The 110,752-nt window shown below is 72.3% G+C and carries 102 protein-coding genes, 3 tRNA genes and 1 pseudogene (1 of these 106 only partly in view); 64 read left to right on the plus strand and 42 right to left on the minus strand.

Annotation, left to right across the window (positions count from 1 at the left end; genetic code table 11):
• Nucleotides 1-168: 168 nt before the first annotated feature.
• Nucleotides 169-1,347, plus strand: a complete 1,179-nt coding sequence (locus QA634_RS21840; RefSeq protein WP_283026757.1) for a methyl-accepting chemotaxis protein — start codon at nt 169-171, stop codon at nt 1,345-1,347.
• Between the two features lie 7 nt (nt 1,348-1,354).
• On the opposite strand, the gene QA634_RS21845 is transcribed toward QA634_RS21840, so the two are convergent.
• Nucleotides 1,355-1,777 (minus strand): DUF4345 family protein, encoded by a 423-nt coding sequence (locus QA634_RS21845; RefSeq protein ID WP_012334088.1) that lies wholly within the window; start codon nt 1,775-1,777, stop codon nt 1,355-1,357.
• Nucleotides 1,778-1,876: 99 nt separating this feature from the next.
• Here QA634_RS21845 and QA634_RS21850 point away from each other — a divergent pair, with 99 nt between their 5' ends.
• Complete coding sequence (locus QA634_RS21850) at nt 1,877-2,365, plus strand: GNAT family N-acetyltransferase (RefSeq protein ID WP_012334089.1); 489 nt, start codon at nt 1,877-1,879, stop codon at nt 2,363-2,365.
• Between the two features lie 113 nt (nt 2,366-2,478).
• Here QA634_RS21850 and QA634_RS21855 read toward each other — a convergent pair whose 3' ends face one another.
• On the minus strand, nt 2,479-2,715 hold the full coding sequence (locus tag QA634_RS21855) for a hypothetical protein (protein ID WP_012334090.1): 237 nt from the start codon (nt 2,713-2,715) through the stop codon (nt 2,479-2,481).
• Nucleotides 2,716-2,962: 247 nt separating this feature from the next.
• Between QA634_RS21855 and QA634_RS21860 the strand changes: the two genes are divergently transcribed.
• Nucleotides 2,963-3,631 carry a glutathione S-transferase N-terminal domain-containing protein gene (locus QA634_RS21860; protein WP_012334091.1) on the plus strand — a complete coding sequence of 223 codons (669 nt, stop codon included), beginning with the start codon at nt 2,963-2,965 and terminating at the stop codon, nt 3,629-3,631.
• 43 nt (nt 3,632-3,674) lie between these two features.
• On the opposite strand, the gene QA634_RS21865 is transcribed toward QA634_RS21860, so the two are convergent.
• The gene (locus QA634_RS21865; RefSeq protein WP_012334092.1) at nt 3,675-4,172 is read right to left on the minus strand and encodes a DUF2147 domain-containing protein; all 498 of its coding nucleotides are present in this window, start codon (nt 4,170-4,172) and stop codon (nt 3,675-3,677) included.
• A gap of 273 nt (nt 4,173-4,445) precedes the next feature.
• Between QA634_RS21865 and ndk the strand changes: the two genes are divergently transcribed.
• The 7 genes from ndk (at nt 4,446) to QA634_RS21900 (ending at nt 14,417) form a co-directional block, all read left to right on the plus strand.
• Nucleotides 4,446-4,868 carry a nucleoside-diphosphate kinase gene (gene ndk, locus QA634_RS21870; RefSeq protein WP_012334093.1) on the plus strand — a complete coding sequence of 141 codons (423 nt, stop codon included), beginning with the start codon at nt 4,446-4,448 and terminating at the stop codon, nt 4,866-4,868.
• A 121-nt stretch (nt 4,869-4,989) separates the two neighbouring features.
• A complete protein-coding gene (locus tag QA634_RS21875; protein WP_012334094.1) occupies nt 4,990-7,089 on the plus strand; it encodes a molybdopterin oxidoreductase family protein in 2,100 nt (699 codons plus the stop codon).
• Between the two features lie 153 nt (nt 7,090-7,242).
• Nucleotides 7,243-7,599, plus strand: coding sequence for a hypothetical protein (locus QA634_RS21880; protein WP_012334095.1), 357 nt, complete (start codon nt 7,243-7,245; stop codon nt 7,597-7,599).
• Between the two features lie 343 nt (nt 7,600-7,942).
• A complete protein-coding gene (locus tag QA634_RS21885; RefSeq protein WP_012334096.1) occupies nt 7,943-8,926 on the plus strand; it encodes an ArsR/SmtB family transcription factor in 984 nt (327 codons plus the stop codon).
• Nucleotides 8,927-9,011: 85 nt separating this feature from the next.
• Entirely contained in the window at nt 9,012-9,932 is a 921-nt protein-coding gene (gene metF, locus QA634_RS21890) for a methylenetetrahydrofolate reductase [NAD(P)H] (protein ID WP_012334097.1), read from the plus strand.
• Between the two features lie 202 nt (nt 9,933-10,134).
• On the plus strand, nt 10,135-13,878 hold the full coding sequence (metH, locus tag QA634_RS21895; protein WP_012334098.1) for a methionine synthase: 3,744 nt from the start codon (nt 10,135-10,137) through the stop codon (nt 13,876-13,878).
• Between the two features lie 125 nt (nt 13,879-14,003).
• A complete protein-coding gene (locus QA634_RS21900; protein ID WP_198292997.1) occupies nt 14,004-14,417 on the plus strand; it encodes a hypothetical protein in 414 nt (137 codons plus the stop codon).
• A 53-nt stretch (nt 14,418-14,470) separates the two neighbouring features.
• Here the strand turns inward: QA634_RS21900 and QA634_RS21905 are convergent, their stop codons facing one another.
• Nucleotides 14,471-14,683, minus strand: coding sequence for a hypothetical protein (locus tag QA634_RS21905; protein WP_012334100.1), 213 nt, complete (start codon nt 14,681-14,683; stop codon nt 14,471-14,473).
• 169 nt (nt 14,684-14,852) lie between these two features.
• Here QA634_RS21905 and fae point away from each other — a divergent pair, with 169 nt between their 5' ends.
• Together fae and QA634_RS21915 are read left to right on the plus strand one after the other, a co-directional pair.
• Entirely contained in the window at nt 14,853-15,398 is a 546-nt protein-coding gene (gene fae / locus QA634_RS21910; RefSeq protein ID WP_012334101.1) for a formaldehyde-activating enzyme, read from the plus strand.
• Nucleotides 15,399-15,529: 131 nt separating this feature from the next.
• Nucleotides 15,530-16,564 carry a collagen-like protein gene (locus tag QA634_RS21915; RefSeq protein WP_283026759.1) on the plus strand — a complete coding sequence of 345 codons (1,035 nt, stop codon included), beginning with the start codon at nt 15,530-15,532 and terminating at the stop codon, nt 16,562-16,564.
• Nucleotides 16,565-16,673: 109 nt separating this feature from the next.
• Here the strand turns inward: QA634_RS21915 and QA634_RS21920 are convergent, their stop codons facing one another.
• Nucleotides 16,674-17,888 carry an NAD(P)/FAD-dependent oxidoreductase gene (locus tag QA634_RS21920; RefSeq protein WP_012334103.1) on the minus strand — a complete coding sequence of 405 codons (1,215 nt, stop codon included), beginning with the start codon at nt 17,886-17,888 and terminating at the stop codon, nt 16,674-16,676.
• 175 nt (nt 17,889-18,063) lie between these two features.
• On the opposite strand from QA634_RS21920, the gene QA634_RS21925 reads away from it, so the two are divergent.
• Entirely contained in the window at nt 18,064-19,089 is a 1,026-nt protein-coding gene (locus tag QA634_RS21925; RefSeq protein WP_012334104.1) for a TerC family protein, read from the plus strand.
• Nucleotides 19,090-19,463: 374 nt separating this feature from the next.
• Here the strand turns inward: QA634_RS21925 and QA634_RS21930 are convergent, their stop codons facing one another.
• The 4 genes from QA634_RS21930 to QA634_RS21945 form a co-directional block, all read right to left on the minus strand.
• The gene (locus QA634_RS21930) at nt 19,464-20,657 is read right to left on the minus strand and encodes a pyridoxal-phosphate-dependent aminotransferase family protein (RefSeq protein ID WP_012334105.1); all 1,194 of its coding nucleotides are present in this window, start codon (nt 20,655-20,657) and stop codon (nt 19,464-19,466) included.
• 270 nt (nt 20,658-20,927) lie between these two features.
• Nucleotides 20,928-21,677: an N-acetylmuramoyl-L-alanine amidase gene (locus QA634_RS21935; RefSeq protein WP_012334106.1), complete on the minus strand. Its 750-nt coding sequence runs from the start codon at nt 21,675-21,677 to the stop codon at nt 20,928-20,930.
• Nucleotides 21,678-21,689: 12 nt separating this feature from the next.
• A complete protein-coding gene (locus tag QA634_RS21940) occupies nt 21,690-22,412 on the minus strand; it encodes a J domain-containing protein (RefSeq protein WP_012334107.1) in 723 nt (240 codons plus the stop codon).
• Between the two features lie 161 nt (nt 22,413-22,573).
• Nucleotides 22,574-22,843: a hypothetical protein gene (locus QA634_RS21945; RefSeq protein ID WP_012334108.1), complete on the minus strand. Its 270-nt coding sequence runs from the start codon at nt 22,841-22,843 to the stop codon at nt 22,574-22,576.
• A gap of 249 nt (nt 22,844-23,092) precedes the next feature.
• On the opposite strand from QA634_RS21945, the gene QA634_RS21950 reads away from it, so the two are divergent.
• Entirely contained in the window at nt 23,093-23,740 is a 648-nt protein-coding gene (locus QA634_RS21950) for an urease accessory protein UreE (RefSeq protein WP_012334109.1), read from the plus strand.
• A gap of 49 nt (nt 23,741-23,789) precedes the next feature.
• On the plus strand, nt 23,790-24,773 hold the full coding sequence (dusA, locus tag QA634_RS21955) for a tRNA dihydrouridine(20/20a) synthase DusA (protein WP_012334110.1): 984 nt from the start codon (nt 23,790-23,792) through the stop codon (nt 24,771-24,773).
• Between the two features lie 135 nt (nt 24,774-24,908).
• Here the strand turns inward: dusA and QA634_RS21960 are convergent, their stop codons facing one another.
• The 3 genes from QA634_RS21960 to QA634_RS21970 are packed head-to-tail and all read right to left on the minus strand — an operon-like array spanning nt 24,909 to nt 26,709.
• Complete coding sequence (locus QA634_RS21960; RefSeq protein ID WP_012334111.1) at nt 24,909-25,610, minus strand: retropepsin-like aspartic protease family protein; 702 nt, start codon at nt 25,608-25,610, stop codon at nt 24,909-24,911.
• A gap of 1 nt (nt 25,611) precedes the next feature.
• Nucleotides 25,612-25,824 carry a DUF1289 domain-containing protein gene (locus QA634_RS21965; RefSeq protein WP_012334112.1) on the minus strand — a complete coding sequence of 71 codons (213 nt, stop codon included), beginning with the start codon at nt 25,822-25,824 and terminating at the stop codon, nt 25,612-25,614.
• A 12-nt stretch (nt 25,825-25,836) separates the two neighbouring features.
• Nucleotides 25,837-26,709, minus strand: a complete 873-nt coding sequence (locus QA634_RS21970) for an adenosylcobinamide-GDP ribazoletransferase (RefSeq protein ID WP_012334113.1) — start codon at nt 26,707-26,709, stop codon at nt 25,837-25,839.
• Between the two features lie 241 nt (nt 26,710-26,950).
• Between QA634_RS21970 and cobT the strand changes: the two genes are divergently transcribed.
• Nucleotides 26,951-27,982, plus strand: coding sequence for a nicotinate-nucleotide--dimethylbenzimidazole phosphoribosyltransferase (cobT, locus tag QA634_RS21975; protein WP_012334114.1), 1,032 nt, complete (start codon nt 26,951-26,953; stop codon nt 27,980-27,982).
• Between the two features lie 3 nt (nt 27,983-27,985).
• Here the strand turns inward: cobT and QA634_RS21980 are convergent, their stop codons facing one another.
• Nucleotides 27,986-28,207 carry a hypothetical protein gene (locus tag QA634_RS21980; protein WP_012334115.1) on the minus strand — a complete coding sequence of 74 codons (222 nt, stop codon included), beginning with the start codon at nt 28,205-28,207 and terminating at the stop codon, nt 27,986-27,988.
• Nucleotides 28,208-28,380: 173 nt separating this feature from the next.
• Between QA634_RS21980 and QA634_RS21985 the strand changes: the two genes are divergently transcribed.
• On the plus strand, nt 28,381-28,836 hold the full coding sequence (locus QA634_RS21985; protein WP_012334116.1) for a hypothetical protein: 456 nt from the start codon (nt 28,381-28,383) through the stop codon (nt 28,834-28,836).
• A gap of 9 nt (nt 28,837-28,845) precedes the next feature.
• On the opposite strand, the gene QA634_RS35925 is transcribed toward QA634_RS21985, so the two are convergent.
• A complete protein-coding gene (locus QA634_RS35925) occupies nt 28,846-29,286 on the minus strand; it encodes a thiamine pyrophosphate-dependent enzyme (protein WP_043701480.1) in 441 nt (146 codons plus the stop codon).
• Nucleotides 29,287-29,339: 53 nt separating this feature from the next.
• On the opposite strand from QA634_RS35925, the gene QA634_RS35930 reads away from it, so the two are divergent.
• Nucleotides 29,340-29,495, plus strand: coding sequence for a hypothetical protein (locus QA634_RS35930; protein WP_415926893.1), 156 nt, complete (start codon nt 29,340-29,342; stop codon nt 29,493-29,495).
• Here QA634_RS35930 and QA634_RS35935 read toward each other — a convergent pair.
• Nucleotides 29,492-29,934: pseudogene (locus QA634_RS35935) on the minus strand (thiamine pyrophosphate-binding protein). The gene QA634_RS35930 and the pseudogene QA634_RS35935 sit on opposite strands and share 4 nt — an antisense overlap.
• 45 nt (nt 29,935-29,979) lie before the next feature.
• Nucleotides 29,980-31,215, minus strand: coding sequence for an MFS transporter (locus tag QA634_RS21995; RefSeq protein WP_012334117.1), 1,236 nt, complete (start codon nt 31,213-31,215; stop codon nt 29,980-29,982).
• Between the two features lie 124 nt (nt 31,216-31,339).
• Here QA634_RS21995 and QA634_RS22000 point away from each other — a divergent pair, with 124 nt between their 5' ends.
• Entirely contained in the window at nt 31,340-32,779 is a 1,440-nt protein-coding gene (locus QA634_RS22000) for a glycosyltransferase family 61 protein (protein ID WP_265576403.1), read from the plus strand.
• Nucleotides 32,780-32,798: 19 nt separating this feature from the next.
• On the opposite strand, the gene QA634_RS22005 is transcribed toward QA634_RS22000, so the two are convergent.
• A tRNA-Val gene (locus tag QA634_RS22005) sits at nt 32,799-32,874 on the minus strand.
• A gap of 144 nt (nt 32,875-33,018) precedes the next feature.
• On the opposite strand from QA634_RS22005, the gene QA634_RS22010 reads away from it, so the two are divergent.
• The 25 genes from QA634_RS22010 to QA634_RS22130 all read left to right on the plus strand — a co-directional run bounded on the left by QA634_RS22010 (nt 33,019) and on the right by QA634_RS22130 (nt 59,059).
• Nucleotides 33,019-33,095: transfer RNA gene (locus QA634_RS22010), tRNA-Asp, on the plus strand.
• A gap of 39 nt (nt 33,096-33,134) precedes the next feature.
• Nucleotides 33,135-33,211: transfer RNA gene (locus QA634_RS22015), tRNA-Asp, on the plus strand.
• A gap of 94 nt (nt 33,212-33,305) precedes the next feature.
• A complete protein-coding gene (locus QA634_RS22020) occupies nt 33,306-34,967 on the plus strand; it encodes a methyl-accepting chemotaxis protein (protein WP_012334119.1) in 1,662 nt (553 codons plus the stop codon).
• Nucleotides 34,968-35,042: 75 nt separating this feature from the next.
• A complete protein-coding gene (locus QA634_RS22025) occupies nt 35,043-35,591 on the plus strand; it encodes a CAP domain-containing protein (RefSeq protein ID WP_012334120.1) in 549 nt (182 codons plus the stop codon).
• A 300-nt stretch (nt 35,592-35,891) separates the two neighbouring features.
• Nucleotides 35,892-36,257, plus strand: coding sequence for an NADH-quinone oxidoreductase subunit A (locus tag QA634_RS22030; RefSeq protein WP_012334121.1), 366 nt, complete (start codon nt 35,892-35,894; stop codon nt 36,255-36,257).
• Between the two features lie 40 nt (nt 36,258-36,297).
• Nucleotides 36,298-36,885: a NuoB/complex I 20 kDa subunit family protein gene (locus tag QA634_RS22035; RefSeq protein ID WP_012334122.1), complete on the plus strand. Its 588-nt coding sequence runs from the start codon at nt 36,298-36,300 to the stop codon at nt 36,883-36,885.
• A 9-nt stretch (nt 36,886-36,894) separates the two neighbouring features.
• The gene (locus tag QA634_RS22040) at nt 36,895-37,542 is read left to right on the plus strand and encodes an NADH-quinone oxidoreductase subunit C (RefSeq protein ID WP_012334123.1); all 648 of its coding nucleotides are present in this window, start codon (nt 36,895-36,897) and stop codon (nt 37,540-37,542) included.
• A gap of 91 nt (nt 37,543-37,633) precedes the next feature.
• Nucleotides 37,634-38,824: an NADH-quinone oxidoreductase subunit D gene (locus QA634_RS22045; RefSeq protein ID WP_012334124.1), complete on the plus strand. Its 1,191-nt coding sequence runs from the start codon at nt 37,634-37,636 to the stop codon at nt 38,822-38,824.
• A gap of 33 nt (nt 38,825-38,857) precedes the next feature.
• On the plus strand, nt 38,858-40,042 hold the full coding sequence (nuoE, locus tag QA634_RS22050) for an NADH-quinone oxidoreductase subunit NuoE (RefSeq protein WP_012334125.1): 1,185 nt from the start codon (nt 38,858-38,860) through the stop codon (nt 40,040-40,042).
• Nucleotides 40,043-40,051: 9 nt separating this feature from the next.
• On the plus strand, nt 40,052-41,353 hold the full coding sequence (gene nuoF / locus QA634_RS22055) for an NADH-quinone oxidoreductase subunit NuoF (protein WP_012334126.1): 1,302 nt from the start codon (nt 40,052-40,054) through the stop codon (nt 41,351-41,353).
• 34 nt (nt 41,354-41,387) lie between these two features.
• Nucleotides 41,388-43,469 carry an NADH-quinone oxidoreductase subunit NuoG gene (gene nuoG, locus QA634_RS22060; RefSeq protein ID WP_012334127.1) on the plus strand — a complete coding sequence of 694 codons (2,082 nt, stop codon included), beginning with the start codon at nt 41,388-41,390 and terminating at the stop codon, nt 43,467-43,469.
• Between the two features lie 20 nt (nt 43,470-43,489).
• Complete coding sequence (gene nuoH / locus QA634_RS22065; protein ID WP_012334128.1) at nt 43,490-44,512, plus strand: NADH-quinone oxidoreductase subunit NuoH; 1,023 nt, start codon at nt 43,490-43,492, stop codon at nt 44,510-44,512.
• A gap of 22 nt (nt 44,513-44,534) precedes the next feature.
• The gene (nuoI, locus tag QA634_RS22070) at nt 44,535-45,023 is read left to right on the plus strand and encodes an NADH-quinone oxidoreductase subunit NuoI (protein ID WP_012334129.1); all 489 of its coding nucleotides are present in this window, start codon (nt 44,535-44,537) and stop codon (nt 45,021-45,023) included.
• A gap of 226 nt (nt 45,024-45,249) precedes the next feature.
• Complete coding sequence (locus tag QA634_RS22075) at nt 45,250-45,870, plus strand: NADH-quinone oxidoreductase subunit J (RefSeq protein ID WP_012334130.1); 621 nt, start codon at nt 45,250-45,252, stop codon at nt 45,868-45,870.
• A gap of 112 nt (nt 45,871-45,982) precedes the next feature.
• Nucleotides 45,983-46,288: an NADH-quinone oxidoreductase subunit NuoK gene (nuoK, locus tag QA634_RS22080; RefSeq protein WP_012334131.1), complete on the plus strand. Its 306-nt coding sequence runs from the start codon at nt 45,983-45,985 to the stop codon at nt 46,286-46,288.
• A 56-nt stretch (nt 46,289-46,344) separates the two neighbouring features.
• Nucleotides 46,345-48,459, plus strand: a complete 2,115-nt coding sequence (nuoL, locus tag QA634_RS22085; RefSeq protein ID WP_012334132.1) for an NADH-quinone oxidoreductase subunit L — start codon at nt 46,345-46,347, stop codon at nt 48,457-48,459.
• 40 nt (nt 48,460-48,499) lie between these two features.
• A complete protein-coding gene (locus QA634_RS22090) occupies nt 48,500-50,020 on the plus strand; it encodes an NADH-quinone oxidoreductase subunit M (RefSeq protein ID WP_012334133.1) in 1,521 nt (506 codons plus the stop codon).
• A gap of 9 nt (nt 50,021-50,029) precedes the next feature.
• Complete coding sequence (gene nuoN / locus QA634_RS22095) at nt 50,030-51,478, plus strand: NADH-quinone oxidoreductase subunit NuoN (protein ID WP_012334134.1); 1,449 nt, start codon at nt 50,030-50,032, stop codon at nt 51,476-51,478.
• Nucleotides 51,479-51,487: 9 nt separating this feature from the next.
• Entirely contained in the window at nt 51,488-52,282 is a 795-nt protein-coding gene (locus QA634_RS22100) for a biotin--[acetyl-CoA-carboxylase] ligase (protein ID WP_012334135.1), read from the plus strand.
• A 189-nt stretch (nt 52,283-52,471) separates the two neighbouring features.
• Nucleotides 52,472-54,145, plus strand: a complete 1,674-nt coding sequence (locus QA634_RS22105) for a ribonuclease J (protein ID WP_012334136.1) — start codon at nt 52,472-52,474, stop codon at nt 54,143-54,145.
• 120 nt (nt 54,146-54,265) lie between these two features.
• On the plus strand, nt 54,266-54,670 hold the full coding sequence (gene mce, locus QA634_RS22110; protein WP_012334137.1) for a methylmalonyl-CoA epimerase: 405 nt from the start codon (nt 54,266-54,268) through the stop codon (nt 54,668-54,670).
• A gap of 3 nt (nt 54,671-54,673) precedes the next feature.
• The gene (locus QA634_RS22115; protein ID WP_012334138.1) at nt 54,674-55,009 is read left to right on the plus strand and encodes a DUF1467 family protein; all 336 of its coding nucleotides are present in this window, start codon (nt 54,674-54,676) and stop codon (nt 55,007-55,009) included.
• A 552-nt stretch (nt 55,010-55,561) separates the two neighbouring features.
• On the plus strand, nt 55,562-56,896 hold the full coding sequence (gene proS, locus QA634_RS22120) for a proline--tRNA ligase (RefSeq protein ID WP_012334139.1): 1,335 nt from the start codon (nt 55,562-55,564) through the stop codon (nt 56,894-56,896).
• Between the two features lie 43 nt (nt 56,897-56,939).
• Nucleotides 56,940-58,241 carry a lipoprotein-releasing ABC transporter permease subunit gene (locus QA634_RS22125; RefSeq protein WP_012334140.1) on the plus strand — a complete coding sequence of 434 codons (1,302 nt, stop codon included), beginning with the start codon at nt 56,940-56,942 and terminating at the stop codon, nt 58,239-58,241.
• Nucleotides 58,242-58,354: 113 nt separating this feature from the next.
• Nucleotides 58,355-59,059 carry an ABC transporter ATP-binding protein gene (locus QA634_RS22130; protein ID WP_012334141.1) on the plus strand — a complete coding sequence of 235 codons (705 nt, stop codon included), beginning with the start codon at nt 58,355-58,357 and terminating at the stop codon, nt 59,057-59,059.
• A gap of 69 nt (nt 59,060-59,128) precedes the next feature.
• Here QA634_RS22130 and QA634_RS22135 read toward each other — a convergent pair whose 3' ends face one another.
• From QA634_RS22135 to QA634_RS22145, 3 genes are all read right to left on the minus strand, one after another.
• Nucleotides 59,129-60,319 (minus strand): ABC transporter permease, encoded by a 1,191-nt coding sequence (locus QA634_RS22135; protein WP_012334142.1) that lies wholly within the window; start codon nt 60,317-60,319, stop codon nt 59,129-59,131.
• A 19-nt stretch (nt 60,320-60,338) separates the two neighbouring features.
• Entirely contained in the window at nt 60,339-60,800 is a 462-nt protein-coding gene (locus tag QA634_RS22140; protein ID WP_012334143.1) for a DUF4112 domain-containing protein, read from the minus strand.
• 81 nt (nt 60,801-60,881) lie between these two features.
• Nucleotides 60,882-62,033 (minus strand): aminotransferase, encoded by a 1,152-nt coding sequence (locus tag QA634_RS22145; RefSeq protein ID WP_012334144.1) that lies wholly within the window; start codon nt 62,031-62,033, stop codon nt 60,882-60,884.
• 315 nt (nt 62,034-62,348) lie between these two features.
• Between QA634_RS22145 and QA634_RS22150 the strand changes: the two genes are divergently transcribed.
• From QA634_RS22150 to QA634_RS22170, 5 genes are all read left to right on the plus strand, one after another.
• A complete protein-coding gene (locus tag QA634_RS22150) occupies nt 62,349-62,510 on the plus strand; it encodes a hypothetical protein (RefSeq protein WP_012334145.1) in 162 nt (53 codons plus the stop codon).
• Nucleotides 62,511-62,734: 224 nt separating this feature from the next.
• The gene (locus tag QA634_RS22155) at nt 62,735-64,111 is read left to right on the plus strand and encodes an MdtA/MuxA family multidrug efflux RND transporter periplasmic adaptor subunit (RefSeq protein ID WP_012334146.1); all 1,377 of its coding nucleotides are present in this window, start codon (nt 62,735-62,737) and stop codon (nt 64,109-64,111) included.
• A 10-nt stretch (nt 64,112-64,121) separates the two neighbouring features.
• The gene (locus tag QA634_RS22160) at nt 64,122-67,241 is read left to right on the plus strand and encodes a multidrug efflux RND transporter permease subunit (protein WP_012334147.1); all 3,120 of its coding nucleotides are present in this window, start codon (nt 64,122-64,124) and stop codon (nt 67,239-67,241) included.
• A gap of 145 nt (nt 67,242-67,386) precedes the next feature.
• Complete coding sequence (locus QA634_RS22165) at nt 67,387-70,668, plus strand: efflux RND transporter permease subunit (protein ID WP_012334148.1); 3,282 nt, start codon at nt 67,387-67,389, stop codon at nt 70,666-70,668.
• Entirely contained in the window at nt 70,665-72,155 is a 1,491-nt protein-coding gene (locus tag QA634_RS22170) for an efflux transporter outer membrane subunit (protein WP_012334149.1), read from the plus strand. The genes QA634_RS22165 and QA634_RS22170 overlap by 4 nt, the downstream gene beginning before the upstream one ends.
• Before the next feature lie 41 nt (nt 72,156-72,196).
• On the opposite strand, the gene QA634_RS22175 is transcribed toward QA634_RS22170, so the two are convergent.
• Nucleotides 72,197-73,108 (minus strand): TadE/TadG family type IV pilus assembly protein, encoded by a 912-nt coding sequence (locus tag QA634_RS22175; RefSeq protein WP_012334150.1) that lies wholly within the window; start codon nt 73,106-73,108, stop codon nt 72,197-72,199.
• Nucleotides 73,109-73,737: 629 nt separating this feature from the next.
• Nucleotides 73,738-74,487, minus strand: coding sequence for a restriction endonuclease (locus QA634_RS22180; protein ID WP_012334151.1), 750 nt, complete (start codon nt 74,485-74,487; stop codon nt 73,738-73,740).
• A gap of 200 nt (nt 74,488-74,687) precedes the next feature.
• Here QA634_RS22180 and QA634_RS22185 point away from each other — a divergent pair, with 200 nt between their 5' ends.
• Complete coding sequence (locus QA634_RS22185) at nt 74,688-75,470, plus strand: DUF1194 domain-containing protein (protein ID WP_012334152.1); 783 nt, start codon at nt 74,688-74,690, stop codon at nt 75,468-75,470.
• A 31-nt stretch (nt 75,471-75,501) separates the two neighbouring features.
• Here the strand turns inward: QA634_RS22185 and QA634_RS22190 are convergent, their stop codons facing one another.
• Nucleotides 75,502-75,939, minus strand: a complete 438-nt coding sequence (locus QA634_RS22190) for a MucR family transcriptional regulator (RefSeq protein ID WP_012334153.1) — start codon at nt 75,937-75,939, stop codon at nt 75,502-75,504.
• A gap of 668 nt (nt 75,940-76,607) precedes the next feature.
• Complete coding sequence (locus QA634_RS22195; protein ID WP_026190476.1) at nt 76,608-77,681, minus strand: adenylate/guanylate cyclase domain-containing protein; 1,074 nt, start codon at nt 77,679-77,681, stop codon at nt 76,608-76,610.
• A 229-nt stretch (nt 77,682-77,910) separates the two neighbouring features.
• Here QA634_RS22195 and QA634_RS22200 point away from each other — a divergent pair, with 229 nt between their 5' ends.
• Nucleotides 77,911-78,144, plus strand: coding sequence for a hypothetical protein (locus QA634_RS22200; RefSeq protein WP_012334155.1), 234 nt, complete (start codon nt 77,911-77,913; stop codon nt 78,142-78,144).
• Between the two features lie 56 nt (nt 78,145-78,200).
• On the opposite strand, the gene QA634_RS22205 is transcribed toward QA634_RS22200, so the two are convergent.
• The 3 genes from QA634_RS22205 to QA634_RS22215 all read right to left on the minus strand — a co-directional run bounded on the left by QA634_RS22205 (nt 78,201) and on the right by QA634_RS22215 (nt 80,700).
• Nucleotides 78,201-78,620 carry an EF-hand domain-containing protein gene (locus QA634_RS22205; protein WP_012334156.1) on the minus strand — a complete coding sequence of 140 codons (420 nt, stop codon included), beginning with the start codon at nt 78,618-78,620 and terminating at the stop codon, nt 78,201-78,203.
• A 111-nt stretch (nt 78,621-78,731) separates the two neighbouring features.
• Nucleotides 78,732-80,054, minus strand: coding sequence for a hemolysin family protein (locus tag QA634_RS22210; RefSeq protein WP_012334157.1), 1,323 nt, complete (start codon nt 80,052-80,054; stop codon nt 78,732-78,734).
• A 100-nt stretch (nt 80,055-80,154) separates the two neighbouring features.
• Nucleotides 80,155-80,700 (minus strand): PilZ domain-containing protein, encoded by a 546-nt coding sequence (locus tag QA634_RS22215; RefSeq protein WP_018259828.1) that lies wholly within the window; start codon nt 80,698-80,700, stop codon nt 80,155-80,157.
• Between the two features lie 390 nt (nt 80,701-81,090).
• Here QA634_RS22215 and QA634_RS22220 point away from each other — a divergent pair, with 390 nt between their 5' ends.
• Both QA634_RS22220 and QA634_RS22225 read left to right on the plus strand, forming a co-directional pair.
• Nucleotides 81,091-82,242, plus strand: a complete 1,152-nt coding sequence (locus QA634_RS22220) for a GGDEF domain-containing protein (RefSeq protein ID WP_012334159.1) — start codon at nt 81,091-81,093, stop codon at nt 82,240-82,242.
• A gap of 230 nt (nt 82,243-82,472) precedes the next feature.
• On the plus strand, nt 82,473-83,627 hold the full coding sequence (locus tag QA634_RS22225; protein WP_012334160.1) for a GGDEF domain-containing protein: 1,155 nt from the start codon (nt 82,473-82,475) through the stop codon (nt 83,625-83,627).
• On the opposite strand, the gene QA634_RS22230 is transcribed toward QA634_RS22225, so the two are convergent.
• The 4 genes from QA634_RS22230 to ccmI all read right to left on the minus strand — a co-directional run bounded on the left by QA634_RS22230 (nt 83,611) and on the right by ccmI (nt 88,053).
• Entirely contained in the window at nt 83,611-84,069 is a 459-nt protein-coding gene (locus QA634_RS22230; RefSeq protein WP_012334161.1) for a cytochrome c-type biogenesis protein, read from the minus strand. The genes QA634_RS22225 and QA634_RS22230 overlap by 17 nt on opposite strands.
• A 4-nt stretch (nt 84,070-84,073) precedes the next feature.
• A complete protein-coding gene (locus QA634_RS22235) occupies nt 84,074-86,056 on the minus strand; it encodes a heme lyase CcmF/NrfE family subunit (protein ID WP_012334162.1) in 1,983 nt (660 codons plus the stop codon).
• A gap of 126 nt (nt 86,057-86,182) precedes the next feature.
• Nucleotides 86,183-86,674, minus strand: a complete 492-nt coding sequence (gene ccmE / locus QA634_RS22240) for a cytochrome c maturation protein CcmE (RefSeq protein WP_012334163.1) — start codon at nt 86,672-86,674, stop codon at nt 86,183-86,185.
• A gap of 116 nt (nt 86,675-86,790) precedes the next feature.
• A complete protein-coding gene (gene ccmI / locus QA634_RS22245; RefSeq protein WP_012334164.1) occupies nt 86,791-88,053 on the minus strand; it encodes a c-type cytochrome biogenesis protein CcmI in 1,263 nt (420 codons plus the stop codon).
• Nucleotides 88,054-88,260: 207 nt separating this feature from the next.
• Between ccmI and QA634_RS22250 the strand changes: the two genes are divergently transcribed.
• Nucleotides 88,261-89,487 carry an MFS transporter gene (locus QA634_RS22250; protein WP_012334165.1) on the plus strand — a complete coding sequence of 409 codons (1,227 nt, stop codon included), beginning with the start codon at nt 88,261-88,263 and terminating at the stop codon, nt 89,485-89,487.
• A 335-nt stretch (nt 89,488-89,822) separates the two neighbouring features.
• Here the strand turns inward: QA634_RS22250 and QA634_RS22255 are convergent, their stop codons facing one another.
• From QA634_RS22255 to QA634_RS22265, 3 genes are read right to left on the minus strand one after another with little or no spacing between them, the layout of a single operon-like run.
• The gene (locus tag QA634_RS22255) at nt 89,823-91,295 is read right to left on the minus strand and encodes a sensor histidine kinase (RefSeq protein WP_012334166.1); all 1,473 of its coding nucleotides are present in this window, start codon (nt 91,293-91,295) and stop codon (nt 89,823-89,825) included.
• Nucleotides 91,292-91,975 carry a response regulator transcription factor gene (locus QA634_RS22260; protein ID WP_012334167.1) on the minus strand — a complete coding sequence of 228 codons (684 nt, stop codon included), beginning with the start codon at nt 91,973-91,975 and terminating at the stop codon, nt 91,292-91,294. The genes QA634_RS22255 and QA634_RS22260 overlap by 4 nt, the downstream gene beginning before the upstream one ends.
• A gap of 54 nt (nt 91,976-92,029) precedes the next feature.
• On the minus strand, nt 92,030-92,407 hold the full coding sequence (locus QA634_RS22265; protein WP_026190474.1) for a PepSY domain-containing protein: 378 nt from the start codon (nt 92,405-92,407) through the stop codon (nt 92,030-92,032).
• Between the two features lie 162 nt (nt 92,408-92,569).
• On the opposite strand from QA634_RS22265, the gene QA634_RS22270 reads away from it, so the two are divergent.
• The 7 genes from QA634_RS22270 to QA634_RS22300 all read left to right on the plus strand — a co-directional run bounded on the left by QA634_RS22270 (nt 92,570) and on the right by QA634_RS22300 (nt 99,215).
• Nucleotides 92,570-92,881 carry a hypothetical protein gene (locus tag QA634_RS22270; RefSeq protein ID WP_012334168.1) on the plus strand — a complete coding sequence of 104 codons (312 nt, stop codon included), beginning with the start codon at nt 92,570-92,572 and terminating at the stop codon, nt 92,879-92,881.
• Between the two features lie 107 nt (nt 92,882-92,988).
• Nucleotides 92,989-93,807 carry a trypsin-like serine protease gene (locus tag QA634_RS22275; RefSeq protein WP_012334169.1) on the plus strand — a complete coding sequence of 273 codons (819 nt, stop codon included), beginning with the start codon at nt 92,989-92,991 and terminating at the stop codon, nt 93,805-93,807.
• 156 nt (nt 93,808-93,963) lie between these two features.
• Nucleotides 93,964-94,836: a S1 family peptidase gene (locus QA634_RS22280; protein ID WP_012334170.1), complete on the plus strand. Its 873-nt coding sequence runs from the start codon at nt 93,964-93,966 to the stop codon at nt 94,834-94,836.
• Between the two features lie 69 nt (nt 94,837-94,905).
• Entirely contained in the window at nt 94,906-95,295 is a 390-nt protein-coding gene (locus tag QA634_RS22285; protein ID WP_012334171.1) for a DoxX family protein, read from the plus strand.
• Nucleotides 95,296-95,381: 86 nt separating this feature from the next.
• Nucleotides 95,382-96,410: a PAS domain S-box protein gene (locus QA634_RS22290; RefSeq protein ID WP_012334172.1), complete on the plus strand. Its 1,029-nt coding sequence runs from the start codon at nt 95,382-95,384 to the stop codon at nt 96,408-96,410.
• Between the two features lie 66 nt (nt 96,411-96,476).
• Complete coding sequence (locus QA634_RS22295) at nt 96,477-96,899, plus strand: SufE family protein (protein WP_012334173.1); 423 nt, start codon at nt 96,477-96,479, stop codon at nt 96,897-96,899.
• Nucleotides 96,900-97,070: 171 nt separating this feature from the next.
• Nucleotides 97,071-99,215 carry a S9 family peptidase gene (locus QA634_RS22300; RefSeq protein WP_012334174.1) on the plus strand — a complete coding sequence of 715 codons (2,145 nt, stop codon included), beginning with the start codon at nt 97,071-97,073 and terminating at the stop codon, nt 99,213-99,215.
• Between the two features lie 6 nt (nt 99,216-99,221).
• On the opposite strand, the gene QA634_RS22305 is transcribed toward QA634_RS22300, so the two are convergent.
• A complete protein-coding gene (locus tag QA634_RS22305; RefSeq protein ID WP_012334175.1) occupies nt 99,222-99,911 on the minus strand; it encodes an ArsR/SmtB family transcription factor in 690 nt (229 codons plus the stop codon).
• Between the two features lie 111 nt (nt 99,912-100,022).
• Between QA634_RS22305 and QA634_RS22310 the strand changes: the two genes are divergently transcribed.
• Nucleotides 100,023-100,253: a DUF1127 domain-containing protein gene (locus tag QA634_RS22310; protein ID WP_012334176.1), complete on the plus strand. Its 231-nt coding sequence runs from the start codon at nt 100,023-100,025 to the stop codon at nt 100,251-100,253.
• Nucleotides 100,254-100,565: 312 nt separating this feature from the next.
• On the opposite strand, the gene gyrA is transcribed toward QA634_RS22310, so the two are convergent.
• Complete coding sequence (gyrA, locus tag QA634_RS22315; RefSeq protein ID WP_043701489.1) at nt 100,566-103,304, minus strand: DNA gyrase subunit A; 2,739 nt, start codon at nt 103,302-103,304, stop codon at nt 100,566-100,568.
• Between the two features lie 372 nt (nt 103,305-103,676).
• The gene (ssb, locus tag QA634_RS22320) at nt 103,677-104,192 is read right to left on the minus strand and encodes a single-stranded DNA-binding protein (RefSeq protein ID WP_012334178.1); all 516 of its coding nucleotides are present in this window, start codon (nt 104,190-104,192) and stop codon (nt 103,677-103,679) included.
• Between the two features lie 570 nt (nt 104,193-104,762).
• Between ssb and QA634_RS22325 the strand changes: the two genes are divergently transcribed.
• On the plus strand, nt 104,763-105,644 hold the full coding sequence (locus QA634_RS22325) for an alpha/beta fold hydrolase (RefSeq protein ID WP_012334179.1): 882 nt from the start codon (nt 104,763-104,765) through the stop codon (nt 105,642-105,644).
• 122 nt (nt 105,645-105,766) lie between these two features.
• On the plus strand, nt 105,767-106,339 hold the full coding sequence (locus QA634_RS22330; RefSeq protein ID WP_012334180.1) for a L,D-transpeptidase: 573 nt from the start codon (nt 105,767-105,769) through the stop codon (nt 106,337-106,339).
• 252 nt (nt 106,340-106,591) lie between these two features.
• Here QA634_RS22330 and QA634_RS22335 read toward each other — a convergent pair whose 3' ends face one another.
• From QA634_RS22335 to QA634_RS22355, 5 genes are all read right to left on the minus strand, one after another.
• Complete coding sequence (locus QA634_RS22335; protein WP_012334181.1) at nt 106,592-107,236, minus strand: L,D-transpeptidase; 645 nt, start codon at nt 107,234-107,236, stop codon at nt 106,592-106,594.
• Nucleotides 107,237-107,757: 521 nt separating this feature from the next.
• Nucleotides 107,758-108,009, minus strand: coding sequence for a hypothetical protein (locus QA634_RS22340; protein ID WP_012334182.1), 252 nt, complete (start codon nt 108,007-108,009; stop codon nt 107,758-107,760).
• A 132-nt stretch (nt 108,010-108,141) separates the two neighbouring features.
• Nucleotides 108,142-109,224 (minus strand): transglycosylase SLT domain-containing protein, encoded by a 1,083-nt coding sequence (locus tag QA634_RS22345; RefSeq protein WP_012334183.1) that lies wholly within the window; start codon nt 109,222-109,224, stop codon nt 108,142-108,144.
• Between the two features lie 229 nt (nt 109,225-109,453).
• On the minus strand, nt 109,454-109,678 hold the full coding sequence (locus QA634_RS22350) for a hypothetical protein (protein ID WP_012334184.1): 225 nt from the start codon (nt 109,676-109,678) through the stop codon (nt 109,454-109,456).
• A 161-nt stretch (nt 109,679-109,839) separates the two neighbouring features.
• A protein-coding gene (locus QA634_RS22355) for an NADP-dependent oxidoreductase (protein WP_012334185.1) crosses the window boundary here: on the minus strand, nt 109,840-110,752 show its 3' portion. Its footprint extends 101 nt past the window's final position; 913 of the gene's 1,014 nt are visible here — the last part of the coding sequence; the start codon falls outside the window, past its right edge; it ends in the stop codon at nt 109,840-109,842.

Raw genomic sequence — 110,752 nt, forward strand, 5'->3', positions numbered from 1 at the left:
CAAGCATTCGTTAAGATTTGCAGATTAGACGAAGGCATCGTCCTTCCGGCTGTCGATTCGAGCACGACCATGTTCAAGCGTCGTTCCGCAAACGATGAGCTTATCGCGATCTTGGGGCGCTACGCCGGGGTCGGGCTGTGGGATGCGGTACTGCACGAGGGCGATCCGATGCACCCGAAATCGCGCTGGACCTGGTCCGAGCAGTTCCGGCGCCTGCTCGGCTACGCGTCGCGGGAGGAATTCCCGGACATGGTGACGTCCTGGTCCGAGCGCCTGCATCTGGAGGATGCCGCGCGCACCTTCGCGGTGTTCAAGGCCGCCCTGGCGAATGTCCGGGACAAGGGCAACTACGACGTGACCTATCGCCTGAGGATGCGCGACGGCTCCTATCGCTGGTTCCGCGCCACGGGCGGCGTCGCGCACGGGCTGGACGGGACGCCGCTGCGCGCCTGCGGGTCGCTCGTGGACATCCACGCAGGCGTCGTGGCGGAGGGCGAGCGGGGCCGCCGGGTCGAGGCGCTGCTCGGGGAGTTCGACCGCGACGCCGTCGCCATGCTGGAGGCCTTCGCGCGCTCCGCCTCGGGGATGGAGGAGACCGCGCACGCGATGACCTCCATCGCCGACCGCGTCCGCACCGGGTCGGGCCACGTCGCGACCGCCTCCGGCGAGACCTCGGCCGGCGTCGAGAGGGTCGCCGAGGCGACCGAGGAGATCGCCGCGACGATCCGCCAACTCTCCGAGCGGGCGGCGCACGCCTCGGATCTCTCGACCTCTGTGGCCGAGAAGGCGGCCCGGACGGACGGCATGGTCCAGGACCTGTCCCGCGCCGCCGACCGGATCGGGGCCGTGGTCGGCATGATCGCGGCGCTCGCCCACCAGACCAACCTGCTGGCGCTCAACGCCGCGATCGAGGCGGCCCGCGCCGGGAGCGCGGGGCGCGGCTTCGCGGTCGTCGCGGCCGAGGTCAAGGAACTCGCCGGCGAGACCGCCAAGGCCACCGACCAGATCGCCGCCCAGATCGCGGAAATTCGCGAGGCGACGGGCACGACCGTCCGGGCGATCGGCGAGATCGGGCGGTCCATCACCGAACTGCGCGACACCAATCTCGACATGGTGCGGGCCATGCGTCAGCAGGGTGCCGTCACCTCCGACGTCGCGCAGACCCTCGCCCGGACCGCCTCGGGCTCCCGGCTGGTCTCGGAGAACATCGTCGCGGTGCGGGAGGTCGCCGAGGAGGCCGGCCGCACGGCGGACGCGGTCCTCGGCTCGGCCCGCGGGCTGGCGCGGTACTCGGGCGAACTCGGCGACCGGCTCCGCGGCTTCCTGACGGCGGTCCGTGCGGCCTGACCCTGCGTCAGAGCTCTCCCGGTCCGGCGGCGCGGCCGGACCGGGCGGCCATCCGGGCGACCCGCGCCTGCCACAGGCAGAGGAGCGGGGTGACGAGGAGCTCCATCCCGAGGGCCGCCAGCATCACGAGCGAGGGCACCCCGGTCAGCCACAGGCCGAGGAGGCGCCCCAGCCCCCCGAGCACCACCACCAGGGTCAGGAACCGGAACAGCCGCGTCCTCTGCTCGATCTCCGGAACGGTCGACCAGAACAGCAGCCCGATGCCGAGGAGGAGGCCCGAGAGGTAGCGGAAATGGCTGTCGACCGACACGGCGACGCGCTCGCCGCCGATGCCGCCGGCGCCGAACACCACGCCGTAGAGGCCCCCCGCCACCGGGACCAGGGCGGCCAGCGCCACCACCCGCTGGAGCAGGCGCCGTTCCTTGTCCATGGCCTTGCCCCTCCCGCGCGTGCGACACACGCCCGTGTATCAGGGTCGCACGGTCCCGGGCGATCCCCTCCCGGTGAGCTCCCGCAGGAGAGTCAGCTGATGCGCACACCCGAGATGTCCGCACCCGAGATGCCCGCCCTGGCCATCCGCGTCGCCGTCCCGGACGATCTCGAAGCGATCGTCCGCCTGCACGAGGCCGACGCGGTCGGCGGGCACGGGGATGCCTGGACGCCGGAGAACCGGCCCGCCTACGCGGCCGCCCTCGCGGCGATCGCGGCGAGTCCCGATTGCGACCTCTACGTGGTGCTGGAGGGCGGGGAGGTGGTCGGGAGCTTCCAGCTCTCCTTCCGGCAGGGGATCACGAGCCGCGGCGCCCGCCAGGCCGTGCTCGAGAGCGTCCAGGTCCGCGCCGACCGGCGCTCGCGGGGCGTCGGCGCCCGGATGGTGGAGGAGGCCGAGCGGCTCGCCCGCGCCGGCGGGGCGACCTCGCTGCAGCTCACCTCCAACAAGCGCCGGGTCGACGCGCACCGCTTCTACGAGCGCCTCGGCTACGCCCGCAGCCACGAGGGCTTCCGCAAGCCGCTCTGATCCGGGATCCGGTTGATCACAGCGGATCCCGGATCACCAGCCCGCGCGGCGCGTGAACGAAGCCCGCATCCGCCATCCCGAGGGGATCTGGCGGATTGGGTCTGAGCCGGCCTTCAGGCCTTCTGCTCCTTGAGGCGCTTCACGCATTTGCTGAAGTATTTCGGCCAGGTCGGGCCCTGCGCGGCCTTGTCGGCGGTGGACAAAGCCCGCCACTCGGCGCCGCACTTCTTCTGCCGCTCGCGGGCTGCCATGCCCTTCACGGTCGGCTCGGCCCTCTCCTGGGCGCGTGCCGGGAGGGGCGGCGCCAGCACTGCGGCGACGAGGGCTGCGAGGACGAGGCGGGAGCGCATGGAAGACCTCCGGTCGCCCCGCTGACGCTGGGGCAGGTTGCCGGCCCATCACTGCCACAGGCGTTCCCTCCGGCAAGGTGCCGCGCCCCGTCCGGTCCGCGACCGCGCCGAAAAAGTCCTTTGCGTCGCATTTTCGCCGCAGCCTCGCGCGCCCGAGCGACGTTTTCGCTTCACAGGCGCGGGCGCTCTCTGGTTAAGCTCGCCCGGCGAGAGACCCGATCCACGCCCGCGCGAGGGGACCGTCTGCATGTCGGCCGTCACGACTCCGCCGATCGACCTGTACTACTGGACGACGCCGAACGGCTGGAAAGCCTCGATCATGCTGGAGGAGTGCGGGCTGCCGTACCGCATGATCCCGGTGAACATCGGCAAGGGGGCGCAGCGCGCGCCCGAGTTTCTCAGCGTTTCGCCGAACGGCAAGATCCCGGTGATCGTCGATCACGACGGGCCCGGGTCCGCGCCGATCACGATCTACGAGTCGAACGCCATCCTGCAATACCTCGCCCGCAAGACCGGCCAGTTCTACCCGGAAGCCGAGCGGGAGCGTATCGCGGTCGATATCTGGCTGTTCTGGCAGGCGGCGAATTTCGGCCCGGTCCTCGGCCAGACTCACCATTTCCGCATCTACGCGCCGGAGAAGATCCCCTACGCCATCGAGCGCTACACCGCCGAGGCGGCCCGGCTCTACCGGGTCCTCGACGCGCAGCTCGCGGCGCACGCCTTCGTGGCGGGCGATGCCTACACGATCGCCGACATCGCGGTCGTCACCTGGGCGAAGCTCTGGGAACGCCAGGGCCTCGACATCGCGGATTACCCGCATGTCGGCCGCTGGCTCGACGCCGTGAAGGCGCGCCCGGCGGTCCTGCGCGGCTTCAAGCTCCGGGCCGAGCCGGAGAATGCCGCCGCGCCCGCCTGAGGCGCGGCGGCCCCGCGGCCCGGGTCAGGGCGTGACGGTTGGGTCAGGGCGTGACGGTCTTGGGCTTCGCGGCCGGCTTGGCGGGGGCGGCCTGCGCCACCTCGTCCGGGGCCTTGGTCCAGGTCTGCGAGCCGCACAGCACCTTGAGCAGGCAGCCCGAGATCGAGAGTTCCGAGGCGCTCTCGCGGGCGATCGTCACCTCGTAGAACTTGCCCTCCTCGGCGTTGTAGATCTGCCCCTTGTAGCCGGCCTCGTCGGGCTTGAGCCCCTCCATCAGCTGCAGGCCGATCACCGGCCGCTGCCGCTTCTTGGGATCGGGGTTCTTGATGTCGGTGCGCGGCTGGCCCTGGTCGTTGAGCGGGACCTTCAGCCAGACGACCGTGCCGCAGGCTTGGCTGCCGGCCGGGCCGCAGCGCTCGATCTTGATCTTCGCCCGGCCATCCTCCGTCAGCCACGTGCCGGAGGGATCGGTCCCCGCCTGCGCGGCGGTGCCGGCGAGGAGCAGGAACGCGGTGAGGGCGGGGGTCCGGACTGAACGCATGGACGAATCTCCCTTGCTCCGTCTCCGGGCCGCGCGGGCCCGCTCGGCGGATCATCACGTCGGGGCCCGGCGGCGGCCCGCCGGGCGTGGCCCAAAGGCCGCGATGGCCTCTAAAAACGCGGGGTTTCTGGCGTTTTTTCGACCACGTTGCGGCCGAGTCGCAGCAGCGCCGGCCCGGCTCGGCTTGAGGGCGAGTCGGCGCGCCGCTATAAGCCCGGCGCCGCGGGCGGCATCCGGCCGCTCCGCCCAGCCTTCCCTCCGACGGATCCTCCGATGGCCATCGAGCGCACCTTCTCCATCCTGAAGCCGGACGCCACCGCCCGGAATCTCACCGGCGCGATCAACGCGGTGATCGAGGAGGCGGGCCTGCGCATCGTCGCCCAGCGCCGCATCCGCATGTCGGAGGCCCAGGCCAAGACCTTCTACGAGGTCCATGCCGAGCGCCCGTTCTACGGCGAGCTCGTCTCCTTCATGACCTCGGGACCCGTCGTCGTGCAGGTGCTGGAGGGCGACAACGCCGTCGCCAAGTACCGCGAGGTGATGGGCGCCACCAACCCGGCCCAGGCGGCCGAGGGCACGATCCGCAAGCGCTTCGCCGTCTCGGTCGGCGAGAACTCGGTGCACGGCTCGGACAGCGCCGAGAACGCCGCGATCGAGATCGCGCAGTTCTTCACCGAAGCCGACATCGTCGGCTGAGATCCGCCGCGCGGGCCGGTCGGACGCGTCCCCGGGCGCCCGACCGGCCGGCGGTCCCACATCGGGTGCGCGCGGCCGGGGATCCCTCCCGGGCGGGCGCCCGCGGCACGGAGGCGGAGCGGTGACGGCGCAGGCGCGGATCGAGCGGCGGGCCTCCACCTGCCCGCATGATTGTCCCTCGGTCTGCGCCCTCGACGTCGAGGTGATCGACGGGGCCGCGATCGGGCGCGTGCGCGGCGCCGCGCGCCACTCCTACACGGCGGGCGTCGTCTGCGCGAAGGTCGCCCGCTACGCCGAGCGCGTCCATCACCCGGACCGGCTGACCCGGCCGATGATCCGGACCGGGCCCAAAGGGTCGGGGTCGTTCGCCCCGATCTCCTGGGACGAGGCCCTCGACCGCACCGCCGAGGCTTTCCTCGGGGCCGAGGCCGCGCACGGGCCGGAGGCCGTGTGGCCCTACTACTACGCGGGGACGATGGGGCTGGTGATGCGCGACGGCATCAACCGCCTGCGCCACGCCAAGGGCTACTCGGGCCAGCACTCGACCATCTGCACGACGCTCGCCTGGTCCGGCTTCGTGGCGGGCACGGGGCGGCTCGCCGGCTCGGACCCGCGCGAGATGGCCGAGAGCGACTGCATCGTGATCTGGGGCACCAACCCGGTGCACACCCAGGTCAACGTGATGACCCACGTCCAGGCGGCGCGCCGGAACCGCGGCGCGACGCTCGTGGTGGTCGACATCTACGACAACCCGACCATGCGGCAGGCCGACATGGCGCTGCTCGTACGGCCGGGCACGGACGCGGCGCTGGCCTGCGCGGTCATGCACGTGCTGTTCCGCGACGGCCACGCCGACCGCGACTACCTCGCCCGGTACACCGACTGCCCCGCCGCGCTGGAGGCGCATCTGCGCCCGCGCGGCCCGGACTGGGCGGCGGCGATCACCGGCCTCACGGTGGCCGAGATCGAGGCCTTCGCGCGGCTCGTCGGCGCGACGAAGCGCAGCTTCTTCCGGCTCGGCTACGGCTTCTCGCGCAGCCGCAACGGCGCCGTCTCCATGCACGCGGCCCTCAGCATCCCGGCGGTGACGGGGGCGTGGCAGCATCCGGGCGGCGGCGCCTTCCACTCGAACAGCGGCATCTACGGCCTCGACAAGACCCTGATCGAGGGGCTCGACGCCCGCGACCCGCGGGTCCGCGTGCTCGACCAGTCCCAGATCGGCCGGGTCCTGTGCGGCGACGCCGAGGCCCTGCGCGGCGGTCCTCCGGTGACCGCACTCCTCGTGCAGAACACCAACCCGGTCTCGGTCGCGCCCGAGCAGGAGGCGGTGAAGCGGGGCTTCGCCCGCGACGACCTCTTCGTCTGCGTGCACGAGCAGTTCCTGACCGAGACGGCCCGGATGGCCGACATCGTGCTGCCCGCGACCATGTTCCTGGAGCACGACGACCTCTACACCAGCGGCGGCCACCAGCACATCCAGCTCGGCCCCCGGCTGATCGCGCCGCCCGAGGGCTGCCGCTCGAACCACGAGGTGGTGGCGGCGCTGGCCGCGCGGGTCGGCGCCGCGCATCCGGGCTTCGCCCTGAGCCCGCGCGACCTCATCGACGCGACGCTGCGCGCCTCCGGCCGGGGCAGCCTCGCCGAACTCGAGGCGGCGGGCGGCATCCTCGACGCGCAGCCCCCCTTCGCCCGCGCCCATTACCTCGACGGGTTCGGCCATCCGGACGGCCGCTTCCGCTTCCGGCCGGACTGGGGCGCCGTGCCGATCGGCCATGACGGGCCGCGGGGCCCGGCGGCGGACCTGCCGGCCCTGCCCGACCACTGGGAGGCGCCGCTCAGGACGGCGACGCCGGCCCATCCGTTCCGGCTGGCCACGAGCCCGGCGCGCAACTTCCTGAACTCGACCTTCACGGAGACGCCGACCTCGCGCGCCAAGGAGCGCCATCCGACCGTGATGATCCATCCCGAGGACGCGGCCGCGCACGGGATCGGGGAGGGGACCTGGGTGCGGCTCTCGAACGAGCTCGGCGCGGTGACCCTGCGGGCGACGCTGTGTCCGGGGCTGCGGCGCGGCGTGCTGATCGCGGAATCGATCTGGCCGAACGACGCCTATCCGGACGGGCGCGGCATCAACACGCTCACGGGCGCCGACGCGCCGGCGCCCTTCGGCGGCGCGGCCTTCCACGACAACCACGTGGCGATCGCCCCCGTGGCGGGGTGAGGGCGCCCGCGGCCCGTCCGCGCGGCGGGGTCCGCCGGGAGCGGTCGGTGCGGGGCGGGCGCCCCTTTTCCGGCCGGTGTGGCGCCCGGGTCCTTGCACGGCAGGGATGATTCGGAGTCCAACGGTCAAGCTTTCGTTGACCGGATCACCACCATGCGCCTCCGCATCGCCCTCGCCGCCGGCCTCCTGGCCCTCGGCGCCTCCGCCGCCCTCGCGGGCGGCACCGCCGCTCCCCTCGAAGCCTACCAGCCCGATCCGGCTCTGCGCACGGCGCCCAAGACCGAGCTGGAGAGCCGCGTGCGCAACGCCTGCGCGGTCGTGCAGGCCCGCCTGCAGAACGCGGCCGAGACCGCGCTGGAGCGGCCCTGCGGCTGCTACGCCAGGGCCACGCTGCGCGCCCTCGACCCGGCCGAGCTCGAAGCCTACCGGAGTACGGGCTACTTCAACGAATCCGCCCGGGCCAAGGCGCTGAGCGCCCTCGACAGCTGCAAGCTGCCCCGCCCGATCTGATCCGGGATCCGCTTGATCGCAGCGGATCCCGGATCCCAAGCCTGCGCGGCGCCTGAGCGAAGCCCAAATCCGCCATCCCGAAGGGATCAAGCGGATTTGGTATGACACGCCCGCGCGGCGCCTGAGCGAAGCCGGCATCCGCATGGCCGAAATGGGAGATGCGAAGCCATCAACCGGATGGCGGATGACACCCCGCCTCGACCGGACCGTCGATCCTGAGCCCCTCTCCCGCCCCGCGGGGGAGGGGTTTTCGTTGCGACGGGGGCGATTCCGGCTTGCGCCGCGCTGTGAACGCACATAAAGATATCTTTATGTTTCGCTCGGAGCCGAGAGAACGCCGCCGATGATCCAGCCGCTCGCCTTCTCCGACGCTCTCGGCGTGCTGCGCGCCGCCGCGGAAGAGACGCGGCTGCGCATCATCGCGCTCCTGCGCGAGGGGGAGCTGACGGTCTCGGACCTCACCGACATCCTCGGCCAGTCGCAGCCGCGCATCTCGCGCCACCTCAAGCTGATGGTGGAGGCCGGGCTGGTCGAGCGGCACCGGGAGGGTGCCTGGGCCTTCTTCCGGCTGGTCGAGGGTGTTTCGGCCATGGTCGAGCCGCTGCTCGCCGCCGCGGACAGGACCCGGCCGCCGCTCTCCGAGGACCGCGCCCGCCTCGACGCCGTGCGGGCGCAGCGCGCCGAGGCGGCCCAGAGCTTCTTCGCCCGGCTCGCGCCGCAATGGGACAAGGTGCGCTCCCTCCACGTGCCCGAGGCGACGGTCGAGGCCGCGGTGCTCGACGTGCTCGGCCCGCGGCCGATCGGCAGCCTCCTCGACCTCGGCACCGGGACGGGGCGGATGCTCGCGCTGCTCGCGCCGCGGGCGACCCGCGCGACCGGGCTCGACGCCAACCACGCGATGCTGTCGGTCGCCCGCGCGAACCTGGAGCGGCAGGGCCTGGCGCGGGTCGACCTGCGCCAGGGCGACATCCACGCGCCGCCCTTCAGCCGCGGCAGCTTCGACCTCGTGCTGATCCACCAGGTGCTGCACTACCTGGACGACCCGGCCCGCGCCCTGCGCGAGGCGGCCCGCCTCGTCGCCCCGGGCGGCCGGCTCCTGGTGGTGGATTTCGCCCCCCACGACCTCGAATTCCTGCGCGAGACGCAGGCCCATCGCCGCCTCGGCTTCGCGGCCGAGCAGGTCGCGCACTGGCTCACCGAGGCGTCGCTCGACGACGTCACCCTGCGCGAATTGCCGCCGAGCAGCGAGGCGGGCCACCGCCTCACCGTCACGCTCTGGCTCGCCCACAACCCCGCGGCGGCGATCCCCACCCGCGAGGTCGCCTGATGGTTCCCCCGACCCTCACCCCCACGCGGCCCGTGCGCGGCACGGTGTGCGTCCACCCATTCGCCTGAGAGAACCGAGGTCTCCGATGGTCTCCACCGCCTTCCGTCCGAGCCGCGAGAGCCGCCGCCCCATCCGGGTCTCCTTCGAGTTCTTCCCGCCCAAGACGACCGAGATGGAGGAGACCCTGTGGTCCTCCATCGAGCGCCTCGCGCCGCTGCAGCCCAACTTCGTCTCGGTGACCTACGGGGCCGGCGGCTCGACCCGCGAGCGCACCCACAATACGGTCGCGCGGCTGGTGCGCGAGACCAGCCTGAAGCCCGCCGCCCACCTGACCTGCGTGGCCGCCACGCAGGAGGAGGTGGACGAGGTCGTGCGCTCCTACTGGGACGCGGGCGTGCGCCACATCGTGGCCCTGCGCGGGGATCCGGCCGAGGGCGTCGGCACGGCCTATCGCGCGCATCCGGGCGGCTATGCCCGCTCCTGCGACCTCGTCGCCGGCATCAAGCGCATCGGTGACTTCCAGGTCTCGGTCTCGGCCTATCCGGAGCGCCACCCGGAGGCGCCCTCCCTCGACGCCGACATCGACGCGCTCAAGGCCAAGGTCGACAACGGCGCCGACCGCGCCATCACCCAGTTCTTCTTCGATAACGACCTCTTCTTCCGCTACCTCGACCGGGTGCAGGCGCGCGGGATCGACATTCCGATCATCCCGGGCATCCTGCCGGTGCAGAACTTCAAGCAGGCCGCGAGCTTCGCCAAGCGCACCGGCGCCTCGGTGCCGGAATGGCTGGCCGCGCGCTTCGAGGGCCTCGAGGACGATGTCGGCACCCGCAAGCTGGTGGCGGCGGCGGTGGCGGCCGAGCAGGTGCTTGACCTCGTCGACCGCGGCGTCACGGACTTCCACTTCTACACGATGAACCGCGCCGACCTCGTCTACGCGATCTGCCACCTGCTCGGCCTGCGCGCCCTGCCGAGCGCGCCGGTCGCCGAGAAGGCGGCGGCGTGAGCGGGTCCCGGCCGGGCACTCGGCCGGGGCCGCCCCGCACGACGCGGCCGCGCCGCCCAGGGCGCGGGGCCGGCGCGGCCGGAGCGCCAATCGAGGCGATCGAGGCGCCGCGCGCCGCGCGCACGGCCCCGGTCGCCGCGCCTGACCCCATCCTTCCCAGCGGGCCGGCCTCGCGCCGGTCCAGATTCCGGACCCTTGCCCGATGACCGATCTCCGCCCCGCCGACGGCGCCAACGTCCTCGCCACCCTGCGCAAGCGCGCCGCCGAGAGGATCCTCGTCCTCGACGGCGCCATGGGGACCATGATCCAGCGCCTCAAGCTCGGCGAGGCGGATTTCCGCGGCAAGCGCTTCCTCGACCACGCGCACGATCAGAGGGGCAACAACGACCTTCTGATCCTGACCCAGCCCGAGGCGATCCGGCAGATCCACCTCGACTACTTCCTGGCCGGCGCGGACGTGGTCGAGACCAACACCTTCTCGGGCACCGCGATCGCCCAGGCCGATTACGGCATGGAGGCGATCGTCCGCGAACTCAACCGCGAGGGCGCGCGGCTCGCCCGCGAGGCGGCGGTCGAGGCCGAGCGCCGCGACGGGCGGCGCCGCTTCGTGGCCGGGGCGATCGGTCCGACGAACCGCACGCTCTCGATCTCGCCCGACGTGAACAATCCGGGCTACCGCTCCGTCACGTTCGACCAGGTCCGCGACGCCTACGCCGAGCAGGTGCGCGGGCTGATCGAGGGCGGCTCGGACCTCGTCCTGATCGAGACGATCTTCGACACGCTGAACGCCAAGGCGGCGATCGCGGCGACCTGGCAGGTCTTCGGCGAGATGGGCGTGCGCCTGCCGATCATGATCTCGGGCACGATCACCGACCTGTCGGGCCGCACGCTCTCGGGCCAGACCCCGAGCGCCTTCTGGCACTCGCTGCGCCACGCCGAGCCGCTGACCTTCGGGCTCAACTGCGCGCTCGGCGCCCGCGAGATGCGCGCCCACATCAGCGAACTCTCCCGGGTCTGCGACACGCTGGTCTGCGCCTACCCGAATGCCGGCCTGCCGAACGAGTTCGGCCTCTACGACGAGAGCCCGGAGGCGATGGGCGCCCTCGTCGGCGAGTTCGCGGGAAGCGGCCTCGTCAACATGGTGGGCGGCTGCTGCGGCACGACGCCGGACCACATCCGCGCCATCGCCGAGGCGGTGGCCGGCAAGGCGCCCCGGCGCGTGCCGGAGGTGCCGCGGCTGATGCGGCTCTCGGGCCTCGAACCCTTCACGCTGACGAAGGAGATCCCCTTCGTGAACGTCGGCGAGCGCACGAACGTCACCGGCTCGGCCAAGTTCCGCAAGCTCGTCACCAGCGGCGACTACGCGGCCGCCCTCGACGTCGCCCGCGACCAGGTCGCGGCCGGCGCTCAGGTCATCGACGTCAACATGGACGAGGGCCTGCTCGATTCGCGCGCCGCGATGGTCGAGTTCCTGAACCTGGTCGCGGCCGAGCCCGACATCGCCCGCGTGCCCGTGATGGTCGATTCCTCGAAGTTCGAGGTGATCGAGGCCGGCCTGAAATGCATTCAGGGCAAGCCGATCGTGAACTCGATCTCGCTCAAGGAGGGCAAGGAGAAGTTCCTCACCGAGGCGCGGATCTGCCGCGCCTACGGCGCCGCCGTGGTGGTGATGGCCTTCGACGAGCAGGGCCAGGCCGACACGCTGGAGCGCAAGGTGGCGATCTGCACCCGCGCCTACCGGATCCTGACCGAGGAGGTCGGCTTCCCGCCCGAGGACATCATCTTCGACCCGAACATCTTCGCGGTCGCGACCGGCATCGAGGAGCATGACGGCTACGGCGTCGCCTTCATCGAGGCGGCCCGGCAGATCCGCGAGACCCTGCCCCACGCCCATATCTCGGGCGGGGTCTCGAACCTCTCCTTCGCGTTCCGCGGCAACGAGCCGGTGCGCGAGGCCATGCACGCGGTGTTCCTCTATCACGCCATCCGCGCCGGCATGGACATGGGCATCGTCAATGCGGGCCAGCTCGCGGTCTACGACGAGCTCGACCCGGAGCTGCGCGACCTCTGCGAGGACGTCGTCCTCAACCGCCGCCCCGACGCGACCGAGCGCCTCCTCGAGCAGGCGGCGAAGTTCAAGGGCGGCGGCGCCCAGCTGCGCACGGCCGACCTCGCTTGGCGCGAGGCGCCGGTCGAGAAGCGGCTGGAGCACGCCCTCGTCAACGGCATCACCGAGTACATCGAGGCCGACACCGAGGAGGCGCGCCGCACCGCGACCCGCCCCCTCGACGTGATCGAGGGCCCGCTGATGGCCGGCATGAACGTGGTCGGCGACCTCTTCGGCTCCGGCAAGATGTTCCTGCCCCAGGTGGTGAAGTCGGCCCGCGTCATGAAGCAGGCCGTCGCCTACCTGATGCCCTTCATGGAGGAGGAGAAGCGGGCGAATGGCGGCACCGGGCGCCAGGCCGCCGGCAAGGTGCTGATGGCCACCGTGAAGGGCGACGTCCACGACATCGGCAAGAACATCGTCGGGGTCGTGCTCGCCTGCAACAACTACGAGATCATCGATCTCGGGGTGATGGTGCCGGCGGCCAAGATCCTCGACACGGCCCGCAAGGAGAAGGTCGACATCGTCGGCCTCTCGGGCCTGATCACGCCCTCGCTCGACGAGATGGTCCACGTCGCCTCCGAGATGGAGCGCGAGGGGTTCGAGGTGCCGCTGCTGATCGGCGGGGCCACGACGAGCCGCGTGCACACGGCGGTGAAGATCCACCCGGCCTACGCCAAGGGCCAGGCGGTCTACGTGACCGACGCGAGCCGCGCGGTCGGCGTGGTCTCGAGCCTGCTCTCGCCCGAGACGAAGGCCGCGACGATCGAGGGCGTGCGGGCGGAGTACAAGCGCGTCGCCGAGGCGCATGCCAGGTCCGAGGCCGACAAGCAGCGCCTGCCGCTGGCCAAGGCCCGCGCCAACCCGTTCCGGGCCGAGTTCTCGACCTATCGCCCGGCGAAGCCCAGCTTCACGGGCACCCGCGTCTTCCGCTCCTACGACGTGGCCGAGCTCGTCCCCTACATCGACTGGACGCCCTTCCTGCAGACCTACGAGTTCAAGGGCCGCTTCCCGGCGCTCCTGGACGACCCGGTCCAGGGCCCGGCGGCGCGCGCCCTGTTCGACGACGCGCAGGCGATGCTGGCGCGGATCGTCGAGGAGCGCTGGTTCAACCCGAAGGCGGTGATCGGCTTCTGGCCGGCGAACGCGGTCGGCGACGACATCCGCCTGTTCACGGGCGAGAGCCGCACCGACAGGCTCGCCACCTTCCACGGCCTGCGCCAGCAGCTCTCGAAGCGCGACGGGCGTCCCAATACCTGCCTGTCGGACTTCGTCGCCCCGCTCGACTCCGGCGTTCCGGACTACGTCGGCGGCTTCGTGGTCACGGCGGGTCTGGAGGAGGTGCGCATCGCCGAGCGCTTCGAGCGGCAGAACGACGATTACCGCTCGATCCTGGTCAAGGCTCTCGCCGACCGCATCGCCGAGGCCTTCGCCGAGCGGATGCACGAGCGGGTGCGCAAGGAGTTCTGGGGCTACGCGGCCGACGAGACTTTCGCGCCCGCCGACCTCGTCTTGGAGGAGTACCAGGGCATCCGCCCCGCGCCGGGCTACCCGGCCCAGCCCGACCACACCGAGAAGGCGACGCTGTTCGACCTCCTCCAGGCCGAGCCGCGGATCGGCGTGAAGCTCACCGAATCCTACGCCATGTGGCCGGGCTCCTCGGTCTCGGGCCTCTACCTCGCGCATCCCGGGGCGCATTACTTCGGGGTCGCCAAGGTCGAGCGCGACCAGGTCGAGGATTACGCCGCCCGCAAGGGCATGGACGTGGCTGAGGTGGAGCGCTGGCTCGGGCCGATCCTCAACTACGACCCGCGGCGGCACCTCGCGGCGGCGGAGTAATCCGCCGGGCGGCGGCTCATTCCGCCGCGGGGCGGAATGAGCCGCGGCGTGTCGCGCGGCGGAGCTTGACCGATCGCCTCGCCCCGGCCCAAAGCTGGGGCGGGCGCGGGTGCGGAAGGTTGGCGATGCGGACAGGTCTGTGGGTGGTCGCGAGCCTCGCCGTCCTCGCCTCTTCCGGCTGCGTGGAATTCGGCTACGTCTCGCAGACCTACGCGAGCCTGAGGCCGCAGGTCGTGACGATCGGCTGCAACGACCCCTACGAGGTGTTCGACGAGCGGCAGACGCGCCGGATGCTGATCGTCTCGAACGGCCTGCGCGAGGTCGCCGGTTGCGGCCTCGACGGGGCCGACCCGGCCCTGACGCGCCGCAAGCGCTTCAGGGACGCGGCCGTGACCTACCTGAGCGAGACGGACCGCGAGACCTGCCGGATCACCGCCGAGACGGTGTTCGACGACCTGCGCACCGAGTTCGCCTATGCCTGCGCGGAGCCGGTCGAGAAGCCGGGCACCAAGGTGAGGCGGCTTCCGGGGCGGACCTGAGGAGACACGCGCGGTGGGACGGCGCTGACACCCCGGCGCATGCGCGGGGCGCCTCAGCCCTGGCCGGTCGGCTTCGGATGCGGGAAGGTGCGCTCGGCCGCGTCGCCCGCCGCGGCCAGCAGCGCCCGGGCGAAGCGCCGCGCCTCGCCCCGATCCAGCGCGATCACCGCCGTCACCGGCTCGCCGCCGAGTTCGGACAGGCCGAACTCAACCTGCACGCCCGCTTCCGTCGGCGTCACCCGCAGGGTCCAGTCGCGTTCGCTCATCACGGCGCATTCCAGGACGGGACGCTCCCGCCGCGAATCAGCCTATAGACCATTTTCCGCCGCCCGCGACCTGTCCGACTGCGCAGGGGCGGTTGACCCGCGCCCGCCGCGCGTGGTGGGTGCCCCCCGTCAGGCGGGGCGCCCTCCGTCCCGCGCGCAGGATGAAGCGATGAGCGAGATTCTCTTCCGCACCGGGGAGGCCACCGTGCTGGCCGCCGAGGGCCAGTTCACCGACGCCATGCCGGAGGTGCTGATCGGATCGGTGCGCGGCCCGGTCGGGACCGCCTTCGCGTCGATGATGGGGCAGGTCCAGGGCCACACCCGGATGTTCGTGGTGCGCGACCTCAACCAGCTCGTCCGCCCGGCCACCATGATGACCACCAAGGCGACGATCCAATCCGCCGACTACGTCGAGCTCCTCGGCGGCGTGGTCCAGGCCGCCACCGGCGACGCCATCGTCGATTGCGTGATCGAGGGCATCCTGCCGAAGCAGGGCCTGGACGAGCTGTGCATGATCATCATGATCTGGCTCGATCCGCGCTGCGCCGACGATGCGAATCTCGACCGCAAGGACCTCTACCGGACCAATTACGAGGCGACGAAGCTCGCGATCGCCCGCGCCCTCAAGGGCGAACCGACGATCGAGGAACTGATCGCCAACCGGAAGACCGTGAAGCACTACGCCCTGGAGGACGTGATCGACTACGAGGCGTGACCGCGCGATCACGCAGGGCGGGAACGCTGTGTCCGGCCGAGCGTGGCGGTTGACCCCCGGCGGCCGCGCCCCAAGGTGCGCGCCGCCTGCAGGGCCGACTCTCCGGCCCATCGCGCCGACCGAGGCATCCGATGCGTCTCCGCCGTGCCGTCCTGGTCCTGTCCACGCTCGTCCTGATCGGATCGGGGCCGGCCTTCGCCCAGGGCGAGGCCGCCCCTGCCCCCGCCGCGCCGAAACCCGAGGCGCCGCGGGGAGCGGCCCGAAAGCCCGCCTCCTCGGCGATCCAGATCTGGGACGCGCGGATCGAGGGCGGCGACCTGCGCATCTCCGGCAATGTCGGCAAGGCGGGCGTGACCGTCTCGCTCGACGACGAGGTCGCGGTCCAGAGCGACCGGCGCGGCCGCTTCGCGATCAAGGTCCCGTACGTTCCGCAGACCTGCGTGGCGACCCTGACGGCGGGCGAGGAGTCGCGCGAGGTCGCGGTGGCGAATTGCGCCCCGCAGGGCCAGCCCGGCCCCGCCGGCCAGCCCGGGCCGACCGGCCCGCAGGGCGTGGCCGGCCTGCCCGGCCCGAAGGGCGACCCAGGCCCGCAGGGACCGGCGGGTCCCAAGGGGGAGCCCGGGCCCAAGGGGGAGCCCGGGCCCAAGGGGGAGCCCGGGCCCAAGGGGGAGCCCGGGCCCAAGGGTGAGCCCGGGCCCAAGGGTGAGCCCGGGCCCAAGGGTGAGCCCGGACCCAAGGGGGAGCCGGGCCCGCGCGGAGAGGCCGGACCTCAGGGCGCGCTGGGGCCCAAGGGCGAAGCTGGATCAAGGGGCGAACCCGGACCAAGGGGCGAACCCGGCCCGAAGGGAGAGGCGGGGCTGGCTGGCGCGCCCGGCCCGAAGGGCGAGGCCGGTCCGCGCGGACCGCAGGGCGAGCGCGGACCCCCGGGCGCGCCCGGCGCGGCGGCCCCCGGCGCCGCGGCGACGGCGCTGCCGATGCGGGTCCTGCGCAGCGAGACCTGCGCCACCGGCTCCTGCGAACTCGCCTGCGAGGGCGGCGAGACGCTGCTCTCGGCCTATTGCGTGCGGGCCGGCGCGCCGACCTTCACGCGGCGGGAGGGCGGGCAGGCCGCGGCCTTCTGCCCGTCCGAGAGCGCCGGCATCGTCGCGGTCTGCGCGAAGCTCTGAGACGACATCCGACGGATTGCTTCGCCTTGCGGATGTCGGCGTCGCTCAGGCGCCGCGCGGGCTTGTGACGCTGTCCGGACGCGATCGTCCGGACAGCCCATGAGCCGGATCAGCGGCGCGCCAGCCAGGCCAGAACGCCCTCGGCGGCGGCCCGGCCGGTGGCGAAGCTCGCCTGCAGCAGGTAGCCGCCGGTCGGCGCCTCCCAGTCGAGCATCTCGCCCGCCAGGAAGGTCCCCGGCCGGCCCGTCAGCATGAAGCGCGCGTCGATCGCCCCGAGGGCGACGCCGCCCGCCGACGAGATCGCCCGGGCCAGGGGCTGGAGCCCGGTCAGGGTCAGCGGCGCGGCCTTGACCAGCCGGGCGAGCGCGTCGGGCGCGGCCGGCAGGTCGCGGCCGGCGGCCTCCCGCAGCAGGCCCGCCGCGACCGGGCTCAGCGACCCCGCCTTGCGCAGGGTCGTGGCGCGCGACTGCCCGGGGCGGGCGGAGGCGAGCCTGCGGGCGAGGAGGTCGGCCTCGAGGTCCGGCCGCAGGTCGACGGTGAGGCGCGCGGCGCCCGTCGCCAGGATCGCCTCGCGCAGCGCGCGCGACAGCGCGTAGACCGCGCCGCCCTCGATCCCCTCCGCGGTGACGACGGCCTCGCCGCGCACCCGCTGCCCGCCCGCGCTCAGCGCGATCCGCTTGAGCGGCGCGCCGGCGAAGCGGGACGCGAAGGGCTCCGACCATTCCACCCGGAACCCCGCATTGGCCGGGCGCAGCGGCGCGACCGGGATGCCGGCCTCCCGCAGCAGCGGCACCCAGCTCCCGTCCGAGCCGAGGCGCGGCCAGCTCCCGCCGCCGAGGGCGAGCAGCGTCGCGTCGGCGGCGAGGATGGCCTCGCCCTCGGGCCCGGCGAGACGCAGCCCGCCATGCGGGGCGAAGCCGATCCAGCGCGTGCGCGTGCGCAGCGCGACGCCCGAAGCCGCGAGCCGCGCGAGCCAGGCCCGCAGCAGCGGCGAGGCCTTGAAGGCGGTCGGGAAGACGCGCCCGCTCGATCCCACGAAGGTCGGCTGGCCGAGTTCCTCGCACCACGCCCGGAGGGCGTCGGGCGGGAAGGCGCGGATCGCCGCCGCGACCGCGCCGCCGGCCGGGTGGTAGCGGGCGAGGAACTCCTCCAGCGGTTCGCTGTGGGTGAGGTTGAGCCCCCCGCGCCCGGCGATCAGGAGCTTGCGGGCGGGCGAGGGCATCCGCTCGATCACCGTCACGGCGCACCCCGCCCGCGCCAGGGTCTCTGCCGCGAACAGGCCCGCCGGCCCCGCCCCGATCACCGCCACGCGCGCATCCGTCATGGCCGGACCAGAGCGCCGCCGCGGCGCCCTCTGTCAACCGCCCGCCCTTGATCCGCCGGCCCGCGCGACTTAAGTGCAAAGCATCGGCTGCGGGCCCCTCTGGCGAGCCGCGCTTCTGAGCGCCTCGTGATGTCGGAGCCGATGCTTTCTCCCGTAAGCATCCATGGTCCCGCGCATGGTCGAACTCCTCTCCGTCGCATGGCTCGGCAAGCCGATCTGGATGTGGCTCCTGTTCCACGCCGTGATCGTGCTGCTCCTCGCCTTCGATCTCGGCCTGCTGCACCGTGACAGCAACCGCGAGATCGGTGTGAAGGAGAGCTTGCTGCTCACCGCCTTCTATCTCAGCCTCGGTTTGCTCTTCGGCGGCTGGATCTGGTGGTATCTTGGGCCACAGGCGGGGCAGGAATACATCGCCGGATTGGTCGTCGAGAAATCGCTCTCGATGGACAACGTTTTCGTCATCGCGGTGATCTTCGGGTTCCTGGGCATCCCGCGGGTCGCGCAGCACCGGGTCCTGCTCTGGGGCATCCTGGCGGCGGTGCTGCTGCGCGGTCTGATGATCGGGCTGGGCGCGGCGCTGGTGCACGAGGCGGAGTGGGTGCTGACCTTCTTCGCGGCGTTCCTGATCTACGCGGGCGCCCGCATGCTGTTCTCGGGGGCCGAGGAGGACGACGAGGGCGAGACGGCGAACCGCTTCGCCGCCTTCATGCGCTGCCGCTTCCGGGTGACGCCGGACCTGCACGGCCACCGCTTCACGGTGCGCCTGCCCGACCCGAAGACCGGCCGGATGGTGCGCTGGTTCACGCCGCTGGCCCTGGCCCTGGTCCTGGTCAACGGCGCCGACGTGATCTTCGCGGTCGACAGCGTCCCGGCGATCTTCGCCATCACCACCGACACCTACGTGGTCTATACCTCGAACATCTTCGCGATCCTGGGCCTGCGCGCGCTCTACTTCGCGCTCGCCGCGATGGTCGACCGCTTCGCCTATCTGAAGACGGCGCTGGCGCTGATCCTGATCTTCATCGGCACGAAGATCGTGGTGGCCGACACCTTCGGCTGGATCGACATCGAGCCCTGGGTGTCGCTGGTCGTGACCGTGTCCCTGCTGGCCGTCGGGATCGCCTACAGCCTGTGGCGCACCCGCGAGGCGCCCCATCCGATCGTCGAGGAGCCGGTCGAGCGGCGGGCGGTGCGGGGGTAGCGCGAGGCCCCGGCGAGGTCCGGCGGCCGCGATTGGTCCGGACGTCCGCTGACCGGCTGCGCCGACCCGGTCAGGCCGGGGGCGCCGCCACGGGATCCCGGATCACACGCCTGCGCGGCGCCTGAGCGAAGCCCACATCCGCCATCCCGAAGGGATCAAGCGGATCACCAGCCCGCGCGGCGCCTGAGCGAAGCCCAAATCCGCCATCCCGAAGGGATCAAGCGGATTTGGTATGATGCGGTTCCCGCCCGATCCGGTTCTCGATCGACGGGGTCCGCCTTGCCGGACGGCGATGCCGACCCGACCAAGCGAGGCCCCTCCGGTGCCGGGACCCGCTCGCGCGACGCGGATCCCGTCTCGGCTGCCCTGGCCGCCTACTCGGCGGCCTCGCGGAAGGCCTCGACCTTCCCGCCGAGGATCGCCTGCGCCACCGCCGCACCGCCCGCGCGGTGCGGGATGCCGGCCGCCGCGAGGCCCATCTCGACGCCCGCGAGGGCGCCCGCGATCGTCAGGTCGTTGAAGTCGCCGATGTGGCCGATCCGGAATACCCGGTCCGCGAGCGGGCCGAGGCCGCTGCCGAGCGCCATGTTGAACCGCTCCAGCACCAGCGCCCGGAACGCGTCCGCCGAGTGGCCCTCCGGCATCCGCACCGTGGTCACGGTCGGCGAGGCCTGGGCCGGCACGGCGCACTGGGTCTCGAAACCCCAGTGCCGCACGGCGGCGCGGGTCGCCGCGGCGGCCCGGGCGTGCCGCGCGAAGACCGCGTCGAGGCCCTCGGCGTGCAGCGTCTCGATTGCGACCTTGAGCCCGTACAGGAGGTTGATCGCGGGGGTCTGCGGGAAGTAGCCGGTGCGGTTGGCCGCCAGCATGTCCTCCCAATCCCAGTAGGCGCGCGGCAGCGTCGCCTGCCGCGAGGCGGCGAGCGCCTTGTCCGAGACCGCGTTGAAGGCGAGGCCCGGCGGCAGCATCAGCCCCTTCTGCGAGCCGCCCACCGTGACGTCGACGCCCCAGGCGTCGTGGCGGTAATCGGTCGAGCCGAGCGACGAGATCGTGTCGACCATCAGCAGGGCCGGGTGGCCGGTGCGGTCGAGGGCGGCGCGCACGCCCTGCACGTCCGAGAGCGTGCCCGTGGCGGTCTCGTTGTGCACGATGCAGACCGCCTTGATCCCGTGCTGCCGATCCCCGGCGAGGTGCGCCTCGATCGCCGCGACGTCGACGCCCGAGCGCCAGTCGCCCCGGATGAATTCGGGCTTGAGGGAGAGCTTGCGGGCCATCCGCTCCCACAGCGCGGCGAAGTGGCCGGTCTCGTACATGAGCACGCGGTCGCCGGCCTGGAGCGTGTTGACCAGGGCCGATTCCCAGCCGCCGGTGCCCGAGGCGGCGTAGATCAGGACCGGGTTCTCGGTCTTGAAGATCGTCTTGATGCCCGCCAGCACCTCGCGCCCGAGCTGCCCGAACTCGGCGCTCCGGTGGTCGATGACGGGCCTGGCGGTCGCGGCCAGGATCGGCAGCGGCACGTTGGTCGGCCCCGGGATCTGAAGGAAGTGGCGGCCGGGCTGGTGGGACATGGGCGTTCCTCGGTGCGCGATCCCGCGCCTCGCGGGACGGGTCCGGCGGCCTCTGTGCGCGAATTGCGGCCGGAGGGGAGGGAGGGCTGACGGTGCCACGAGGACGACCGGCGGCCCCCACGGGCATGCGTCACCGCGCCCCGATCATCGCCGCGCGTTCTGACAAAGGATTAGGCAGCAAACAAGTGCAGTCTGAGCAATGGCCGCGCAGCGTGGCGGCCCGCGCTGAAATGGCGCGGGGAAGGGGCCGCTTGCCCCGGCAGGGCGCCGTCAGCCGGGCCGGGCCGCGAGCAGGTCCCGCAGCGTCGTGATCGTGGAGGAATCCGCCACCCCGTCGACCCGCTCGGGCCGGAAGTGGCGCTGGAAGGCCTCCACCACCGCCCGCATGCCGGAGTCGAAGCGCCCGGTCACCGGCTGGTCGTAGCCGTAGAGGGCGAACATCGCCTGCAGCGCCTCGATGGGCTGACCGGCATCGCCCTCGGCGAAGAAGCGCCCGTCGCGGATCGGCACCGGCGGGACGAAGTGGCCGATCCCCTCCCGGTGCAGGCGCGCCCACGGGAAGGTCTCGCCGGGATCCTGCTTGCGGGCCGGCGCCACGTCCGAGTGGCCGAGGACGCGGTCGGCGCGGATCGGCCAGCGGGCGAGGATGTCGCGCGAGAGGGCGATGACGGCCGCGACCTGCGCCTCCGGGTAGGGCGGCAGCCCGCCCGCGTGGCCCGGATGGGCGATCTCGACGCCGATCGAGCGGGAATTGACGTCGCGCTCGCCCTCCCAGGCGGCCTCGCCCGCGTGCCACGCCCGGCGCCCCTCGGGCACCATCTGCACCACGCGCCCGTCCTCGAACACGAAGTAGTGGCAGGACACTTCGGACAGGGGATTGGCGAGGCGCAGCAGCGCCTCGCCCGCGTCCGGCATCCCCGTGTAGTGGAGGAGCAGCATGTCGACGGGGCGGCGCCGCTCGCCGTGGCTGGGGGAGGGCACGACCTTCGTGGCGACGGGGCTCTCGGGAGACGGCTTCATCGGCGGATCCGGTCAGAGCCCGCGCTCGGCGGCGATGCGGTCCCAGGCGGCGTTGATCGCCGCGAGGCGGCGGGTGGCGATGGCGACCGCCGCCGGCGGCAGGCCGCGGGCCACGGCCCGGTCGGGATGGTTCTCGGCGACGAGCGCCCGGTAGCGCGCCTTCAGCTCGGGATCCGGCAGGCCGCGCGCGACCCCGAGCGCCTCGTAGGGATCGTCCGCCAGCCGCACGTGGCGGGCGGCGAGGCAGGCGAAGCGGGCCTCGTCGAGGCCGAAGATCTCGGCCACCGCGCGCAGGTACTGCGCCTCCTTCTCGTGGAGCGCCCCGTCCGCCTTGGCGATGTGGAACAGGCCGTCGAGCACGTCCTCCAGCAGGCGCGGCTCCTCGCGGAAGGCCTCGGCGATCTGCTGGGCGTAGGCCTCGAAGCCGGCGGTGGTCCCCTTGGCGAGATCGAACAGCCGGGTCACGCCGGCCCGCTCCGCCTCGGGCACGCGCACCACCTCGGCGAAGGCCGCCACCTCGGCCGGGGTCACGACCCCGTCGGATTTCGCCATCTTGGCGGCGAGCGCGACGAGGCCGGTGGTGAACACGACCTCCCGCGGCGTCGGGCCGAACAGCGACCCCTCACGGTCGAGCAGGAAATGCCCGGCCACGGCGCCGAGGAGCGCGCCGAGCGGGCCGCCCACGGCGAGGCCGAGGCCGGCGCCGCCGATCTTTCCCCAGAGCGCGTGGCTCATCGCGGCGGGAGGCCGGGGCGCCGCGGCGCGGCCGGCCGCTGGAACGGCGGAATCGTCATGGGGTCGTCTTGTAGGGCCGAAAGCGGGCCGGCGGAACCGGGCAACCCGCCTCAGGCGAGGGTCGCGAGGCGCGGGCCGGAGCGCCGCGCCTCGCCGCCGCCTCAGCGGCAGTAGATGTTGCCGTAGGGGTCGCGGTAGGTCCCGTAGGGGCATTGCGGCGCCGTGGCCGCGCCCACGATCGCGCCGCCGGCCGCGCCGACGAGGCCGCCCGCGACGGCGCCGCTCGCCCGGCCCGTCGCCGCCGCGCCGATCGCCGCGCCGGTCAGGCCGCCGAGGGCCGCACCGCCCGCGGCGCGGTCGCCCGGGGTGTTGCAGGCGCCGAGCGACAGCGCCATGGCGCCCGCCAGCGAGGCGGCAATGAACTTCTTCATGACGTGATTCCCTTGTGCAATTCGCGGTCTTGCGACGGATCAAGCGCCGGTCGCCGCTCTCCACAGCCTAGCTGCCCGGGCTCTGAACACCAGATGAGCGCGGCCGTTTGCGCTCCGCGGGCCCGGCGAAATCGGCCGGGCGCGGCATCCGGGCCACGCCCGGTGCCGGACCGGCCCCGCAAATCGTGTGACACCGGTCGCCGCGATGCGTAGAGGAGGGGCGTCGAACGCCGTCCGCGAGGGTCCCGCATGCTGCGCGCCACCACCATCGTCCGCAAGCCCGCCGTCCGGCCGGATGCCGTGGCGGACACCATCACCCTCGACCACGCCGCCCGCCTCCGGCGCGAGGGCGCGTTCACGGCCGAGAAGGGGCTCGCCTTCCGGCTCGACCTCGCCCGCGCGGCGGGGCTGGAGGACGGCGACGCCCTGCGCCTGGAGGATGGCCGGCTGGTGCGGATCGCCGCCGCCGCCGAGAGCCTGCTGGAGGTGCGCGCCGAGAACCCGCTGCGCCTGACCCGCCTCGCCTGGCAGCTCGGCAGCAACCACGTCGCCCTCGAAGTCACCGCCGAGGCGCTCTACGTGAAGGCCGACCCGGTCGTCGCGGATCTGGTGCGCGGGCAGGGCTGCCTCGCGAGCGCCGTCGAGCGCCCGTTCCGCCCCGAGCGCGAGGTCGTGGCGCACGACCACAGCCAGTGCGGCCACGATCACTCCCACGACCACCATCACCACGAACCGCACGCCCAGGATCACCGCGGGCAAGAGCACCACGGGCAAGAGCATCAGGGGCAAGCGCATCAGGGGCAAGCGCATCACGGGCACGACCACCATCGTCACGACCACGGGCATGACCACGGGCACGCGCACCACCACGACCACGGCCACTCCCACGGGCACTGACCGGCAGGACGGAATGCCGGCCGGGTTGCCGCGCCCGCCCGGGGGATTGATGCCCTCCTGGCGCTTCAGCGTCGCGCCGATGATGGATTGGACGGACCGGCATTGCCGGGCCTTCCACCGCACCCTGACGCGGCACGCCCGGCTCTACACCGAGATGGTCACGACCGGGGCCGTGCTGCACGGGCCGCGCGAGCGCCTGATCGGGTTCGATCCCGCGGAGCAGCCGGTGGCGATCCAGCTCGGCGGCTCCGACCCGGCCGACCTCGCCGCCGCGGCGCGCATCGCCGAGGCGGAGGGCTACGCCGAGGTCAACCTCAATGTCGGCTGCCCCTCGGACCGCGTCCAGGACGGGCGCTTCGGCGCCTGCCTGATGCGCGAGCCGGACCTGGTGGGGGAGTGCGTCGCCGCCATGAAGGCGGCGGTGGCGGTCCCCGTCACGGTGAAGTGCCGCATCGGCGTCGACGACCAGGATCCGGAGGCCGCCCTCGACGCCCTCGCCCGGAGCGTCGCGCGGGCGGGGGTCGACGGGCTCGTCGTGCACGCCCGCAAGGCCTGGCTGCAGGGGCTCTCGCCGAAGGAGAACCGGGACGTGCCGCCCCTCGATTACGGGCGGGTCCACCGGCTGAAGGCGGCGCATCCCGACCTGCCGGTCGCGATCAACGGGGGGCTGCGCAGCCTCGACGAGGCGCGGGCCCAGCTCGCCCACGTGGACGGGGCGATGCTCGGCCGCGCCGCCTACGCGGAGCCCGCCCTGCTGCTCGCGGTCGATCCGGTGCTGTTCGGGGCGCCGGCCCCGGTCGCCGACCCGTTCGAGGCGGTGGAGGCCTTCCTGCCCTACCTGTCGGCCCGGCTCGCCGAGGGCGTGCGCCTCCACGCGATCACCCGGCACATGCTCGGGCTGTTCAACGGCCGCCCCGGCGCCCGGGCCTTCCGGCGCCACCTCTCGACCGAGGGCATGCGGGCGAGCGCCGGGACCGACGTCCTGCGCGACGCGGTGGCCCGGGTCGGCCGGCGGGCGGCCGAGGCGGCCTGACCCGGGGCTCCCGCCTCATACGCCATCCGGTTGATTGCTTCGCCATCTCGCATTTCGGCCATGCGGATGTCGGCTTCGCTCAGGCGCCGCGCAGGCTTGGGATACGGGATCCGCTTCGATCAAGCGGATCCCGTATCAGCCGGGCCGGGCGCCGCGCAGGATCAGCCGGCTGCCGCGCACCTCGTAGGAGGCGAGGCGCTCCAGGAAGGTCATGCCGAGGAGGTTGAGGCCGAGGGTCCCGGGCCGCGTCACCAGGGCGGGCACCCGCTCCTCGCGGATCGGCCCGACCGCGAGGCTGTCGAGGATGACCGGGGCGGCGGCGGCGCGGCCGTTCGCGGTCTGGACCATCACGACGAACGCCTCCGGCCGGGGATGCAGGCCGAGCGCGGCCGCGCTCTCGGCGGTGAGGACCACCGCGCTCGCCCCGGTGTCGAAGGCGAAGACCTGCTCGCGGCCATTCGCCCGCGCCCTCAGGGTGAAGCCGCCATCGGCGCGCCGCGCGATCACCACCTCCCCGCCCGGCGTCACCACCGGCTCGCCCGCCGCCAGCTCGCCGAAGACCCGGAAGGCGAAGTCCCGGGCCTGGTCGCGCCACGCGTAGAGCCCGGCCGCGCCGGCGCCCAGGCAGAGCCAGACCAGGAGGGCGCCCAGACCCTCCCCGATCCCGATCCGGAACTGCCGGACGATGCCGCTCAGGATCACCAGGAGCGCCGCCGCGGCGCCGAGCCCGGTCGCGACCTCCGGCGGGCTCCACCCGCCGATGTCGCCCCGCGCCAGGGCCGCGACGCCGGCCCCCGCGGCGAGGAGGAGCAGGGCGACACCGGCGGCGCCCGGCATGTCAGGCGGGGGAGGGAGCGGGCCGCCGGAGGTCGCGACCGGGCTCGGCGCCGCGGCGGCGGCCGGGCAGCAGCGCCATGATGCGCTTGCGCTCGGGCTCGGAGAGGGAGCCCCAGGCCGCGATCTCGTCGCGGGTGCGGCCGCAGCCCTCGCAGAGGCCGGTGCCGGGGTCGAGGACGCAGACGCGGGTGCAGGGCGTGGAGGGAGGCGGCATCGAGGGATCGGATCAGCGGGGAATCGCGATCAGCAGGGCGAGCAGGGCGGCGATCTCGGCCACCTGCTGGCTCGCGCCGATCACGTCGCCGGTCTGGCCGCCGATCAGCCGCTCCGCCATGCGGCTCATCGTCCAGGCCGAGAGGGCGGCGAGGAGCCCCGCGAGCGCGAGCCCGCTCGCCGGCAGGCCGAGCGCCCAGGCTCCGACGAGGAGCGCGCCGCAGAGCGCCCAGGCGACGGCGCAGGTGGCGCCCGTGGGCTGCCCGACCGCCTGGGCGGCCCCGTCCGGCCGGGCCGGGGGCAGCGCGAACAGGGGCCAGAGCGACGCCGTGCGCGACAGGGCCGCGGCGGCGGGCAGGACCAGGGCCGCGCGCCACCCGATCCGGTCGGCGAGGGTGGCGAGCGCGCCGATGCGCAGGGCGTAGGCGAGGATCAGGGCCGCGGCCCCGTAGGTGCCGATGCGGCTGTCGCGCATGATGTCGAGCCGCCGCACCGCGTCCGCCCCGCCGCCGAAACCGTCCGCGAGGTCGGCGAGCCCGTCCTCGTGCAGCGCGCCGGTCGCCAGGGTGAGCGCGAGCGCCGCGAGCGTGCCGGCGATGAAGGGGCCGAGCCCGAGGCCGAGCCCGCCGAGCAGCGCCACCGCGCTCGGCAGGGCGATCAGCATTCCGGCGATCGGCAGCATCCGCGGCGCGGTGCGGAAGTCCGGGGCCGCGTGGCCGTCCGCCTCGCCCGGGAGGGCCGGGACCGGAAGCCGGCTGTAGAAGCGCAGGCAGGCGGCGAGGTCGAGGAGCGGCGGCCAGGGGCCCGTCTCGGGTGGCGGCTCGAACTCGTCGTCCGCCTCGTGCATGGCGGACCCTTCGGCCCGCAACCCCGCGCCCTCGGCCATCGCGCTCGCGTCCTTCGCGTCCAGGGACCCATTATACCGCAGATGCGCGCCCCGCGTCTGCGGAGAAAGCGGGGACCGCGCGCTCCCGCCGGCCAGCGCACCACGCGCCGGAGCGGCCGCCGGTTCGGCGGCAAGAATCATGCGGGACCAAGACCCTAAGCGGAATCCCGGCGAGCAAGTCCGCTTAGCCTTCGCGGCGCCCTCTGGTAAGAGGCCCGGATCGTCCCGCCGGAGTTCGCCGATGAATGCCCCGCCCCCCGATGCCAGCCCCTTCGCGGATATCCGCCAGCTCCTCGCCGGCATGCCGGGTCCCGACGAGGAGGCGGCGCGGGCCGTCGCGGCCCGGCAGGCGGAGCTGACCAAGCCCGCCGGCAGCCTCGGGCGCCTCGAGACCCTGGTGGCGTGGCTCGCCGCCTGGCAGGGCAAGCCGATGCCGAGCCTCGACCGACCGCTCGTCTGCGTCTTCGCCGGCAGCCACGGCGTCGCCGCCCGCGGCGTCTCGGCCTATCCGTCCGCGGTCAACCGGCAGATGCTCGACAATTTCGCCGCCGGGGGCGCGGCGATCAACCAGATCTGCGCGACCTACGGGCTCGGCTTCAAGGTCTTCGACCTCGCCCTCGACCTGCCGACCGGCGACATCGCCGAGGCCGAGGCGATGACCGAGAAGGCCTGCGTGGCCACGATGGCGTTCGGGATGGAGGCGGTGGCGGCCGGCACCGACGGGCTCGCGCTCGGCGAGATGGGGATCGGCAACACCACGGTCGCGGCCGCGATCTACGCGGCCCTCTACGGCGGCGAGCCCGCCGGCTGGGTGGGGCACGGCACCGGGGTGGACGCGGCGGGCCACGCCCGCAAGGTGGCGGCGGTGGAGGCGGCTCTCGCCCGCCACGCCGGCCATCTCGACGATCCGCTGCAGGTGCTGGCGCGTCTCGGCGGGCGCGAGGTGGCGGCGATCGCCGGGGCGATCCTGGCGGCGCGGCTGCAGCGCGTGCCGGTGGTGCTCGACGGCTACGTGGCCTGCGCGGCCGCCGCGGTGCTGCACGCCCTCGATCCCCGGGCCCTCGACCATTGCGTGGCGGGCCACCGCTCGGCCGAGGGGGCGCACGGCGCGGTGCTGGAGCGGCTCGGCCTCGACCCGCTCCTCGCCCTGGGCCTGCGGCTCGGCGAGGGCTCGGGGGCGGCCCTGGCCCTCGGGCTGCTCAAGGCGGCGCTCGCCTGCCACCGGGACATGGCGACCTTCGCGCAGGCCGGCGTCGCCGGGCCCGGCGCCTGACGCTCAGGCGGGGAGCGCCAGCGGGTCCTCGCACAGGCGGACCGCGCCCGGGCGGCGGCCGGTCTCGGCGCCGGCGAAGTGCAGCGCGTCCGCGCGGCTGCGGAAGATGCCGCCCGCGCGCCCGCGGGTCTCCACCGCCAGCCAGCGGCCCTCGCGGTCCTGGCCGACGAGGAAGCGGACGGGTTCCGGGCGGGGCGACCGCGCCTCAGTGCCGCAATCGGACATCGTCCCCCCTCCGCCGTGGTCGCGCGTCCCGGATCGGCACCGCGCCGCGGGCCTCGATGCCGCCCCATCAGGTTTCGGGCCGTCGTCCTCGAAAGGCCGACCGGCAGGCGCTATGGATGATCGTCGTTCCGCGCCGGGGACGTCTCGGTCGGGCGGGATCTCGGGAGGATGGGATGGTCCGCGCGCGGCACCGGGTGAGGGGAGCCGGCCTCGCGGGCCGGGTGGCCGTCGCGGCGGCGGCCTGGCACGCCGGCATGGCCGTCGCCGCCGCCGAGCCGCGCCCGGGGCTCCCCGTCGCGGCCTTCGAGGAGGCGGTGCGCGAGAGCCTCGCCGGGCACGGCGACCGGATGGGCTATGCCCTCACCCGCTGCCCGCTGACGCCCCGCTTCGCGCCGGCCGGCGAGACCTACCTGGGCCGCGCCTTCTCGCAGCGCGCCGACACGGTCATCGTCCTGGTCGCGGTGGAGAAGGGGCAGGTCGCCTCCTGGACGGAGTTCGATCTGCCCGGCCTGCAGGGATGGATCACCCACGCGGCGACGCGCTGCCGGGGGGCGACCCTCACGGTCGGGCGCGGCGCCGCCGCGCAGCGCTACCGCTGGGACGGGCGCGGCTTCGTCGCGCGGCGCTGACCGGCGCGCTCACCGGAACAGGGTGGTGCGCGCCAGTTCCACGATCTCGTCCCCGCGCCCGCTGATGACCGCCCGCGCGAGGTAGATCCCGAACCCCTTGGCCCGCTCCATCGTGGTCTTGGGCGGCGACGCCAGCTCCTGGCGGTTGGTGACCACGTCGACCAGCGCGGGCCCGTCATGGGCGAGGGCCCTCCTCAGCGCGGTCTCGACCTCGGCCGGGTCCTCCACGCGCAGGCCCAGCACCCCGGCCGCCTCGGCCATGCGGGCGAAGTCCGGATTCCTGAGCTCGGTGCCCGCGTCGAGGCAGCCCGAGGCCTTCATCTCCATCTCGACGAAGCCGAGGGTGCCGTTGTTGCGCACCACCACCTCCACGGGCAGCCCCGCCAGCGTGAGGGTGAGGAAGTCGCCCACCAGCATGGCAAAGCCGCCGTCGCCGGAGAAGGAGATCACCGGCCGGTCCGGAAAGGCGGCCTGGGCGCCGATCGCCCACCGGGGGACGGGGCTTGAGCCAGCGCGGCGCGGTCGGGACCTCGATCGATTCGAGCGCCACGTCGCCCGGGATGATCACCACCGGGACGCCGCGCTTGGCGATGGCCTCGCGGATCGCGATGTCGCGGGTGCGGCCGATCTGCGCGACGGTGGCGACCGGACCGACCTAGTGCGCGCATTCCGCGAAGAGCTTCTCCGGGCTCGTTTCCTGGAAGGAGCCCGAGCCGATCGCGGCGCTCGGGATATGCGCGGCGATCGCCAGCACGGGCACCCGCGAGCGCTGACGATCGGACAGGCCGTTGATGAGGTGCAGGTTGCCGGGCCCGCAGCTCCCCACGCAGACGGCGAGGTCCCGGTGAGGTGCGCCTCGGCGTCGGCCGCGAAGGCCGCCACCTCCTCGTGGCGGACGTGGACCCAGTCGATGGTGCGCTTGCGGCGCAGCGCGTCCGTCAGGCCGTTCAGCGGATCGCCGACGACGCCGTAGATCCGGCGCACGCCCACCGCGTGCAGCGTGTCGGCGATGAGATCCGCAACGATCTGGGGGCCATGTCGCGCCTCCTGCGAGGATGCCGCGCCGCGCCCGTGCGGCGGGCCTCTGACGCGCCGCACCGACGAGGCAGGGTGGCGAGCGTGCCTCGCGGCAGCTGGATTCCGTCAGGTCAGGAGGTGGTCGCGCCGGCGCAGGGCCGGAAACAGGCGGCCCCACAGGCCGGCGACCAGCACCGTCGCGACTCCGCCGGCCACGACCGCCGGCACCGCCCCGACCAGGGCCGCGAGCGTGCCGGACTCGAACTCGCCGAGTTCGTTCGAGGCGCCGATGAAGACGGTGTTGACGGCCGCCACCCGGCCGCGCATCGCGTCCGGCGTCTCGCCTTGGACGAGGCTCTGGCGGACGTAGACGCTGACCATGTCGGCCGCCCCCGTGACGAAGAGGCAGGCCATGGAGAGGGGCAGGGAGGTCGAGAGGCCGAAGCCCACCGTGGCGACCCCGAAGACCGCGACGGCGAGGAGGAGCCGCTGCCCCGCCCGGCGCGCGAGCGGCCGGTGGGCCAGAACGACCGCCATCGCCACTCCGCCCGCCGCCGGCATGCTGCGCAGGAGGCCGAGGCCGAGCGGCCCGACCCGCAGCACCTCCTGGGCGTAGATCGGCAGCAGCGCGGTGGCCCCGCCGAGGAGCACGGCGACGAGGTCGAGGGTGATCGCGCCCAGCACCACCGGCTGGGACCGGATGTAGGTGAGCCCCGCGAGCAGCGTCGCCCAGGAGACCGGCCCGCGCCCGGCCGCGGCGGGCCGAGGCCGGATGCCGCCCACGGCGACCGCGGCGACCGCGAAGCAGGCGGCGGAGAGCCCGAACACCACCGAGGGGCCGAGCGCGTAGAGGAGGCCGCCGAGGGCGGGGCCGGACACGGACGCGCTCTGCCAGATCGAGGAGTTCCACGCGATGGCGGCGCCGAACTGCTCGCGCGGCACCAGCGTCGGCATCAGGGCCTGCGTCGCCGGGTTGGCGAAGGCCCGGGCGCCGCCCGTCAGCACCATCAGGGCGTAGACCGGCCAGACCGGGGGGTGCCGGGACAGGGCGAGGGCCAGCAGGCCGGCCGCCGAGGAGGCGATGAGCGCGTAGGCGAGGGCGGCGATGCGGCGCCGGTCATAGGTGTCGGCCACGTGGCCCGTCACCAGCGCCCCGAGGATCGCCGGCGCGAAGCTCGCGAGCCCGACGAGGCCGAGCGCGAGCGCGCTGCGGGTCAGGTCGTAGACGAACCAGCCCACGGCCACCGCCTGCATCTGGTAGGCGAGGCCCGTCAGGAACCGGGCGAGGCCGAACAGGCGGAAGTCGGAATTGTGGAGCAGGGGACGGGGAGGATGCGCGGAGGATGGGAGGGACGCGGACATTGCTGCTCTCAGCCATGGTCCGGCTCCCGTCCTCGTGGCAAGAGGCGTCTGCCGAAGATGGCGGGCCCGACCCGAGGATGGCGGCGCGCAGGACGATGTGACGCTCCGACCCCGGACGGGATCCGTGAAAGCTCTCGGCGGCACCCGACCGGGCGCGCGTCCGGCCATCCCGACCAAACGGCACCTGAGCTGTGTCGCCGCCACGCGATTGATGACTGCCCGCGGCATGGAACTTGATCCAATGGCCACCAGCATCGCCGGCTCCGCCTGGCTATACAAGCAATCCCTCGACGATCCCGGCCGGATCGTCAAACTCGATTCGAGCGGGAAAATCCTCGGGCGGGATCATTCGCTCGAGTGCAATTGGCTCTATGTTGACGGACGATTAGTGTTCCGTGACTTTTCCGGGCATGACGTGGCGGTTTTTCCGCAACCGCTGTTCTTCGATGCCCCGCGCCGGCTGACGGGGTGGTCGGCCTCGTGCGCGGACGCGCCACGCTGGCTGCTGCGCCTCGACGACCTCGTCCCGCTGCAATCCGGCTCCGCCTACGACCTCGCCGCGGAGGTGCGGGAAGTGGCGCACGCCGTCGCGTTCACCTGCCCGGGCCCGGCGTACGGCGACGGCGATGCCGCGCCGACCGGATACACGGCCGGCAAGTACAACATGCTGACCTTGCGGGACGTCGATCTGCTCACGACGCACGGGGCGATCGAGAAGGCCGGCGTGGTCGCCGAAGAATCTCTGTTCCACTTTCCATTCCACCTCGAGGATCGCTTCATTCGCTTCCCGGACGGGACATTCGCGCGCAATGCGGGCGATCCGCAGCTCTCGATCGCGCGGGCGCGCTACGCCTGCGCGGGGATCAACGAGAATTACTATCATTGGATGATGTTCTTCGTGGGCAAGATCTGCCTGCATGGCGAGACCCGCGCCTCCGGCGAAGGGGCGGTCGTCCTGGTTCCCGAGTATCGGAACGACGTGCAGAAGCGGACCGCGGAGCTGGTGGCGAAGGCCTACGGCTTGAACTTGGTTCAGCTCCGGCGCTGCGACCGCGTGCGGGTCGACGAGTTGCTGCTCCCGCATCAGCACGGCTCCTACGGGATCGATCCCCATCCCGTCGTCCTCAGGGCCTTCGCGCTGATCAAGGCGGCCCAGGCCTCCGCCGCGCCCGGCGCCGGCCGCAGGCTCTACATCTCGCGGGCCGACTCGCATTACCGGCGGCTCGAGAACGAGCGAGAGATCGAGACGCTCCTGGCCGGTCGCGGCTTCGACGTCGTCAGACTGGCTGACAGGACCCTCGAACAGCAGATCTCATTGCTTGCGACGGCCGAAGTGGTGGTGTCCCCCCATGGGGCCGGCCTCACCAATCTTGGTTATTGCGAGCCCGGAACCAAGGTCTTGGAGTTCCACAGCCCGCAATACCTAAACTGGTGCATGCGCAATTTGTCGATCGCGGCCGGCCTGAGATACGGCTTCCTGATGGGCGAGGCCACCGAGGGCGACCGCTACCGGGTCGCGGTCGCGGCCGTCGACGCGGCCGTGACGGCGATGCTCGCGGCCTGACCGGGGGCGGCCCCGTGGCTGGTGGGCGGTGACGGGCTCGAACCGCCGACCCTCTCGGTGTAAACGAGATGCTCTACCAACTGAGCTAACCGCCCCGGGCCGCATGGTTAAGGGCAGCAAACCGGGAGCGCAAGGCCCGGGACCCGGGGCGGGGGCCGGCCGGATTTCCGTGCCCGGCGGCTTGACACGCTTCGGCCCGCCTCATACACCGCCGCCATCGCAGCACAGCGATGCGCCGCGCGGACGTAGCTCAGTCGGTTAGAGTGCCGGCCTGTCACGCCGGAGGTCGCGGGTTCGAGCCCCGTCGTCCGCGCCATCTTCCCCTGATGGGTGGTCATCGCACTGCGCCTGGCACGCGGGCGTAGCTCAGTTGGTTAGAGTGCCGGCCTGTCACGCCGGAGGTCGCGGGTTCGAGCCCCGTCGCCCGCGCCAACCACAATTGCAAGCTCAAGGCAAGGATCGCGCCGCAGAGTCAGCCGGGATCGCTGGGACCCCGGGGGACGAGATGTCGTGGTGGAATGCCGGAGTGAGCCGCCGATTCGCCGTCATGCTGGCGGCGGCCGTCGCGGGCTTCGTGGGTCTGGCGGCCTGCGCGCTGACCAGCTACCGGGACGGCCTGATCGCCGAGCGCGTCGCCAAGCTGCGCGCGGTCTCCGACGTCGCGATGGCCGCCGCCGCCAGCCTGGAGAGGGAGGTGCAGGCCGGCCGCCTGTCGCGCGAGGCGGCGCTCGCGGCCTTCCGGGCCCGCGTCAACGCCATGCGGTACGACGGCGACAATTACGTGGCGGTCTACGGCTATGACGGGGTCGCGCAGGTGATCCCCATCAAGCCCGAATGGGTCGGCAAGGACATGAGCGGGCTCAAGGACGCCTCCGGCATGCTCCTCGTCCAGGCGATCACGCGGATCGCGCGGTCCGGCAAGCCGGGCGAGCTGCGCTACCACTTCGTGCGGCCGGGCAGCGAGGTGCAATCGCCCAAGCTGAGCTACATCCAGGGCTTCGATCCCTGGAAGGTCGCGATCTTCACGGGCGTGCACGTCGACGACATCGAGGAGGCGTTCCGGCGCCAGGCGCTCTGGCTCGCGCTGATCGCGGGCGCGGCGCTCCTCGGCGTCGGCGCCCTCGGCCTCGTCGGCTGGCGTTCGATCGCCGGGGGCCTCGCGGCCCTGACGCAGGCCACCGCCGCGCTCGCCGCCGGGCGCTACGACGGGACGATCCCCGGCACCGCCCGCCGGGACGAGATCGGCCTCATCGCCCGGGGCATCGACAGCTTCCGGATCGCCCTGGCCGAGCGCGAGGCCCTGGCGGCGGCGCAGGATGCCGGACAGGCGCAGCTGCGCCGCGTCGCGCAGCTCGGCGCCGACACCCGCGCCTTCGAGAGCGCGGTCTCGGCGGTGCTGGCCCAGGTGGACGCCTCGGCCCGGGATCTGGAGGCGACCGCGAAGGCGATGTCCGACGCCGCCGCGCGCACGGCCGGGCGGGCGGCCGCGGCGGCCGGCTCCGCCGCGACCGCCGCGCGGGAGGTCGCCGGCGTCGCGACGGCGGCCGAGCGGCTCGGCGCCTCGATCACGGCGATCGGCGGCGAGGTGCGCGGGGCGGCCCGGCTCGCCGAGGACGCGGTGACGGAATCCGACCGCACCGCCGAGGTGATGCGGGCCCTCGACGGCGCCGCGGCGCGGATCGGCGACGTCGTGGCGGTGATCGCGGGCGTCGCCGGGCAGACGAACCTGCTGGCGCTGAACGCCACGATCGAGGCGGCCCGGGCCGGGGAGGCGGGCCGCGGCTTCGCGGTCGTCGCCGCCGAGGTCAAGCAGCTCGCCAACCAGACGGACCGGGCGACCCGGGAGATCTCGTCCCAGATCGCGTCGATCCAGGACGCCGCCCGCCAGGCGGTCGGCGCCATGACGGGCATCGCCGCGCGGGTGCAGGACATCAGCGGCGTCTCGGGCCGGGTCTCCTCGGCCGTGGAGGGCCAGGCCGGGGCGACCCAGACGATCCTGCACAGCATCGCCCAGGCCGCCGCCGGCACCGGGGCCGTGAGCGAGGCCATCGCCGGGCTCGCCCAGGACGCCGACACGACCGGGGACGCCTCCGGCCGCGTGCTGGGCGCGGCCGGCACGCTGCTGCGGCACTCGGACAGCATCGGCGCCGAGGTGCGGCGCTTCCTGGCGACGCTGCAGGCCGCCTGATCGGGCGATCCCGAAATGTCCCCAATTGACCGACAGGGGCTCGGCCCCGACCTTCGCCGCCCGGACCCCGCCAGGATGCCGACCGCGTTTCGACCGACGTTGCCCCGCCGCCGCGCCGCCGGGCCCGCCACCCAGCCCGCGCTTCGGGCCGGAGCGCTCCTGGCCGGACTCGGCCTCCTCCTGGCGGGGTGCAGCGGCGGGCCGCTGCTGCCGGCGCCGGACCTGCCGACGAATCAGGTCATCCTCGACGAGGCCGCGGCGGCCGCGGCGATCTCCCGCTACCGGGCGAGCCACGGGCTCGGTCCGGTGGTGGTCGATCCCTCGCTGATCCGCGCCGCCTCCCTGCAGGCCGAGGCCAATGCGCGGGCGGGACTCCTCTCCCACGAGATCGCCGGCAGCTTCGACAGCCGGCTGAAGCGGGCCGGCCTCGGGGGACGCTACGCGGCCGAGAACCTCAGCGCCGGCTCGGAGACCTTCGACGCCGTGCTGCGCCGCTGGCAGGCCTCGCCCGAGCACAACCGCAACATGCTGATGCCGCAGGTGCGACGGATCGGCGTCGCCCGGGTCGATGCGCCCGGGAGCCGCTACAAGCGGTTCTGGGCGCTCATCCTGTCGGATTCCTGATCGGCCCGGCCCGGCGGCGCCGATCCGTCGCGGCGGCCGGAAACGGCCCGGAAGGGCCGCGGCCTGCGACGAAACTCACCATCCGCGGGGCGCTTTCCCCGGTTGTGGGCGGCATCGGCCGGATTATCTAAGACCCTGACGTTCGCGGTTTGTGCGGTGCGAACGCCCCTTGTTTCGGCATACCCGCTCGTTTAAGCCTCGCGGCGATCTCCGGGCCTTGGAACCGTTCCGAATGGCGGGCCGACCGGCCGGGCGGCGCGCGGCTCCGCGCTGCCCCTGAACGAGCAACGAGGGTTCTCGATGAACGGCCTCCTCACGGATTACCTGCCGCTCGTGATCTTCATCGGCGTGTCGCTGGTGATCGCGCTCGCCCTGCTCGTGGCGCCCTTCCTGGTCGCCTACAACAGCCCGGACCCGGAGAAGCTCTCGGCCTACGAGTGCGGGTTCAACGCCTTCGACGACGCGCGCATGAAGTTCGACGTGCGCTTCTACCTCGTCGCCATCCTGTTCATCATCTTCGACCTGGAGGTCGCCTTCCTGTTTCCCTGGGCGATCACCTTCGGGGATCTCGGCTGGTTCGGCTTCTGGTCGATGATGATCTTCCTCGGCGTGCTCACCGTCGGGTTCGTCTACGAGTGGCGCAAGGGCGCCCTCGAATGGGACTGAGCCGACCGATCCCCGCCGCCTCCTGAGAGACCCCCGCTCCATGGCCCTCGACACTCCCCTCTCCCGCGCCCCGGCCATCGCCCCCGAGCCCAAGGGCATCCTCGACCCGGCGACCGGCCTGCCGATCGGCGCCACCGACCCGACCTTCCTGTCGATCAACGACGAACTCGCCGACCGCGGCTTCCTGCTCACCACGGCGGACGACCTCATCACCTGGGCCCGCACCGGCTCGCTGATGTGGATGACCTTCGGGCTCGCCTGCTGCGCGGTCGAGATGATGCAGATGTCGATGCCGCGCTACGACGCCGAGCGCTTCGGCTTCGCCCCGCGCGCCTCGCCGCGCCAGTCGGACGTGATGATCGTCGCCGGCACCCTCACCAACAAGATGGCGCCCGCGCTGCGCAAGGTCTACGACCAGATGCCGGAGCCGCGCTACGTCATCTCGATGGGTTCCTGCGCCAATGGCGGCGGCTACTACCATTACTCCTACTCGGTGGTGCGCGGCTGCGACCGCGTGGTGCCGGTGGACATCTACGTGCCGGGCTGTCCCCCGAGCGCCGAGGCGCTGCTCTACGGGGTGCTGCTGCTGCAGAAGAAGATCCGCCGGACCGGCACGATCGAGCGCTGAGGGGCCGCGATGACGAACGGCATCACCATCCTGCCCCATACCGAGACCGAGCACGGGACCGGGGCGCTGCAGGCGCTGAGCGACCGCCTCGCCGAGACCCTCGGCGGCGCCGTCGTTGAGCGCGCCATCGCCTTCGACGAGCTGACGCTCGTGGTCGAGCCGTCCGAGATCGTGCGGGTGCTGACGCACCTGCGCGACGACCCGGCCTGCGGCTTCCGCTCCTTCATCGACATCTGCGGGGCGGATTACCCGGGCCGGGAGAAGCGCTTCGACGTCGTCTACCACCTGCTCTCGCTGCGCCACAACCGGCGCATCCGCGTGAAGGTGCAGACCGACGAGGCGACGCCGGTCCCCTCCGTGATCACCGTCTTCCCGGCGGCGAACTGGTACGAGCGCGAGACCTACGACCTCTACGGGATCCTGTTCTCGGGCCATCCGGACCTGCGCCGCCTGCTGACCGATTACGGCTTCGAGGGGCATCCCCTGCGCAAGGACTTCCCGCTCACCGGATTCGTCGAGGTCCGCTACGACCAGGACGAGGGCCGGGTGGTCTACGAGCCCGTGAAGCTCTCGCAGGAATTCCGCCAGTTCGACTTCCTGTCCCCCTGGGAGGGCACCGACTACGTGCTTCCGGGCGACGAGAAGGCGAAGCCGTGAGGGGAAGGCCGATGACCGCGTTCCCGTACTCGCCACCCGCCGCGCGCCACCCGCTCCCACGCAGCGCCGCCCAGGGCGCCGGACGCTCCGCATGACCGAACACAGCATCCGGAATTTCTCGATCAATTTCGGGCCGCAGCATCCGGCGGCGCACGGCGTGCTGCGCCTCGTGCTGGAGCTCGACGGCGAGATCGTCGAGCGGGTCGATCCGCATATCGGGCTGCTCCATCGGGGTACCGAGAAGCTGATCGAGGTCAAGACCTACCTGCAGGCCACGCCCTATTTCGACCGGCTCGACTACGTCGCGCCGATGAACCAGGAGCACGCCTTCTGCCTCGCGGTCGAGAAGCTGCTCGGCATCGAGGTGCCGCGGCGGGCCAAGCTGATCCGCACCCTGTTCTGCGAGATCGGGCGGCTGCTCTCGCATCTCCTCAACGTGACGACGCAGGCGATGGATGTCGGCGCGCTCACGCCCCCGCTCTGGGGCTTCGAGGAGCGCGAGAAGCTGATGATCTTCTATGAGCGCGCGAGCGGGGCGCGGCTCCACGCCAATTACTTCCGGCCGGGGGGCGTCCACCAGGACCTGCCGCCGGGCCTGATCGACGACATCGAGGCCTTCTGCGACCCCTTCCTGCAGGTGGTCGACGACCTCGACGCGCTGGTCATCGGCAACCGCATCTTCAAGCAGCGCAACGTCGACATCGGCATCGTGACGGTCGACGCGGCGATGGCCTGGGGCTTCTCGGGCGTGATGCTGCGCGGCTCCGGGATCCCGTGGGACCTGCGCAGGGCGCAGCCCTACGAGGCCTACGAGGAGATGGAGTTCGACGTCCCGGTGGGGAAGAACGGCGACACCTACGATCGCCAGGTCATCCGCATGGAGGAGATGCGCCAATCCGTGCGCATCATGAAGCAGTGCCTCGCCAAGCTGCGCGCGCCGGACGGGCAGGGGCCCGTGACCACGCAGGACGGCAAGGTGGCGCCGCCCTCCCGGCGCGAGATGAAGCGCTCGATGGAGGCGCTCATCCACCACTTCAAGCTCTACACCGAGGGCTTCCACGTCCCGGCCGGCGAGGTCTACGCCGCCGTCGAGGCGCCCAAGGGCGAGTTCGGCGTTTACCTGGTGGCGGACGGCACCAACAAGCCCTACCGCTGCAAGATCCGCGCGCCGGGCTTCGCCCACCTGCAGGCGATGGACTGGATGTGCCGCGGCCACATGCTGGCGGACGTGTCCTGCATCCTCGGCACCCTGGACATCGTGTTCGGGGAGGTGGACCGGTGAGGCAGGCGACGACCGGCGAAGAGAACTGAACCGATGGCAAACCGCAGACTGGCGCCCGCCGAACAGCAGCCCGCCGCATTCGCGTTCACGCCCGAGAACGCGCGCTGGGCCGAGGCGCAGATCGCCAAATATCCCGAGGGCCGGCAGGCCTCGGCCGTGATCCCGCTGCTCTGGCGCGCCCAGGAGCAGAATGGCGGCTGGCTGCCGCAGAAGGCGATCGAGGCCGTCGCCGACGAACTCGGGATGCCGCACATCCGCGTGCTCGAGGTCGCGACCTTCTACACCATGTTCGCGCTCGAGCCGGTCGGGCGCTACTGGATTCAGGTCTGCGGCACCGTGCCCTGCGACGTCTGCGGGGCGAAGGAGCTGAAGCACTACCTGCACGACCGTCTCGGCCCCGCCGGCCATGTCAGCCCGGACGGCAATTTCTCCTGGCTCGAAGTCGAGTGCCTCGGCGCCTGCTGCAACGCGCCGATGGTGCAGATCAACCAGGACTATTATGAGGACCTGACGCCCGAGATCCTCGGCCGGCTGATGGACGACCTCGCGGCCGGGCGGCCGGTCAAGGCCGGCTCGCAGGCCGGGCGGACCTCCTCCGAGCCGAAGGGCGCCGCGACGACGCTCACCGACGAGACCCTGTTCGACGGCTCCCGCATCGGCGCGTGGCGCCGGCGCTTCGAGGAGGAGGGGCTGCACGAGGCCGGCGCCGACACCCAGGCGCTCGCCGCCAGGGAGGCGGCCGATCCGAAGCCGGCGCGGCCCGATGCCGGCCGCCCGATCGGGAGCCCGGCCGCGCAGACGCCCGCCCAGCGCGTCGCGGACGGCAAGGCGCCGGTCGAGCCCGCCGAGGCGAAGGGCCAGTCGGCGCCCGAGCGCGCGACCGTCGCGGCGCCGCGCTCCGGGCCCGAGGTCCAGCCCGCCCCGCAGAGCGGGCGCTCCTACACCGAGACCCCCTCGAAGCCCGAGGAGGGCCGCCCGGTCGCCGAGACCAAGGGCTCGACCCCGGTCAGCGGCGCCGAGCCGATGGCCGCGCCCGCCCGCACGGACGGCTCGCAGGCCAAGCCCGTCGGGGTCGACCCGGCCGACAAGGGCCCGCCCGGCCCCGGCGCCAAGGATTCCGGCTCCAAGGATTCCGGCGCCAAGGATTCCGGCGCCAAGGATTCCGGCGTCAAGGGGGCGGGCCCCGCGGGCAAGACCAAGCCCTCCTCGAACCGGTAGGACGACGCCATGCTCTCCGACCAGGATCGGATCTTCACGAACCTCTACGGGTTCCACTCCCCGGGCCTCGACGCCGCGCGCCGGCGCGGCGCCTGGGACGGCACCAAATTCCTGCTCGAGCAGGGCCGCGACTGGATCATCGACGAGATGAAGAAGTCGGGCCTGCGCGGGCGCGGCGGGGCCGGCTTCTCGACCGGCCTCAAATGGTCGTTCATGCCCAAGAAGTCGGACGGCCGTCCGCACTACCTGGTGGTGAACGCCGACGAATCCGAGCCCGGCACCTGCAAGGACCGGGAGATTATGCGGCACGACCCGCATCTCCTGATCGAGGGCTGCCTGCTCGCCTCCTTCGCGATGGGGGCGCATGCCGCCTATATCTACATCCGCGGCGAGTACGTGGCCGAGAAGCACGCCCTGCAGCGGGCGGTGGACGAGGCCTACGAGGCCCGGCTGATCGGGCCGGACAACGTCCACGGCTACCCGTTCGACCTCTACGTCCACCACGGCGCGGGCGCCTATATCTGCGGCGAGGAGACGGCGCTCCTGGAGAGCCTGGAGGGCAAGAAGGGGATGCCGCGGCTGAAGCCGCCCTTCCCGGCCAATATGGGCCTCTACGGCTGCCCGACCACGGTCAACAACGTCGAGTCGATCGCGGTGGCGGGTGCCATCCTGCGCCGGGGCGCGGCGTGGTTCTCCGGCATCGGCCGGCCGAACAACACCGGCACCAAGCTCTTCTGCGTCTCGGGCCACGTCAACCGGCCCTGCAACGTCGAGGAGGCGCTGGGGATCCCGTTCCGCGAGCTGATCGACCGCCATTGCGGCGGCATCCGCGGCGGCTGGGACAACCTCCTGGCGGTGATCCCGGGCGGCTCCTCGGTGCCGCTGGTCCCGGCCGCGCAGATCGCCGACGCGCCGATGGACTTCGACACGCTGCGCGGCCTCGGCTCGGGCCTCGGCACCGCGGCGGTGATCGTGCTCGACAAGACGACCGACATCGTCGCCGCCATCGCCCGCATCTCGTACTTCTACAAACACGAATCCTGCGGCCAGTGCACGCCCTGCCGGGAGGGCACCGGCTGGATGTGGCGCGTCATGCTGCGCATGGCCGAGGGCCGGGCGCAGAAGCGCGAGATCGACATGCTGCTCGACGTCACCAAGCAGATCGAGGGCCACACGATCTGCGCGCTCGGCGACGCGGCGGCCTGGCCGATCCAGGGCCTCATCCGCCACTTCCGACCCGAGATCGAGAAGCGCATCGACCGCTACAGCGCCAACCCGCACAGCGACCCCGTGCCGATGGCCGCGGAGTGAGCGGCGCGCGCGGCGAACGCCTGGAGACACCACAGTGACCAAGATCGTCGTCGACGGCACCGAGGTCGATGTCCCGCCGGACTACACGCTGCTGCAGGCCTGCGAGGCGGCCGGCGCGGAGATCCCGCGCTTCTGCTTCCACGAGCGGCTGTCGATCGCCGGCAATTGCCGCATGTGCCTCGTCGAGCTGAAGGGCGCGCCGAAGCCGGTGGCCTCCTGCGCCTGGGGCGTGCGCGACTGCCGGCCGGGCCCGAACGGCGAGCCGCCGCAGGTCCTGACCAAGTCGCCGCTGACCAAGAAGGCGCGCGAGGGGGTGATGGAGTTCCTCCTCATCAACCACCCGCTCGACTGCCCGATCTGCGACCAGGGCGGCCATTGCGACCTGCAGGACCAGGCGATGGCCTACGGGGTCGATTCGACCCGCTACGGCGAGAACAAGCGCGCGGTCGAGGACAAGTACATCGGCCCGCTCGTGCGCACGGCGATGAACCGCTGCATCCACTGCACCCGCTGCGTGCGCTTCCTGGCGGAAGTGGCGGGCGTGCCGGATCTCGGCGCCATCGGGCGCGGCGAGGATATGGAGATCACCTCCTACCTCGAACAGGCCATGGCTTCCGAGCTGCAGGGCAACGTCGCCGACCTCTGCCCGGTCGGGGCCCTCGTGCACAAGCCGCAATCCTACAACGTGCGGCCCTGGGAATTGTCCAAGACCGAGTCGGTCGACGTGATGGACGCGGTCGGCTGCGCGATCCGGGTCGATGCCCGCGGCCGCGAGGTGATGCAGATCGAGCCCCGGGTGAACGAGGCCATCAACGAGGAGTGGATCTCCGACAAGACCCGCCACGTGGTGGACGGGCTGCGGCTCCAGCGCCTCGACCGGCCCTATATCCGCGAGAACGGGCGCCTGCGCCCGGCGGGCTGGGCCGAGGCCTTCGCGACGATCGCGGCCAAGCTCAAGGGCGCCGACCCCGCGCGCGTCGGCGCGATCGTGGGCGACCTCGCCTCGGTGGAGGAGACCTACGCGCTCAAGCGCCTGATGACGGCGCTCAATGTGCGCAACCTCGATTGCCGCCAGGACGGCGCGCCGTTCGATCCGGCCTGGGGCCGGGCCGCCTACACGTTCAACCCCACCATCGCGGGGATCGAGCAGGCGGACGCGGTGCTGCTCGTCGGGGCCAATCCGCGCCTCGAAGGCTCGCTCCTCAACGTGCGGCTGCGCAAGCGCTGGCGCATGGCGCCGCTGCCGGTCGGGCTGATCGGCGAGCCCACCGACCTGACCTACCCGCACACCTATCTGGGCGCCGGCCCGGAGACGCTGGCGGAGCTCGCGGCCGGGCGGCACAGCTTCGCGGAGGTGCTGGGCAAGGCCGAGCGCCCGCTCGTCATCGTCGGGATCGGGGCGCTCGCCCGCCCGGACGGGCGCGCCATCCTGGCGGCGGCCGCCTCCTACGCGCGGAGCATCGGCGCCGTGACGGAGGGCTGGACCGGCTTCGGGGTGCTGCAGGTCGCGGCGGCGCGCGTCGGCGCCCTCGATCTCGGCGTCGTGCCGGGGGAGGGCGGGCTCGACTTCGCCGCGATGACGGCGCTGGGCGCCCTCGACGTGCTCTACAACCTCGGCGCCGATGAGGTGGAGGTCGCCCCGGGCGCCTTCGTGATCTACCAGGGCACGCACGGGGATCGCGGCGCCCACCGGGCCGACGTGATCCTGCCGGGGGCCGCCTACACGGAGAAGTCGGGGACCTACGTGAACACGGAGGGCCGTCCGCAACTCGCCAACCGCTCCGGGTTCCCGCCGGGCGACGCGCGCGAGGATTGGGCGATCCTGCGCGCCCTGTCGGAGCCGCTCGGCCAGCGCCTGCCCTTCGACTCGCTGGCGCAGCTGCGCCGCGCCCTCTACGCCGACCACCCGCACCTCGCGGCGCTGGATTCGGTCGCCGGGCAGGACGCCGGCGCGGCGCTCGCGAGCCTCGCGGCCCTCGGCGGCGAGCCGGGCCGGGAGCCGTTCCGCAGCCCGATCCTCGACTTCTACCTCACCAACCCGATCGCCCGCGCCTCCCGGGTGCTGGCGGAATGCTCGGGGCTCGCCCGCGAGCGCGTGCTCCAGGCCGCCGAGTAGGACCGCGATAGGACCACCCCATGAGCGTCACCGACATCCTGCTGACGGTCGGCCTCGTCGCGCTGAAGAGCGTGGTGCTGCTGGTCGCGCTCCTCGTCTTCATCGCCTACGCGCTCCTCGCCGACCGGAAGATCTGGGCGGCGGTGCAGCTGCGGCGCGGCCCGAACGTGGTCGGCCCCTGGGGCCTGTTCCAGTCCTTCGCCGACCTGCTGAAGTTCGTGATCAAGGAGCCGGTCATCCCGGCGGGCGCCAACAAGGCGCTCTACCTGCTGGCGCCGTTCGGCTTCGCGACCCTGGCGCTCTCGGCCTGGGCGGTGATCCCGCTGGCGGATAACTGGGCGATCGCCGACATCAACGTCGGCATCATCTACATCTTCGCGATCTCGTCGCTCGGCGTCTACGGCGTGATCATGGGCGGCTGGGCCTCGAACTCGAAATACGCCTTCCTGGGCGCGCTCCGCTCGGCCGCCCAGATGGTGTCCTACGAGGTGTCGCTCGGCTTCGTGATCATCACCGTGCTGATGTGCGCGGGCTCCCTCAACCTCTCCCAGATCGTCCGCGCGCAGGACACCGCGCTCGGGATCTTCGGCTGGTACTGGCTCTGGCTGTTCCCGATGTTCGCGGTGTTCTTCGTGTCGGCGCTGGCCGAGACGAACCGCCCGCCCTTCGACCTGCCGGAGGCCGAATCGGAGCTCGTGGCGGGCTACATGGTCGAGTATTCCTCGACCCCGTACCTGCTGTTCATGCTCGGCGAGTACGTGGCGATCATCACCATGTGCGCGCTCGGCACGATCCTGTTCATGGGCGGCTGGCTCTCGCCGATCCCCTTCGCGCCGTTCACCTGGGTGCCGGGCGTGATCTGGTTCACCCTGAAGGCGAGCTTCCTGTTCTTCCTGATCGCCATGGTCAAGGCGATGGTCCCCCGCTACCGCTACGACCAGCTCATGCGGCTCGGCTGGAAGGTCTTCCTCCCGCTCTCGCTCATCATGGTCTTCGTCGTCGCCTTCGTCCTGAAAGTGACCGGCCTCGCGCCGGTCTCCTGAACCCCGCATTGGAGATTGAGCGATGAGGCTCGATCAGGTCGCCCGCAGCCTGCTGCTGAAGGAGTTCGTGTCGGGGTTCGCCCTCGCCATGCGCTACCTGTTCAAGCCGAAGGCGACGATCAACTACCCCTTCGAGATGGGCCACCGCTCGCCGCGCTTCCGCGGCGAGCACGCGCTGCGCCGGTACCCCAACGGCGAGGAGCGCTGCATCGCCTGCAAGCTCTGCGAGGCGGTCTGCCCGGCCCAGGCCATCACCATCGAGGCCGGGCCGCGCCGCAATGACGGCACCCGCCGCACCACCCGCTACGACATCGACATGGTGAAGTGCATCTATTGCGGGATGTGCCAGGAGGCCTGCCCGGTGGACGCCATCGTCGAGGGCCCGAACTTCGAGTTCTCGGTCGAGACCCGCGAGGAGCTGCTCTACGACAAGCAGCGGCTGCTCGCGAACGGCGACCGCTGGGAGCGCGAGATCGCGCGCAACATCGCCGCGGACGCACCCTATCGCTGAGGCGAGCGGCGAGCGGCGGGCGGCGACGGGCCGACGCGGCGCCCGCCGAGGCTCCGGAGGGTCGTCCCGCCCGCCATTCGCCGCGCGACGCCGACCATTCGCCTCCGCGGCGGGCTTTCCCGTTGTGCGCCGCGGGAGCGGGTTCTATAGACGGGCCGCCGGGGAACCGGGGGTCGCTCATCGGCACCAGGCAGGAGACCGCCGCGAGGCGGCGTGAGTTCACCGCATGACCGCAGCCGCCGCCTTCTTCTACCTCTTCGCCGCGATCACCGTCGCCTCGGGCCTCGTGGTGATCGCCGCCCGCAACCCGGTCACCTCGGTCCTGTTCCTGATCCTCGCCTTCGTGAACGCGGCCGGCCTGTTCGTGCTGATGGGCGCCGAGTTCCTGGCGATGATCCTGGTGGTCGTCTACGTCGGCGCGGTGGCGGTGCTGTTCCTCTTCGTCGTGATGATGCTCGACGTGGACTTCGCCGAGCTGCGCCAGGGCTTCCAGGACTACCTGCCGGTCGGCGCGCTGATCGGCGCCGTGTTCCTGATCGAGCTCCTGCTTGTGGTCGGCTCCTGGGCGATCGATCCGGGTCTCGTCCACGCGCCCCTCGCGGTGGCGCCCGGCGGCGAGCAGATCACCAACACGCAGGCGCTCGGCCTGGTTCTCTACACCAACTACTTCTTCTTCTTCCAGATTGCCGGCCTGATCCTGCTCGTCGCGATGATCGGCGCGATCGTGCTGACGCTGCGCGACCGGCCCGGCGTGAAGCGCCAGGACATCGCGGTGCAGAACGCGCGCACCCAGGCCCTGGCGGTCGAGCTGCGCAAGGTGCCGACGCGCCAGGGCGTCGAGGTGTGACGGCGGGACCGGGCACGGTCCGGCCCCCCTCTCCCGCGCCGGGAAGGGGCGCCGCGCCGCCGCGACGGCACGCTGATTCGAGACGGCCGCAGCCCGGCCGAGAGGCAGACAGATGATCGGTTTGAGCCATTACCTCACGGTCGCGGCGATCCTGTTCACGCTCGGCGTGCTCGGCATCTTCATCAACCGCAAGAACGTGATCGTGATCCTGATGTGCGTCGAGCTGATCCTGCTCGCCGTGAACATCAACCTCGTCGCGTTCTCGACCCACCTGGGCGACATCGTCGGGCAGGTCTTCGCCCTGTTCGTGCTGACGGTGGCGGCCGCCGAGGCGGCGATCGGCCTCGCGATCCTGGTGGTGTTCTTCCGCAACCGCGGCTCGATCGCGGTCGAGGACGTCAACATGATGAAGGGCTGAGGACTCCCCCGCCCCCACTGAACCCCGAGCCGTAGCCCCGAGGCCGGACCCCGAGCATGTACCACGCGATCATCTTCCTGCCCCTCATCGGCTCCCTCATCGCCGGCCTGTTCGGCCGCCGGATCGGGGCCAAGGCGAGCGAGGTCGTCACCACCTCGATCCTGTTCTTCGCCGCGCTCCTGTCCTGGGTGGCCTTCTTCGAAGTCACGGCCGGGGAGGGGCACGGGGCGACCCGGATCCAGGTCGCGCATTGGTTCTCGGCCGGCGACCTCGTCGTCGACTGGGCGTTCCGGGCCGACACGCTCACCGTGGTGATGCTGGTCGTCGTCACCGGCGTGTCGTCGCTCGTGCACCTCTACTCCATGGGCTACATGGAGGAGGATCCGCACCGGCCGCGCTTCTTCGCCTACCTGTCGCTGTTCACCTTCGCCATGCTGATGCTGGTGACGGCCGACAACCTCGTGCAGATGTTCTTCGGCTGGGAGGGCGTCGGCCTCGCCTCCTACCTGCTGATCGGGTTCTGGTACGAGAAGCCCTCGGCCAACGCCGCCGCGATGAAGGCCTTCATCGTCAACCGGGTCGGCGATTTCGGCTTCTCCCTCGGCATCTTCCTGGTCTTCGTGCTGTTCGGCTCGGTCGCCTTCGACGGGATCTTCCCGCGCGTCGCCGAGGTGAAGGATGCGGGCTTCCACTTCCTCGGCACCGACTGGAACGCGCTCACGCTCGCCTGCCTGCTGCTGTTCATGGGCGCGATGGGCAAGTCGGCGCAGTTCCTGCTGCATACCTGGCTGCCCGACGCCATGGAGGGCCCGACCCCGGTCTCGGCCCTGATCCACGCCGCCACCATGGTGACGGCCGGCGTGTTCATGGTGGCGCGGCTCTCGCCCCTCTTCGAGGCGGCGCCGGCGGCGCTCACCGTCGTCACCGTGATCGGCGGCATCACGGCCTTCTTCGCCGCGACGGTCGGCCTGGTCCAGAACGACATCAAGCGGGTCATCGCCTACTCGACCTGCTCGCAGCTCGGCTACATGTTCGTGGCGCTCGGGGTCGGCGCCTACGCGGCCGGCGTGTTCCACCTCTTCACCCACGCCTTCTTCAAGGCGCTGCTGTTCCTCGGCGCCGGCTCGGTCATCCACGCGATGCACCACGAGCAGGACATGCGGAACATGGGCGCCCTGCGCCGCTACATCCCCTTCACCAGCCTGATGATGACGATCGGGACGCTGGCGCTGATCGGCTTCCCGTTCACGGCCGGCTACTACTCGAAGGACGCGATCATCGAGGCGGCCTACATGTCGACCCGGCCGGGCCACGTGCTGGCCTTCCTGGCGACGGTGGTCGCGGCCTTCTTCACCTCGTTCTATTCCTGGCGCCTGTACTTCCTCACCTTCGAGGGACCGGCCCGCTGGCAGCACGCCCACGCGGACGCCCACCACGGCGGCGCTCACGGCGATGCCCACCACGCGGTCGCCGCCCACACGCAGGAGGCGGATGGGGCGCCGGGCCACCACGAGGGCGTCGCCCACGACGACAAGGGCCACGACGTCGAGCCCGTCTCGCACTCGGACCTTGAGCATCACGGCGACCACCACGCCCACGTGCCGCACGAGAGCCCGCGGGTGATGACGATCCCGCTCGCCCTGCTGGCCCTCGGCGCGGTCTTCGCCGGCCTGGTGTTCAAGAACCGCTTCATCGGCGAGGGCATGGACGAGTTCTGGAAGGGCGCCCTCGCGCATTCCCCCGACAACCACATCATGCACGCGATCCACGAGGCCCCGGCCTGGGTCTCGGCCTCGCCCTTCGTGATGCTGGTGCTCGGCTTCCTGCTCGCCTACTGGATGTATCTGCGCCGGCCGGAACTGCCGAACCAGCTCGCCGAGAGCCAGCCGCTGCTGTACCGCTTCCTGCTCAACAAGTGGTACTTCGACGAGATCTACGACCGGATCTTCGTGCGCCCGGCGAAGGGCTTCGGCGAGTTCCTGTGGAAGGTCGGCGACGGCGCGATCATCGACGGGCTCGGGCCGAACGGCATCGCGGCCCGGGTGGTCGACGTGACCCGCGGCGTCGTGCGCCTGCAGACCGGCTACGTCTACCACTACGCCTTCGTGATGCTCGTCGGCGTCGCCGCCCTGGTGAGCTGGTACCTCCTGAACGGCGTCGGCGCCCATTGATGACCGCCCGCCTCCTCCCCATCGACCGGAGACGCGTCTGATGTTCGGCCTCGGGATCCTCTCCGGCCTCCTCATCCTGCCCCTCGTCGGCGCCGCCTTCATCCTCACCCTGCAGGGCGACGAGGAGGGGGTGCAGCGCAACGCCCGCTGGGCGGCGCTCGCCGCCACGGTGGCGACCTTCCTGCTCTCCCTCGTCGCCTGGGGGCGCTACGATTCCTCGACCGCGGCCTTCCAGCTCGTCGAGAGCCACGCCTGGCTGACCGAGTCGATCCGCTTCAAGCTCGGCGTCGACGGCTTCTCGATGCCGCTCCTGCTCCTCACCACCTTCCTGATGCCCTTCTGCATCGCGGCCTCCTGGCACGCGATCGGGCATCGGGTGAAGGAGTACTTCGTCGCCTTCCTGGTGCTCGAGACCACGATGATCGGCGTGTTCTGCGCCCTCGACCTCGTGCTGTTCTACCTGTTCTTCGAGGCCGGCCTGATCCCGATGTTCCTGATCATCGGTATCTGGGGCGGCAAGCGCCGGATCTACGCCTCGTTCAAGTTCTTCCTGTACACGCTGCTCGGCTCGGTGCTGATGCTGCTGGCGATCCTGGCCATGTACTGGCAGGCCGGCACCACCGACATCCCGACCCTGCTGCAGCACCGGTTCCCGACCGGGTTGCAGACCTGGCTGTGGCTGGCCTTCTTCGCCTCGTTCGCGGTGAAGATGCCGATGTGGCCGGTCCATACCTGGCTCCCCGACGCCCACGTCGAGGCGCCGACCGCCGGCTCGGTGATCCTGGCGGGCATCCTCCTGAAGATGGGCGGCTACGGCTTCATCCGGGTCTCGCTGCCGATGTTCCCGGACGCCTCGCACCTGTTCGCGCCGCTGGTCTTCGCGCTCTCGATCGTCGCCATCATCTACACCTCGCTGGTCGCGCTGGTGCAGACCGACATCAAGAAGCTCATCGCCTACTCGTCGGTGGCGCATATGGGCTTCGTCACCCTCGGCCTGTTCACGATGACCGAGCAGGGCATCCAGGGCGCGCTGTTCCTGATGATCTCGCACGGCATCGTGTCGGGCGCGCTCTTCCTGTGCGTCGGCGTCATCTACGACCGGATGCACACCCGCGAGATCGCCGCCTATGGCGGGCTCGTGAACCGGATGCCGCTCTACGCGGTGGCCATGATGGTCTTCACCATGGCGAATGTCGGCCTGCCCGGCACCTCGGGCTTCGTCGGCGAGTTCCTGTCGATGCTCGGCGCCTTCCGGGCCAACCCGATGGTGTCGTTCTTCTCGGTCTTCGGCATCATCCTGTCGGCGGCCTACGCGCTCTGGCTGTTCGCCCGGGTGATCTACGGCAAGCTCGACAAGCCGAGCCTGCGGGACATCGCCGACCTCGACCGGCGCGAGATGGCGATCCTCGCCCCGCTGGTGGTGCTGACGATCTACTACGGCTTCCACCCGAGCCCGATCCTCGACACCTTCGCCCCCTCCACCGAGGCCCTGATGCAGGGCCTGCGGGCCGCCCTCTCCTCGACCCAGACCGCCGCCGCGGCGCTCCCGGTCGCGCATTAGAGATCCCCGATGAACGCCGCCCAGATCGTCATGCCGTCCCTCGGGCCGGCCCTGCCGGAGCTGATCCTCGCGCTCGGCGCCCTGGCGCTGATCCTCTACGGCGCCTTCCGGGGCGAGCGCTCCGCGGAGGGCGTCACGGTCGGCGCCATCATCGTGCTGATCGTCGCGCTGTTCAGCGTCCTGACCCAGCCCTTCGCCGCCAAGGTCACCACCTTCAACGGCTCCTTCGTGGTCGATCCCTTCGCCCGGGTGATGAAGGCGCTGACCCTGATCGGCTCCCTCGCCGCCCTGCTGCTGGCCCAGGACCTGTTCAACCGCGCGCGCATCGCCCGCTTCGAGTACCCGATCCTGATCGTGCTGTCGTCGATCGGGATGCTGATCATGGCCTCGGCCAACGACCTGATCGGCCTCTATCTCGGCCTGGAACTGCAATCGCTCGCCGCCTACGTCATCGCCTCCTTCCACCGCGACGACGTGCGCTCGACCGAGGCCGGCCTGAAGTACTTCGTCCTCGGGGCGCTGTCCTCCGGCATGCTGCTCTACGGCGCCTCGCTGGTCTACGGCTTCACCGGGAGCGTGTCCTTCCCGGGCATCGTCACCGCCCTGCGCGAGACCCAGGTCAATCTCGGCCTCGTGCTCGGCATCGTCTTCGTGGCGGCCGGCGTGGCCTTCAAGCTCGCGGCGGTGCCGTTCCACATGTGGACGCCCGACGTCTACGAGGGCGCGCCGACCCCGGTCACGGCCTTCTTCGCCTCGGCGCCCAAGATGGCCGCCATGGCGATGACCGTGCGGGTTTTCGTGGGCGCCTTCCCGGGCGTGGTCGAGGAGTGGCGCCAGATCATGGTGTTCATCGCGATCGCGTCGATGCTGCTGGGCTCCTTCGCCGCCATCGGCCAGCGCAACCTCAAGCGCCTGATGGCCTATTCCTCCATCGGCAATGTCGGCTACGCGCTGATCGGGCTCGCCGCCGGCACCGAGGAGGGCGTGCGCGGCGTCGTCATCTACATGGCGATCTACCTCGCCATGACGCTCGGCGCCTTCGCGATCATCCTGGCGCTGCGGCGCGGCAACCGGATGTTCGACACGATCGACGACCTGTCGGGCCTGTCGCGCACCCATCCCTGGCTGGCCTTCTGCCTCGCCATGATGATGTTCTCGCTCGCCGGCATCCCGCCGCTGGCCGGCTTCTTCGCCAAGTTCTACGTCTTCGCGGCGGCCATCAAGGCGGGGCTGGTCACGCTGGCGGTGATCGGCGTGGTGACCAGCGTGGTCGGGGCCTACTACTACCTGCGCATCGTCAAGGTGATGTACTTCGACGAGCCGCAGGAATCCTACGAGCCGATGGCCCCGGGCCTGCGGATCGTGCTCGCCGCGTCGAGCGTGGTGGTGATCCTGTTCTGGATCGTCCCGGCCCCGCTGGTGGCGGCGGCCGGGACGGCCGCCCGCTCCCTGTTCTGACGCGACCGCATGGCGTTCTCCCTCGACCCCGCGGCGGAGGCCGCGGGGTACCGTCTCGAAGCGCACGACACCCTCGGCTCGACGAGCACGCAGGCCATGGCGCGCGCCCGCGAGGGCGCCGCGGGGCCGCTCTGGGTGGCGGCGCGCCGCCAGACCGAGGGCAGGGGGCGCCGCGGCCGCACCTGGACCTCGCCGGAGGGCAACCTCGCGGCGAGCCTGTACTGGCCGGTGCCGCCCGGCCTCGCGCCCGAGGAGGTCGCGACCCTCGCCTTCGTGGCCGGGCTGAGCCTGGAGGGGGCGCTGGTCCTCGCCGGCGGGCCGGCCCGGGAGGGCTCCCCCCCGCTCCGCCTCAAATGGCCGAACGACGTGCTCGCCGGGAGCGCCAAGCTCGCCGGCATCCTGCTCGAGATGGAGTCGCTTCCGCGGGGCGCCGCGCTGGTGGTCGGTTTCGGCGTCAACGTGGCTGCCGCGCCCGAGGGACTGCCCTATCTGGCCACCTCGCTCGCCGCGATCGGGCGGCCCGCCGAGGCCGAGGGCCTGCTGCGGCAGCTCACGGGAACTTGGCTGCGCTGGCTCCGGATATGGGATGAGGGCCGCGGCTTCCCGGCGATCCGCGAGGCGTGGCTCGCGCGCGCCGCGGGGCTGGAGGGGCCGGCGCTGGTTCGGGCGGGATCGGAACGGCTGTCCGGAACGTTCGAGACGATCGATTCGCGCGGGAGGCTGGTCCTGCGCCTGCCCGACGGGGCGCGCCGCACGGTCACGGCCGGCGAGGTGCATTTCGGTTCGGCCGCGACGGCGGCGTGAGGCGGGGGCCGGGACGGCGCCGGACGGGCGACGACGGCCGCGGGAGCGAGACTGGACGGGGCGCCCGGCGCCGCCGTCCCCGGCCGCCTGGGTGCGGCCGCAACGGACATGACGGCGCCGTGACCGTGACGGCAGTGAGCCGTTTTTCGAGGAGGGCCGCGACGGCGGCCCATGAGGTGTTGTGTGTCCATGACGACGAAGGGAGATGAACTCGTCTTCGTGCCGCTCGGCGGCGTCGGCGAGATCGGGATGAATGCGGCCCTGTACGGCTACGGCCCGCCCAATTCCCGCAAGTGGATCATGGTCGATTGCGGCATGGGCTTCGCGAGCGAGGAGCACATGCCCGGCGTCGACCTGATGTACCCGGACCTGAGCTTCATCGAGAAGCAGCGCGAGAACCTGCTCGGCATCCTGATCACCCACGGCCACGAGGACCATATCGGGGCGCTGGTCGAACTCTGGCCGCGGCTGAAGGTGCCGGTCTACGCGACGCGGTTCACGAAGAGCCTGATCGAGACCCGCCGGCTCAGCGAGCCCGGGGCGCCGAAGATCGACCTGCGCGAGATCCAGGTGCACGAGCGCCACCGCTTCGGTCCGTTCGAGATCGAGTACATCCCGGTCGCCCACTCGATCCCCGAGGCGAACGCGCTGGCCATCCGCACCGCCCAGGGCCTCGTCCTGCATACCGGCGACTGGAAGCTCGACGACGGGCCCGTCGCCGGCAACGTGACCTCCGAGGAGGCGTTCACGCAGCTCGGCGAGGAGGGCGTGCTCGCCCTGATCTGCGATTCCACCAACGTGACCCGGGAGGGCCGCTCGCCGAGCGAGACCGAGGTGGCGGCCCAGCTCGCCGAGCTGATCCGGAACGCGCCGCACCGGGTCGCGGTGACCACCTTCGCGTCGAACGTCGCCCGCATCCGCGCCGTCGCCGAGGCCGCCAAGGCCTGCGGCCGCGAGGTGGTGGCGGTCGGCCGCGCCATGGACCGGGTCATCGACGTCGCCCGGGAATGCGGCTACCTCGACGGGCTCGACGAGTTCCGCGAGCCCGAGGCCTACGGCTACCTGCCGCGCGAGAAGATCGTCGCCCTGCTCACCGGCTCGCAGGGCGAGCCGCGGGCGGCGCTGGCGCGCGTCTCCCGCGAGGAGCACCCGGAGATCGCCCTCTCGCCGGGCGACCGGGTCATCTTCTCCTCGCGGGCGATTCCGGGCAACGAGCGCTCGATCGGCGCGATCATCAACGACCTGATCGATGCCGGGGTCGAGGTGATCACCGACCGCACGGAGCTCGTCCACGTCTCGGGTCATCCGCGCCGGGACGAACTCGCCGCCATGTATCGCTGGACCAAGCCGCGCATCGCGGTGCCGGTCCACGGCGAGCCCCTGCACCTCGCCGAGCACGCGACCTTCGCCCGCAAGCAGGGCGTGGAGCAGGTGGTGAAGGCCCGCAACGGCACCCTGATCCGCCTCGCCCCGGGCGAGCCCGAGATCATCGACCACGTCACCCGCGGGCGCCTCTACAAGGACGGCATGGTGCTGATCGGCGAGAGCGACCGCGCCCTGCCGGAGCGGCGCAAGCTCTCCTTCACGGGCATCATCTCGGTCGCGCTGGCCGTCGACCAGCACGGGGAGATGAAGGGCGAGCCGGCCATCGACCTGATGGGCCTGCCGACCTACGGCCGCAAGGGCGAGGCGATCATCGACCTCGTCGAGGAGGTGGTCGAGCGCACCTTCGACGGCCTGTCGCGCCAGAAGCGGCGCGATTCCGAGGCGGTCGAGAACGCCATCGACCGGGCCATCCGGGCCGCCGTCAACGAGGTCTGGGGCAAGAAGCCCGCCTGCCACGTTCAGGTGGTCGAGATCTGACGGTCGCGCGCGCTCGGGGCGGGGCGAACCCCGCCCCCTCCGATCCGACGAAAGACCGGGTTGGCGCGCCGTGACCGCGTGTCAAACGAAAGGCGCCACTCGGAAAAGGAGCCAGGGACCATGATCGGCCGGTTGAATCACGTCGCCATCGCGGTGAAGGACCTCGACGCCGCCGCGAAGGTCTACCGCGACACGCTCGGCGCGGCGCTGTCGCCGCCCCTCGCGCAGCCGGAGCACGGCGTCACGGTCATCTTCGTCGAGTTGCCCAACAGCAAGATCGAGCTGCTCGAACCGCTCGGGGCCGACTCGCCGATCGCCGCCTTCCTGGAGCGCAACCCGGGCGGCGGCATCCACCACGTCTGCTACGAGGTCGACGATATCCTGGCGGCCCGGGACCGGCTGAAGGGCGAGGGGGCCCGCATCCTCGGCAGCGGCGAGCCGCGCATCGGCGCGCACGGCAAGCCGGTGCTGTTCCTGCACCCGAAGGACTTCCTCGGGACGCTGGTCGAGCTGGAGCAGGCCTGAGGCGTGCTGGAGACGATCCTCGACCGCGCCACCGCCTCGATCCCGCGGGCGCTCCTCGCCTGTGCCCTGGCGATGCTCCCCGCCCTGCTCGTCGCGACGGGGCCGTTCCGGCTCACCTGGTTCGGGGCGCTCGCCCTCTACTTCGTGGTCTGGTGGACGCTGCTCTTCTGCGTCCTGCCCTTCCGCGCCCGGGACGACGGGTCGCAGCCCTACGTGCCGGGCCAGGACCCGGGCGCGCCGCCGCTCCCGCAGATGCGGCGCAAGGCGCTGTGGACCACTCTGCTCTCGGACGTTGTGTTCCTGGCCGCCGTCGCGGCCTTCCCGCTCGCCGGGCTGTGATCCCGGCCGGCTCCGGGGAGCCGGCCAACCGTTACCGTCGCGCCCTTCCGCAGCGGCAGAGCCCGCACGCTTCGGCGAACCCCGCGCTCATTTGATGATGCGACGATCGGGACCTGAGAAATAAAAAAGCAAGGCTCGGGAGCCTTGCTTGATAAGCTTCTGGACGTTCTCGTCAGCCACGATCTTGGTCTTTCACCCCATCGGGTGTTTCGGCTGACTATTCCTCCCGAGACTCGGACCTTGCGTGCCGGCGTTCAGCACCGTCTGGGGTGCCTCGCACGGGCGGTTATAGGAAGAAGAGTTCGCATTGTCACGCCTTTCGAGGGCGCGTGTTGCGTTTTTTTGCATGGGGGCAGGCGAGGCCTGCTCCGGCGGGGCCGCAGCCGCTCCGACAAGTTCTATTCCGGTGGTCAGGATCGCAACGGTTGCATCGCGCGCGCCCCGAGGGGGACGACGCGCCGCTTGTGTTTTGGCGGAGCAGTGTGTTGTGTGCCCGGGCGAGTCGGGCCGGTGCGGCCCGGCGCGCGCCCTCGTGCCCGCCCAAGGTCCCGCATGCGTCTCAGCCGCTACTTCCTGCCCATCCTGCGCGAGACTCCGAAGGAAGCGGAGATCGTCTCGCACCGGCTGATGCTCCGCGCCGGCATGATCCGGCAGGAGGCCGCGGGGATCTACGCGTGGCTGCCCCTCGGCCTGCGCGTGCTCAACCGCGTGGTGGAGGTGATCCGGGCCGAGCAGGACCGCAGCGGCGCGATCGAACTCCTGATGCCGACGATCCAGTCGGCCGAGCTGTGGCGCGAATCGGGCCGCTACGAGGCCTACGGCAAGGAGATGCTGCGCATCCGCGACCGGCACGAGCGCGAGATGCTGTTCGGCCCGACCAACGAGGAGATGATCACCGCGATCTTCCGCTCGGCGGTGCGCTCCTACAAGGACCTGCCGAAGAGCCTCTACCATATTCAGTGGAAGTTCCGGGACGAGGTCCGGCCCCGCTTCGGCACGATGCGGTCGCGGGAGTTCCTGATGAAGGACGCCTATTCCTTCGACCTCGACGAGGCGGGGGCGCGGCACGCCTACAACAAGATGTTCGTGGCCTACCTGCGCACCTTCGCGCGGCTCGGCCTCAAGGCGATCCCGATGCGGGCCGAGACCGGGCCGATCGGCGGCAACCTGAGCCACGAATTCATCATCCTGGCCCAGACGGGCGAGAGCGAGGTCTATTGCGACCGCGCCTACCTGGACTTCCCGATCCCGCCCGGCTCGACGGATTTCGACGACGTCGCGGCCCTGCAGGCGACGGTCGACCACTGGACCTCGCGCTACGCGGCGACCTCCGAGATGCACGAGCCGGAGCGCTTCGCGGCGGTGCCGGAGGAGGCCCGGATGGCGGCGCGCGGCATCGAGGTCGGCCACATCTTCTATTTCGGCACCAAGTATTCCGAGCCGATGGGCGCGCGCGTGACCGGGCCGGACGGGCAGGAGCGGCCCGTGCACATGGGCTCCTACGGCATCGGCCCGAGCCGGCTGGTGGCGGCGATCATCGAGGCGAGCCACGACGAGGCCGGCATCGTCTGGCCGGACGCGGTCGCGCCCTTCGATGTCGGGCTCCTCAACCTGAAGACCGGAGATATTGCCACCGACGCGGCCTGCGCGCGGATCCAGGAGCAGCTGGAGGCGGCGGGCCTGAGCGTCCTCTACGACGACCGCGACGAGCGCCCGGGCGCCAAATTCGCCACCGCCGACCTGATCGGCCTGCCCTGGCAGGTGATCGTCGGGCCGAAGGGGCTGGCCGAGGGGCAGGTCGAGCTGAAGCGGCGCGCCACGGGCGAGCGCGAGACCGTGGCGCCCGACGCGCTCGCCGCGCGGCTGCGCCGGGGCGCGGCCGGTTGATGGCGCCGGCGGCGCGGTCCCGGCGCCGGAGCGCGGGGCGGCCATGCTGACGGTGCTGGAGCGCCTGCGGCGCCGGCTGCCGATCCTCGGCGGGGCCGGCGCCGGCACCCCGCCCTTCGCGCCCTTCGAGTGGGTGATCGCCGGCCGCTACCTGCGCACCCGGCGCAAGGAGGGGTTCGTCTCGGCCATCGCCCTGTTCTCGTTCCTCGGCATCATGCTGGGCGTCGCCACGCTGATCATCGTCCTCTCGGTGATGAGCGGCTTCCGCAAGGAGCTGCTGTCGAAGATCGTCGGCATCAACGGGCACGTCTTCGTGGCGCCGATCGACAAGCCGCTCACCGACTACGCCGACCTGTCGGAGCGGCTCTCGAAGGTGGCGGGCGTCACCCTCGCCCTGCCGATGGTCGAGGGCCAGGCCTTCGCCTCCTCGGCCTATGGCGGCTCGGGGGTGCTGGTGCGCGGCGTGCGGGCCTCGGACCTCGCGCAGATCAGGGCCGTGTCGGGCAACCTGCGCGGCGGCACCCTCGAGAATTTCGACGCCGCCGGCGGCGTCGCGATCGGCCGGCGCCTCGCCGACGCGCTCGGTCTCCAGGTCGGCGACACGATCACGCTGGCGACGCCGAAGGGGGCGACCACGCCCTTCGGGACCGCGCCGCGCATCAAGGGCTACGCCGTCTCGGCGATCTTCGAGGTCGGCATGTCGGAATTCGACGCGACCTTCGTGTACATGCCGCTCACCGAGGCGCAGGCCTTCTTCAATCGGGACGGCGACGTGACGGTGATCGAGGTCTTCCTCGACAACGCCGACGCGGTCGGCGAGGTGCGCTCGGCCCTCGACCTCGCCGCCGAGCGCCCGGTCGTGCTCACTGATTGGCGCCAGCGCAACCGCACCTTCTTCTCGGCGCTCGAAGTCGAGCGCAACGTGATGTTCATCATCCTCACCCTGATCGTGCTGGTGGCGGCGCTCAACATCGTGTCGAGCCTGATCATGCTGGTGAAGGACAAGTCGAGCGACATCGCGATCCTGCGCACCATGGGGGCGACGCGGGGCACGATCATGCGGGTGTTCCTGATCACCGGCGCCTCGATCGGGGTGCTCGGCACGCTGGTAGGCTGCCTGCTCGGCCTCGTCTTCGCGGCCAACATCACGGCGATCCAGCGCACGCTGCTGCCGGGGGTCTGGGACCCGACCGTGCGCTTCCTCTCGGAGATCCCCTCGGAGATCAACCCGAGCGAGGTGGCGGCGGTGGTGCTGATGTCGCTGGTCCTGTCGCTCCTCGCCACGCTCTATCCGTCTTGGCGGGCCGCGCGGCTCGACCCCGTCCAGGCGCTGCGCTACGGCTGAGGCGCGGCGGCCGCGCCTGGCCGCCTGAGGTGTTCGCGTTGATGCTGTCCGTGCCCGCTGCCCGTTCCGTTCCGCCCGCGCGCCGCGCGCCGCCCTGCGGGGCCTGATCCATCATGGACGAGTCCCACGCCCCGCAGCCGGTCCCGGCGCTGTTCCTGTCGCGGGTCGAGCGCCGCTACGCGCAGGCCGAGGGCAGCCTCGCCATCCTGCGCGGCGCCGACCTGGCGATCTGGCCGGGCGAGATCGTCGCGCTGGTGGCGCCCTCGGGCACCGGCAAGTCGACGCTGCTGCACGTCGCCGGCCTGCTGGAGCGGCCGGACGGCGGCGAGGTCTATATCGGCGGCCAGCCGAGCGCCCGCATGGACGACGCCGCCCGCACCCGGATGCGGCGCGAGGAGATGGGCTTCGTCTACCAGGCCCACCACCTGCTGCCGGAATTCTCGGCGCTGGAGAACGTGGTGCTGCCCCAGCTCATCCGCGGCCTGAGCGCCCGGGAGGCGCGCTCGCGGGCGGCCGAGCTGCTCTCCTTCCTGGGGCTGAAGCACCGGCTCGATCACCGGCCCGCGGAATTGTCCGGGGGCGAGCAGCAGCGGGTGGCGATCGCCCGCGCGGTGGCGAACGGCCCGCGCCTGCTGCTGGCCGACGAGCCGACCGGCAACCTCGATCCGCAGACGGCGGCCCACGTCTTCGCGGTGCTGGTCTCGCTGGTGCGCGCCTCGGGCGTCGCGGCGCTGATCGCGACCCACAATTTCGACCTCGCGGCCCGGATGGACCGGCGCGTCACGATCCAGGACGGCCTCGTCGTGCAGGCGGAGTGATCCGGAATCCGACGGATCGCTCCGCGAGGCGGATGTCGGCTGCGCTCAAGCCCCGCCGGGGCGGGCCCGCTACCGGAACGTCTTGCGCGGGTCGAACGCGTCGCGCACGGCCTCGCCGGCGAAGATCAGCAGGCTCAGCATCAGGGCGATCACCGCGAAGCCGGTGAGCCCGAGCCAGGGCGCCTGCAGGTTCGCCTTGCCCTGGGCCAGCAATTCGCCCAGCGACGGCGAGCCCGGCGGCAGGCCGAAGCCCAGGAAATCCAGGGAGGTGAGCGTGGAGATCGAGCCGTTCAGCACGAAGGGCAGGAAGGTCAGCGTCGCCACCATGGCGTTCGGCAGCAGGTGCCGGAACATGATGCGGGCATTGGACAGGCCGAGCGCCCGCGCCGCCCGCACGTACTCGAAGTTGCGCGCCCGCAGGAACTCCGCCCGCACCACCCCGACCAGCGAGACCCAGGAGAACAGCAGCAGGATCCCGAGCAGCACGAAGAAGCTCGGCGTGATGATCGACGAGATGATGATCAGCAGGTAGAGCGACGGGATCGCCGTCCAGATCTCGATCACGCGCTGGAACACGAGGTCGATCCAGCCGCCGAAATAGCCCTGCACCGCGCCGGCGAGCACGCCGACGACCGAGGAGATGATCGACAGGACGAGCCCGAACAGGACCGAGATGCGGAAACCGTAGATCAGGCGGGCGACGACGTCGCGGCCCTGGTCGTCGGTCCCGAGCCAGTTCCACTCGAGGTCCCGGCAGCCCTGCCCGCCGGCCTTCTCGGCGACGGTCCGGCACTGCGCGTCGGTGAGGAGCCAGGTCGGCGGGGCCGGGGCCGGGACCGGCAGGTCGAGGTTGTGGGTGTCGTAGGAGAAGCGGACCGCCGGCCACAGGGCCCAGCCGTTCTCGGCGATCTCCTTGCGGATCACCGGGTCGCGGTAGTCGGTGCGGGCCAGGAACCCGCCGAACTTCTCCTCCGGGTAATCGACGAAGATCGGCGTCAGCAGCTCGCCCTTGTAGAAGATCAGGATCGGCTTGTCGTTGGCGATGAAATCCGCGAACAGGCTGACGACGAACAGCACGCAGAAGATCGCGAACGACCAGGAGCCGCGCCGGTTCGCGCGGAAATTGGCGAGCCGGCGCTGGTTCAGGGGCGAGAGCCGCCGCGTGCCGGTCTCCGGCAGCAGCGGCAGCGGCAGCGGCGCCGCCGCCGGGGAGGCGAGGGGCACCGCGTCGCGTTCGGCCGGGCGGGGACGCTCGTTCATGCCGGCTTCCCCGCGCGGGTCAGTCGAGGCGCGTCGCCGTGCCCTCGATCGTGGACGGGCGCAGGCCGCCGGACCGCTCCAGGTGGCGGCGCAGCAGGCGCACGTTGCGGATATTGGCCTTGAAGGCCGCGTCGAAGAGGTCGCCGACCAGCGGCACCACGCCGACCACCCCGTCGAAGGCCACGTTCGCGGCCATCCGGGCGATCAGCCAGCGCGGCACGCCCAGGCGGCGCGCCTCCCAGATGATGTAGGAGGAGATCGCCGTGGTGATCGCGTCGCCGACCACCGGCACGAGGCCGATCAGCGCGTCGACGCCGACCCGCCGGTTGATCCCCGGGATCAGGAAGGCCGAGTCGAGGAGGTGCGCCAGCACTTCCAGCCGCGCCAGCACCTGCTCGGCATCGACGGCCTGGGCGCGGGCGGGCCGGAACGGGGGGAATTGCGCGGAGAAGCGACCGCCGGCCGTCTGCGTGAAGTCCATCGCGGGGCTCCGAGGCGAGTGCGGGATGTTCATGATCCCGCATGTGGCCCCGGCCCCGCGGCGGAACAAGGAGGGCCCGCATCAGGCGGCCCCGCGCAGCCCGGCGAGGCGCTCCAGGGCGGCGTCGAGCGTGTCGTCCCGCTTGGCGAAGCAGAACCGCACCACGTGGCGCACCGGGTCCTCGGCGTAGAAGGCGCTCACCGGGATCGCCGCGACCCCGTGCCGCCGCACCAGCCGCTCGCAGAAGGCGACGTCGTCGCTCTCCCCGAGCGGCGCGATGTCGATGTTCAGGAAGTAGGTGCCCGCCGCCGGCAGCACGGTGAAGCCGAGGTCGCGCAGCCCCGCCGCGAAGCGGTCCCGCGAGCGGGCGAGCCCCGCCCGCATCCCCTCGAAATAGGCCTCGTCCTTGCCGAGCCCGTAGGCCACCGCCTCCTGGAGGTTCGGCGGCGTGGTGAAGGTGAGGAACTGGTGCGCCTTGGCGAGCACGCGCATCAGCGGCGGGGCGGCCAGGACGAAGCCGACCTTCCAGCCGGTGAGCGAGAAGATCTTGCCCGCCGAGCCGATCTTCACCGTGCGCTCGCGCATGCCCGGCAGCGCCATCAGCGGGCGGTGGCGGCGCCCGTCGAACACCACGTGCTCCCAGACCTCGTCGCAGAGGGCCACCGCGTCGTGGCGCCGGCAGAAGGAGGCGAGGAGCGCGAGATCCGCCTCGCCGAAGATCGTCGCGGTCGGGTTGAGCGGGTTGTTGAGCAGCACCACCCGGGTGCGCGGCGAGAAGGCGGCGGCGAGCGCCGCCTCGTCCAGTGAGAAGTGCGGCGGCGTCAGCCGCACGATGCGTGGCACGCCGCCCGCCCGCCGCACCAGCGGCAGGTAGGCGTCGTACATCGGCGCGAACAGCACGACCTCGTCGCCGGGCTCGATCAGCGCCATCAGCGCGCCCGCCAGCGCCTCGGTGGCGCCGGAAGTGATCATCACCTCGCCGGCCGGATCGACGCTCAGCCCCTGCCAGCGGGCGTAATGCGCCGCCACCGCCTCGCGCAGCCCCGGCAGGCCCATCATCGGCGGGTACTGGTTCCAGCCCGAGACCACCGCCTCGGCGGCGCGGCGCCGGACGTCCTCCGGCCCCGGATCGTCGGGGAAGCCCTGGCCGAGATTGACCGCCCCCGTCTCGCGGGCGAGCGCGGACATGACCTCGAACACCGTGGTCGGCAGGTCGGCGAAGATCGGATTCATGCCCGGAGAATCGGTGCCATCGCGCGAGCGGGGAAAGGTAGGATCTCGCTAGCACGCGCGTGCCGCGTGCGAAACCGCACATCGGCCGCACCCTGTGAACTGACGAAAGTTGACAATCATCACCCGTCCGATAGGGTGTGGACATGCGGCCGGGCTGGCCGCGGTTGCAGCACCGGGCTCCGCCCCCTCGCCCGGTGCAGCGACCTTCGGCCGGCCCGGCCGTACCTTTTTCGGCCTGCCCGCTTGCGGCGCGCGCCGGGCTTGGGCATCACGGCCCGCCGAACTCCGCGCCGAGCCCCGCACCGCATCCGCCCGATGTCCGTCCGTACCTGCCTCCTCCTCGGCTGCCTCGCGGCGCTGCTCGGCCTCGGCCTGCGGCTCGGCCTGCCGGTGCGCCCGGTCGACGAGGCCTACCGGGCGACCGTGCGCGACGTCCTGGCGCAGCGCCGCCTCGTCGTCGAGCAGGGCCTGCGCTGAGCCGCGCGGGCGGTCCCGCGCGCCGGCCCGAGGGGCCGCGTTCAGCAATCATGGCGCAACATCGCGGCCGTACTGGCGTCTCATTGCCGTGGCGGATGACCAGGGTGATGGCGTGACGCAGCGGCGGGGTGCGGGCGGCGCCCTATACCGCCGGGACGGGACAGATCACGGGGGCGACGGGCGGGGGTGCCGTCCGGTGGGTTGAGAGGCAGCGGGTCGACGCCATGAACGAATTGTCTCCCATCCGCACCGACGACGCCGTCGAGGCGGGGTCGCGGCGGCGTCGGCGCTGGCCCTTCTGGCTCCTGGTGCTGCTCGCCCTCGCGGGGGGCGGGGTCTGGGCCTTCCGCGACTCCCTGCCGAACGGGTTCCAGTTCCAGGTGAAGCAGGCGGCCAAGCCCGAGATGGGCCGACGCGGCGGCCGGCGCTTCGCGGGCGGGGACGGGCCCCAGGCGGTCGGCGTCGCCACCGTGGTCACCGGCGAGATGCCGGTGGTGCTCTCCGGCCTCGGCACGGTGACGCCGCTCGCCACCGTCACGGTGCGCTCCCAGGTCAGCGGCTACCTCACCAGGATCGGCTTCCGCGAGGGGCAGCACGTCAGGGAAGGCGATTTCCTGGCCCAGATCGACGTGCGGCCCTACGAGGCGCTGCTCGCCCAGTACCAGGGTCAGCTCCAGCGCGACCAGGCGCTGCTGCAGAACGCGCGCCTCGACCTCACCCGCTACCAGACCCTGAACCGCCAGGATTCGATCTCCAAGCAGAACGTCGACACCCAGGCCGCCACGGTGAAGCAGTACGAGGGCGTCGTGGCCTCGGACCAGGCGCAGATCGACCAGCAGAAGCTGAACATCCAGTACGGGCGCATCACCGCGCCGGTCGACGGCCGGGTCGGCCTGCGGCAGATCGACCAGGGCAACTACGTCACGGCGGCCTCGACCAGCATCGTGGTGGTGACTCAGCTGCAGCCCATCTCGGTGCTGTTCACCCTGCCGGAGGACGTGCTGGCCCGGGTGATGGCCCGCCTGCGCGGCGGCGCGAAGTTGCCGGTGCGCATCTTCGACCGCAGCGACACGGCGGAGATCGCCAGCGGCATGCTCGACACGGTCGACAACCAGATCGACGTGACCACCGGCACCGTCAAGCTGCGGGCGCTGTTCCCGAACGCGGACGACCGGCTGTTCCCGAACCAGTTCGTGAACGCCAAGCTCCTGGTCGACACGGTGCGGGACGCGCCGGTGATCCCGGCGGCGGCGGTGCTGCGGGGCACGCCCGGCACCTTCGTGTACCTGCTCGGCGAGGACGGCAAGGTCTCGGTGCGGCCGATCACGGTCGGCGAGACGGACGGCAATCGGACCGTGGTGACGTCCGGGCTGAAGCCCGGCGACCAAGTGGTGGTCGACGGGACGGACCGCCTGCGCGACGGGGCCGAGGTGAAGGTGGCGGCGCGCGCCGCGCCCGAGGCGAGGGCGGGCGGGGCGGAGCCGGCGGCCAGGCCGGCCGCGGAGCCGGCCGCGGGCGAGGCGCGCCCCCGCGCCGAGGCCGAGGCGCCGCCGGCCGAGGGCGAGCGCCCGCACCGGCGGCGGCGGCCGCCGACGCCGTGAGGCGCGCCGCGTGAACCCCTCCCGCCTCTTCATCCTGCGCCCGGTCGCCACCACGCTCCTGATGCTGGCGATCCTGCTCACCGGGCTCCTGTCCTACCTGAACCTGCCGCTCTCGGCCCTGCCCTCCGTCGATTACCCGACGATCCAGGTCCAGACCTTCTACCCGGGCGCCAGCCCCGAGGTGATGACCTCGGCCGTGACCGCCCCGCTCGAGCGGCAGTTCGGGCAGCTTGCCAACCTCAACCAGATGACCTCGCAATCCTCCGCGGGCGCCTCGGTCATCACGCTCCAGTTCAACCTCGACCTCTCTCTCGACATCGCCACCCAGGAGGTGCAGGCCGCGATCAACGCGGCCGGCAACCTGCTGCCGAGCGACCTGCCGGCCCCGCCCGTCTACGCCAAGGTGAACCCGGCCGACGCGCCGATCCTCACCCTCGCGCTCACCTCCAAGACCCTCGCGCTCACCCAGGTTCGCGACCTCGCCGAGACGCGCCTCGCCCAGAAGATCTCGCAGGTGGCCGGGGTCGGGCTCGTCACCATGGCGGGCGGGCAGCGCCCCGCCGTGCGGGTGCGCTTCAATTCCCGGGCGCTCGCCGCCTACGGCCTCAACATCGACGACCTGCGCACCACGATCGCCAACCTGAACGTCAACACGCCCAAGGGCACGATCGACGGGCCGGCCCAGTCCTTCGCCATCAACGCCAACGACCAGATCCGCGACCCCGCCGTCTACCGGGACGCGATCATCGCCTACCGCAACGGCGCCCCCGTGACGCTCTCGGCCGTCGCCGACGTGGTCGAGGGGCCGGAGAACACCAAGCTCGGCGCCTGGATGGACACGACCCCCGCCATCATCCTCAACATCCAGCGCCAGCCCGGGGCCAACGTCATCGCGGTGGTGGACCGCATCAAGGCGCTGCTGCCGCAGCTCCAGGCGACCCTGCCGGCCGCGATCCAGGTCACCCCGCTCACCGACCGCACGGTGACGATCCGCGCCTCCGTGCACGACGTGCAGATGGAGCTGCTGCTCGCCATCGCGCTCGTCGTGCTGGTGATCTTCCTGTTCCTGCGCTCGCTGCCCGCGACCCTGATCCCGAGCCTGTCGGTCCCGCTCTCCCTGGTCGGGGCGCTCGCGGTCATGGACCTGTGGGGCTTCTCCCTCGACAACCTCTCGCTGATGGCCCTCACCATCGCCACCGGCTTCGTGGTCGACGACGCCATCGTGGTGATCGAGAACATCGCCCGCCACGTGGAGGAGGGCGCCTCGCCCTTCGAGGCGGCCCTCAAGGGCTCGGAGGAGATCGGGTTCACCATCATCTCGCTGACCGTGTCGCTGCTCGCGGTGCTGATCCCGCTCCTGTTCATGGGCGAGGTGGTGGGGCGGCTCTTCCACGAATTCGCGATCACGCTCGCGGCGACCATCGTCATCTCGGGCATCGTCTCGCTCACCCTGGTGCCGATGCTCTGCGCCCGGCTGCTGCGCCACGCGCCGCCGCGGGCGCGGCGCGAGGGCCGCCTCGCGCGGGCCGGGCGCTGGACCATGGAGGCGGGGATCGGCCTCTACGGGCGCACCCTGCGCGGCGTGCTGAACCACCAGGGGCTCACCCTCGTGGTGGCGCTCGGCACCCTCATCCTCACTTTCCACCTCTACGTCGTCATCCCGAAGGGCTTCTTCCCGGTCCAGGATACGGGCCTGATCCAGGGCATCTCGCAGGCCGACCAGACCGTGTCCTTCGCGGCCATGGCCGAGCGCCAGCAGCGCCTCGCCGAGGCGATCCTGAAGGATCCGGACGTGGTCAGCGTCTCGTCCTTCATCGGGGTCGACGGCCAGAACGTGACCCTCAATTCGGGCCGCTTCCTCATCAACCTGCGCCCCCGCGAGGCGCGGGCGGAGCACGCGGGCGCCATCATCCGGCGGATCGCGGCGCGCACCGCCGAGGTTCCGGGCACCACCCTCTACATGCAGCCGGTGCAGGACCTCACCATCGACACGGCGGTGAGCCCCACCCAGTACCAGTTCATCCTGGAGAATCCGGACCTCAACGCCTTCGAGGCCTGGGTGCCGCGCTTCGTCGAGCGGCTGCGGCGCATCCCGGACCTCGCCGACGTGGCGAGCGACCGGCAGGCGAACGGGCTCGCCGCCCACATCACCATCGACCGCGCCACCGCGGGCCGCTACGGCATCACGCCGGCCTCGGTCGACAACGCCCTCTACGACGCCTTCGGGCAGCGCATCATCTCGACCATCTTCACCCAGTCGAACCAGTACCGGGTGATCCTCGAGGCCGATCCCGACCTGCACCGCACGCTCGCCTCCCTCAACCGGATCTACCTGCCCTCCTCGACGGCGCAGAACGGTCAGGTGCCGCTCTCGGCGATCGCGACCGTGACCGAGAAGCGGGCCCCGCTGCTGATCAGCCATCTCGGCCAGTTCCCGGCGACCACGATCTCGTTCAACCTCGCCCCCGGCGCCTCGCTCGGCCCGGCCGTGGCGGCGATCGAGGCGGCGCGGGCCGAGATCGGCCTGCCGGACAGCTTCCAGCTGGTCTTCCAGGGCTCGGCGCTGGCCTTCCAGTCCTCGCTCAAGAACACGCTGTTCCTGGTGCTCGCCGCCATCGTCACGGTCTACATCGTGCTCGGCGTGCTCTACGAGAGCTTCATCCACCCGATCACCATCCTGTCGACCCTGCCCTCGGCCGGGATCGGGGCGCTCGCCGGGCTGATGCTGTTCGGGCTCGACCTCGACATCATCGGCATCATCGGCATCGTGCTGTTGATCGGCATCGTGAAGAAGAACGCCATCATGATGATCGACTTCGCGCTCCAGGCGGAGCGCGAGGAGGGGAAGAGCCCGCGCGACGCGATCTACGAGGCCTGCCTGCTGCGCTTCCGGCCGATCATGATGACCACCTTCGCGGCCCTGTTCGCGGCGGTGCCGATGATCTTCGGCAGCGGCACGGGGGCGGAGCTGCGCCAGCCCCTGGGCATCTCGATCGCGGGCGGGCTGATCGTGAGCCAGGTGCTCACGCTCTACACCACGCCGGTGATCTACCTCGCCTTCGACCGCCTCGCCCGCCGCCTGGGCGGCCGGCGCCGGGGCGGGCTCGCCCCGGGCGGGGCGGTGCCGTGACGGCGCGCCGCGCCCTCGCGGCCGCCCTTCGGGCGGCCATTGTCCGGGCGGCAAGCTCTCGGGCTTCAAGCTCCCGGGCGTCCCGCCCGTCGGCGGGACGGCTCCGGCGCGGCGCGGGTCGGCGCGCGACGGGGAGCGGCGCCCCGTGAACCTGTCCCGCCCCTTCATCCTGCGCCCGGTCGCGACGACGCTGCTCAGCATCGGCGTGCTGCTCGCCGGGCTGTTCGCCTTCCTGCGCCTGCCGGTGGCGCCGCTGCCGCAGGTCGATTTCCCGACCATCCTGGTCCAGGCGCAGATGGCCGGCGCCAGCCCGGAGACCATGGCGGCGACCGTCGCGGCCCCCCTGGAGCGCCGCCTCGGCCAGATCGCCGACGTCGACCAGATGACCTCGACGAGCTCGACCGGGCAGACCCGGATCGTGCTCCAGTTCTCCCTCGACCGCGACATCAACGGGGCCGCCCGCGACGTCCAGGCGGCGATCAACGCGGCCCGGGCCGACCTGCCGACGGCGCTCCGCCAGAACCCGACCTACCGCAAGTTCAACCCCGCCGACGCGCCGATCCTGATCGTCGGCCTCACCTCGAAGACCCTGAACCCGTCCAGCCTCTACGACAGCGCCGCCACGGTGGTGCAGCAGAAGCTGTCCCAGCTCGAGGGGATCGGCAATGTCGACGCGAGCGGCTCCTCGCTGCCCGCGGTGCGGGTGGAACTCGAGCCGGGCGCGCTCTTCCACTACGGAATCGGGCTCGAGGGCATCCGGGCCGCGATCGCGAGCGCCAACGCCAACTCGCCGAAGGGCGCGATCGAGACCGTCACCCGCCGCTACCAGCTCTACGCCAACGACCAGGGCCGGGTCGCGGCCGATTACCAGGACATCGTCGTCGCCTACCGCAACGGCGCGGCCGTGCGCCTGCGCGACGTGGGCGAGGTCGTCGACGGGGTCGAGGACCGGCGCAACCTCGGCCTCGTCAACGGCCGGCCCGGCGTGCTGCTCATCGTCTACAAGCAGCCGGGCGGCAACGTCGTCGAGACGGTCGACCGGCTCAAGGCGGCGCTGCCGCAGATCAAGGCGGCGCTGCCGGGCGACATCGACCTCGTCGTCACCGGGGACCGCAGCCTCACCATCCGGGCCTCCCTGCGCGAGGCCGAGCGCACCCTGATGATCTCGGTCGGGCTCGTGATCCTGGTGGTGTTCGTGTTCCTGCGCTCCGCCCGCGCGACCCTGATCCCGGCCGTCGCCGTGCCGGTCTCCCTCGTCGGCACCTTCGCGGCGATGTACCTGTGCAACTACAGCCTCGACAACATCTCGCTGATGGCGCTGATCATCGCGGCCGGCTTCGTGGTCGACGACGCCATCGTGGTGCTGGAGAACATCCAGCGCCACATCGAGGAGGGCAGGCCGCGGCTGGAGGCGGCCCTGCTCGGCGCCCGGGAGGTCGGCTTCACGGTCCTGTCGATGAGCCTGTCGCTCGTCGCGGTCTTCATGCCGATCCTGCTGATGGGCGGGCTGATCGGCCGCTTCTTCCAGGAATTCGCCGTGGTCCTGTCCCTGGCGATCCTGATCTCCCTCGTCCTGTCGCTCACCACGACGCCGATGATGTGCGCCCGGCTCCTGCGCCCGGAGCCGCACGGGCGGCGCCCGAACCTCCTGGCGCGGGGGCTGGAGGCCGGGTTCGACTGGGTCTTGCGCGGCTACGGGCGCAGCCTCGGCTTCGCCCTGCGCCACGGCGCCCTCGTCATGCTGGTCATGGTCGGGGCGATCGCGCTCAATGTCTGGCTGTTCGTGATCGTGCCGAAAGGCTTCTTCCCGCAGCAGGATGCGGGCCAGATGATCGGCGGCATCCAGGCCGACCAGCGCATCTCCTTCCAGGCGATGAGCGCCAAGCTCAAGCAGGCGACCGACATCGTGCAGGCCGATCCGGCGGTGGAGAGCGTCGTCGGCTTCACCGGCGGGCGCGGCACCAACTCGGCCAACGTCTTCGTCGGGCTGAAGCCCCTCGGCACCCGCGACCCGATCGCCCAGGTCATGGGGCGCCTGCGCCCCAAGCTCGCCGCCATCCCGGGCGCCCGGCTCTACCTGTTCCCGCGCCAGGACTTCATGGTCGGCGGCCGGCAATCCTTCTCGCAGTTCCAGTACACCCTGCAGGGCGATGCCGGCGAGGAGCTCTACGCCTGGGCCCCGAAGCTGGTCGAATTGCTGCAGAAGGACCCGATCTTCACGGACGTCACCTCCGACCAGCAGCAGGGCGGGCTGGAGAGCCGGCTCGTCGTCGACCGGGCGACCGCCTACCGCTACGGCCTGACGCCCGACCTGATCGACAACACCCTCTACGACGCGTTCGGCCAGCGCCAGGTCTCGACCATCTACAACGCGCTCAACCAGTACCGGGTGGTGATGGAGATCGCGCCCCGCTACCTCGGCAACCCGGAGACGCTGAAGCAGATCTACGTCTCGACCTCGGGCGCGCGGGCGCGGGGCTCGGCCTCGACCAACGCCGTGGCCGGCACCGTGCAGAGCGCCCAGATCGCCGCGGGCGACGCGAGCGCCGCCGCCGCCGCGGTCGCGACCGACTCGGCCCGCAACGCCGCCACCAACGCCATCGCGGGCAAGGCCGGCGCCTCCTCGGCCGCCGCCGTGAGCAGCGCCAAGGAGACGATGGTGCCGCTCTCGGCCTTCTCGCGCTTCGAGAGCGGCACCGCCCCGGTCCAGGTCAGCCACCAGGGCCTGTTCGTGGCGACCACGCTCTCGTTCAACCTCGCGCCAGGCAGGACGCTCGGCGACGCGACGGCGGCGATCGAGGCGCACATGCGCGCGCTGCGCATGCCGGCGACCATCCACGGCGAGTTCGCGGGCGCGGCCAAGAGCTTCCAGGCCTCCTCGTCGCGCCAGCCGCTGCTGATCCTGGCGGCCCTGCTCACCGTCTACGCGGTGCTCGGCATCCTCTACGAGAGCTTCGTCCACCCGATCACCATCCTGTCGACCCTGCCCTCGGCCGGGATCGGGGCGATTCTCGCCCTGATGCTGACGGGGGAGGAGTTCGGGGTGATCGCCCTGATCGCGATCTTCCTGCTGATCGGCATCGTCAAGAAGAACGCCATCATGATGATCGACTTCGCCCTCGACGCGCAGCGCTCCCGCGGCGTCGATCCGCGCGAGGCGATCACCCAGGCCTGCCTCTTGCGCTTCCGTCCGATCCTGATGACAACGCTCGCGGCGCTGCTCGGCGCGCTGCCGTTGATCCTCGACGGCGGCGAGGGCTCCGAACTGCGCCGTCCGCTCGGCATCGCCATCGTGGGCGGCCTCATCGTGAGCCAGGTCCTGACCCTCTACACGACCCCCGTCGTCTACCTCGTCCTCGACCGGCTGCGGCTGCGCGTGACGCGCCGCCCCTCCGGCCCGACGCCGCTGCCCGCGCCGGCCGAATGAGCGCCCTGCCCGCACGAATCGGGGCGGCGATCCTGCCGCCGCTGCTGCTCGGCGGCTGCCTCGTCGGGCCCGACTACGCGCGCCCGTCGGTCGAGACGCCGCTCGCCTACAAGGAGGGCGGGGCGCCCGCCACCGCCATGCCGGGCCGCCACTGGCGCCCGGCCCGGCCCCGCGACGAGGCGGATCGCGGCGATTGGTGGCGCGTCTACCGCGACCCGGCCCTCGACCGGATGATCCGCCTCATCGACGTTGACAACCAGTCGCTCCGCAACGCGGTCGCCGCCTACCGGCAGGCCCGGGCGCTGGTCCAGGAGGCGCGGGCGCAGCTCTTCCCCACCGTGCTCGGCGCACCCGGCATCAGCCGGTCGCGCAGCGCCGGGATCGAGCGCACGACCCTGACGCTGCAGGGCTCGGCGAGCTGGGAGCTCGACCTGTTCGGGCGCGTGCGGCGCCAGATCGAGAGCGACGTCGCCGCCGCCCAGGCGAGCGCCGCCGACATCGCCGCGGTGCGCCTCGCCACCCAGGCGGAACTCGCCAGCACCTATTTCCAGCTGCGCTACCAGGAATCGCTGCAGCGGCTCCTCGACCAGACGGTGCAGGCCTACCAGCGCTCGCTCGCCATCGCCGAGAACCAGTACGCCGCCGGAGTGGCGGCCCGCTCCGACGTGATCACCGCCCAGACGCAGCTCCAGACCACCCAGGCCCAGGCCATCGCGGTCGGGTTGCAGCGGGCGATCTTCGAGCACGCCATCGCGACGCTGATCGGCAGGCCGCCCTCCGAGGTGTCGCTGGCGCGGGCTCGCCTCGCCGCGGCGCCGCCGAGCGTGCCGGTGAGCCTGCCCTCCGACCTCCTGGAGCGGCGCCCGGACGTCGCCGCGGCCGAGCGCGCGGTGCAGAGGCAGAGCGAGCAGATCGGCGTCGCCGTGGCGGCCTTCTACCCGACCGTCACGCTCTCGGCCAATGGCGGCATCGCGGGGGACCCGGCCCGCAACTTCTTCTCGGCCGCCAACACCTTCTGGTCGGTGGCGGCGAACGGCTCGCAGGTGCTGTTCGACGGCGGCGCCCGCGGCGCCGCCCTGCAGGCGGCCCGGGCCGCCTACGACGCCAACGTCGCGACCTACCGGCAGACCGTGCTCACCGCCTTCCAGGAGGTCGAGAACGGCCTGTCCGGCCAGCGCATCCTGGCCCGCCAGGCCGCCGCCCAGAACGTCGCCGTGGAGAGTTCCCGCCGGGCGGTCGAGATCGCCCTCAACGAGTACCGGGCCGGCACCCAGAACTACACGACGGTGGTGACCGCGCAGGCCCTGGCGCTCAGCAACGAGGTCACGGCGCTGCAGATCCTGCTCAACCGTTTCACCAACTCGGTCTCGCTGATCCGGGCGCTCGGCGGCGGCTGGGACATCCGGGCGCTCCCGAGCGGCGACGAGCTGAAGGGCTTCCGCACGCTGCCGATCGATACCGGGCAGGCGCTGCGCCCCGACGAGTAGCGCTTCCTCATCCCGGCCATCAGGGCCGATGACCGTTGCCGTCACTCGACCAGCCGCACGTCCCGGTCGACCTTGTTCGTGGTCGTGCAGGTCACGGAGTAGACGAAATCCTGGTAGTTGAAATCGCCGCCATCCTCCCAGTACTGCGTCGAGCCGCCGGGGTCGTAGCATTTGCCCTGGATCCTGATCCACTGGGACGAATTCGAACTGTCTGAGTAGTAGACGGACGGGTTGACGTGCAGGCCGCGATAGCTCGGGTCCTTGTAGACGACCATCTTGAAGCCGTACGTCTTGTAGTTGCTGACCGGCTGAGTGAAGGTCTGTGGAGGCGGCGGATTGTAGGATTTTGTGGCGGTTCCCCCGGCAGGATAGTTGTAATCATATTGCAGGACTAGGCTCTCGCTGAGGAGATTGCCGTTGCCGTCGCGCGTGAAGAAGTAGATGTCCTTGTCGAATGCGCCCTGCGCCGACAGAACCTTGAAGGTGATGGTGGAGATCTTGAGGGTCGTGGTTCCCTTCGCGGTGGATCTGAACGAGAGGTCGAGCGACCGCACTCCGATGATCGAGACGACGGTGGTCCTCATCGTGGCGGTCGCCTCGGCGGTGACAGTCCCGTCGGGATTCTGGGTGAAGGTCAGGCGCGTGATCGTCAGCGGGTCGCTTCCGGGCGCGGCGCCGTCGAGCGCGTAGGCGAAGCTGGCGCTGGTCTTGAAGGCTTGGCGGCCGAAATCCGCGTCGAAGCTGGTGTTGCCGACCACCGCCATGACCGCGCCGTCGAGGGCGGCCTGGACCTTGCCGCGGTAGGCCAGGGCCCTCTGCAGATCGATGCCGCACCCGATCGCCAGCAGCACGGCCGGCATCATCCCGGCGAACATGATCCCGATCGTGCCTCGCGCATCGCTGCGCCAGCCGGGCACGGCGCGTCGGACACGCACGGGGGACACCTCGATCATGCCGAATTCCTCACGTCAGACGCAGAGTTCGTGGTCGCACACGGCCTCGTTGCGCCCCGAGAATGAGATTAAAAGCTTGATCGATCCTTGATGGGCTGTCAGAGTCTCCGCCTTATCGGGAGTTTGATGCCGTCCTTATCGGCGAGTACAAGCAGAATGACCGCGGATAAAGCGGTGGTGCGTCGGCGGTCGAACCGAAGTCTAAGAGACTATATCGTAGACTTTGCGTCATCGATCGGCCGTTCGGATGGTCGACGCGATCACGGAGGGACGGCGCGGCGGCCGCGGGCGCGACGGGATCGCAGCGGGCCTCAATCGGGGAGGCGTGCCCAGCGATCGGATCGCGTCCGCCCGCGCGCAGCGGCCGACGAGGGGCCGTGCGCTCCCGTCGGGCCGGGCGTGCGATGCCGTTGTCCGGCGATCCGTTCGGCCCCTTGGTGGCACCCACCCCTCCCTCGTGCCGAGAGGGCGTGAGGACCATTACCGTGCGGCCTCACGATCCTGGGCTTCGCTCAGGCGCCGGCGGGCTCGTGATCCGATGGGTCCCTTGCGGATGGCGGATGTGGGCTCCGGGCAAGGGCCGCGCGGGCGCGTGATCCGGGATCCGCTTCGATCGACCGGATCCCGGATCAGCCCTCGTCCAGTTCCAGCACCGCGAGGTCGTCGTGGTGGAGCAGGAGCACGTCGGTCGCCGCGGCGAGCTTGCGGGCGGCCGGGGTGAAGCCCGCATTCGAGACCACCGCCGCCCAGTCGGCGCTCCAGTAGCTGCGCGCCGCCACCACCTCCTGCACGGCGGCGTTGCCGACCGGCTTCGTGTAGCGCTTGCACTGCAGGACGAGGCGCACGCCGCGCTGCTCGGCGATCACGTCGGCGCCCTGGTCGCCCGAGGCGCGCGTCGCGCGCGCGGCCCAACCGGCGCGCTCCAGCAGCGCGGCGCAGTAGCGCTCGTAGGCGATCCCGTCGTCGGGCAGCTCCTCCTCGGGCCCGGCCGGCGCCAGCGAGGCCGCCTCCACGATCGCCACGAGGTCGGCGCGGCGCTCGGGGATCAGGTCGGCGTAGCCCTCCGCCTCCAGCCGCGGCACCAGGGTGCGGGCGATGTAGTAGGCGCGCTCGCGCTCCCACCCGTCGAGGATCAGGTTGTCGTAGGCGTCGAGGTAGCTCTCCTGGCGGCGGCGGAGGGCGAGCACCTCCCGGTGCCGGGCGACGAGGGCGCGCGCGCGTCGCCGGAAGCGGCGCCCGCGGCCGAGGCGGCGGACCAGGATGACCGCGAGCGCGAGGCCGCCCGCCGCCAGCGCCGCCCGCCCGATCCACAGGCTCGCGAGGGTGCCGGCCACCACGGGCCAGAAGGCGAGATCGGCGATGCTGCGCGGCGCGGCCATGCGGGCTCCTCGGGCGGGAATCTGGCCGGGCGGGGCTGCGGGCGCCCTAAACCGGCGCGGATCCGGGCGGCCATCCACAGGCGTCTTTCGCCCGGGACCGATCAGCGCAAGGGCGGTGGGCTCCCTTGCGCGGCTTCCGGCCATTTCCGATGCTCGCCGCTCCGGCCCCGCGACTCCGCGCCCGGCCGAGGGAGCCCCCGATGCGGCGATCGAGCCTCGCCTGTCTCGCCCTGCTCCTGTGCTGCGCCGTCGGGCGCAGCGCGGAGGCGCCGGTCGAGGTCGACGTCGCCCTCGTCCTCGCCGTCGACGTCTCGCTCTCGATGACGGCGGAGGAGCAGCTGGTCCAGCGCAGCGGCTACGTGGAGGCCTTCCGCTCGGCGGTGGTGCAGAGGGCGGTCGGCCTCGGCCAGATCGGGCGCATCGCGGTGACCTACGTGGAATGGGCCGGCGTCGGCAACCAGCGCGTCGTGGTGCCCTGGACGCTGATCGGCTCGCCCGAGGAGGCCGCCTCCTTCGCCGAGCGCCTCGCCCAGAGCCCGCCGCGCCGCTCGACCTGGACCTCGATCGCCAGCGCCATCGACTTCTCGGTCGGGCTGTTGTCGCATGGCGGCTTCGCGCCGCTGCGGCGGGTGATCGACGTGTCGGGCGACGGGCCCAACAACCAGGGGCGGCCCGTGACCCGCGCCCGCGACGACGCGGTCGACAGGGGCATCACCATCAACGGCCTGCCGCTGATGATCCGCGAGCCGTCCGGCCCCTGGGACATCAAGGACCTCGACCTCTACTACCGCGACTGCGTGATCGGCGGCCCGGGCAGCTTCATGATCCCGGTGCGGGAGCGCGAGCAATTCGCCGAGGCGATCCGCGTGAAGATCGTGCGCGAGGTCGCCGAGCGGGGCGCCGCCGCGCCCCTCCGGCGGACCCAGGCCGCCTCGCCGACGAACTGCCTCGTCGGCGATCGGCCGAGCCCTGACTGGGATTAACGTCTTAGCTGGGCCGCGGCGGCGGAGCGGGTCAGGCGCCGTCGCGCCGGCCGCCCCCCGTGCGCCGCCGCTGCTGGCCGAGACCCATGGTCTTCGCCAGTTCGGACCGCGCCGCCGCATAGTTCGGCGCCACCATCGGATAATCCGGAGCAAGGTTCCACCGCGCCCGGTACTCCTCCGGCGTCAGACCATATCGGCTGCGCAGATGGCGCTTCAGTGACTTGAACTTCTTCCCATCCTCGAGACAGATGAGATAGTCCGGGGTGATCGACTTCTTGATCGGCACGGCCGGGGTCAGAGGTTCGGGCTTTTCTTCTGCCGGATCCTTGCCGAGACGCCCGAGCGTCTCGTGAACCGAGGCGATCAGCGCCGGCAAATCCGCCATTGGCACCGAGTTCTTGCTCACGAACGCCGACACAATGTCGGCGGCCAATTCGATGTAGTCCGTCGACGCCTCACTCTCACTCATCCTGCCGATCCCCTGTACCGGATGCAACGCGCTCAGACACAGACGTTCCCCACATAACGTGCGCTTGCGTCAGGGATGGTCTGTCTCTTCCAGATCAACCGACTATTGCGTCCGCCGCGTTCACGCAAGAGGGTACTAGAACGACTCCCATAGTATTCCCAGCTTAGGCTGCGCGCGCGCATCAGCGTGGCCATGTCGCAACGTATGTAAGTCGCCCGATTCTGTCGTCGCCACCTCAGCTGAGCCGATCTAGCCAAGGTCGGGCGTCATCGGCGGAAGGGCGGACCATTTTAGGATGGCCGCGCTCCGCGCCGCGGTCCCTCCGTGCCATTGTGCGGGATCGCCGCGGCCGGCGGGCGAGCGATCGCGGCATGTGTGGAAAAAAACCTATACACCGGTCCCGACGAACCAGAATGTAGTCTTTCACATAAGTTATTGCGGTCGGCCCGGAACTTCCAGTCGCCGCGGCGTCGCGCCCGGATCCGGCCACGACGCGCCGGTCCGGCGTCGTCCGGCGCGGCGCCGAGCACAGGGGTTGAACTTGGAGCGGGGGCCGGTCGCGGGCGCACCGCGCCCCGCGGGCGCGCCGAAGCTTGGCCTCATCTTCGGCGCGCCGGGCGCCGGCGGCCGGGCCGGGCTCCGCGCCGCTGCCGCGCGGCCGCCGTGAATCAGCGGGCGGCCCGCATCCGTCCCGCCGCGCCGGATCCCGCGGCGGCCGCCTCGGGGAGCGCGTCGCGGGCGAGGGAGGCCACGGCCAGGGTCTGGTCCCGCCCGCGCAGGGTGTGCCGCCCGAGCGGCGTCGCGCGCACGCCCGGCGGCAGGTGGGGCAGCAGGTCGAGGAGATCGGCCGAGATCAGGACGGGCGCGTCCAGGGTGCGGCAAAGGGTCTCGATCCGCGCGGTCACGTTCACGGCGTCACCGAAATACGCGATCTTGTGCCGGTCGACCCCGACCTCGGCGGTGACCACCGAGCCGCCGTGCAGGGCGGCGCGCACCTCCGGCACGACGCCGAACCGCTCGCGCCACGCGGCCGAGTCCCGCGTCAGCGCTTCCCGAATCGCGAACACGCAGGCCACGCAGCGCGCATCCTGCAGGCCGCGGGCCATCGGCCAGGTGATCATCGCCATGTCGCCGATGAAGTCGTCCGTCGAGCCCTGGTAGCGGCGGACGGGTTCGGCGACGGCCGCGAAGACGGCCGACAGGTACGCCTGCGCCTTCAGGTCGCCGCGGGTCTCCGCGTAGGCGGTGGACCCGACCACGTCGACGAACAGGAAGATGCGCTCCTCCTCGACCGGCCGGTGGTAGCGCCCGATCATCAGGTTGACGAAGACCTCGGCGCCGATCAGGTCGCGCATGCGGACCACGAAGACGAGCAGGGCCGACACCGCGAGGGCGTAGACGAGGGCGCGGGGTGAGGGGATGACGGCGTCGACGAAGCGGTCGCGGCTGAGCCCCGTGCCCCACACGAGCAGGCCGCCGAGCCCGTGCCCGAGAGCGATCATCCCCACATAGGCCAGTTCGGCGAGGGGCACGTAGAGGAGGGTGGGCAGCTGCCGGCAGCGGGCCTGGAGGCGCGGCACCAGCAGGCCGCGCTCCAGGAGGAGGCCGCACACGCCGATGCAGAAGCCGTAGACCGCGGCGACGACCGGGATGCCGTTGCTGAAGAGCGCGTCGTACACGAGCCCCGCGCCGGTGCTGAGCGCCAGCATGGCGACCCAGAACCAGACGTGGTGCGGGATCAGGCCGGGGGAGGCCTGGGACGGACGGCGTCGAGCCGTCGCGGCCGGGGTGTCGAGCGGAGCGGCGCGGGTCACCCGTGGGGTCTCCCTGAGACGGGGCGTGCGCCCATCCCCTGCCAGCGGATTGGGGCTGTTTTCGGAAGGTCACCCCCTCCGGGCCCCGCCCGCTCTGGAACCGTTGAGCCTAAGGCGACGTTTGAGCGGTCGAACAACCTTGACCCAGGAGCATCCCATGCGCATCCGCAGCCTCTGCCTCGCGCTCGCCACCGCCCTCGCGGCGGGCCCGGCCCTCGCCGAGGACGTCACGATCATCCGCCGCGACCCGCCCCCGGTCGAGCGCTCGACCGTGATCGAGAAGCGCTCGGTCGAGAGCACCGGGTCGGTCGGCGGCTGCGAGACCAAGACCGTCCGCAAGGAGAACGAGTTCGGAGACTCGAAGACGGTGCGCAGCGAGCGCTGCGACTGAGGCGGACGGGGCGCCGGGCTCACGCCCGCGCCCACTCTCCCGAGCGGGGCGCCGGCTTACTTCAGGAGCCGCGCGAGCGCCTTGCCGGCCGGGGTGGCGAGTTCCTTGGCGTCGAGCGTGCCGTCAGTGTCCGGGTCCGCCGCCTTGAAGCGCGCCTCGACCAGGGCGAGGTACTCGTCCTTGGTGAGGGTGCCGTCATTGTCCGGGTCCGCCGCCTTCAGCTCCTTGCGGCTCAGCCGGCCCTTCAGCTCCGTGGCGTCGACCGTGCCGTCATTGTCCTTCTCGGCCGCCTCGAAGACCTTGGTGGCGGCCGCCTTGGCTTCGGTCAGGTCGATCGTGCCGTCCGAATCCGTGTCGACCGCCGTGATCGTGCGGTTTCCCGCCTTCGGCTTGGCCTCGGCCGCCCCGCAGGCCAGCAGCGGCGATACGGCCAGCAGACCCGCGAGCAGCACGGTCCGGTACGAAGACATCCTCATCGTCGCCTCTCTCGTCCCATCGGGCGGGTGACCGCGCTTCCCCGGCGTCGGATCGGGCTCCGCCCGACGTCACAAATAGGTCCGCCGCGCTGCGGTGCAACCGGTCTTCCGTCACGGCGAGGGCCGCTCCGCCAGCACCTTGTCGACCCGGCGGCCATCCATGTCGACCACCTCGAAGCGCCAGCCCTCGCGCTCGAACGTGTCGCCGGCGGTCGGGATGCGGCCGAGTTCGGAGATCACGTAGCCGGCGAGGGTCGAGTACTCGTCGGTGTCGGGAGCTTGGCTGAAACCGAGGCGCTCGAAGGCCTCCACGGCCGGCATCATCCCGTCGATCAGGAGCGAGCCGTCCTGGCGCTCGACCACCATCGGCTCCTCGTCCTCGGCGTCCGGAATGTCGCCCGCGATCGCCTCCAGCAGGTCGGTCTGCGTCACGATCCCTTCGAGATTGCCGTACTCGTCGACGACGATCGCCATCCGGACCGGCTTGGCCTTGAAGGTCTCCAGCACCCGCAGGATCGGCATCGCCTCGTGGACGACGATCGGCTCGCGGACCAGCCCGGCAATGTCCGGCTCGGCGCCGTCCAGGATCTGGTTGAGGATGTCCTGCTTGCGCAGCACGCCGACGATCTCGTGGATCTCGCCGCGGCTCGCCACCAGGGCCTCGTGGCGGCACGCGCGGACCGAGTCGAGGATCGCCTCCCGCGGCTCCTCGACATCGACCCAATCGACCTCGTGCCGCGGGGTCATGATGTCCCTGATGCGGCGCTCGCCGATCCCGAAGATCCTCGCCACCGCCTCCTGCTGCGCCTCCTGGATCAGCCCGGCCTCCTGGCTCGCCGCCACCAACAGGGTCAGTTCGGCGGGCGAGTGCAGCGAATCCTCGCCCGTGCCCGGCTGCAGGCCGCACAGGCGCAGCACGCCGTTGCCGAGCCCGTTCAGGAAGGCGATGGCCGGCCGGAACAGGATCAGGAACAGGCGCAGGGGGCGCACCACCACCAGGGCGGTGCGCTCGCTGCGCTGGAGGGCGAGGCTCTTGGGCGCCAGTTCGCCGAGCACGATGTGGAGGGCCGTGATCACCACGAAGGCGATCGCGACCGCGATCGCGTGGGCGCTCGCGATGCCGAGGGGGGAGGGCAGCCACGCCAGCAGCGGCTCGATCAGGTGGGCCAGGGCCGGCTCGCCGACCCAGCCGAGGGCGAGCGACGAGATGGTGATGCCGAGTTGCGTCGCCGCGAGATGCGCGTCGAGGTGATCGGTCGCGCGCTGCAGGGCGGCGGCATTGGCCCTCCGCTCCGCCACGAGTTCCTGAACCCGGCTGCGCCGCACCGCCACCAGGGCGAATTCGGCCGCGACGAAGAACCCGTTCGCGAAGACGAGGAACACGACGGCGAACAGGCCGAGGCCGGTTCCCCAAGCGCTGTCGGAAAAAATCACCGCCTCCCGTGGCGTGGCGCAACGACACCTCGGCAGGTGGTCGCAGGCCCCGTCATACCGTGACTGCACCCACCGGGCTACGGCCCGCGGGACGGCGGGCTCACAGCACGACCTGGTCGTTGAAGGTCTCGGGCCGGAACGGCAGCTTGAACGCGACCGCGATGCCGCCGTCGAGGTGGCGCACCACCGTGGCGAAGCGCTTGCCGACCGTGACGGTGGCGCCCACGGCCGGGCGGGCCGCCATCGCCACGGCGGCGCCCGACATCGAGAGGTCGATCAGGGTGCCGGGCAGGAGCGCGCCGTCCGGCAGCTTCACCTCAACGGCCTTGGTCACCGGCACGATGCGCGCGTCGCTGCGCTGGTCGATGCGGCCGTTCGCCCGCGCCGCCAGCCAGTCGAGCCGGGCCGCGATCCGGGCGCGGCGCTCGGGCGACACCTCGATCGCGACGACGAAGCCGGTGGGCGTCAGGGACCGGATCACGCCCGTGATCGCCCCGATCGTGTCGAGGTAGATGGTGACCGGATCGCCGAGGAGCCCCGGCACGGCGGCGAGCAGGTCGGCCTCCGCCGGCGAGAGGCTCCGCGTCTCGCAGGCATGCTCGTCGCCGTTCGGCAGAAGGTAGCGGCCCGCGATCCGCAGGAGCACGGGCGCCGGTCCGGCCCGGCGGGAATCCGGTGAGCTGACCCGTTCTGACGTCTGCACCATGACACCCCGCCCGGTCCGAAGCGCCTCCCCGGACATCGACCCGCCGGCCGCCACGCCGGCAGCACCGGCCGGTCGCGGCCCGCCCCGACTCCGCGCGGTCACTCTGCCCGCCCGACGTTGCGAATTGGTTGTTGCGATCGCCGACTCGCGAGGCGGGCGCGCCGCCGGCCGCTCTCCGTCCATGCCCCAAGGGCGAACTCTCTCCCGGGATCCGTCCGCGCCCCCCTGCGGCGGTCGCGGCGGCGGCCCCGGCGATCCGGCCCGCATAAAGGATGTTCATCTTTGCCATGTTTCTTGCAGGACGCTGGGGAACGTGGAGAGAACCGGACGATGCTCGACGTGGCGACATTGCTGGCCGTCGCGACGTGCCTCTGTTTCATCGTCGGCCTGCTGTTCCTCCTGTCCTGGCGCCAAGCGCCCCGGACCCGGGCGCTCGCGATCTGGGGCGTCGGGCATCTGCTCGCGGCGGTTGCATCGGTCCTCCTCGCGGGGCAGGGCACGCTGCCCGACCTGGTCTCCATCGGCCTCGCGAACGCGCTGATGCTGGGCGCCTTCGGCCTGATGTGGAGCGGCGCGCGCAGCTTCGAGGGGCGCCGGACGCCCCTCGCCGCCCTGGCGGCCGCCCCCGCCCTCTGGTGCGCGGCCTGCGCGGTCCCGGCTTTCCTGGCGAGTTCCTCGGGGCGGGTGATGCTCGTCGCGGCCCTCGCGGCGGTGCCGTGCGGCCTCACCGCGCGCGAGATCTGGCGCGGGCGCGGGGAGCCGCTCGTCTCCCGCCTCCCGGCGGCCGCCCTGACGGCGAGCGAGGCGCTCCTCTTCGTGGTCCGGATCCCGCTCACCGCCCTGCGGCCGCCGAGCGAGCCCTATCCCCTCACGCTCCCGGGGATGGGCGCCCTGGTCCTGCTGGGCCTGCTCTACACGGTGGCGCTGGCCTTCCTGTTCCTGGCCCTGGCCAAGGAGCGGCTCGAATGGCAGCAGCGGCTCAGCGCGCTCACCGATCCGCTCACCGGGGCGCTCAACCGGCGCGGCCTGGAGCAGGCCGCCGCCTGCGTGCTGGCGGGCGGGCCGGCGACGCTCCTCCTCCTCGATCTCGATCACTTCAAGCGCGTGAACGACACCTACGGGCACGGGGTCGGGGACGAGGTGCTCGTCGCCTGCGCTGCCGCGATGCCGGGGTGTCTCCCGCCGCGGGCGGTGATCGGGCGCCTGGGCGGCGAGGAATTCGCCTGCCTGCTGCCGGACGGGGAGGGGGCGGGGGAGATCGCCGAAGCGATCCGGCGGGCCGTGGCGGCGCTGCGCCTGGAGCGCGCGCCGGACCTGCACGTGACGGCGAGCATCGGCGCCGCGCGGGGCGGTTCGGAGCTTCAATGCCTGATCGCCAGGGCCGATCGGGCGCTCTACCGCGCAAAGCGCGGCGGTCGCAACCGCGTCGCCTGGGATCCCGACCGCGTCGGGCCGCCTCCCGATCTCGACCTCGCGTCGTGATCCGACATCCGACGGGTTGCGTCGCCATGCGGAGTTCGGCTTCGCTCAAGCGCCGCGCGGGCGAGGGAGCCTGGCCGGCGCGCCTGCGGCCGGGGCCGATGCACCGCGGCATCGTTGCCGCGAAAACCACCGGCCCGCGCCCCGGATCGCTCGGAAATGCGGCCGGAGCCGTTGTCTCGGCGGCGGGATTGTATTGTTGATATCCTGCACGCAAGGATACTCGCCTGCCGATGGTGCTCGATGCCGCGACGCTGATGCTCGTGACGATGTTCGTCACGCTGATCGTCGGCCTGCTGTTCCTGCTGTCGTGGCGGCAGGCGCGGCAGACCCGGGCCCTGGCGATCTGGGGCTTCGCGCATCTCCTCGGGGCCGCGGGCTCGGCGCTGATCTCCGGGCGCGGCCTGATCCCGGACGCGCTGTCGGTCGGGCTCGCCAACGCCATCATGCTGGGCGCCTACGCGCTGATCTGGAGCGGCGCCCGCAGCTTCGAAGGGCGCGGGACCTCCCCGGCCGCGCTCCTCGCCGCGCCGCTCCTCTGGCTGGCCGCCTGCGCGGTACCTGATTTCTACGCCTCGATGACCGCGCGGATCGTCGGCGCCTCCGGCGCCGCCGCCCTGCTCTGCGGCCTGACCGCGTGGGAGATCTGGCGAGGGCGGGACGAGCCGCTGGTCTCGCGCGCGCCCGCCGCCGCGGTGGTGGGGAGCGAGGCGCTGCTCTACGCCGTGCGCATCCCGGCCACCCTGACCTTCCCGGTCCCCGCCGGGAACCCGCTGGTCAGCCCCTGGGTGGCGGTGCTCTGCTTCGCGGCCCTGCTCTACACGGTGGCGATCGCCTTCCTGTTCATGGCGCTGGCCAAGGAGCGGCTCGAATGGGAGCAGCGGCTGAGCGCCCTCTCCGACCCGCTCACCGGCGTTTGCAACCGCCGCGGCCTGGAGGTGCGGGCCGCCTCCCTCCTGGCGAGCGGGCGGGCGACGCTGCTGCTGTTCGACCTCGACCACTTCAAGCGCGTGAACGACACCTACGGGCACGCGATCGGCGACGCGGTGCTGGTCGGCTTCTGCGCCGCCGCCCAGGCGCTGCTGCCGCCCCAGGCGGTGCTGGCGCGGCTCGGCGGCGAGGAATTCGCCTGCCTGCTCCCCGCCGACGCCGCGGCCGGCCCGATCGCCGAGACGATCCGGCGGGCGGTCGCGGCGCTGCGGCCGGATTGCGAGCCGGGCCTGCGCATCACGGTGAGCGTCGGCGCTGCCCGGGGCGGCACCAGCCTGGAGCGGCTTCTCGCGCGGGCGGACGCGGCGCTCTACGAGGCCAAGCGCCTCGGCCGCGACCGCGTGGTCTGGGCCGCGGGCGCCCGGCGGGGAGACCGCGCGCTCAGCGCGGCCTCGTGAGCTCGGCGAGGGCCGCCTCCTCCTCCGGCGACAGGGAGGCCGGCCGCGCGGGCCGGCGGCGCCGGGCGCGCAGCCACAGGCCGAGCCCGCCGAGGGCGAGCACCGCCGGGGGCGTGAGCCAGAGCACGGCCGTGTGCCACGCCAGGACGGGCCGCAGCAGCACGAATTCCCCGTAGCGCCGCACGACGTAGTCGACCACGGCCTGATCGTCGTCGCCCTGGCGCAGGCGCTCGCGCACGATCAGCCGCAGGTCGCGGGCGAGCGGCGCGTCGGAATCGTCGATCGACTGGTTCTGGCAGACGAGGCAGCGCAGGCCCGCCGAGATGTCGCGCGCCCGCGCCTCGAGCTGCGGGTCGGCCATCACCTCGTTCGGCTGCACCGCCCGGGCGGCGGGGGCGAAGGCGAGGAGCAGCAGGAGGGCGACGGGGAGGAGACGCGGCATCGGCCTACTCCGCCGGAACCGGCGCGGACTCGGCGGGCACCCGGCGCTGGGCAGGGGCGCCGATCCGGAAGCGCCGGTCGGTGAGGGAGAGCCCGCCGCCGAGCGCCATCACCACGGCGCCGAGCCAGATCAGCAGCACCAGCGGCTTGTAGTAGAGGCGGATGCCGAGCGCGCCGTCCGCCTGGCTCTCGCCGACGCTCGCGTAGACCTGGCTCACCCCGATCGTCAGCAGGCTCGCCTCGCTCACCGCCATGTTGCGGGCGCCGAAGAAGCGCTTGCCGGGGTCCAGCGTGCCGACGAGCGCGCCGTCCGGTCCCCGGATCGCGAGCTGGGCCACGGTCTCGGTGTAGTTCGGCCCGGTGCGCGGCACGATCCCGCTCAGGGTCGCCGTGTAGGGGCCGGCCGTGAGCTGACCGCCCCGCGGCACCGTGGCGAGCGCCTCGACGCTCCAGGCCTGGGCGGCGATGCCGATCACCGTGAGGCCGACGCCCGCATGCGCCATCGCGGTGCCCCAGGCCGAGCGCGGCAGGCCGGCGGCGCGGCGCAGCGACAGGCCGAGGGAGCGCCCCTTGGCGCGGGTCGCGATCTCCATGGCGGCGCCGACCACCAGGTAGGCGCCGAGACCGATGCCGAGCGGCGCCGCCGCGGGCCCGCCGCGCCGCAGGGCGATCATCCCGAGCGTCGCCGCGATCCCGGCACCGACGCCGATCAGCAGGCGCTGCGCCGCCGCCCCGAGGTCGCCCCGCTTCCAGGCCAGGGTCTGCCCGAAGGGGACGAGCAGGAGGAGGGGCACCGCGAGCGGCAGGAAGGTGAGGTTGAAGAACGGCGCCCCCACGGAGATCTTCTCGCCGGTCAGGGATTCGAGGACCAGCGGGTAGAGGGTGCCGACCAGCACCGTGGCGCAGGCCGCCGACAGGAAGAGGTTGTTGAGGACGAGCGCCCCCTCGCGGGAGATCGGCGCGAAGATCCCGCCCTGGCGCAGCAGCGGCGCCCGCCACGCGAACAGCGCCAGCGAGCCGCCGATGAACAGGACCAGGATGGCGAGGATGAAGGTGCCGCGCGCCGGGTCGGTCGCGAAGGTGTGGACCGAGGTGAGCACGCCCGAGCGCACCAGGAACGTGCCGAGCAGCGAGAGCGAGAAGGTCAGGATGGCGAGCAGCACCGTCCAGACCTTGAGCGCGTCGCGCTTCTCCATCACGACGGTGGAGTGGATCAGCGCGGTCCCGGCGAGCCAGGGCATCAGCGAGGCGTTCTCGACCGGGTCCCAGAACCACCAGCCGCCCCAGCCGAGCTCGTAATAGGCCCAGTACGAGCCCATCGCGATGCCGACCGTGAGGAAGCACCATGCCAGGAGCGTCCAGGGCCGCACCGCCCGGGCCCAGACCGCGTCGATGCGCCCCTCGAGGAGTGCCGCGATCGCGAAGGCGAAGGTGATCGAGAACCCGACATAGCCGAGGTAGAGGAGCGGCGGGTGGATCGCGAGGCCCGGATCCTGGAGGATCGGGTTGAGGTCGCGTCCCTCGGCCGGGGCGGGGTCGAGCCGCGCGAAGGGGTTCGACGTCGTCAGGATGAAGAGCAGGAACACGAAGGTGACCGTGGCCTGCACGCCCAGCGTGTTGGCCCGCAGGGCCGCCGGAACCGAATCGCGGGCGAGCGCCACGATCGCCCCGAACAGCGCCAGGATCAGCACCCAGAGGAGCATCGAGCCCTCGTGGTTCCCCCAGACGCCGGAGATCTTGTAGACGAGCGGCTTGAGCGAGTGGGAATTCTCGAACACGTTGAGGACCGAGAAGTCCGAGCGCACATGCGCCAGCGTGAGGGCGGCGAACGCGAAGGCGATGCAGGCGAAGGTCGCGAGCGCGGCCGGAACGGCGACGCTGCGCAGGATTGGGTCGCGGGCGCGGGCGGCCCAGGCCGGCATCACCGCCTGGGCGAGCGAGAGGGCGAGCGCGAGCGCCAGCGCGTAGTGACCAGCCTCGATCAGCAAGGGCCTCGCCTCATTCGTATCCCGGGCCGCATCCCGGCCCCCGCCGCCTTGTAGTCCGCTTGCGCGCGCCCGCCGCCACGATGTTTCGCCGCACGGACAACCCGCCGCCATCCGCCCGGGCGGCGCTCAGGGCGCGCGCGCCTCGCCGCTCGCCGTGCGCGGCGGAGCCGGCGCCGGATGGCCGGCGCCCTCCTGCCAGCGGCCCGACTTCTTGAGCGCGTCCGCGACCTCGCGCGGCATGTAGGTCTCGTCGTGCTTGGCCAGCACCGTGTCGGCGCGGAACACGCCGCCCGGCTCCATCGCCCCCTCCGCCACCACGCCCTGACCCTCGCGGAACAGGTCCGGCAACAGGCCCCGGTAGCGCACCGGCAGGCGGGCGGCGTTGTCGGTGACCGCGAAGGTGACCTGGCTGTCGGGCCCGCGCACGACCGAGCCCGCCTCGACGAGGCCGCCGAGGCGGAAGCGCACGCCCGGCGCCACGGCCTCGCGGGCGATCTCGCTCGGGGAGCGGAAGAACACGATGGTGCCGCTCATCGCCCAGAGCACCAGCCCCAGCGCCACCGCGAGCACCGCCCCGCAAGTGCCGATGAAGACGAGCCGACGCTGCTTGCGGGTCACGGGCGGGCCTCCGGCGGCTCTCCGGTACGACGGATCGGCATCATCCGGAGCTTCTCCCGGCTCGTTCTCATGCGCGCCACTCTAGAGCATTCGAAAGGTGACGGAAATCCGCGGCGTCAGGGCGCCGCGAGGCCGAGTTCGCGCGCCACCGCCTCGACCGGGCCGGCCTCTCCGCCGAGCGCCGCGCGGGCGCGGGCGAGGGCCTCGGCCGCCCTGTCGCGCTCGCCCATCACCCCGTAGGAGCGCACGAGACGCGCCCATTCCTCGGGGCTGCCGCCCTGCGCGGCGAGGCGGCGGTCGAGCCCCGCCACCATGCCGCGGATCGCGCCGCGCTGCTCCTCGGACAGGCCGGGTCCGGCCTCGCCCGGCGGCGTCCCGCCGCTCCCGGGCAGGGCAGGCTTCGCCCCGCCCTCGGGCTTCGCCTCGCCCTCGGGCCTCGCCCCGCTCTCGGGCCTGGGCCCGCCCGCGGGCGGCGTGCCGCCGAGGCGCTGGATGCTCTCGCGCAACAGAGGCATCCAGGGCGCGTCGGCCGGGGAGGCCTCGGCCAGCGCCGCGTAGCGCGAGAGGGCGAGCGCGCGGTCCCCGTCCTGCTCGGCCGCCCGCGCGAGGTAGAAGCGCGGCTTGACCCCGCTCGGATCCGCCGCGAGCGAGCGCTCGAAGGCGCCGCGCGCCTGGCCCGACACCATGCCGTCCGCCGAGGCGACCAGCGCCTCCCCGTAATCGGCGAGGCGGGTCCCGCTGTCGCCGAGCAGGCGGAGGGCCGATTCGTAGGCCCTCACGGCGTCCTCGGTGCGGCCGAGGCGGAGATAGACCGGGGCCAGGACCTCCCAGCCGCGGCCGTCCTCCGGGTGCTTCGCGAGGTGAGTCTCGATCTGCGCGATGCCGGACGCCAGATCGCGGGTGGCCGAGTCGCGGGTGGCCGAGTCGCGGCCGGCCGGGTCGCGGGCGGAGTCGCGCGCCGCGGCGAGGCGCTCAGCCTGGGGCTGCGAGGGCAGGCTCGGCGCGCCGTAGAGGCCGTAGACGATCAGGGCCACCAGGGGCACGGTCGAGAGGGCGAAGGCCGAGGCCGCGCGGCGGTGCCGCAGGGCCGGCTCGCCCACCCGCGGCGCGTCCGCTGTGCCGAGCGTGCGGCTCGCCCGCAGCAGCCGCCGCGCCGCCTCCGCGCGGGCCGCCTCGGCCTCGCCGGGGCCGATGAGCCCGCGGGCCCGGTCGCGCTCGATGTCGCGGAGCTGGTCCTCGTAGAAGCCGGTCTCGGTGGCGAGGAGGGATTCGGCTCCCGCCTCCGGCAGGGCCGGGTTCGGGCGGCGCGACAGCGGCCAGAGCAGCGCGAGCACCGCCGCCCCGGTCATTGCTGCGAAGAGGAACCAGATCGCCGTCATGTCGATCGTCTAGCCGCCGGAACCGCCGGACACGATCGGACGGCGCGGCGACACGTCGTCACGCGATGAGGAGAGCCCCGCGCGGCGCAGGGCTGCTCTGTCGGGTCCTAAACGCTGCATTGCGCAACGCGTGCTGCATTGCAACGTTGGAGCCGCGGAGCCCCGGTCCCCTGCCGGACCCTCGTTCCTCGGAGCCGGCCAAGCCGCATGCCCTCCGCCTTCCCCGATCCCGCCCGCCCCGCGGCGGCAGATCCGCGCGCGCGCCGTCCCGGTCTCGCGCTCCTGGCGCTCGCCACGGGCGGCTTCGCGATCGGCACGACCGAATTCGCCGCGATGAGCCTCGTCCCGGACTTCGCCCCGGATCTCGGCATCGACGCGCCGACCGCCGGCCACGTGATCAGCGCCTACGCGCTCGGCGTGGTGGTGGGGGCACCGGTCATCGCCGTGCTGGCGGCCCGGATCGCGCGGCGCACGCTCCTGATCGGCCTGATGCTGCTCTTCGCGCTCGGCAACGGCCTCTCGGCCCTGGCGCCGGGCTACCCCAGCATGCTGGCTTGCCGCTTCCTGGCCGGCCTCCCGCACGGCGCCTATTTCGGCGTTGCGGCCCTGGTCGCCGCCTCCCTGGTCGCGCCCGCCCGCCGCGCGCAGGCGGTGGCGCGCGTGCTCGCCGGGCTCACGGTCGCCACCATCGTGGGCGTGCCGCTCGCGAACCTCGTCGGCCTCTGGATCGGTTGGCGCTGGAGCTTCGCCCTCGTGGCCGGGCTCGCCCTCCTCACCGCGCTCCTGGTGCGGCTCCTCGCGCCGCTCGGCCCGGCCGCCCCCGGCGCGAGCGCCCTGCGGGAGCTCGGGGCGCTGCGGCGGGGCCAGGTCTGGCTCACCCTCGCCACCGGGGCGATCGGCTTCGGCGGGCTGTTCGCGGTCTACACCTATCTCGCCTCGACGCTGCTCGGCGTCGCGCGGGCCGCGCCCGGGACGGTGCCGGTGCTGCTCGGCCTGTTCGGGCTCGGCCTCACCATCGGCAACCTCGTCTGCGCCTGGGCCGCCGACCGGTTCCAGATGCCGGCCGCGGGGGCCACGCTGGTCTGGAGCGCGGCGGCGCTCGCCCTCTACCCGGCCGCGACCGCAAGCCTGTGGACCCTGGCCCCGGTGGTGTTCCTGATCGGCTGCGGCGGCGGGCTCTCGACCATCCTGCAGACCCGCCTGATGGACGTGGCACAGGACGCGCAGACGCTGGCGGCGGCGCTCAACCACTCGGCCTTCAACGTCGCCAACGCGCTCGGCCCCTGGCTCGCGGGCCTCGTGCTGGCGCGGGGCTTCGGCCTGCCGGCGACCGGCTATGTCGGCGCGGCGCTCGCGCTCGGCGGGCTGGCGATCTGGGCCGTCTCGCTCGCGGCCGAGCGCGGGGAGGCGCGCGGCCTCCAGGCCGCGGAGTAGCGCGGCCGTGCTTCGCGCAAGCCGCCTGTCCGCGTCGCGCGCCGGCCGGTTGCGCGGCGAGATCGCCGCCCCGGCGCGCTCCCTCGCGCCGCGACACCGGTCGGATCATGGTGGCGCGTTCAGCGTCGGTGCGGCGAGGACGCCGCGCCCGGCTCGATGCGCCCGAGCGCCAGGTCACGCGCTGCGGCGCGACCCCGACGTGATCGACCGCTCCCGGGTGAGCGGCCCCGGCCGGCAGGTGCGGATCAACGCCATCCCGCGCGAGGCGCTGGCGCGCGGGTGAGGCGCCGGGACCCACTGCGACGCGGCGGCGCGCGACGGCTCCGGCCCCGCGCTCAGGCCTTGGGGCTCGCATCCCCCGGGATCTCGACCACCGCCCGCAGACCCCCGAGGCTCGCCGCTTCGAGGCGCAGCCGTCCGCGGTAGAGCGTGGCGAGGTCGGCGACGATCGAGAGGCCGAGCCCCGAGCCCGGCTTGGTCTCGTCGAGCCGCCGGCCGCGCTTGAGCACCGCGACGCGGGCCTCGGGCGGCAGGCCCGGCCCGTCATCCTCGACGGTGACGATCAGGTGCGGGTACTCGCCCTGGCCGATCACCTCCGCGCGGATCGCCACCCGGCCCGCCGCCCATTTCGAGGCGTTGTCGACGAGGTTGCCGATCATCTCCTCCAGATCCTGCCGCTCGCCCCGGAAGCGCAGGCCCGGGGTGATCGCGGCGTCGAAGGCCAGGGTCTTGTCCCGGTAGATCTTGCCGAAGGTGCGGATCAGCGCCGCCACGACCGGTTCCACGTCCGTGAAGGTGCCGAGCGTGCCGGCGAGCGCGGCCGCGCGGGCGCGGTCGAGGTGGTAGTTGACTTGGTCGCGCATGATCGCGGCCTGCTCGCGGATCTTGCCGGCGAGCTCGCTCGACGCGTCCACCGCCTCGGCCTCGTTCACGATGATGCTCAGCGGGGTCTTGAGGGCGTGGGCGAGGTTGCCGACCTGGGTCCGCGCCCGCTCCAGGATCTCGCGGTTCGTCTCGATCAGCAGGTTCACCTCGCCGGCGAGCGGGGCGATGTCGTGCGGGTAATCGCCCGAGATCCGGTCGGCCTCGCCGCGGCGGATGGCGCCGAGCGCCGCGCGCAGCTTGGTGAGCGGGGCGAGACCGAATCGGATCTGCAGCAGGGTCGTGAGGCCGAGCGACAGGCCGAGCATCGAGAAGGTGGTGACCAGCGCCATGCTGAAGCGGCGCATGTCGGACTCGATCTCGTCCGAGGGGCCGGCGACCCGCACGACGTAGCGGCCCTCCTCGCCGAGATCGACCGTGCGCTCGATGATCCGCAGCGGCCGCTCGTCCTGGGCGCGGCCGTAGCCCTTGCGCAATTGCCCGGCGCCGGCCTCGCCCACCGCGTTGTCCGGGGGCGGCAGCGGCACCCCGACCAGGGAGCGCGAGGTGCGGATGTCGCGCGGCTTCGCGTTCGGGCGGCCGACCTGCCAGTACCAGCCGGAGAGCGGCAGGTCGAAGCGCGGATCCCCGAGCGTGCCGAGCGCCCTTCCCTCGCTGTCGCCGGGCGAGACGAGGTTGGTGGCGAGGTCGTTCGCGTAGACGATGAGGCGGCTGTCGAAGGCGCGCTCCGTCGTCTCGCGGTAGAGGGTCGACAGGATGAGGCCCGCGATCAGCAGGATCAGGGCGCTCGACAGCAGCGCCGAGACCGCGAGGCGCACCGCGATCGAGCGCCGCCGCCACGGGCGCCAGGCCGGCGCGCGGGCCGGGGCGGCGGCCTCGGTCTCCGGGCCGACGCTGCCGGCGACGCCGCGGGCGGGCGCGTTCATGCGCCGCTCGCGCCAGACCCGCCGCCCGGATCGATCAGGTAGCCGAGGCCGCGCACGGTCTGGATCAGGTCGACGGCGAGCTTCTTGCGCAGCCGCCCGACGAAGACCTCGATGGTGTTCGAGTCGCGGTCGAAATCCTGGTCGTAGAGGTGCTCGGTGAGCTCCGCCCGCGACACCACCCGGCCGGTATGGTGCATGAGGTAGGAGAGCAGCCGGTACTCGTGCGAGGTGAGCTTGACCGGGCTGCCGTTCACGAAGACCCGGCCCGAGCGGGTGTCGAGGGTGACCGGCCCGGCGCTGATCTGGCTCGACGCGTGGCCGGCCGCCCGGCGCAGGATCGCCCGCACCCGCGCGAGCAGCTCCTCCATGTGGAAGGGCTTGGTGACGTAGTCGTCGGCCCCGGCGTCGAAGCCGTTGACCTTGTCGCTCCAGCGGTCGCGGGCGGTCAGGATGATGACGGGGGTCTTCACCTGGGCCCGGCGCCAGCCCGACAGCACCGTCACGCCGTCCTGCTTGGGCAGGCCCATGTCGAGGATGATGCAGTCGTAGGGCTCGGTCTCGCCCAGATAGGCGCCCTCCTCGCCGTCGAAGGCCTTGTCCACCGCGTAGCCCGCCTGTTCCAGGGCGGTCACCACCTGCCGGTTGAGATCCCGGTCATCCTCGACGATGAGCAGACGCACGGCAGGCCTCGCTGCGCTTCACCACACTCGGCTCCGGACGCGGCGTCCGGGGCCTCACCACTGGCCGGCCACTTGACCCGACCGGGCATCCACCACGACGTGCACGAACTGCCCGTCCCGGCGCAAGGCCGTGAGCATGTAGACCAGCGCCTCGTTGCGGCGGCAGAGATTGGCGCGCACGATGTCGGCCCGCGGCACCGCCGCCTGCGCGGCCCGGATCGCCGCCACCGGCTCGACGACGCGCTTCTCCGCCACGGCCTCGCGCAGGTCCCCGGGCGACAGGCAGGTCTGCCCCGCCTGCGACAGCCGGGTCGTCTGCGTCGGCGCCGCCACGGTCCCGGTCTCCGCCCTGTCCTGGGCGAGCGCGTACCAGCCCATCGCTCCGATGAGCCCGGCAGCCCCCAGGGCCGAGATGGCAACCGCGTGTCGCATGGCCGAACCATCTCGCCGAGGCACTGAATGCGGCCTGAATGGCGGGGCGTCGGCCCGCCACGCCGCGGCCGGCCGTGCCGAGACGCACCGAGGGATCCGTCAAGGTTAGCGATTGGTTAAGCGCTCGGGCCGAGCTTGGTCGGGATCGGCGGGGGAGGGGGCATGGCGGAGACGGGGAACGGATCCGGGCGCGGGGCCGTCCGGCGGTGGGCCGCGGCCCTCGCCTGCGCGGTGCTGGCGGTGCCGGCTGCCCGCGCGCAGGAGGGCGAGGCGCCGCTCTTCCTGCGCATCCGCCCGCAGAGCGAGATCGGCGCGGGCGGGTCGGCCGACGCGCAGGCGCAGGCCGCGGCGGCGCGGGCCGCCTTCGAGGCGCGCATCACCGCGCGGGCCAACCGCGCGATCGCCTCGGTCTGCACCGGATGCCTCGTCCCCGACGCGGTCGTGGCGGGCGTGTTCGCCACGGGACCGAACTGACGAGCCCCCTCGCGGCGGGGAACGGCCGCAACCGGCTGTGGACGACCGGGCCCGCGACGGTGCAGAGGCGGGGTCCGGACCTTCCCGCAGCCCGTCGGCGCCCCGCCATGCCCTCAGCGACGCTCCTTTCCCTCCTCGCGGCGGCCGGCCGGCTCGCCGCCCTGGCGCCGGCCGCAGTGGCCGGCCGGCTCGCCGCCCTGGCGCCGGCCGCGGCGGCCTGCTGGCTCGCCGCCCTGGCACCCGCCGCGGCGGTGATCGGCGGGCGGGACGATCCCGGCGGCCCGCTCGCGGGCTCGGCCGTGATGGTGCTCTCCTCCCGCGGCGGCGTCTGCAGCGGCGTCGTGCTCGCCCCGACCGTGGTTCTCACGGCCGGCCATTGCGCCGCGCCCGGCGCGGAGCACCGGGTGCATTTCCGCGACGGCGCGGGCGAGCCCGTGCTGCTGCCGCTCGCCGAGGCGGCGGTGCATCCCGGCTTCGACCCGGGCGCCGTCGCGGGGCGCCGCCGCTCGATCGACCTCGCGCTCCTGCGCCTGCCCGCCCCGCTGCCCGCCCGCTTCGCCCCGGCGCCGCTCTCCGCCGCCCCGCCCCGGGCCGGGGCCGCCCTCACCCTCGGCGGCTACGGCCTCGCCCGTCCGCGCGATCCGCGCAGCAGCGGCACCTACCGGGTCGCGGCGCTGCCGGCCGTCGAACCGCACGGGCCGAGCCGGATCCTGGTCTGGCTGCGGGCGGCGGACGGGGTCGCGGGCGCCTGCGAGGGCGATTCCGGCGGACCGATCACCGCCGCGGACCGCGTCGTCGCGGTCACGACCTGGACCAGCGGTCCGGGAGGTTGCGGCGGTTTCTCCCAGGGCGTGCTTCTCGGGCCACAGCGCGCCTGGATCGACGGGATCCTGTCGCGCTGGAGCGTCGTCGCGCGCTGGGAATGACCGGTTCTCGCCCGGTACACGGGAAGGCGGACGCTTCGACTTCGCGGTCGGACGCCTCACGATCCTGTTTACGCTGCGCGCGGATTGTTTCGGAACCGGAAGCCGGCGGCGAGACTTCCCTTGTCGAGCGTGGCCGGAGGCCTCACAGTTCACCACATGCGCTTCGTCTCGACCCGATTCCTGTCCGTCCTGGCCGCCGCGGCCGCGAGCCTTCCCGCCCTGTTCGGCGCAGGTGGAGCCGGGGCCGTCGTCCTCGGCGAGATCGAGCGCGACCCCAACGGCTTGCGCGGCTCGGTCGTGCGCATCGAGAGCACCACGGGCGAGATGTGCTCCGGCTCCCTGATCGACCAGGATCTGGTGCTGACCGCCGCGCATTGCGTCATGCATCGGGCGGGCTACTGGGTCGTCGTGACCGACCGCGGCTTCCGCCAGCGGCGCCTGCGCGCGGTCGCGGCGGCGATGCATCCCGATTTCGTGTCCGGGACCACGCCCGAGGATCAGCCGGGCACCGATCTCGCCATCCTCAAGCTCAGCGAGCGGCTCGGGCCGGACTTCCAGCCCCTGACGCTGCGGGGCGGCGGCGGGATCTCGGCCGGGGATCCGGTCTCCATCGCGGGCTACGGGGTCGTGGCCGAGAACCGGCGCGGCACCGCCCGGGTCCTGCGCCAGGCCCGGCTCGTGTCCCTCGGCGACCTCCAGGTCGCCAACACCGTGACCGTGGTGGCGGATCGCCGCAGCCTCGCCGAGACGGCGGGGGCCGGCGCCTGCCTGGGGGATTCCGGCGGCCCGATCCTCAAGGGCAGCGCGGGCAGCTACCAGCTGGTCGGGGTCGTGAGCTGGTCGAGCGGCGCCGCCCAGCAGGGCCGCGTGCGCACGGCCTGCGGGGGCTTCACCGCCGTGACCCCGATCGCCCGGCACACCGACTGGATCTCGGCCCGCGCCGCGGACCTCTCGCGCTACCAGCCGGGCGACGAGGCGGCGACCCGCAGCCTGCGCGGCAACCCGGCCGACTGGACGGGCGGCCGCTGAGCGGTCCTACCCGAGCTTGACGGTGCGGCGACCGGGCTCCTATCCGGGCCCCGATCCGGAGGAGTCCCGATGACCAACGCCGTGCTGCTCGTGGCCCGCCTCTGCGTGGTGGCCCTGTTCCTCTGGTCCGGTTTCGGGAAGCTCATGAACCCGGGCGGCGTGACCGCCGCGATCGCCGGCAAGGGCCTGCCGGCGCCCCAGATCCTCGCCTACCTCACCATCGCGGCCGAACTCGGCCTCGGCGCGTTGATCGCGCTCGGCCTCTACGCCCGCGCGGCGGCCGTCGCGCTCGCCGCCTTCACCGTGCTGACGGTCGTGTTCTTCCACAATTTCTGGGCCATGACTGGAGAAGCCGTGCGCACCAATCAGATTCAGGCCCTGAAAAATCTCTCGATCATCGGGGCGCTGTTGATGATCGCCGCAGTCGGTCCGGGGCGCCTCGCGGTCAACCAGCGTTAACGCCTGTTACACGCACGGAACGGCGGGGAGGCCGGCACGTTGACCGCGCTCCGAAGGAGACAACCGGCAGAGCGGGCAAAACGGACATGGCCGCAGACACATCGTCGACCGGGGCGGCCGACCCGCTTGCCGCCGTGAGCCCGGCCTTCCGCCTCTTCGCGGAGGGAGCGGCGCTCCCGATCTGGCGCACCGACCCGCAGGCGCGCTGCATCTACGTCAATCCGGCCTGGCTCGCCTTCCGGGGCCGCGAGGCGGCGGAGGAGCTCGGCCACGGCTGGCGGGACGGCGTGCACCCGGAGGATCGCGGCGCCCACGACGACCTGGTCTCGGCGGCCCACACGGACCGCACCAGCTTCACCTCCGAGTACCGCCTGCGCCGCCACGACGGCGACTTCCGCTGGATGCTCGGCCAGGGCACGCCTCTCTTCGAGGACGGCACCTTCCAGGGCTATTGCGGAACCTGCTTCGACATCACCGACCGGCGCCGGGCCGAGGAGCACGCCGCCCACGCCGCGGCCGAGAAGGAGGCGCTGCTTGCGGAAGTCTACCACCGCGTGCGCAACAACCTTCAGGTGATGGTGAGCCTGATCGGCCTCTACGGCCGCGCGGCGCCGCAGCCGTGCCGGCCGGCCTTCGACGCGCTGGGGCAGCGGGTGCGGGCGATCGCGCTGGTCCAGCAGCACCTGCACGAGGCGCCGGCCATCGCCAGCATCGATCTCGCCGAGTACCTGCAGCGGCTCGGCCGCGGCCTCGCGCAGCTGCGCCGGGCAGGGCGGATCGTGGTCGAGGTGGCGGCGGAGCGCTCGGCCCTGCTCCAGCCGCGCACCGCCAACGCGCTGGGCATGATCCTGGCCGAGGTGGTGGCGGAGGGCCTCGACGCGACGCCCGAGAGCGCGACCTGCTTCACCTCGGTGCTGATCCCCGACGCCCCGCCCGGCGAGCCGGTCCGGGTCCGGGTGATCTCGGGCGGGATCGGCAACGGCGCGGTCACCGTCGCGCCGCCGAAGCTCGGCCCGCGGCTGATCGCGGCCTATGCCGGGCAGGCGGAGATCGTGGCGTCCGGCGAGGCGACCGCCGAGGCGCCCCTCGAATTGCTGCTGCCGGTGCCCGCGTGACGTCCGGGTGGCGTGGCCGGCCGCTCGTCCCTATATCCCGGCCATCGACCCGGAACCCTTCCCGCCATGCTGCCGCCCATCGCCGAGATCGTGGACAATTTCGCGTTCCTGGAGGAGTGGGAGGACCGCCACCAGTACCTGATGGAACTCGGCCGCAAGCTGCCGCCGATGCCCGCCGAGGCGCGGAGCGACGCCAACAAGGTGCGGGGCTGCGTCAGCCAGGTCTGGCTCGAGACCCTGGTCGATCGATCGGACGGCACGCCCCGCCTGCATTTCCTGGGCGATTCGGACGCGCACATCACCAAGGGCGTGGTCGCCGTGCTGATCGCCTTCTTCGACGGCCGCACGGCGGTGGACGCCGCGCGGGCGGACGCGCTCGGCCTGTTCCAGCAGCTCGGCCTCTCCGAGCACCTGACCGCGCAGCGCTCCAACGGCGCGCGGGCCATGATGGAGCGCATCCGCTCCGACGCGGCGCGGCTGGCAGCCTGATCCCGCTCGCGCGAAGGCAGCCGTTTCCGCGAGGAAGCGGGTGAGCCGTCCGGGCATGCGGTCGCACGGCTTGCACCGGCGGGCCTCCGGCGGCACATGGCACTGGTTGATTCTGGCACCGGTTGACTCTGGCACCGATGGCCTCCGGCACCGATTGCCTCTCACGCGGTAATGTCCATGACTTCGTCCCTTCGGCCGAGCTTGCCTTCCCCGACGGCGCCCGCGCGGCCCCACAGCTTCACCGTTCACGGGCGCACCGTCGAGGACCCCTATGCCTGGCTGAAGGCGGCGAATTGGCGGGAGGTGCTCAAGGATCCGGCGGCCCTGCCGGCGGAGATCCGGACCTACCTGGAGGCGGAGAACGCCTACGCGGAGGCGGCGCTCGGCCCGACCGCGTCCCTGCGCAAGACCCTCGTCGCCGAGATGCGCGCGCGGATCCGCGAGGATGAGAGCAGCGTCCCCAACGTCGACGGTCCCTTCGCCTACTACACCCGTCACCGGGAGGGGGGGCAGCATCCCCTGGTCTGCCGCCGTCCCGCCGCCGGGATCGAGGCGGTGCCGGTCGAGCGCCTCGCGGGCGAGGGCGAGGAGATCCTGATCGACGGCGACCGCGAGGGCGAGGGCCACGCCTTCTTCGATCTGTCGAGCGTGGCCCATTCGGACGACCATCGCCTGCTGGCCTGGAGCGCCGACACCAAGGGATCCGAACTCTACACGATCCGGGTGCGCGACCTCGCCTCCGGCCGGGACCGCGAGGACGCCGTCCTGGCGACGACCGGGGAGGCGGTCTGGAGCGCGGACGGCGCGGCCTTCTGGTACGTCGCCGTCGACGAGAACCACCGGCCGGCCAAGGTGATGCTGCACCGGCTCGGCACCCCCCAGGTCGACGACGAGACGGTCTACGAGGAGCCCGATTCCGGCTTCTTCGTCGGCATCGAGGAGACCCAGTCCGGCGCCTTCCTGGCCATCACGGCCAACGACCACGAGACCTCCGAGGTCCACCTGATCGACAGGGCGCGGCCGGGCACCTTCTACCGGACCGTCGCGCCGCGGACCGACAAGCTGATCTACTCGGTGGAGCACCGCGGCGACGAGCTCTTCATCCGCACCAACGCGGACGGGGCGGAGGATTTCAAGATCGTGGTGGCGCCGCTCGCCGATCCGGGCCGGGCAAACTGGCGCGACCTCATCCCGCACCGCCCGGGCGTGATGATCCGCTTCCTACACGTGCTGGCGCGGCACCTCGTGCGGCTGGAACTGGAGAATGCGCGGCCGCGGCTGATCGTCCGGGACGCGGCCGGCGACGAGCACGCGGTGGCCTTCGAGGAGGAGGCCTACTCGCTCGGCCTGCTGCCGGGCCTGGCCTTCGACACCGACGAGGCGCGCTTCGTCTACTCGTCCCTGACCACGCCGGCGGAGATCTACGATTACGACCTCTCGACCCGCACCCGGCGCCTGCGCAAGCGCCAGGAGGTGCCGAGCGGCCACGACCCGGCGCGCTACGTGACCCGCCGCCTGTTCGCGACCGCGCCGGACGGGGAGCGCGTGCCGATCTCGCTCTTCCACCGCCGCGACTGCCCGCTCGACGGCACGGCGCCGCTCCTCCTCTACGGCTACGGCTCCTACGGCTCGCTGATGTCGGCGAGCTTCCGCACCAACCCGCTCTCGCTCGTGGACCGCGGCTTCGTCTACGCCATCGCGCATGTCCGCGGCGGCACCGAGAAGGGCTGGCGCTGGTACCTCGACGGCAAGCGCGAGAAGAAGCCGAACACTTTCTCGGATTTCGTCGCCTGCGCCGGCGCGCTGATCGAGGCCCGCTATACCTCGGCCGGCAGGATCGTCGCCCATGGCGGCAGCGCGGGCGGGATGCTGATGGGGGCGGTGGCCAACCTCGCGCCCGAGCTCTTCGCCGGCATCGTGGCGGACGTGCCCTTCGTGGACGTGCTCAACACGATGCTCGACGGCGACCTGCCGCTGACCCCGCCGGAATGGCCCGAATGGGGCAATCCGGGCGCGGACCCGAAGGCCTTCGAGACCATCCTGTCCTACTCGCCCTACGACAACCTGCGGGCCGCCGCCTATCCGGCGATCCTGGCGCTGGGGGGCCTGACGGATCCCCGGGTGACCTACTGGGAGCCCGCGAAATGGGTGGCGCGCCTGCGCGCCACCATGACCGGGGGCGGTCCGGTCCTGCTGCGCATCAACATGGAGGCGGGGCACGGGGGCGCGGCCGGGCGCTTCGACCGGCTGGAAGAGGTGGCGCTGATCTACGCCTTCGCGCTCGCCGTGGCCGGCAAGGCGGGGGAGGCCGCCTGATTCGCCTCAGGGCAGCGCGACCCCGAAGGCCTCGCGGTAGCCGCGCCGGCCTTCGGGCGTGATGAGCAGGGCCCGCGACCCGGCCTCGCGCCGGATCCAGCCCTGATCGAGGCCGTGCGCGCAGAGGGCGGCGCCGAGGCGCCCTGCGAGGTGCGGCCGCCGCTCGCTCCAGTCGAGGCAGGGGCGGCACAGGGGGGCACCGCGCGCGGGGCCGGTCACCGGGAGGGCGACGCCGAGGGCCGTGAGCCGGGCCAGCCCGGTCGGCGTGACGAGCCCCGCCTCCTCCGCGATCTCGATCCAGCCCGCCGCGGCCAGGGCCTCGGCGAGCGCGACGCCGAGCCGCCCGGCGATGTGGTCGTAGCAGGTGCGGGCGAGGCGCAGGCGCGCGTCGCGCGGTCCGGTGGGGGGCCCGGGGGCGGCCTCCCCGGCGACCTGCATCAGGCCCTCGATCAGGTGCGCGACGGCCGGACCGGCGAGGCGGTGGTAGCGGTGGCGGCCCTGGCGGGCGACGACGAGGAGGCCGGCCCGGGTCAGCTGCGCGAGGTGGCCGCTCGCGGTCTGGGGCGTGATCCCGGCGACCCCGGCGAGTTCGCCCGCCGTGAGCGCGCGCCCGTCCATGAGCGCCTGCATCATCGCCGCCCGGGCGGGATCGCCGATCAGGGCGCCGAGCTGCGCGATCGTGGCGGTGGTGACCATCCGGAAGCCCTCCTGCCCGAGAGGTAGCACGGGAGGACGCGCCACGCTTCGGCCGCGGCCGCAGCATCGGGCGCGGGCCGGCGGCAGGGTGAGGCCAGGAGCCAGCCCGCTATGGGCCAGCCCGCTATGAGCCAGCCCGCCGTGATCCAGCCCGACAGGACCCACCCCGCGCCGCTCGCTGCTCCGTTGCGCGCGCGGCTGCGCGCGCTCCTCGTGCTCTGCCTGCGGCACCACCGCACCCGCTGGGAGCTGCGCGACCTGAGCCCGCACCTCCTGGCGGATATCGGCCTCGACGAGGATCGACGGCAGGCGGAATGCGCGAAGCCGTTCTGGCGCGGTTGAGCGGGCAGCCGGAGCGGAGAGGGCGCGGTCAGTACGGGCAGGCGAGACCGGCGGTCATGGCCCAGGACCGTTGGTTCCGTTCGCGAATCGCCGCCGAGCCCTGGGCTTGGTGCCGACGATTGGTAAGGGCCGACGGCCCGACGCGTCCGCATGCTGGGCCGCCGGTGTGACCCCACCCCTCACGGCGCGGTCCCGTGCTCGCCCCCGGACCGGCATGAGCCATGCCGGGCGTCGCGCGCGAGGACGCGGCGAGCCCCGCTTCGGCGGCCGGAGCGGCGCGGTTGATCGGCCTCGGCGGCGAGGGGGCGGGGATCAATTGCCCTCGCCCTCCTCCTCGCTCTCGCCCTCGCCCTCGATGTGCTCGACCGAGACGACGCGCTCGTCCTTGGCGGTGTTGAACACCGTCACGCCCTGGGAGGCCCGCCCGACGATGCGGATGTCGTCCACCGGCACGCGGATGAGCTGGCCGCCATTGGTCACCAGCATGATCTGATCGCTCGTCTCGACCGGGAAGGAGGCGACGAGGTGGCCGTTGCGGGTGTTCACCTCCATGGCCTTGATGCCTTTGCCGCCGCGCCCGGAGATCCGGTACTCGAAGGAGGAGGTGCGCTTGCCGAAGCCGCGCTCGGAGAGGGTCAGCACGAACTGCTCCGCCGCCCCCATGGCGATGTAGCGCTCCTGATCGAGGTCGATCGAGGCCGCGGTCTCCTCGCCGTCCGCCTCCGGCGTCGCGGGCAGCTCGATCGCCTCGCCGGTCGCCCGGCGGTCGGCGTTGGCCCGGCGCAGATAGGCCTGCCGCTCCTCCGGCGTGGCCTCGAAGTGGCGCAGGATCGTCATGGAGATCACCCGGTCGCCGCTGCCGAGGTTGATGCCGCGCACGCCGGTCGAGTCGCGGCCCTTGAACACCCGCACGTCGGTGACCGGGAAGCGGATGCACTGCCCCGCCGCCGTCGTCAGCAGGACGTCGTCGGCCTCGGTGCAGATCTCGACATGGACGATGTGGTCGCCCTCGTCGAGCTTCATGGCGATCTTGCCGTTGCGGTTGACCTGCACGAAGTCGGACAGCTTGTTGCGCCGGACGTGGCCGCTCGCCGTCGCGAACATGACGTCGAGCGTTTCCCAGGACGCCTCGTCCTCCGGCAGCGGCATGATCGTGGTGATCCGCTCGCCCGACGTGTCGAGGGGCAGGATGTTGACGAGCGCCTTGCCGCGGGCGTTCGGGGCCGCGAGCGGCAGCCGCCAGACCTTCTCCTTGTAGGCCTGTCCCTGCGAGGAGAAGAACAGCACCGGGGTGTGGGTGTTGGCGACGAAGAGCCGGGTGACGAAATCCTCGTCGCGGGTCGTCATGCCGGAGCGGCCCTTGCCGCCGCGCCGCTGCGCCCGGTAGGTCGAGAGCGGCACCCGCTTGATGTAGCCGGCGTGCGACACGGTCACGACCATGTCCTCGCGCTGGATCAGGTCCTCGTCCTCGACGGTCGAGTCCCAGTCCTGGATCTCGGTCCTGCGCGGGGTCGCGAACTCGGCCCGCACCTCCGCGAGTTCGGCCTTGACGATGCCGAGGATGCGCGCGCGCGAGCGCAGGATGTCGAGGTAGTCGGCGATCTCGTCGGCGAGCTGCTTCAGCTCGTCCCCGACCTCGTCGCGGCCGAGCGCCGTCAGGCGCTGCAGGCGCAGGTCCAGGATGGCGCGGGCCTGCGCGTCGGACAGCCGGTAGGTGCCGTCATCGGCGACGCGGTGGCGCGGATCGTCCACGAGGGCGATCAGCGGCGCGATGTCGACGGCCGGCCAGTCGCGGGCCATCAGCGCCTCGCGGGCGCTGTTCGGATCCGGCGAGGTGCGGATCAGCCGGATGACCTCGTCGATGTTGGCGACCGCGATGGCGAGGCCGCACAGGACGTGGGCGCGCTCGCGCGCCTTCCTCAGCAGGAACTTGGTGCGCCGGGAGACGACCTCCTCGCGGAAGTCGATGAAGGCCTGGATCAGGTCCTTGAGGTTGAGGAGCTCAGGGCGGCCGCCGTTCAGCGCCACCATGTTGCAGCCGAAGGAGGTCTGCAGCGGCGTGTACCGGTAGAGCTGGTTGAGGACGACGTCCGCCATCGCGTCGCGCTTGAGTTCGACCACGATGCGCATGCCGTCGCGGTCGGATTCGTCGCGCAGATCCGACACGCCCTCGATGCGCTTGTCGCGCACGAGCTCGGCGATCTTCTCCACCAGGGAGGCCTTGTTCACCTGATAGGGGATCTCGGTGAAGACCAGCGCCTCGCGCTCCTTGCGGATCTCCTCCACGTGCGACTTGGCGCGCATGATCACCGAGCCGCGGCCGGTCATGTAGGCGGCGCGGGTGCCGGCGCGGCCGAGGATCTGGCCGCCGGTCGGGAAGTCGGGACCCGGGATGATCTCGTTCAGGCCCTCGATGGTGAGGGCGGGATCGTCGATCAGCGCGATGCAGCCTTCGATCACCTCGCCGAGATTGTGCGGCGGGATGTTGGTCGCCATGCCGACCGCGATGCCGCCGGCGCCGTTGACGAGGAGGTTCGGGAAGCGGGCGGGCAGCACCGCCGGCTCGTCCTTCGACTCGTCGTAGTTCGGGTTGAAGTCGACCGTGTTCTTGTCGATGTCCTCGAGCAGCGCCATGGCGGGCTTGGCGAGGCGCGATTCCGTGTAGCGCATCGCCGCCGGCGGATCGCCGTCGATCGAGCCGAAATTGCCCTGGCCATCGACCAGCATCAGCCGCATGGCGAAATCCTGCGCCATGCGGACCAGCGCGTCGTAGATCGACTGGTCGCCGTGCGGGTGATACTGACCCATCACGTCGCCGACGATGCGCGCCGACTTGACGTACTTGCGTTCCGGCAGGTAGCCGTTCTCGTACATCGAGTAGAGGATGCGCCGGTGGACGGGCTTGAGGCCGTCGCGCGCGTCCGGCAGCGCCCGGCTCACGATCACGCTCATCGCGTAATCGAGGTAGGAGCGGCGCATCTCGTCGGTGATGGAAACGGGCTTGATGTCGCTGGCGGGCGGGGGAGCGCCAGTCTCGTCTTTCTCTGCCAAGGTCACACTCTCGCGGGGGCCGACGGGGCCACGGGGAAACTAGCCGATTTCGGGTGCCGCCGCCAGCAGCGCGGCAGTGGCCGGAATGGATGCGCCAGCAATGATTTAGATGGGGTTTCCGGGTCCCCCGCGCAACCCGGATCCGGCCGCTGCGCGCCCCGCCGGACGCGACGGCCCGGACCGACGGATCCGGGTCGTGGTCGTGGCCGCGCCGCGATGGGCCGCGACGCCGCGTGGCCGAGATCCCGGAGCCGCGCCCGATCCGGTTGCGATCGGGCGCGGCTCCAAGTCATTGAGCTTGGTCAGTAATCTTGGTCAGCGATCCCGCCGCATCGTCCTCGACGAACCGGCATCCCCTTCGTCGCACATGCGCTAGAACGGGATGTCGTCGTCCAGGTCGTCGTAGCGCTTCTGGCCGCCGCCCGCCGGGGCCGGCCGGCGCTCGCCGCCCGAGGAGCGGCCGCCGCCGCCGAAATCGCCGCCGCGGCTGATCTGACCGCCGCCCATGTCGTCGGCCGCGCCCATCTCGCCGCCGCCGCGCCCGTCGAGGATCGTCAGCTCGCCCCGGAAACGCTGCAGCACCACCTCGGTCGTGTACTTCTCGACGCCGGACTGGTCCTGCCACTTGCGGGTCTGGAGCTGCCCCTCGACGTAGACCTTAGAGCCCTTGCGCAGGTACTGCTCGGCCACGCGGGCCAGATTCTCGTTGTAGATCACGACCGAGTGCCACTCGGTCTTCTCCTTGCGCTCCCCGGACTGCTTGTCCTTCCAGGATTCCGAGGTCGCGAGCCGGAGATTCACCACCGGGTCGCCGGAGGCGAGGCGGCGCACCTCGGGGTCGCGCCCGAGATTGCCCACCAGGATCACCTTGTTCACGCTGCCCGCCATCACGCTCTCCTTGCCGTCCATCTCTCTCGGGCTGCCGCGCCCGGCCCTGGGCCGCGCACCGTCCGCGGGACGGCGCGAGGGTGGGCCGAACGGATCCGCACCGGCAAGGCCGACGGGCCGCCTGTGCCCGGAACACACAGCCGGTGGGATCGCTCTTGTTCTATATTTGTTCGGCGTTTCGGGCAAGGGGGCGCGCCCTCGCCGGCCGGAGAACGACCCCCAAAGAAAAAAGGCCACACGCGCGGTGTGGCCCAAGTCTAGGGAGGAAACGCCCAAAGAGGGCAGCAGAACGACGACGCCATCGCCGTGCTGCAACGCCAAATATAGGCTCGCGCCATTGCTCGGGGCAAGTGCCTCGAAGGTCTCGTCAAGGGATTGGTGGCAGCTGATGCAGAGAAGCCACGCGCTGTGCTGAACGGCCGGTTGACGCCGGCCGCGGACGAGGGCCGATCAGGCCGGCGACGTGCCGCAGAGGAGCCCGCGCTGCCCGGCGGAGGATCGGGGCGGCCGCCGGATCCGGAGGCGGCGCACCCCGTTCTCGTTGCGGAGCCGGCCGCCGTGGAGGAACCCGTGCTGACAGACCTGCCTGAGGTGACGACGCGGGCGATCCGGGTCCGCGGGACGGTGCTGCACCTCGCCGAGGCCGGGCCGCCGGACGGGCCGCTCACGCTGCTGCTGCACGGATTCCCGGAATTCTGGTACGGCTGGCGCCACCAGATCGGCCCGCTCGCCGCCGCGGGCCTGCGGGTGGTCGCGCCCGACCAGCGCGGCTACGGGGCGAGCGGCAAGCCGAAGGATCTCGGAGCCTATCACCTGGACGAGCTGGCGGCGGACGTGATCGGCCTCGCCGACGCGTTCGCGCGGGACAGGATCCGGCTCGTCGGTCACGATTGGGGAGGCGTCGTGGCGTGGCAATGCGCGGCCCGGTACGCCGAGCGGGTCGAGCGCGCCGCGATCCTCAATGCGCCGCACCCGGACGTGTTCTTCGGCTATGTCGGGCGCCATCCGACCCAGATCCTGCGCAGCAGCTACATGGGCCTGTTCCAGCTGCCCTGGCTGCCCGAGGCGCTGCTGCGCGCGGGCGATTTCGCGCTGCTGCGCCGCGCGCTAGCGGGATCGAGCCGCCCCGGGACCTTCGACGCGGCCGCGCTCGACCGCTACGCCCGGGCTTGGAGCGAGCCCGGAGCCCTCACCGGCATGCTCAACTGGTACCGCGGGCTGCGCCTGCCCCGGCGCCCGCTCCCGGATCCCGTCCGACCGCCGGTTCTGATCCTGTGGGGCGAGCGGGACACCGCGCTCGAAGCGGGGCTCGCCGAGGCCAGCCTCGCGCGCTGCGCCGCGGGGGAGATCCGGCACTTTCCGGAGGCCACGCACTGGGTCCAGCACGAGGAAGCGGCGGAGGTGAACCGCGCCCTCCTGACCTTCCTGACCGGCGCCGCCGCGACCGCGTGAGCCTGTGGCGGGAAAGCGTCACCTGCCGGCGCACGTACGCGCCTGGGTTGACCGGCCCGACTCCCCTCGGCCATCCCGGCGCTTCCGCGCCGCCCGGCGGCGCTCCCGCGGAGGAGGGGACGATGACGCCTCGCATCCTGGCGCCGCTCTGCGGCGCCGCCCTGCTGGCCCTGGCCGGCACCATGCCCGGCCACGCCGCCAGCCTGCTCGACAGCGGGCCGCTCGCCGATTTCCTGACGGTCTTCCGCCAGCAGGCGGTGCCCCGCCAGACCATCGGCTGGAACAGCCCCTACAAGCCCGGCACGGTCGTGGTCTCGACCAGCCAGCGGCGGCTCTACTACATCCTGCCGAACCAGGAGGCGATCCAGTACGGCGTCGGCGTGGGCCGCGACGGGTTCTCCTGGTCGGGCACCAAGACCGTGACGATGAAGAAGGAATGGCCGGCCTGGCGCCCGCCCGAGCAGATGCTCAGGCGCCGCCCGGACCTTCCGCGCTACATGGCCGGCGGCATGGACAACCCGCTCGGCGCCCGGGCGCTGTATCTCGGCTCGTCGCTCTACCGCATCCACGGCTCGAACGAGCCCGAGACGATCGGGGCGGCGGTGTCCTCGGGATGCATCCGCATGACGAACCGGGACGTCATCGACCTCTACGGCCGGGTGAAGGTCGGCACGAAGGTGGTGGTGCTGCCGTAGGGACGGGGCGCGTCCCGCGGGCGTGTCGCCGAGCGGCCGCGGGGATCCCGCCCGGCGCCCTCCGGAGCGACTTCGCAGGCGGGGTGCCTCGCGGCGGGCACCCGAAGCGACGGGCCCGGCCGGGCGACCGCCCCGCGACCCGCGCGCATCGCGACCAACTCCCATGCGGAACGGGCCGCCCTCCCGGTGGAGAACGGCCCGTCGCACGCTCGCTGATCCGCCCGTCTCCGAAGAGCGTGACGGATCGGATTGTCAGTTGAGGACGACGACCCTGGAGCCGACCTTGACGCGCTCGTAGAGGTCGGTGACGTCGTCGTTGGTCATGCGGATGCACCCGGAGGAGACCGCCTGGCCGATCGTGTCGGGCTCGTTCGAGCCGTGGATGCGGTAGAGCGTGCCGCCGATGTACATGGCGCGGGCGCCGAGCGGGTTGTCGATGCCGCCGGCCATGTAGCGCGGCAGGTCGGGGCGGCGGGCCAGCATCTCCTTCGGGGGCGTCCAGGACGGCCACTCCTTCTTGGCGACGATCGTCTTCGTGCCCGACCAGGTGAAGCCCGGGCGGCCGACGCCGACCCCGTAGCGGATCGCCATGCCGTCGCCGAGCACGTAGTAGAGGCGGCGCTCGGCCGTCGAGACCACGACCGTGCCCGGAGCGTAGCGGCCGTCGAAGGGCACGAGCTCCCGCGGGATCGGGGCGACCTGCGCTTGGTCGGTGCTCCCGGCGGCCTGCCCCCGTCCGTAGGGAGCGGCGGAGAAGGGCGCCCCGTAGGGCCGGCTCGCGTAGTACTCCTCGCCGGGATTGACATCGAACGGGTCGTAGGGGGCCGCCTTGACCGGGGCCGAGGCGAGCACGCAGGCACCGAGGACGCCCGCGAGGGCGGAGGCGAAGATCTTCATGAGCGGGAGCCTTACCTCAGCAGTTACCTTTGCAGTTAAGAATGTTCGACGGCGACTTCGGTTCCCGGGAAAAGCCGCGCTTCGTGCTGTGGTGAACCGCTGAGCCGTCGCTGTGCGGGTTTCTGCTTGGCCCGGGCCGGCGGATGCTGCGGTGCGCCGGCGCACCTTGGCCGTTGGCGGGGCGGCGTCTGGGCTTCGTCTTTCCGGCTTGGCCGTGAGGGGGACGCGTCGCTCCGCGACGGGCCGGGGCGGAGCGCGTCGCGCCCGTGCCTGCCGCCCGGCGACGTCGCAAGCTCGGCGTTTGATGCAGACACCACCTGCGCGGCACGCATGGATGCGCCGATCGGCGCGACCGCGTCCACGCAGCGCGCGGGGTCGTCGCGTCCGCCCCGCGGCGGGCGGCGCGAGGATCGCGGAGGGGTGCAGGCTCGCCCGGCGGTCCGCGCAGCCGCGCGGCCGCGTCGGGCCCCGGGGGGATCGCGATCGGCCCTGCCGTCGGGGGAGAGGCCCGCTCCGCGCCCTCAGTTCGGGCCGCGAGCCCGGGCCTCGAAGGCTTCCGCCATGGTATCGTCGGCGCGGCCCAGCGATTCGAGGTGCTCGGCCCGGCGCGTCTGCGCGGCGCGGTCCTCGCCCTGGCTCATGTCGGCCGTCACGCGCGCCCGGGCGGCCTCGCGCCGGTGACGCTCCGCCTGCTCGCGGAAGAACGCCGCCTGCTGCCCGGCGGTGTCGGCGTACTCGCGTGCGTAGGAGTCCGAATCGTCCTTCGCGGCCATCGCGCTCCTCATCTGCCTCTGCGCGGCATCCTCCCGTCCGCCCCGCCGGCTAATGCGCGGGCGTGGCGGGTCCGGCCCTCGGCCGGACGAGGGGAGGTTAGGGCAGCCGGGAGGCGGGTCAAACGGGTCCGTTCAGGGGGTCTGCGCGGCCGCGTAGGCCATCACGCCCATCAGCGCGCCGACGTCCCGGTAGCGGTCGCCGCGGGTCGTCATCATCGCCTCGAACTTGTCGTGCACCTGCGCCACCGTCAGGCTGCGCGCCTTCCGGCGCCCGACCCGCTCGTAGAAGATCGGCTTGTTGGCCTTGGCGGGCTTCGGCAGCAGGGCGGCGGCCTCCGCCTTCGGCTCCTCGACGACCTTCGCCATGAAGCGCTCGGCGTCGTCGGGTCCGAGGAAGTGCGCGAGGTAGGTCTCGCCCACCGAGAGCGAGCGGCCGATGCGGGCGGCGATCCGGGTGCTGTCGCGCTTGAGCATCTCCCCGGCCAGCAGGGCCGAGAGGGCCGGGTCCCGGCGCATGTCGAGGATGCGGGCCTTCTCGGCCGCATCCGCCACCGTGTTGTCCTCGGCGATCAGCGACGCCTCGCGGGCGAGGCCGTGCTGGGCGCCGAACTCGCGCATCACCTGGAGCCAGGTGCGCTCGATGAACTGGTAGAGGCCGGTCGCCGAGGAGGTGCGGGCCTGGACCTCGGTGGCGAAGCTCGACTCCTTGTCGGCGATCGCCATCAGCAGGACCGGATCCATGCCGACCCTGTAGGCGGCCTTGACGATGGTCTGGACGATGTGGCGGCGCACCCGCATCGGCCCGAAGGCCAGCACCTCGTTCGGGTCGCCGCCCGTCGTCGCCGAGAGCAGGTCGTCGTAGGAGACCCGGTCGACGCCGTCCGCCCCGAGCGCGGTGTCGAGGTCGTGCACCGGCATGCTGATCGGCGCCTCCTTGGGCGCGGCCTGCAGGCGGGGCTTGGGCATCACCTTGGGCATCACCAGGAGGTCGGCCATCAGGGCGACCGGCGGGCCGGCCGAACTCACGAGGTCCGGACCGTAGCGGTGCAGGAGCGACCCCAGCCCCGCCGCCAGGCAGGCGGCGGTGAGGATGGTGCGGGCCAGGACCGGAACGCCGCCCGGGGCGGCCCGGCCGCCGACCACCAGCGCGTCCCGCGGACCGGCGGGGGCCCAGCGGACGACCTGGGCCGACGGTCCGATCGCGCGATGCGTCATGAAGGGTCATCCCCGAGCTGGGCCGAATGTGTCCGGCGCGTTTCGGCCAGGAAGCCGGGGAGTTGTGGCGATAAGACGGCGCCGCTCGCGCCGCCGTGATCTTGTGCGGGACAAGGCTTGGCCGATGGAGCCGCGACTCGCCCGGCGCCGAACGGCCAAGCTTAACTTGGAGCAAGCCGGGAAAGCTTGGCCAGGGGCGTGCTGCGCCGCGGCACAGGGGCGGCGCGGCTCAGCGCGAGACCGGCTGCTGCTGCGGAGCGGCGCGGTCGCGCTTGTTGGCCTGGTGGCGGCCGATGGCGCACCCGGCCGCCGCGCCCGCCAGGGTGTGGCCGCCCGCGTAATGCCCGGCGACCCCGCCGGCGATCGCGCCCTTGATGCAACCCTTCGCCTCGGCGGCACCGCTCGCGGCCGCGAGGCCGGCCGCGACGGACGCGGCGATCAGGATCTGTCTCATCGCTTCTCCTCCGGAAACCCGCGCGGTCGCGGCCACCCGACCCGGGCGGCCGCCGCAACCGTGGCGGGTGAGAGGAGGAACCCGGATCCCGGCGCCCGGTTCCCGGGAGCGGCGCCCGACGCCAGGGGAAGCGCAGTCCAGGCGGCGCCGCGGGCGCCGGGTCAGAGTTTCACCACGAGCTTCCCGAAGTTGCGGCCCTTCAGGAGGCCGATGAAGGCCTCGGGCGCCTGTTCGAGACCTTCCACGATGTCCTCCCGGTAGCGGATCCGCCCGTCGCGGAGCCATTCGGCGACGTCGCGCAGGAAGGCGGGCTCCTGGTCGGCGAAGTCCCAGACGATGAAGCCCCGGAAGGTGAGGCGCTTGCTCAAGGTGGCGCGCATCAGCGCCGGCACCCGGTCCGGGCCGGGAGGGAGCTCGGTCATGTTGTAGTTCGCCACCAGGCCGCAGACCGGGATCCGGGCGAAATCGTTGAGGAGCGGCAGCACCGCGTCGAAGACGGCGCCGCCGACATTCTCGAAATAGACGTCGATCCCGTTCGGGCAGGCCGCCGCCAGCGCCCCCGGCAGGTCGGCGCTGCGGTGGTCGATCGCGGCGTCGAAGCCGAGCTCCTCCGTGAGGTGGCGGCACTTGTCGGGGCCGCCCGCGATCCCGACCGCCCGCGCGCCCTTCAGCTTGGCGATCTGACCGACCAGGGAGCCCACCGGCCCGGTCGCGGCCGCCACCACGACCGTCTCGCCGGGCTTGGGAGCGCCGATGGTGAGCAGGCCCGTGTAGGCGGTCATCCCCGGCATGCCGAGGATCCCGAGCGCGGTGGTGACCGGGGCGACCGCGGGATCGAGCTTGCGCAGGCCTCTCCCATCCGAGACCGCGAAATCCTGCCAGCCGCCATAGGCCAGCACCGTGTCGCCGGCCGCGAAGCCGGGATTGTGGGAGGCCACCACCTCCGCGACCGTGCCGCCGACCATGACCTCGTTGATCTCGACCGGCTTGGCGTAGGATTTCGCCGCGCTCATCCGGCCGCGCATGTAGGGATCGAGGGACAGGTAGCGGTTGCGCAGCAGCACCTCGCCCTCC

The organism is Methylobacterium sp. CB376, from assembly GCF_029714205.1.
Taxonomy (GTDB): domain Bacteria; phylum Pseudomonadota; class Alphaproteobacteria; order Rhizobiales; family Beijerinckiaceae; genus Methylobacterium.

What these genes read in the sequence shown, in the direction of transcription:
- QA634_RS21840 (WP_283026757.1), top strand. Translation starts at nt 169, where the DNA reads ATGCACCCGAAATCGCGCTGGACCTGGTCCGAGCAGTTCCGGCGCCTG.
- QA634_RS21845 (WP_012334088.1), bottom strand. Translation starts at nt 1,777, where the DNA reads ATGGACAAGGAACGGCGCCTGCTCCAGCGGGTGGTGGCGCTGGCCGCC.
- QA634_RS21850 (WP_012334089.1), top strand. Translation starts at nt 1,877, where the DNA reads ATGCGCACACCCGAGATGTCCGCACCCGAGATGCCCGCCCTGGCCATC.
- QA634_RS21855 (WP_012334090.1), bottom strand. Translation starts at nt 2,715, where the DNA reads ATGCGCTCCCGCCTCGTCCTCGCAGCCCTCGTCGCCGCAGTGCTGGCG.
- QA634_RS21860 (WP_012334091.1), top strand. Translation starts at nt 2,963, where the DNA reads ATGTCGGCCGTCACGACTCCGCCGATCGACCTGTACTACTGGACGACG.
- QA634_RS21865 (WP_012334092.1), bottom strand. Translation starts at nt 4,172, where the DNA reads ATGCGTTCAGTCCGGACCCCCGCCCTCACCGCGTTCCTGCTCCTCGCC.
- ndk (WP_012334093.1), top strand. Translation starts at nt 4,446, where the DNA reads ATGGCCATCGAGCGCACCTTCTCCATCCTGAAGCCGGACGCCACCGCC.
- QA634_RS21880 (WP_012334095.1), top strand. Translation starts at nt 7,243, where the DNA reads ATGCGCCTCCGCATCGCCCTCGCCGCCGGCCTCCTGGCCCTCGGCGCC.
- QA634_RS21885 (WP_012334096.1), top strand. Translation starts at nt 7,943, where the DNA reads ATGATCCAGCCGCTCGCCTTCTCCGACGCTCTCGGCGTGCTGCGCGCC.
- metF (WP_012334097.1), top strand. Translation starts at nt 9,012, where the DNA reads ATGGTCTCCACCGCCTTCCGTCCGAGCCGCGAGAGCCGCCGCCCCATC.
- metH (WP_012334098.1), top strand. Translation starts at nt 10,135, where the DNA reads ATGACCGATCTCCGCCCCGCCGACGGCGCCAACGTCCTCGCCACCCTG.
- QA634_RS21900 (WP_198292997.1), top strand. Translation starts at nt 14,004, where the DNA reads ATGCGGACAGGTCTGTGGGTGGTCGCGAGCCTCGCCGTCCTCGCCTCT.
- QA634_RS21905 (WP_012334100.1), bottom strand. Translation starts at nt 14,683, where the DNA reads ATGAGCGAACGCGACTGGACCCTGCGGGTGACGCCGACGGAAGCGGGC.
- fae (WP_012334101.1), top strand. Translation starts at nt 14,853, where the DNA reads ATGAGCGAGATTCTCTTCCGCACCGGGGAGGCCACCGTGCTGGCCGCC.
- QA634_RS21915 (WP_283026759.1), top strand. Translation starts at nt 15,530, where the DNA reads ATGCGTCTCCGCCGTGCCGTCCTGGTCCTGTCCACGCTCGTCCTGATC.
- QA634_RS21920 (WP_012334103.1), bottom strand. Translation starts at nt 17,888, where the DNA reads ATGACGGATGCGCGCGTGGCGGTGATCGGGGCGGGGCCGGCGGGCCTG.
- QA634_RS21925 (WP_012334104.1), top strand. Translation starts at nt 18,064, where the DNA reads ATGGTCGAACTCCTCTCCGTCGCATGGCTCGGCAAGCCGATCTGGATG.
- QA634_RS21930 (WP_012334105.1), bottom strand. Translation starts at nt 20,657, where the DNA reads ATGTCCCACCAGCCCGGCCGCCACTTCCTTCAGATCCCGGGGCCGACC.
- QA634_RS21935 (WP_012334106.1), bottom strand. Translation starts at nt 21,677, where the DNA reads ATGAAGCCGTCTCCCGAGAGCCCCGTCGCCACGAAGGTCGTGCCCTCC.
- QA634_RS21940 (WP_012334107.1), bottom strand. Translation starts at nt 22,412, where the DNA reads ATGAGCCACGCGCTCTGGGGAAAGATCGGCGGCGCCGGCCTCGGCCTC.
- QA634_RS21945 (WP_012334108.1), bottom strand. Translation starts at nt 22,843, where the DNA reads ATGAAGAAGTTCATTGCCGCCTCGCTGGCGGGCGCCATGGCGCTGTCG.
- QA634_RS21950 (WP_012334109.1), top strand. Translation starts at nt 23,093, where the DNA reads ATGCTGCGCGCCACCACCATCGTCCGCAAGCCCGCCGTCCGGCCGGAT.
- dusA (WP_012334110.1), top strand. Translation starts at nt 23,790, where the DNA reads ATGCCCTCCTGGCGCTTCAGCGTCGCGCCGATGATGGATTGGACGGAC.
- QA634_RS21960 (WP_012334111.1), bottom strand. Translation starts at nt 25,610, where the DNA reads ATGCCGGGCGCCGCCGGTGTCGCCCTGCTCCTCCTCGCCGCGGGGGCC.
- QA634_RS21965 (WP_012334112.1), bottom strand. Translation starts at nt 25,824, where the DNA reads ATGCCGCCTCCCTCCACGCCCTGCACCCGCGTCTGCGTCCTCGACCCC.
- QA634_RS21970 (WP_012334113.1), bottom strand. Translation starts at nt 26,709, where the DNA reads ATGGCCGAGGGCGCGGGGTTGCGGGCCGAAGGGTCCGCCATGCACGAG.
- cobT (WP_012334114.1), top strand. Translation starts at nt 26,951, where the DNA reads ATGAATGCCCCGCCCCCCGATGCCAGCCCCTTCGCGGATATCCGCCAG.
- QA634_RS21980 (WP_012334115.1), bottom strand. Translation starts at nt 28,207, where the DNA reads ATGTCCGATTGCGGCACTGAGGCGCGGTCGCCCCGCCCGGAACCCGTC.
- QA634_RS21985 (WP_012334116.1), top strand. Translation starts at nt 28,381, where the DNA reads ATGGTCCGCGCGCGGCACCGGGTGAGGGGAGCCGGCCTCGCGGGCCGG.
- QA634_RS21995 (WP_012334117.1), bottom strand. Translation starts at nt 31,215, where the DNA reads ATGTCCGCGTCCCTCCCATCCTCCGCGCATCCTCCCCGTCCCCTGCTC.
- QA634_RS22025 (WP_012334120.1), top strand. Translation starts at nt 35,043, where the DNA reads ATGCCGACCGCGTTTCGACCGACGTTGCCCCGCCGCCGCGCCGCCGGG.
- QA634_RS22030 (WP_012334121.1), top strand. Translation starts at nt 35,892, where the DNA reads ATGAACGGCCTCCTCACGGATTACCTGCCGCTCGTGATCTTCATCGGC.
- QA634_RS22035 (WP_012334122.1), top strand. Translation starts at nt 36,298, where the DNA reads ATGGCCCTCGACACTCCCCTCTCCCGCGCCCCGGCCATCGCCCCCGAG.
- QA634_RS22040 (WP_012334123.1), top strand. Translation starts at nt 36,895, where the DNA reads ATGACGAACGGCATCACCATCCTGCCCCATACCGAGACCGAGCACGGG.
- QA634_RS22045 (WP_012334124.1), top strand. Translation starts at nt 37,634, where the DNA reads ATGACCGAACACAGCATCCGGAATTTCTCGATCAATTTCGGGCCGCAG.
- nuoE (WP_012334125.1), top strand. Translation starts at nt 38,858, where the DNA reads ATGGCAAACCGCAGACTGGCGCCCGCCGAACAGCAGCCCGCCGCATTC.
- nuoF (WP_012334126.1), top strand. Translation starts at nt 40,052, where the DNA reads ATGCTCTCCGACCAGGATCGGATCTTCACGAACCTCTACGGGTTCCAC.
- nuoH (WP_012334128.1), top strand. Translation starts at nt 43,490, where the DNA reads ATGAGCGTCACCGACATCCTGCTGACGGTCGGCCTCGTCGCGCTGAAG.
- nuoI (WP_012334129.1), top strand. Translation starts at nt 44,535, where the DNA reads ATGAGGCTCGATCAGGTCGCCCGCAGCCTGCTGCTGAAGGAGTTCGTG.
- QA634_RS22075 (WP_012334130.1), top strand. Translation starts at nt 45,250, where the DNA reads ATGACCGCAGCCGCCGCCTTCTTCTACCTCTTCGCCGCGATCACCGTC.
- nuoK (WP_012334131.1), top strand. Translation starts at nt 45,983, where the DNA reads ATGATCGGTTTGAGCCATTACCTCACGGTCGCGGCGATCCTGTTCACG.
- nuoL (WP_012334132.1), top strand. Translation starts at nt 46,345, where the DNA reads ATGTACCACGCGATCATCTTCCTGCCCCTCATCGGCTCCCTCATCGCC.
- QA634_RS22090 (WP_012334133.1), top strand. Translation starts at nt 48,500, where the DNA reads ATGTTCGGCCTCGGGATCCTCTCCGGCCTCCTCATCCTGCCCCTCGTC.
- nuoN (WP_012334134.1), top strand. Translation starts at nt 50,030, where the DNA reads ATGAACGCCGCCCAGATCGTCATGCCGTCCCTCGGGCCGGCCCTGCCG.
- QA634_RS22100 (WP_012334135.1), top strand. Translation starts at nt 51,488, where the DNA reads ATGGCGTTCTCCCTCGACCCCGCGGCGGAGGCCGCGGGGTACCGTCTC.
- QA634_RS22105 (WP_012334136.1), top strand. Translation starts at nt 52,472, where the DNA reads ATGACGACGAAGGGAGATGAACTCGTCTTCGTGCCGCTCGGCGGCGTC.
- mce (WP_012334137.1), top strand. Translation starts at nt 54,266, where the DNA reads ATGATCGGCCGGTTGAATCACGTCGCCATCGCGGTGAAGGACCTCGAC.
- proS (WP_012334139.1), top strand. Translation starts at nt 55,562, where the DNA reads ATGCGTCTCAGCCGCTACTTCCTGCCCATCCTGCGCGAGACTCCGAAG.
- QA634_RS22125 (WP_012334140.1), top strand. Translation starts at nt 56,940, where the DNA reads ATGCTGACGGTGCTGGAGCGCCTGCGGCGCCGGCTGCCGATCCTCGGC.
- QA634_RS22130 (WP_012334141.1), top strand. Translation starts at nt 58,355, where the DNA reads ATGGACGAGTCCCACGCCCCGCAGCCGGTCCCGGCGCTGTTCCTGTCG.
- QA634_RS22135 (WP_012334142.1), bottom strand. Translation starts at nt 60,319, where the DNA reads ATGAACGAGCGTCCCCGCCCGGCCGAACGCGACGCGGTGCCCCTCGCC.
- QA634_RS22140 (WP_012334143.1), bottom strand. Translation starts at nt 60,800, where the DNA reads ATGGACTTCACGCAGACGGCCGGCGGTCGCTTCTCCGCGCAATTCCCC.
- QA634_RS22145 (WP_012334144.1), bottom strand. Translation starts at nt 62,033, where the DNA reads ATGAATCCGATCTTCGCCGACCTGCCGACCACGGTGTTCGAGGTCATG.
- QA634_RS22150 (WP_012334145.1), top strand. Translation starts at nt 62,349, where the DNA reads ATGTCCGTCCGTACCTGCCTCCTCCTCGGCTGCCTCGCGGCGCTGCTC.
- QA634_RS22155 (WP_012334146.1), top strand. Translation starts at nt 62,735, where the DNA reads ATGAACGAATTGTCTCCCATCCGCACCGACGACGCCGTCGAGGCGGGG.
- QA634_RS22170 (WP_012334149.1), top strand. Translation starts at nt 70,665, where the DNA reads ATGAGCGCCCTGCCCGCACGAATCGGGGCGGCGATCCTGCCGCCGCTG.
- QA634_RS22175 (WP_012334150.1), bottom strand. Translation starts at nt 73,108, where the DNA reads ATGATCGAGGTGTCCCCCGTGCGTGTCCGACGCGCCGTGCCCGGCTGG.
- QA634_RS22180 (WP_012334151.1), bottom strand. Translation starts at nt 74,487, where the DNA reads ATGGCCGCGCCGCGCAGCATCGCCGATCTCGCCTTCTGGCCCGTGGTG.
- QA634_RS22185 (WP_012334152.1), top strand. Translation starts at nt 74,688, where the DNA reads ATGCGGCGATCGAGCCTCGCCTGTCTCGCCCTGCTCCTGTGCTGCGCC.
- QA634_RS22190 (WP_012334153.1), bottom strand. Translation starts at nt 75,939, where the DNA reads ATGAGTGAGAGTGAGGCGTCGACGGACTACATCGAATTGGCCGCCGAC.
- QA634_RS22200 (WP_012334155.1), top strand. Translation starts at nt 77,911, where the DNA reads ATGCGCATCCGCAGCCTCTGCCTCGCGCTCGCCACCGCCCTCGCGGCG.
- QA634_RS22205 (WP_012334156.1), bottom strand. Translation starts at nt 78,620, where the DNA reads ATGAGGATGTCTTCGTACCGGACCGTGCTGCTCGCGGGTCTGCTGGCC.
- QA634_RS22220 (WP_012334159.1), top strand. Translation starts at nt 81,091, where the DNA reads ATGCTCGACGTGGCGACATTGCTGGCCGTCGCGACGTGCCTCTGTTTC.
- QA634_RS22225 (WP_012334160.1), top strand. Translation starts at nt 82,473, where the DNA reads ATGGTGCTCGATGCCGCGACGCTGATGCTCGTGACGATGTTCGTCACG.
- QA634_RS22230 (WP_012334161.1), bottom strand. Translation starts at nt 84,069, where the DNA reads ATGCCGCGTCTCCTCCCCGTCGCCCTCCTGCTGCTCCTCGCCTTCGCC.
- ccmI (WP_012334164.1), bottom strand. Translation starts at nt 88,053, where the DNA reads ATGACGGCGATCTGGTTCCTCTTCGCAGCAATGACCGGGGCGGCGGTG.
- QA634_RS22250 (WP_012334165.1), top strand. Translation starts at nt 88,261, where the DNA reads ATGCCCTCCGCCTTCCCCGATCCCGCCCGCCCCGCGGCGGCAGATCCG.
- QA634_RS22255 (WP_012334166.1), bottom strand. Translation starts at nt 91,295, where the DNA reads ATGAACGCGCCCGCCCGCGGCGTCGCCGGCAGCGTCGGCCCGGAGACC.
- QA634_RS22265 (WP_026190474.1), bottom strand. Translation starts at nt 92,407, where the DNA reads ATGCGACACGCGGTTGCCATCTCGGCCCTGGGGGCTGCCGGGCTCATC.
- QA634_RS22270 (WP_012334168.1), top strand. Translation starts at nt 92,570, where the DNA reads ATGGCGGAGACGGGGAACGGATCCGGGCGCGGGGCCGTCCGGCGGTGG.
- QA634_RS22275 (WP_012334169.1), top strand. Translation starts at nt 92,989, where the DNA reads ATGCCCTCAGCGACGCTCCTTTCCCTCCTCGCGGCGGCCGGCCGGCTC.
- QA634_RS22280 (WP_012334170.1), top strand. Translation starts at nt 93,964, where the DNA reads ATGCGCTTCGTCTCGACCCGATTCCTGTCCGTCCTGGCCGCCGCGGCC.
- QA634_RS22285 (WP_012334171.1), top strand. Translation starts at nt 94,906, where the DNA reads ATGACCAACGCCGTGCTGCTCGTGGCCCGCCTCTGCGTGGTGGCCCTG.
- QA634_RS22290 (WP_012334172.1), top strand. Translation starts at nt 95,382, where the DNA reads ATGGCCGCAGACACATCGTCGACCGGGGCGGCCGACCCGCTTGCCGCC.
- QA634_RS22295 (WP_012334173.1), top strand. Translation starts at nt 96,477, where the DNA reads ATGCTGCCGCCCATCGCCGAGATCGTGGACAATTTCGCGTTCCTGGAG.
- QA634_RS22300 (WP_012334174.1), top strand. Translation starts at nt 97,071, where the DNA reads ATGTCCATGACTTCGTCCCTTCGGCCGAGCTTGCCTTCCCCGACGGCG.
- QA634_RS22305 (WP_012334175.1), bottom strand. Translation starts at nt 99,911, where the DNA reads ATGGTCACCACCGCCACGATCGCGCAGCTCGGCGCCCTGATCGGCGAT.
- QA634_RS22310 (WP_012334176.1), top strand. Translation starts at nt 100,023, where the DNA reads ATGGGCCAGCCCGCTATGAGCCAGCCCGCCGTGATCCAGCCCGACAGG.
- ssb (WP_012334178.1), bottom strand. Translation starts at nt 104,192, where the DNA reads ATGGCGGGCAGCGTGAACAAGGTGATCCTGGTGGGCAATCTCGGGCGC.
- QA634_RS22330 (WP_012334180.1), top strand. Translation starts at nt 105,767, where the DNA reads ATGACGCCTCGCATCCTGGCGCCGCTCTGCGGCGCCGCCCTGCTGGCC.
- QA634_RS22335 (WP_012334181.1), bottom strand. Translation starts at nt 107,236, where the DNA reads ATGAAGATCTTCGCCTCCGCCCTCGCGGGCGTCCTCGGTGCCTGCGTG.
- QA634_RS22340 (WP_012334182.1), bottom strand. Translation starts at nt 108,009, where the DNA reads ATGGCCGCGAAGGACGATTCGGACTCCTACGCACGCGAGTACGCCGAC.
- QA634_RS22345 (WP_012334183.1), bottom strand. Translation starts at nt 109,224, where the DNA reads ATGACGCATCGCGCGATCGGACCGTCGGCCCAGGTCGTCCGCTGGGCC.
- QA634_RS22350 (WP_012334184.1), bottom strand. Translation starts at nt 109,678, where the DNA reads ATGAGACAGATCCTGATCGCCGCGTCCGTCGCGGCCGGCCTCGCGGCC.